This is a genomic window from Pedobacter hiemivivus (assembly GCF_004331685.1).
In the GTDB taxonomy this organism is placed as follows: Bacteria; Bacteroidota; Bacteroidia; order Sphingobacteriales; family Sphingobacteriaceae; genus Pedobacter; species Pedobacter hiemivivus.
In genome coordinates this window covers 1-115343 of record NZ_SJSM01000001.1, presented here as the reverse complement: position 1 = coordinate 115343, position 115343 = coordinate 1, and the positions used below count along the sequence as shown (strand labels likewise).

The window sequence follows — 115343 nt, the reverse complement described above, 5'->3', positions numbered from 1 at the left end:
TTCAGGAACTGACAATCTTTATGTATACACCAATAACTCGGACTGGGGAAAGATTCGGGGGATAGAGTTCGAAGTTCGCAAGTCCCTGGGTTTCATTGCTCCCTCGGTATCCCTGCTGAAAGAAATTACCATAAGTGGCAACCTCACCTTGCTAAAATCGGAGGTGCAGTCCAGGATATTGCGTACTAAGGCGGATGATAAAGGGAAAGACTATTCTTACTATGAGTATATGAAGTACAAGCGCCCGTTGTATGGACAGGTACCTACCGTGGTCAATGCAGGGCTGAATTATACAGGCAAGCATCTGGGGCTCAATCTTGTATTTAACTACATGGGTTATAAAACCTATATCACAGGAGTTGACCCTAACCTGGTAGAATATGAACGGCCAAGAAGCCAGATAGATGCCCAGGCAAGCTATCGTTTTTACCGCAACAAGATGCAGTTTAAGCTGAATATCAGTAATTTGATGGATAACCCTTACCGTTTTTACGTCAATGATGCTTCTACCTTTGAGATCAAAAATGCGAATCCCCCGATCAATTCGGAGTGGGATGATGTTTTTAAATACAAATTCGGCTTCAGCGATAAATTCGAAGAGGGCTATGTTGATCACAGCAAAGGGGCAGGGCAGCAGATCGGTGACCGCCAAACGCTCACCCGTTACATCGGCCGGAGCGTAAGTCTTTCACTTTCTTATAATTTTTAAATCTGGTTACAAAAAGATAAAATATGAAACAAAAATATAATATGGTAATGGTGTTGATGCTTATGCTGAGCCTGGCCATGCAATCATGTGAAAGGGACGGGCAATTGGCAGTTCTTCCCATTGATAAATTGAGTCCCATCGAATTTAAAGGTTTCGTTATGGGCGATACACTGGAACAGTATTTCGATGGTGTCAAGCTGCGTGAATTTCAGGGCTGGGCAAGATTTAACGGTAATATTGCTTTTAACAGTGAGGCCCCGGTCAAAATGGAACTGAGAAAAAAGAGTACGGGCGAAGTGCTCCTAACCCAAAATATCGAGCGCAACAGGACCGAGAAGCCTATTACCTTTTTTTACGACGGGAAAAAATTGAGTGAGAAATATGAATATCCTGCAGCGATTGCAGATATAGAACAGATTGCCTTTTATTTTGATTTTCCGGCAGATATGCCTGTGGACGTTGCATACGGGGATGGTTCGGACGTCAATTCCGTAGTATATCTGGCCAGAAACGTTAAACCGGGAGAGTGGACAGCGTTTATTCAGGTGCCACCACTGGAAGGGGAGATGTACGTTTTATTGCTCAAAGCCGGAAAGAAAGAATACCTGATAGACAATGATGTGAATTATAGTGTTATGTCGGCTGGTATCGTTCTGCCCAATAAATATGGCTATAAGGGAGGTGGGGTACAAAGCTGGTATGTGGGAACAAGAATGGATCTGAACACAAATAAATCAGTCCTCGATCCTCAGAGTAACCTTGTGGCAATTTTTCCCCGCTAAGGGTGTTCTGCTGTCTTGCGTTACGGCTTCAGAAATTAAAAAAACGAATAGATCAATTAATAACTGCAGCGGTTACTAAGTAAATAAGAAAGCGGGAATGATCTCCGACCATTCCCGCTTCATCTAAATTAACGCTCTCGTATATAAAGACGTTAATCCTGGCTAAATATTGTGTTACCAAATAAATAATAAAAATTTGCTATTCAATATGCTCGATAACTAGAATACTTTGTTTAGTTTCAAGGAGCCAGGCATATAAAGCTTTAGCTTTAAGTGGTTTTTAATTTTTAAAGATATACCTTTAAAACCTGTTATCTGGCCGGAGAGTTTTGTTCAAAATATCTAACTGCTTTATGTGCTGCAGGTAAATAATTGAACGATTCGAGAAGGATAAAACTATTGTCAAACCACTTATTCAGTCGCCACTATTATGCTAATCAAGATTTCAAGACAAGACTGTTTAAAGATGTATCCAAACTTCCCTGTAAAGGTCTATGATGCTGAAAAAGACAATGACATTTATTTCTACCCTGAAGCCTACTCTTATGATATATTAACTGTTGCCCGCAATACTTTTAGAGGGCGTATCACAATGTTGGGGGTTGAAATTTCAAAAATTGTTAAAAAGGCAGGTTGTAATAGTTTAATATTCCTTGGCGATGACGATATCCCATGGCTCTGTCGAGACAGTGATTATAAACCTGCAAAACAAGCATTAGATTATTTATCGGAAAATAAAGTGGGGAGGAAATTTAATGGTGCCTTAGGGATTGACAGGTTACAAATACCTGTTTTTGTTAGACATTTGGCTTGGCTAACCAGATGTAATACTGTATTGCCTTATGTGTATTTTACGGATCCTGAACATAATATTATTGGTCGCATTTGTCAATATGGTAATCTACACATAAGTATTCTCAATATAAAAACTGCACAGATTCTTCAGGCCTATTTTGAAAATAGTAAATTGGAGAGATTGAACGCTGAACATTGTACTTAACTCTTCTATCAAATTTGAACAATCAATTATAATTAATGCATCCACTAAAAAAAGAAGTCAGTGACTTTATGAGTGCTCATTTTAATAATTCAAAGATCAGATCTCCATTATTCTTTAATTCGAGATATGGCTTGAGGTTTGATTTGCAGTGTGGCGAAATTGGTACTGATGAATATTTTCATACGGCAGTATTAGGAGCTCAGCAGCTATTCGAGGAAGCTTTTAGTGAAAAAGATAGTGTAATGTTATATCTGGTTGATTTTAAGTGGAAAAGAAGAAAGCTTAGGTTCTCAAATTACTGTTTTAAACAGATAGAGAGATTGACTGAAGATGAAATTGAATATCATATAGTAAGAGGGTTATATGAATCAGAGAATAATTTAGATATTAGAAATGTCGCATTGATCAAGGTTTTAAGAAATAGTATCAACCATATTGGTGTCTTCACAGCAATAGCAAATAAAGACTTTTCTAGGCAACCTGGACTCGATAAATATGGGTTTTTAGGTAGTAAGGAAGTTTATTTTATTAATCTTGATAAGCAAATCATCTTTCATATGTATGATGATAGGGGCTTAGATATTATAGCGAGTAACATTGAAGTTTTAAAATCGGTGTATTTTAAGTTTAATCATTTGCTACTTGAAGTTAATCGCAATGAAATTGACAAAAATTTCAGTCACTAACGAAAAATGGCCCCAAATTTCAAATCTGCCTCGGGGTTGTTCATTTGATCTTTTTTAAACGCATTTCGAAGTTTTTTATCCACGTGTTTCCTTTATCAGTGGATATTTCGCTGATTTCGTACCAATCGCCATTATCTATAGCGAGGGTATACTTTACCATGAATTTGGGATTATCCATACTCCAGGTATAACCTCCATTATCCTTTACTTCCGGCGTAGCGTCGGTCATATAGCCCATTCATGTCATTGGAGTGAACCTATACTGCTTTTTGAAGACATCATAAGTTAAGTAGGCCAATGCATCATGGATTGGCTTTTTACTTTCTTTATCATTACCATTTCCTTCAATCATTAAAACGCCTACCGGGAAAAAATGGCCGCACCTTTTCGAGTTCAGGTGATGTCTAAGAAGTAGAGCATAACTTTCATTTTATTTTCATGCCCATCTGTATAAAATTCTTTAGTGAAAATACTTGGTTATGAGTTTCCAATGTTCATTTTTTTTGCCCCGAGGTTTCAGCTATAAATATTTATCCGGGTATGTTTAATCAAAGAAAGTTGCATTTAATTGATCTCGGAAGGCTTTTATAGTTAAAAACCTTATTTCAAAAATTTTATTAGAAAAATAACAAAGGGCAGGTTGGTTGCCCTTTGTTATTTTATAATTGATCTGTAGTATTTAGTTTGACTGAAAAGACAGCTGCTTTGTGCAGTCATCCCTAACTATTAAACGATAAATACACCTAAACCAACACTTTATCTATGAAATTATCACTCTTGATGGTGATTTTGTTTACTATGATTCTTAATGAATCTTTGTGTCAAACTGCATCATTTCCTTCTCCACTTCCACGAAGTCCTGAGGCTTATTCTTTTTTTAAGTATGGTAATATCCAAGCTTCTGGGTACTCGGGCGCCATTAATTTAGATATTCCTCTCTATACCATTAAATATTATGGTTTCGAATTTCCTATTCATTTAACTAGTGGTGGCCAATCTCTTAAAGTGGATGAGCTTTCCTCATGGGTTGGGCTAAATTGGAGTTTGGTTTCCAATTGTTATGTAGAGGAGGTGATTCAAGGAGCTCCTGATGGAATATCCTATCCGAAAAACAGCAAACCTTTATATGATAAGCTAGTAGATCCAAGCGTTATTTCCGCTGGATGGCCTTTTTTGGTGGTAAAGCCTCAATATCCGGGGTTTATTAATCCAGTGCTTGCCCATATGGTTCAAGAGTGGTGTACATCTCCCTACTATATGCCTAATTTATCAAATTTAACATACCCTGAGCTAACGGTAGGTTTGGAGGAAATTGCGGAAGGAAAATTATTTCAACCAGATCTATTTCATTTCAATATACTTGGCAATAGTGGATCTTTTTATAAAAATCCATTTACTGATAAGATTGAAATTATTAAAGGTGACCCAGCAATTAGAATTAATGAAGTGTTATATGGGTGGGAATTCACATTGCCAAATGGAGTTATTTTTGAGTTGAAGGTTGCCGATTATCTGGTGAAAACCCTATCTGTTGCTGGAACTGGTGAAAAGAAAACATGGAAACTTTCAAAAATTATTCTCGAGAATAAGAAAACTATTGATTTCATTTATACTGATAAAAATTATTCATTTAAGAAAGTTAACATAAGTTCTTCAATTAGGCATAAAAATAATTCAGATCTCAGCAATGATCTGCTAAATTGGCAGACCTATGTAGTAGGAACAAGGCCCGATCCTTTTAACATAATTAATTATCCTTTTATTGAATTTGATGATTATTATAACTCCGAAAATTACTTGAAAGAAATTCGATTTGGTTCAAATACAGTATATTTTAATTTGACTAGTGACCCAAAACCTTTGCTTGATAACATCATTATTAAAGATGAAGTTAATAATAGACAAATTGGAAGTTGGAAATTTACTTATGGTGAATTTAATAAGCATTTAGCAAGTAATTGGGGAGGTTCGGATGAACAAGTTTATAAAAAATATAAACTAATGGAATTGAAAAATCTATTAAACAATGGAAAGTATTTATTTGAATATATTGAAAATCTAGGTTTACCACATGTTTTCTCTAAAGCCAAAGATTATTGGGGTGGATTCAATGGAGAACCCAATCAAACTTTATTAGTTGATCAAAGGAAGGTGACTTCTTCTCCGTTAAATTATTTCGATAATCCTAGTATAATAGATGATTTTGTTTCAGATAGATATACTGCAATTAGAACATTTGATTCTTCATATGCCATCCAGGGTATGATAAAAAAAATAGTTTATCCAACAGGAGGATATTCAATTTTAGATTTTGAACCCAATCGTTTTACTTACCAAGGTGGATACATCAGAAATAAAGCTGAGTATATTTCTAATACAGGAAATTCCGATGAAAGTATTGGTGCAGGGTTTAGAATTAAAATGATGAGTAATTATAACCATGATAATGCCTTAATATCTAAACGAGAATTTATCTATGAAAAATATAGTGGTGTTTTACATAGTCCAATACATTTTTGGCAATACTTTACTCGAGCGGATGAAAACAATGGCTTTCATCACATTCTTTGGGCTCACTCAGATCCTTATTATCCAAATCCGTTAAATCGTGAAGGCATTGGTTATTCAAAAGTTAAAGAAGTTACACATGATGTTACATCTGGAAGAAAACATTGGATGGTAACAAAATATTTTAATAATCCTTTTACTAGTTTAGGTGACGAGAATTTTGTATTTGCCAGTCAACAGGATTATAGAAATGGACTGATATTATCTGAAAACTTATTTGATAATAATTCAGCTTGTGTTCAATCAAAAAAACATGATTATGAATTGGTAAGGGATACAACTTTTTTATCGATATATGGGGATAAAGAAATGTCTCATGAAGAAACAGGTCATGCATTCTATAAAATTTTTGTTTTACCAATTAAAACCAATTTATGGAAAAAATCAATTGTTAGAGATACACTGTTTTATGCAACTGGACAAATTATCAATAATACTATTTTTAATTATACTACAGACAAATTTAAAAATCTAAAAAATGAAATATTATCAACTTCAAATACATCTTTGAAGAAAACATACTTTTATCCCAACGAAATATATTCGAGTATAAATTCAGAAATGGTTTTAGATAATTTTGTATCAATACCGATAAAGTCAAATTGGGTTTATGAAGATAATCCCTCAGAAGAGATTTACGTTGAAAAGTTAGAATTTCAAAAATGGCATTCAAAATTCTTTAAATTAAGAAAAGTAGAAGCAAAAGGTATAAATAATTTAAAAGATAGTATTATAAATTATGATGAGTTTGGGAATCCATTGGAAGTTAAAAAAGACAACTCTCCAGCAGTAGTATATGTATGGGGTTATAGTGGCCAATATCCAATTGCACAAATAGTGAATGCTTCATATAATGAAGTTTTAGGAATTCTAGGGCAATCAACAATTGATCAATTAAACCAACCCATAGTTAATGAAGAATTGCTGGTTCAGTCTATGAATTTGCTAAGAAATCATTCCTTGTTGAAAAAATCAAATATAACAAGTTACACATATTTTCCTTCAGTTGGAATTGCGAGTAAAACCGATGAAAAAGGACTATCTGAATATTATATATATGATGATTCAGGAAGATTGTTAATGATTCAGGACAACAATCACAATATCGTTAAAACATTTCGCTACAATTTTAAATGAGAAGAGGTTGGTTGCAATTTATTTTAAAATATTGCTCTTAGTTAATCTTTTAATAAAAATAAACCGTATAACAGGTCAGACTGGGTCTGCAGTTATTTATACTGTTCCTGGTGGAAAATACGTTTCAACAAAGTCCCAGGCTGATTATCCTTCCAATTCAGGGCCAAATGAAACATTTAATATTCCTGTTGGTGGGTATAGTTCCATCGAGATGTCAGTTAGTCCAAATGGTACATATGATGATTATTTAAATTTAATATCATGAAAAATAAAGTAGCTAATGCTCCAGGATGGGCATTTATGGTAATTGCGTTTTGTCTACAGCTAGTGAATTTGAGCCTAAAAGGTCAGGACAAGTACTTGAATAGCTATAACAACGAAACGGAAATTAAAGCAAGCGGTAGCATTACATTGGCTAACGGCTTTTATATTCCCGCAGGAAGGAGTGTGCGGATTTTTACCAGTGCAAGCTTTAAACTGTGTGCTCCATTTGCTGGTGCACCGAGTAGCAGTCAAAACTATGTGAGTACCCGGGTTTTTAAAGTTCCTGGCGTAAACAATTCAAATATTAATGATGCCAAGGATATCTGCGATGTCAGTCAGACGGTTCAGTATTTTGATGGATTGGGTCGAGCCATTCAAACTGTAATTACCCAAGGTAGTCCGGATTTCCGTGATATTGTACAGCCTGTGGCTTACGATGGTTTTGGCCGGGAAGCCATTAAATATCTGCCCTATCCAGAATCCCCTGGTAGTAATGGGAGTTATAGAAACTCGGCGATCAGCACCCAGCAGATTTTCTTCAACAACCCGTTAAGCGGAGTCACTGCTATACCAAATACGGCATTTTCAGAAACCCGTTTTGAAGCTTCACCATTCAACCGCGTATTGGAACAGGGGGCGCCCGGGTTAAACTGGCAGCTGAGTAATGGCCATACCCAGAAAATGGAGTACGGAACCAATGATGCCGGAGATGTAAAATTGTGGCGTGTGGTGCCTGACGGTGCAAACGGGACAGAAACTTATGCGGCAGGGAGATTGCATAAAAATACCAGCAAAGATGAAAACTGGAAACCAGCAAATGGTAAAGCTGGAACTGTAGACGAATATAAAGATCTGGAAGGTCGTGTCGTTTTAAAAAGGGTGTGGGAAACGGATAACAAAAGCCTGAGTACGTATTATGTGTATGATAATCTTGGTAATCTGAATTATGTATTGCCACCGGCCGTCAATCAGTTTACAGATCGTCTGGATAACCCCGTCAATAGTTTTACAGAAGCTGATGAGGTGTTTAAGCAGTTCATTTATGGCTATCATTATGACGGGCGCAAACGTTTAACCGAGAAAAAAATCCCTGGAAAGGGCTGGGACTTTATGGTTTATAATCCATTGGATCAAATCGTATTTAGTCAGGATGCCAACCAGAAAGAACAACATACCTGGTTGTTTAGTAAATACGATGCTTCTGGCCGGGTGGTGATGACCGGCCTGTATGGAGATGCTGCAGACCGGACCACACTTCAGGCTGCAGTAAATGCACAAACCGATCCGGGGCAGCTGGCATTAAACAAACCTCTATGGGAAACTCGAGATAATGCCAATGCGAATGGACTGGGAACGGGGTACAGTAACGAGACACTTCCGGTTTCAAATGTCCAGACTTATCATAGCATCAATTATTATGATGATTATGATTTTTACAATAATACTTTTGGACAGCCAGTATTACCACAGGTTGGGGGCAACCGCACGAAAACCTCATTGACCGGAACACGAACGACTACGCTGGGTACGGGTATCATGCTACTGGCAGTTAATTACTATGATGAAGAGGGAAGGGTAGTTCAGATCAAAGTCAGTAACCATCTGGGGGGAACGGATATCACCGATAATACCTACAGTTTTGCAGGAGAGCTTACAGCCAGTACACTTACACACAAGGCTAGCCCTGGCGGTACAGCCACCACTATTGTCAACCGTTACGAGTATGATCATGTGGGCAGAAAAGTGGCGACTATGGAATCCATTAATGGAGAAGGTGAAGTCGTATTGAGCAAACTGGATTACAATGCACTTGGGCAACTGCTAACCAAACACTTACATAGCACCGATGGACAGACCTTTTTGCAGCATACGGGTTATTTATATAATGAACGGGGCTGGTTAAAAGAAAGCCAGTCGAATGAGTTTAAAATGCGGCTGGGTTACGACCAAGGTACTATACCGCAATATAATGGCAACATTGCCAGTCAGCAATGGGGTGACGGCTATCAAAATGTATATACTTATAGTTATGACCACTTAAACCGTTTGCAAAGTGGGGTAAGCACCGGGGTATCGATGAGCGAGGTTTTAACTTACGATGTAATGGGGAATATTAGAACACTCGACCGGGATAACCTAGGTGCGGGAACTTACAATTATCTGGGCAATAGGTTACAAAATATCATTAATGGCCCATTGGCTACTGCGGCTTATATTTATGATCCGAACGGTAATGTGATTACAGATGGAAGAAAGGAGGTTTCCTTGACCTACAATTATTTGAATCTTCCAGCAACAGCTACAAAAGCAAATTTAAACTTATCCTATACCTATGATGCATCCGGAAATAAACTGACAAAAACAAACAACGGTGTAGCTCGTCATTATCTACGCGGAATAGAATACGATGGAAGCCGGATTGACATCATTCATACCGAAGAGGGCATAGCCCGGAACAAATCAGGTAGTTTTAGTTATGAATATAATTTAACGGATCATTTGGGGAATACCCGCTATAGTTTTGATGTTTACAATGGAGGCTTACGTAGAATACAAGAACAGGATTATTATGCTTTTGGAAAGATAAGAGATGGACAGTATGTTTTTGGTGAAAAAAATAAATATCTTTATAACGGCAAGGAGTTGCAAGAAGAGCTGGGACAGCTCGATTATGGCGCAAGGTTCTATGATCCTGTGATTGGGAGGTGGAACGTCATAGACCCGCTCGCTGAACAAATGAGGAGGCATTCTCCATATAGCTATGCATTCAATAATCCAATCAGATTTATTGATCCAGATGGGATGAAACCGGTGGATGATTATTTTTTTGACCAATTCGGTGATTTTCAAAGAATTGATAGAAATAACAAACGGGATAAATTAGTAGTTGAAAATTCTGAGACTGGAAAGAGACAATCATATGATTTTGCAGACCCTGATGACACCAAGGGTATTGAGAATGGAACGATTAATAAAGTTACTTTTGTTAGTGCTGATAAAATCACAGAGATGCTAGGTAATGCAGGGGCTCTAAGTTCAGGAAATCGAGATAGTAAGTGGAGTTTCATGAACAAGGAAAGTAAAGGTGGCGGTGCTTTAGATTTTTCATATTCTACTATTCCAGCTGAATTTCAAAAAGCAGGGGCTAGTAATGATCCACTTAGTAAACCAGCATCAACGCTTTTTATTCCTGAAGGTGATGGTTATGTGCATAACCAAATGAACTTTGGAAATTATTTATGGGGAGCTGCAGGTTATTCTTTGGGTTTTACTAAAATGGTGCTTAAGACAGCGGCTCATTATAATAGTATAGCTAATTCATCCACAAACGGCTATCGTCCGCAATTCGACTCTGCAGACGATCAATTGTCTATAGGCCGAGGAGTAAATTTCTCGTTGAGACAATTGTTAAGATACCGTACATTATCATCTGACGGCAAATTATCGCCTGTTACAATTAAATGAAAATGAAAAAAATAATAAGAGTAATATTGCCTTTGCTTGTTCTGGCAATTTCACAACAGTCTTGCAATGGGCAAGGTGTAGATAGTATTATTAAAAAATATGATGATACTGATTTTAGTAGTTTAAAAGGTTTTTCAGTATATTTCAGAAGTGCGGGGCATGAAAATAATACCTCAATATATTTTGTGAATAGCTATGGGGGGGGATGTTCCCCTTATATAGTCGAGCTTAATGACCGCGACAAAATTATTGTTAACATAAACAATGACTTAGTTCTAAAAAGTTGTAGTAAAGACTATATGAGTAGAGAGAAAATAACACAAGTTCTTGTGGGATATGCTCAATATGATTTGTGTTTAGTACAGGTTGATAATGAAGGGAATGTCTATATAAACCCAGATAGGCCTGATCGGGCAACATTACTTCGGAAATCTAAGAGTTCCACTCCAAAAGACTTAGCCTTATTTGAACACTATAAAGGAAATTGGTATGTAAAGAAGTAGTTCCTTGTATTGTGAGTTTAGCTGATAGGCTGCATAAGTGTTTATGCAGCCTATTGTTTTTTTTATACCTGCAAGTTGTGTTTTTGGGCATCCGAAAACTACTTGTCTTTGTTTGAGGCGAAGCAGCAAAACCTGCGGAACTTGTTTTTCTGGATGCTGGTTATCTTAACCAACCGTTTAAAGAGCAAAAGCCTTTTTAGTTTTATTATAGGCCAGGTCCATATCGATCAGGTAATAAACCTTTTCCTTTTCCTCGTTGGGCAGGGCTTCAATATCTTCCATTCTGCGTATTAAGCTTTTATCCATGATGATATGATCAGATTGGCCGATCAGGTAATCCACGATAACATTCAGGGCGTTAGCAATCTTAGCGGCCACGGTAATGAAAAAACGATTATTGGCCATGACAGCTTCCTCAATGGCGTGTTTCGCATGACAGATGATTGTAATTACACCCTGTTTGTATTTTAGACCATTAGAAGAGGATACTGCACCATAAATTACTCACAGAATCACTCACTTATAGGATCGGAATTCGTACGGAAATTGTAACTCTTTAACATGCAAAAAGCCTGAGATCTTTTGATTTCAGGCTTTTCCTTGGTTTTGATACCATCTTGTTCATTAGATCTTTTTTAAACGCATTTCGAAGTTTTTTATCCATGTGATTCCTTTATCAGTGGATATTTCGCCGATTTCGTACCAATCGCCATTATCTATAGCGAGGGTGTACTTTACCATGAACCTGGGATTATCCATACTCCAGGTATAACCTCCATTATCCTTTACTTCCGGCGTAGTGTCGGTTATATAGCCCATACCTGTCATTGCAGTGAACCTATACTGCTTTTTGATGACATCATAAGTTAAGTAGGCCAATGCATCATGGATTGGCTTTTTACTTTCTTTATCATTACCATTTCCTTCAATCATTAAAACGCCTCCGTCAAATTTAGGAGTTACCAGTTCGGTCTGATCGAAAAAGTGCTTTTTTCCGTCCTGCAAAATCATCCAGCCTTCACCTTTCCATTTGCCGGCGAAGATTTGTAATCCTTTCATTTTTTCCTGTTGAATAGCAGCAGGGTTCTGTCCGAAAACAGTTAACGCACAAAAAGTAATTAGGGTGCTTAATAATACCTTGATCATATTGTTTTTTTATGAAGGTAGAAAAATGAAGAAAATAAAATAGTGTAAAAAAACGACATTATACGATTTGTTGGTGGTCTATCAGATCGATGTATTTAAAAAAATCTTCTAGTTTATACTGAGCAATATTCCGGAATGATTTATAAAAATGTGAAAGGTCTGTATAATCATGATCAACGATCATTTCATTTTGATTCTGTTGCTTAAAATATAGCTGAAGAATTGCATGCCTTAATTTTTTAATCTGGGAAAATTGCTTGATACTCATCCCTGTTTCCCGTTTAAATACTCTTTGTAATTGCCTTACACTTAAACAGGCTAGATCGGCCAGTTCGATAATAGAAGTCTTACCCCGGTCTGAAACGATCCTGTTTGTAACCAGATTAATCCGTTCATGGGGCTGATAACCGATTTCTCCCTTCCAGTCTAATAATGCAGCATTCAGGAGTTCCTGGATATCCATCTCTGCCGAAATTTGTCCAATAAGGTCTTTTTGCCAGCTGTGCCAGTCGGGTGGGGGATAAAGCAAACGTTGATTTAACAGCTCCTCTACCGGTGCAGCGCACAGCCATTTAGAGTGTCCTGGTTTTAACCTGATACCTGCATATATTGCATCTGGAAAGACATCCACCGTGAATTTCGATGTTGAGGTCCCTTTAAATACAATGAGTTCTTGATTGATCGCCAGGAGTTTGATGAAAACCAGTTCGCAGCAGCCATGGGGTAAAACAATATGTGGTATTGGTTTAGTGGATTCAGATTGACAGGCAGGAATAATAAACTTCCAGTAGCATTCAACATTATCCTGAAGAGCGGGTGCAGGTAGGTATTCTTTATAGATCATGAAATTTCAGCGTGTAATCCAATTCTGTTTCCTTCGGTATCCATAATTACGGCAATAAATCCTGGCTGAATTTGCATTTTAGGTGCAAACAATAGGTTTTTGTTATGCCTCTGGCAACTTGTAAGTTCGTAACTTTTTTACTAAATTTCTACTGGGTTTCCTGTTCTGTTTTCTTTTTGGCATAACGTAAACCAAAAACGTTAGCGGAAAGCATTTGACAACACTATTCTCAAAACTAATATGAAAAAAAAACAAATAAAAGCAAAGCAACCTTTTTTAATAATTGGTGCGACAATAACATGGTTCGCTGTAGCACTTCAATTATATCTTATTATTCTTAATAGAGTAGAATCAGTGTCAGAAACCATCATTAGGTTTTTTAGTTTTTATACTATCCTTACCAATATTCTTGTAGCTTTATGTCTTACTGTTCTTTTGTTGAAACCGAATTCCCGCTGGGGCATTTTTTTTTCACGACCAAGTGTGTTAACCGCTACTACAATTAACATTACCGTTGTAGGACTGTTATACAATTTAATATTGCGACAAATGTGGTCCCCTGAAGGGTCTCAACGAGTCGCAGATGAACTACTCCATGTAGTTATTCCATTACTGTTTATTTTGTATTGGTATTTATTTGCGCCCAAAAGCGGATTGGGATGGAAAAATGCTTTTCCCTGGCTGCTGTATCCTTTGGTTTATGCTATTTTCGTTTTATTTCGTGGTGCATTATCTGGATTTTATCCTTATCCATTTATTGATGTAAATACCCTTGGATATAATAAAGTGCTTTTAAACTGTATTGGTTTATTTATTGGATTTTTCTTACTATCACAATTATTTATTGCAATTACAAAAGCGATAAGTCGAAGGAACACTAATACTTGAAGAACCTTTTGTATGATTTTATTTAGTGTTTTGGTTTAAAAAGGTACTGAGGGTAGCTGTTCTTGCGCCGACTTCGGTTCGTCTATCCTTCGTCTTGGTTCGAGAAAATCCGAAAATTATTTTACCCTATTCTATTCCCTAGTTATCCTAAGTAATTGTGTTTTTGAATTACTAACGTTACTGAATTGGATAATCTTATATGGTTAGTTATTTTTCAGCGTGTAATCCAATTCTGTTTCCTTCGGAGTCCATAATTACGGCAATAAATCCTGGGGGAATTTGCATTTTAGGTGCAATAATCTTTCCACCTGCCTGCTCTACTTTGTCAAGGACTGTTTGAATACTTGGACTTGCATTGATATAAATTAATGTGCCTTGCGATGAGGGGCTATTCCTTTCTGATTTCGATAATACACCAGTAACCCTCCCTGAGGTTGCCTGGATTACATTTGGATTATACGGAAAGAAAACGCTTTCATCATTTCCATCTGTTCTCTTAATCATTTCAATATCTAAAATGGTTTCGTAGAAAACTTTTGCCCTTTCAATGTCGGATACAGGAATCTCAAACCATGTCAGGATGTTGGTTTCCTCGTCAATTTTTCTTAATAGTTGTTTGCTTGTCTCCATGTCTTTTAACATTTGCTTATTTATTTTTGTTCTTTACGAAGGTCAAAAATATGTATGAGCTAATCCTGTGACAATCGTCACAAAATTATACAGCGGTTCTTCGTTTTCGTATCCTGCTTAATGTTTCCCTTGCTACGCCAAGAAATGATGCTAATTGTGAAAGTGAAACTCTTTGCACCATGTCGGGATGGTTGACTTCTAAGTAGTTTAAGCGTTCCTGAGCTGAATAGAGTTTGAACAAGGTTGAAAATTCTTCTTGTTTTGATGCGAATAGACGTATGCAATTGCGTCCTAATGCTTCTATTTCGTTTGTTTGTTTTGCAGCTTCAAATAATTTCTGTTTGTCAAATATTATGGCTGTTAATGGTTCACAAGCAATGATATTAAATTCTGATTTTTCTCCGCTACCAAAGCTGTTGATGTTTGTTGCGATGTCATTCTCAAAGAAGAACGCTGTGTTTTTCTTTACTCCGTCAATTTCATAATAACTTTTACAGTATCCCGAGTCAATATAAAATAAAGAATTGCAGATCTGTCCTTCATGTAGTAAAAATTCATTCTTCTTATACTGTTTTTTTGATAATGCAGGTTGCAGCAATTCCCAACTTTCCTCAGAAAATAGAGTTAGCGAATGAATATATTTTAAAAGATTGTCCATTTATAATCAGGGAAGAGAAAGGTAATTTATATAAATAATTGGGAGTAATTATTTTAAAATAACAGCAAGCAGCAATGTTAGTGCAATGTTTTTGATGTTATGCTGTAGATATTTTTGAGCGATACATATTTGGTTTTCTACCGTTCGTTGGGATATGGAGAGTCTTTCGGCTATCTCGACATTGCTAAGGTTTGTTATCCTACTTAAAAGGAAAATTTCGCGGCAACGCTTAGGCAGGTTAAGTAAAGCATGCTCTATATCCACCTGTAGGTTAAGATATCGGATTTTTTCTTCGCCCTCATTTTGCACCAATATTTCGGAAACAGGGAGTTGGTCGTAATTTTCCACATAAGACAAACGCATCTTTTTCTTAGCCTTTAGTACCTTATAGGTATGATAGCGAGCGCTGGTAGTCAGGTAATTTTTGAATGAGCTAATACTCAGCGTATCTTTCTTTCTCCAGATATTCAAAAAAGTATCGTTGGCAATTTCAGCCGCCGCTTCCGTATCATTTAAAAAAGAAAAAGCCGTAGTATATACTGCCTGCCAGTAACGATCGAAAAGCAATTCGAAAGCAGGGACGCTTCCAAACTTTATGGCTTCCCATAGTTCATCATCGGGGGTATTTCTGTCAAGCATATATTTGGTAAGGCTAATTTAACAATAAATCAATCAAATTTTTGATTCAGCCTCGCCTGTCCTAATCTAGCTTAATGTTGTTCGCCCGGGCTGATGGATACGAGCCCACCTACTTTACACATGAATTGAATACTTTTAAAGGGGATTTGTTGCTTTTAATGCATGGATAAAAGGTTAGTCATTATTTACACTGCCAAAAAAAATGAGACAAATCGACAAGAAATTGAACAATTTGTGCGTCTACAACTTGAGGTTTAAACTGTTTCACGAGACTCATAGGATCGCAAAACCGACGTTTCTTTTGCACATCTCATTAATTAATATGCAAAAAAAATATGAATAGTATGTGAGTTTGGCATTAAAAAAAGTCTCTATACTTTTAATTAAGCCGTTACAGCCGAGCACTGTACCAATTATATTAAAATATTTATGACCAAAGAGCAATTTATAGCACTTTTCGAGAAATGCGCGTCGGGATATTGTACCGCTGAAGAATTGACCCAGCTGGAAAACTACCATGACGATTTCGAGCTGACTGTTAAACAATGGTCGGTAGGAATGGGCACTTCCGACGAAGTTAGGCAGCAGATGCTTAAAAAACTACGGTCGCAAATATCGGCTGAAGGGAAAAAGCGCCGCAGTAATTTCCACTATTGGGTTGCAGCCGCATTTGTACTTGTATTCCTTGCCGCCGGTACATGGTTTTGGCTGAATAAAAAAGATCAGCATCAAATAGTTCAGTCTGTTTCGATCAACACAAAAATAACACCCGGCCGTAACCGGGCCGTTTTAACGCTCGCCAATGGTAAAAAATTAGATCTTGACGATACCCAAACTGGAATTATATCCAGGGAAGGGGCATCAATAGTAAGCAAATCTGCTGATGGCAAATTGGCATATGGAAACAATACAGATCCATCAGATCAAAATGCAGTTATTTATAATACTATAGAAACACCCCGGGGTGGTCAATATCAACTTACGTTGGCCGATGGCACAGCGGTATGGCTCAATGCTGGTTCATCACTAAAATATCCTACTACCTTCAGCGGTAAAGAAAGAAAAGTGGAATTAACCGGTGAGGCTTATTTTCAGGTTGCGAAGAACAAGGAGCCTTTTAGCGTAGCGCTCAAGGGAATGAAAGTAGAGGTTTTAGGGACTCATTTCAATATAATGGCTTACAATGATGAAAATACCATCGAAACAACCTTGCTTGAGGGCTCGGTAAAGTTAAGTAAAGATGGCAGCAGCACTATGCTGATGCCGAACCAGCAGGGCGTTTTAAACAACGGCGCATCAAATTTTCGGGTTCATGCAGTAAATGCAGAAAATGTAATCGCCTGGAAAAATGGTTTTTTCAAATTTGATAACGAGAATATCGAAACCATTATGCGTAAGGTAGCGCGCTGGTATGATGTAGATATCAGCTATAAAGGCAATCTGAAAAGTCAAAACTTCGGGGGTACGGTACCAAGGTTTAAGGACATTTCGCAACTGTTAACCACACTTGAATTAACCGGTACCATTCATTTTAAAATCGAAGGAAGGAGGGTAATCGTGATGCCGTAGTGCTACAAATTCCGATGAGAGTTGCTGAAATAAAAAAACCGGAAGCGTTGACAGCGCCGCCGGTTTTAGCCAATTAGGCTTTTGAGCAACTTATTATAATCCTTGAAACGATCAACTATAAATTAACCCATAACCAAATGTATAAATTTTTCCATGCATTTTCATGCAGGTCTGGATCCTGTATGTTATCAAAAATCGGTCTGGTAGTGAAACTTACGATCCCATTTTTATTAGCTGCTATTTTGCAGGTTAACGCGGCAAGTTATGGCCAGCAGGTCAGCATATCTGTGAACAATACGTCATTGTCCCGGGTTTTTGAATTACTTCATCATCAAACCGGCTATACTTTCCTGTACAATTCAGCGATGATTAGCGAAAGCGAGCCGGTAAGTATTTCCGTGAAAAAAGCAGAACTGAAAGATTTTCTCGATAAATGTTTTGCTGATCAACCCCTTACCTATACCCTTTATGAGAAGACAGTTGTGATCAAAAGAAAACCCCCTGTAGTCGCTAGCATTGTGGTAACAGGGACCATCAGGGATGCTAAGGGTGAAACTCTGCCCCGAGTTACCGTCAGGGTAAAGGGTACCTCAATCGGTACCAACAGTGATTCCAATGGTGCATATACTTTAAAGTTACCGGATGGCAACCAAACCCTCATTTTCTCGGCCATAGGGTATGAAACATTGGAGATAGCCGTTAACAACCGAACGCAGATAGATGTGACGTTAAAGGAAAAGGTATCTACAATGAATGATGTGGTAGTCGTGGGTTATGGTTCTCAGAAAAAGGCCGATGTGACGGGCTCAATTGCCTCAGTAAATGAAGAGGCGTTGAAAAGTGTGCCTGTGAGCAATTTAATTAGTGCGCTTCAAAGCCAGGCACCTGGCCTTGATATTCAAAAAAATGGCGGCAATAGCCACCCTGGGGCGAAGCCGTCTATATCCATTCGCGGACAGCGATCACTAGAGGGAGGAGCCAGTAATAATGTTCTCTATGTTGTAGACGGGATTCCTTTTAACGGAACTTATATCAACGATCTGAACCAGGATGATGTGGTGTCCGTTCAGATATTGAAAGATGCATCAGCAACTGCAATCTACGGCTCAAGAGGGGCGAACGGTGTGATCCTCATTACGACTCGACGCGGCAAAATGGGAGCGCCTGTGATATCTTACAGCAGCTATGCAGGAGTGATGAAAGCCCTGGGATATTACGACGTGATGGAGCCTGCGGATTATCAGATTTATAAAAAATGGGGAAACTACCATGCGAACAACCCGAATGTACTTAATGCGCCTAATCCCTACAACGGCATAGATGATCCAAAGTTTTACACTGATGGCATAACTTTTCTGCCAGCTGAGCTTGCCGGCTTACAGAACGGAACCAATACAAACTGGCAAAAACTGATCTTCAAGAATGGTTTCCGGACCAATCATCAGTTGGGCTTGTCGGGCGGTACAGAACAGACAAAGTATGCGATCTCGGCAGGTTATTTTGGCGAAACCGGTGTCTTTCCAGGTCTTTCTTTTCATCGCTTTAGTTTCAAGGTGAGTGTCGACCAGCAATTAGGAAAAATCTTTAAAGTAGGAATCAGCTCACTTAATTCAGTTAGCAGGACCAATGGTGAGGGGATAAATCCAGTATCTCAAGCTTTGCAATCCAGCCCCCTGACCGTTCCATACGATGCGGCAGGTAACCTGATTCCATTTCCTGGTGGTGGCTCTTTAATTTACAATCCGCTTGCCAATCTTGTTCCGGGTGCCGTGGTTCAGAACCGAACCCGTTACAACACCTTCACAACCGTGTATGCCGAAGCACAGTTCACACCTCATCTTAAATATAGGTTTAATGGTGGCGTGGAACTGACACCTGAGACTTACGGGGACTTCTATGGCAGTACCACTTTCCAAAATTTAAGCGGCCCGTCAACAGCCAGGAACAGTAATTATGATTATCGGAATTTTACCCTGGAAAACCTTATTGTTTACGAGAATACATTTGCCGAAAACCACCATGTTACTGGCACCGGACTTTTCAGTTACCAGCAGGATAACAAATATAGTACGACCCTAACCTATAACAGCATTCTGGCTGATGATGTACAATATTACAATCCGGAACTGGGATCTAATTTTAAGGGAACAGGCGAATACTCCAAATTCTCCATTGTTTCTTTCATGGGCCGCCTTAACTATGACTACAACAGTAAGTACCTGCTTACGCTGACGATGCGATCTGACGGTTCATCTACGCTGGCTCCCGGAAATAAATATCATTTGTTTCCTTCCGCGGCAGTTGGCTGGAATATTTCCGAAGAAAATTTTATGAAACAGATCCATGCTGTATCTAGCTTGAAACTTCGTGTTGGGTACGGCATTGTTGGTAATGCAGCGGTTAGCCCTTATCAAACGCTGGGCGGTCTCAAGATAATTAATTACAATTACGGAACAACTAACGTAACCGGTACCTATCCCAATAATGTACCCAATCCGAAGCTAGGTTGGGAGTACACTGCATCATTGAACCTTGGTGTGGATTTCGGTTTGTTCAAAGACCGGATAACCGGTACAGTGGATGTTTATCATCAAAAGACACATGATTTAATACTTCCTCAAAACCTCCCGATCACCACTGGCTATACCTCACAGTTCCTGGCCAACGTAGGCAAAACGGAAAACAAAGGTTTGGAAATTTCGATAAATTCGGTAAATGTTAGGGCAAAGTCAAGGAAAGATTTTGGTTGGACCACCAATTTCAATATGACATTAAACCGCAATAAGATTATCGCATTACAAGATGGTGTTACCGAAGATGTTGGCAATAACAGATTTGTCGGATCGCCAATAAACTCACTGTATAATTACCAGCGGGTAGGTATCTGGCAAAATACAAAAGTCGACTCAACTGAAGCCAAGCGCCTTAATCTGACCATGACTGGAGCAGCCTCTGTAATTGGTACCATCAGGGTGGCGGACCTAAATGGAGATGGTGTGATCAACGCTAACGACCGTACCATTTTGGGTACAAGGCAGCCTGATTTCCTGGGCGGCTTTACCAACCGCTTCAGTTACCGGGGCATTGATCTGGCAGTTGTCGGATCTTACCGCGTAGGAGGAACACAAATAGCCACCTGGTTACAGCCCGCGAGTAATGTCAACGCACTTAACGGTAAGGCTAACAACTTAAGGGTCGAGTATTGGACGCCATCAAATAACGCAAACAAATATCCAAAACCTAATTTTAATGTGGGATCACCTGCTTATGGGGATTTATTGGGTTACTATGATGCGTCCTATCTTAAAATCCGGACAATCAGTTTGGGTTATACATTCCCGCAGTTAATCGCATCGAAGATCAAGGCAAAATCTTTGAGAGTGCATGCCTCATTGAACGATGCAATCATCTTATTTTCTCCATTGCACAACCGGTTTAGTGGTGCTGATCCTGAATCGGAAGGTACGCTTACAGTCGACACGCCCCCGGTTAAATCACTATTGTTTGGTTTGAATGTTTCATTTTAATTGAGAATACACATGAGGTCATTTCTATATCGCATTTTGGCGATCACGTCAATAGCCATCGTCATTTCCGGTTGCAATAAGCAATTGATTGAAGATCCAAAATCATCACTTACACCACAATACTTTAATACCGCACAAGGTTTTCAATCTGGGCTTGATGCTGCGTACGCAGGCAACCGTAATTTATGGGGATCAGAAAACCTGATGACCATGACCGTACCCGGAACAGATGAGTTTAGATCCGGAGGGGGCGGAAACTCCAACTTTAACGTTTACTCAAGCAGTTATGACGCCAGCAGCGGATTTTTATCCGGTGTCTGGAATCCATGTTATACCTTCATCAATACCTGCAACGGCATCATTGATAATGGCTTAACGGTGACTGGCCTTGACGCCAACACCGTTAAGCAGAAAGTAGCAGAAGCCAAATTTCTCCGTGCCAATTACTACTTCTTGCTGGTTAGATTTTTCGGACCTGTAACCCTGAACAAAAATTTTATCAGCGAACCCAGCACCAGTGCGACTAGAGCGCCAATTGCGGAGGTTTATAATTTCATTGTGCAGGATTTGAAGGATGCGATTGCCGCTCTTCCTCCAAGTCCGACCCTGAACGGCGTGTTGCCAGGTAAGGCGACCGCGGCTGCGGCGTCGCATCTGTTGGCGAAAGTCTATTTGACCAGAGCTTATTCATCTGCCAAACAAGCAGACGATTTTCAGAATGCTTACAATACCGCAAAAGCGCTAATTGATAACATAGGGACTTTAAACCTTGGTTTGTTGCCTGATTTTGGTTCCGTTTTTGCAGAAGGCAATGAGGCCAGCCGGGAGGTCCTTTGGAGCGTTCAACATACCTCAAACCTGACTTATAACGCTATTAGCAATGAATTGAATTTTCATTACGTAATGGGTTATGAAAATTATCCTGGCCTCGTTCGCTCTATGGCTTATGGCCGGCCATATGGCCGTGTTCAATTGACCAGCTGGCTTGGAACTGTTTGCTTTGCTGACAAAACAAACGATACGAGGTACTACAAAACCTTTCAGTCTGTCTGGTTATCTAACTCGGCTGATAAAATTCCAAAGGTCAATGGAGTACCTAAATATGCCTTGGGTGATACGGCTATTTATATGCCTGGGGTAGATGTGACGAATGCTAAGGTCAATGCAAGCCGCTACTTATTGGTTCCTCCGCGCAATTATACCTTGCAGTTGTATCCAACAATGACTAAATATCAGGATACAAAGCGGGCTGGCATTAACGATCCCTCGATTAGACCGATTATCGTCTATCGTTTGGCGGAAACCTATCTGCTGGCTGCAGAAGCTGCCGTTAATCTGAATGACAATATCAATGCCGCAAAATATATCAATGTTGTGAGAGCACGCGCAGCTTATCCCAGTGGTGACGCCGCTGCAATGACCATCACAGCAGCACAGGTTACGCTTGACTATATTCTGGATGAGCGGGCTCGCGAGTTGTGCGGAGAGCAAACACGCTGGCTAGATCTCGTAAGAACAAACAAACTCGTCGAGCGCGTGAAACTGTACAACCCTGATGCCGGGCCTAACATCCAGGAAAAGCATACTTTAAGGCCGATACCGCAAAGTCAAATCGACCGGATTATTACAGGTGATAAATACCCGCAAAATAAAGACTTTTAATTGATACCCAATTTAACTATGTTATGGAAAAACGAAGAGATTTTATTAAAAAAGTAGCCATTGCATCGGCTGGAGTTATGGCAAACAATAGCTTGTTTGGCATGAGTGCAAAAAGCTACCGCAATATTATTGGCGCCAACGAACGCGTCCATGTCGCTATCATCGGTTTAAATGGCCGCGGCTCCAGCATGGCAAGTACTTTCGCCCGGCAAAAAGATGCAGAGATAACTACACTTTGCGATGTGGATACCCGCGTTTTTGCCAAAGCACTAAAAGCTGTAGCCGAAAATAAACAAACCAATGTCCCTAAAACCGAAGGCGACTGTCGCAAGGTGATGCAGGATAAAAATATTGACGCCATCTATATCGCCACGCCCGATCATTGGCATACGCCCCTTACCATTATGGGTTGCCAATCCGGAAAACATGTCTACGTAGAGAAGCCTTTAAGCCATAACCCCCACGAGGGCGAATTGGCCATTGCCGCCGCCAGAAAATATAACCGGGTGGTGCAAATGGGCGCGCAGCGCCGGTCGGCACCAATACTGACCGAAGGCATACAGCGATTGCATGAAGGAATTATTGGCCGGGTTTATTATGCAAAAACCTGGTATACGAACGATCGTAAGCCTACTTTCCTGAAAGTTGGCACAGCACCCGAAGCGTTAAATTACGACCTATGGCAAGGTCCCGCGCCACGCCTGGCTTACCAGGATGGGTTGATCCATTACAACTGGCACTGGTTTTGGCATTGGGGAACCGGTGAGGCGCTGAACAATGGTACGCACGAAGTTGATATAGCCCGCTGGGGATTAGGTGTTGATTATCCCGTAAAAGTAACTTCATCAGGCGGACGTTATGCGTATAAGGACGATTGGGAAACGCCGGATACGCAGGTGGTTACGCTGGAATATCCCGATAAGAAAATGATTATGTGGGAAAGCAGCAGTGCAAACGGCCGAAGAATTGAAGGTGAGGAGCGTGGGGTTATTTTTTATGGCGAGAACGGAAGCCTAAGTACCGGTACTGATGCTTATAAAGTGTTTGATCTGAAAGGCAAACTGCTGAAAGACGTTGGCCCGAAAACGAAAGAAGAAGCCGTACAGGGGCGCAATACGGCCAGCGTAAGCCTGAGTTTGGATAGTATGCATGTAGCTGATTTCCTGGATGCGATACGCAATAACCGCAAGCCAAATTGCGATGTGGAGATCGGGCATAAAAGCATTATCGGTATGCAGCTCAGCAATATTGCCTGGCGTGTAGGCCGGGAGCTTCAACTCGACCCGAAAAATGGGCATATTCTTAATGATCCCCAGGCGCAAAAGCTATGGAAACGCAGCTACGAGCCGGGTTGGGAACCTAAAGTTTAATTAACTTCTATTTAAATAACAATTTCAAATATGATCTATTATTTTAAAAAAGCCTTACTAACCCTGGGTTTAATAGGTGGCCTGGTTAGCAGCCAGGTTGTAGCCCAAAAAAAGCTATTTCCCGAAGCCCCGGGTATCGTATCGTACACCTATCGTAACCAGTTTGCCAAAGATGTGCCCGGCACACTGGATATGATAAAAGGCCAGGGCATAACCGATATCGAATTTTCGAGCCTGTTTAAGCAAACACCTGAGGACTTACGCAAAATGTGCGATGCAAGGGGTATCAAATGTTCATCATACGGGGTAAGTTATGAAGACCTGGTCAATAAGACCGATGAAGTAGGGAAAACTGCTGTAACATTGGGCGCAACCTATGTTAGGGTAGCCAGTATTCCCCACAAAGGCGCTTTTACCTTAGACAATGCCAAACAGACGGTTGCCGATTTTAACAAGTATGGTAAGCTGCTGAAAGATAACTACGGCCTTACTTTCATTTATCATAATCATGGTTTCGAGTTCCAACCTTACCAGGATGGCACGCTGTACGACTACCTGCTGAAAAATACCGAGCCTAAATATGTAAGCATGGAATTGGATATCCTGTGGGCATTTTTGCCGGGACAAGATCCAGCGCAATTACTGACCAAATATGGTAATCGCTATAAAGCCCTGCACATGAAAGATTTAAAGAAAGGTGTTGAACGTGGCAGCCTTTCGGGTGGTACCCCGAAGGATAACGATGTGATTTTAGGCACAGGCCAAATTGATATTCCGGCCGTAATAAAAGCAGCGCGCAAAGCGGGCGTAAAACATTACTATATTGAGGATGAAAGCAGTTCATCCGTTACACAAGTGCCTGAGAGTATAAAATATCTCAATAGCTTAAAAAATGACTAACTTGACTCATTCTAGGAACCATTTATGTTATTAAAACTTTATAAACCACTGGTATTGGGCATCGCTCTAACATCAGTGACTATTTCTGGCATCGCTCAAACCGGCGCCCCTGTAGAGACCATCAAAGCCAATGCCGACTACAAACCCGCTTTTAAGGGCCAAACCCGTATAGGTAGCGTTAAAAGCAAAACTGCCTATAAAGACGAGGTAATCAATACCAAACTGAACGGCCCATGGGGTATTTGCGTATTGCCTGATGGACGTTTACTAATAAGCGGTAAGCCGGGCAGCATGCAAATTTTGACCACTACAGGTAAGATCGTGAAAACGATCACAGGTTTCCCTAAAGTACATTTCCAGGGACAAGGTGGTTTGCTGGATGTGAACATTGACCCCAACTTTAAAATGAACCGCATGGTTTATTGGACCTACGCCCAGCCGGGTGAAAACGGCGCTGCATTAGCTGTTGCGAAAGGCAAGCTATCTGTCGATGAGACCAAGTTAGAGGATGTAAGCGTGATATTTGAAGCTGTGCCTCGCCATAAAGGGGGTGGCCAGTACGGTTCGCGATTATTGTTTGATAAAAAGGGCAATATTTTTGTCAGTTCGGGCGACCGTAGTGCGAATAACATTCGTCAAAAAGCACAGGATCTGAGCGCTACAACAGGCAAGATCATCCATATTACCAAAAATGGCAAGCCGGTGGCCGATAATCCATTCATTGGAAAGGCAAATGCTAAGCCCGAGATATATGCTTTGGGGCTCCGTAACCCGGATGGTTTGGCTATTCATCCTGCTACAGGAGATCTGTGGGAAGCTGAGTTCGGTCCGCGTGGTGGCGATGAGCTTAACCTTATCCAAGCCGGAGGTAACTACGGTTGGCCTGTGGTAACTTATGGTATTGAGTATAGTGGCGAAAAAGTGTACGAAGGTATACAGCAAAAAGAGGGCACCATACAGCCGGTTTACTATTGGGATCCCAGTATTTCGCCGGGTTGTATGATATTTTACACCGGCAACATAGCTGAGTGGAAAAATAATATTTTAATAGGCGGCCTGGGTGGTGTGCATATCGCTCGTTTGGTTATCAAGAACAATAAAGTGGAAGGCGAGGAGCGTTTGTTGGTGAGCAGGCAAGAACGCTGGCGCTGCATGGCCATTGGTAAAGACGGCAACATTTACGCATGTACGGATAGCGGCAAGCTGTATAAAATAAGCAAGAGGTAATTTAAGAAAGCGGGAATGATCTCCGACCACTCCCGCTTCATCTAAATTAACAATTTTGTGTGATTGTTTTATGTCGTGGTTTACGAAAAATCCTTATTTTTAAGCTATAATATTTCAATATCGATATTTTATTTTCAAAATCTCATAACATAATAAATATATAAAAATGAAAATCTTTGCATTTGCAGGAAGTAATTCTTCTACCTCTATTAACAAACAACTGGTAAAATTTGTATTGAAAAGTTTTGAAGGGAATGAAATTAATTTGATTGACCTTAACGATTATGCAATGCCTGTTTTTTCTGTAGATCTGGAAAAAAATGGATTCCCGGCAGTGGCACACCTATTTCTAAAAAATATTGAGGATTGTGATATTATTATATGTTCACTAGCAGAAAACAATCGCTCTTATAGTGTAGCATTCAAAAATACTTTCGACTGGGCTTCCCGGATTAATGTAAAAGTTTTCCAAAACAAACCGATGTTTCTGATGACTACTTCTCCGGGTGGGTTTGGCGGTGGAAATGTAATGGCAGAAGCGTCGAAGTTTTTTCCACAATTTGGAGCTGATATTAAAGAAGTCTTTTCATTGCCGAAGTTTTATGAGAATTTCGATGTCCATAATGGCGTTATAAATCAGGAATCATTGACTGAATTGAATACAAAAATCGAAAACTTCAAAACCCAGCTAGCAAACCCGTACTGATCTCAGTTGCTTTAACTCTTCATCCTTTAGGTGGCTGAATTTCCAGCTTCCTTTTTTCCGTATATATAAACGCTGCATTTATAAAATCCACGAGTTGGGTGTAAAAGTACAGCATATCGGCATTTTCGTCTCCCTCGGTAAATCCGACTGAGTTATTTACCCATCCCTTATAGAGTTGCCAAACTTTTTCCCTAATATGATGGAGATCATTGTTATCCAAAAAGTCGACCATTGTGCTTAAAGGGTTTTCTAATTCATAGTCTGATAAATTTGTGGGCTGGTAATCCAGTTTTTTCATGATGTTTTCCATAATCTTATTTTTAAATCAGTACTGAGTCGTAAAATTGGTTATTAATTGGATACGCTGGCTGGGTTAGCAAATTCATTGTATAGCATGGCCTGTTGTGCTAATTGCGCTATTTTCTCTTCACACATTACTTTGGCAAGTGTAACAAACGCTACAACCTTATTGTATAAAAGCCAGGAGTCATCTTCGGAAATGTTAAAAGTGTCTTTGTATCTCGCTCCCGAATAACTTTTAAGCAATACTTCAAAAAGTCTTTCGTCATCAGGGCTACCGGATAAGAACATTTTAATGGGGGCATTTGAAAAGCAGGAGCAGAGGTGTAAAAGACGGCGTAAATTATGCATCTCTGCTCGATAGGCCAGATGTACCCTGATCAGGGCAATACAGGTTTGTTCTACAGCCTGATGCAGCATAAATACGCATACATTGTGCTGTTCATTAATGATACACTCATGCGCTCCGGTTAAGAAACCATCTGCTAATGTCATTCTGTGGTCGAAATGTTTTCTTGCTTTTATAGCAGCTTCAGTTGGAATAAAACGATTGGAGAAATCGAAAGTAGTCATTCCATTATGGCTATAAATCAATTTGGCGGTACTGCAAACGGTAATGAAAAAACGATTATTGGCTATAATAGCTTCCTCAATGGCGTGTTTCGCATGACAGAGGATTGTTATTACACCGTGTTTGTAATTGCCATTTGTGAAATCTTGTACCTCATGATCAATTCGGGTGTTGCTTTCAGTGACAAGTAGTAGGCAATAATCGCAATGAAAGGTAGTGGATTTTTCTTTAAAACAGCCCTGATCATCTTGCGTGTAACTGTCTTTGGAAAAGCTAAAAATTTGAAGAGGCTTGAACTTTTGGACAAGCTGATCGATAAACGCTCTAAAGTAAATCGCATGATTTTCTGCTGGGGATAAGATTTGTAGTTCCATATATTGATCTCATTTAATTGGTTTACTAGTTAAATGAGTCTTGGAGATGCAGAAATAGGTGCGGAACTGCATCTCGTGGTTGCATAGAGTTTCTGAAGCCTTACGTAACACGAGTGTACAGCAGTCCCGCACCTATTTTAGGAATACGCAAATATAGCATATTAGTAAATAGGCGGGGTATTCTGCTGTCTTGCGTTACGGCTTCAGAAATGCAACCGCAAGACCATTAATATTTTATTTGTTGTTTACTCTCACATAATCAATTATTTAATGCTCTAAGATAACGAGATCATTTCAATACTCCAAATAAAAATACTCTTTTTATGGAGTGTGTAAAAATGGAGTATTTGCCTTACTTTATTTTATGACAAATAAGGATCTTTTAACAAATGAAAAAGAGCTGAAGAAAATAGGTTTAAGGCTTAAGAGTCTCCGTAAGTCCGCGGGGTACACCAGTCCAGATAAGTTTTCATATGAAAACAATCTGAACCGTTCTCAATATGGTAAATATGAAGCGGGGAGTGCTAACATAACCATTGGTACATTGATTGGCATTCTTAATTGTTTTGGGGTGAGCTTAAGTGAGTTTTTTAATGAAGAATATAATAACTCCAAATAAATAGTGAAAAGCGAACCAATTGATAATGACAAAACAGATTTTAATAATGTCATTTTTAACTGGACTACTTGGGGTTTTTGGATGTAACAACAAACCCAAAGAGGACTCTGATAAAGAACAATTTGAGGAAATTTTAAATGACCCCAGGGTGAACTCAAGAGAGGTCGGAGAACGGGAAGGGATAAAATACTTTCAAGTAATAAAAGATGGGAAAGTCGGTTTTCGTAACCTTGATGGCAACATTGTAATTGAATCAAAGTTCGATAGTGCAGAAATGTTTTCGGAGGGTGTCTCAACTGTGCAACTTGGCGAAAAGTACGGAATGATAGATGAAAAAGGAAATTATGTTTTACAGTTGATGGCTTTAGATTATCTAGGAAGTTTACACAATGGGCTTGCAAGTTTCCTAGCTAATGATAAATATGGTTTTGTAAATGCAAAAGGGCAGGAAGTAATTAAACCAAAATATGACTGGGTAGACGAATTTTCAGAGGGACTTTGTGTTGTTCGTAATGATATGGGTAAACATGGTTATATTGACACAATAGGAAAAGTAGTTGTTGACTTACAGTTTCAATACGCAAGCAAATTTGAAAAAGGGCAAGCAAAAATCGAAATCAATAATCTTTGGGGGGCAATTAACAAGTCAGGAAAAATAATTGAAGAAGCAACCCATAAATACTCAACATGGTAAATAAGGTTTATACTGAAATTAATAATTGCTGCTAACAGAGGTTCCTAATTAAATAAGAAAGGGGAATGATCTCCGACCATTCCCGCTTCATCTAAATTAACGCTCTCGTATGTAAAGACGTTAATTAGGGCTAAATATTGTGTTGCCCAATAGATTAATTATTGGATGCTTATTTTTGTGGAATTTGATTCAATAGCGTAACTATTGTGGCAAATGTATGTTTGCGATATGAAAAGTAATTTGTTTCTGTACACCACAGCAGTTTGCAATTTCCTTTACATCTAAGCTTAAGTTTTTATTGGATTTCTCCCAGATTAAAGTGTGCATTTGCGTACTGTTGCGTCCAGAACCCATGCAGTTTTCCATTTTTGTAAGATTGTTCTTTATTTCTGATTTCTTTTATCTGTGTATGAGCATATTTTGCCATTGATTTTAAGGCCTTCGCTTTTGAATCAGCAGTGATTCTAACTAAATATTCTCTTGGGATAAAATGTGCTTTTAGTCTTCCATCGCCACGCTGATCTGAAAATATGAAATCCTTATCGATTTCTGTTATGGAAAATAAATCTCTGAGCTGCGGAGTGTCTAATACTAGGAACCCGTTTTTATATGCTTTTTCCCCAATAGGAATCTGATGGTCTTCTATTAAAAGTAAAACACCATTAGGGGCCAGCATTTGTGAGATTTCTCCATCTTCTTTAAAAAGTCCAATCCATTCTGCTGGATCTATTTCATGTAGCACATTACACAGAATGACTACATCGAAGCGTTGTTTGTCATACCTGGTATATAAATCATTTGTAGAACTGTAATATCTATCTGTGGCACTGCCATAAACTTTACTAAGCGAAACTTCACATTGATCACGATCGGAAGGATATTTATCAAATGCGATATAATCAAAATCCTCTAGTAATGCTTCTTGACTTGTTTCTTCTAAATCATGTAGGTTGGAGATTAATCTCCCTTTACCAGCTCCATAGTCTAATACTTTTAAGCTTCCATTTTTTCTATTAAGTAATGCTTCTCTAATTTGAAGGGATTGCGGATCATTTGCTGATGTTACCACTACAGTTGGGGGGAGTAAACATTCAAAAGCATATCTGGTGCTGGCATACTGTGCTGGAAGCCCTATGAAATCCTGTAATTTTGCGATCTGTTCTTCGCCACCAAGAAGACTTTCTAAAACCTGTCCGGGTATTTTACCTGCATGTCTACATTTTCCTTTTTCTACGTACCAGATGTTTGAAGGATCAAAATGCGCCAGTAATGGTACTGAATGTGTCGCTATCCAAATCTGGCCATTCGGAACGGTCATTTTAATTCGATCGATAATTTCAATTATGACTGCCGGATGTAAATGGTTTTCCGGTTCATCCATGAACAAGATCAGATCTTTTAAGTCGTCCTCTTGACTATATAAGGCTATACAGAATTGGAGTAAAATTTTTTGACCATCAGATAACATTGCTTCGCCAAGTGGAAAGTCAAATAGTGTTGAATCGCCATTAATGGTTCTTCCAAGTCTTGTTCCGAGAAATATTTCTATGATATTCTGTAACCTGTCATAATCTGCAATTGCTTTGTCTATGTCGTCTTGATTAGGTTTAAACTCCGGGTGTGTAGCATTGAAATATCGTTCTTGGACAATGACAATTTTAGCGAAAGTACCTTGCGCTAGCATATCTGTCCCAGCTTTATCCGTATGAGCTGCGGCAGATTGAAGATTTGATTTGGCAATATCATTTGTATTTCCAAGTGTTAACACTTTTGGGACAAATAGAACTGAAGGATAGTTTTCAGACAATTCGCTAGTTTCCAGTAGATCCCAATTCAAAACTTTTTGATAAGCATTAGATTGGTCTTGTGCTCTTTTGGTGGTTTCTTTTTTTTCAGCAATAGTATTTAGTAAATTTATTTTTAATACTTCATTCGTTGTTACATTCAATGTATGATTTAGTTGATCAAGGCTTTTGTCTGCGTTTTTTATAATCTGCTCGTTATGATTTATGTGAGCTTTGGCAGTTTCTATGATTGTTTTTTTAGGTTTAGCGATTAGTGTGGATTTGATAAGGTTCAAAATTCTTGTTTTGCCAGAGCCATTTTTTCCTGCTAATAATATTACTTCGCAAAGTCTATCCATTTCGATGTTCTGAAGCCCGTTTGTTGGGGGGATATTAATTTTTGTTATTTTCATAAGAGACTACGTTATTCTGCGATGTGGATATTTATAGTATATAATGGGCTAATCTAATCATTAACTAATTTAGGTCGGGTAGTAATATTAAATATTTTAGAGAATATCTCAAGCTATTTTACTTGATTATTATAGCCTAGTTTTGGATCTTTTGTACCAATTTGTATCCTCAGTGGAAGAAAGTGAGGTAAGTAATATGATTCTTTCCATTTTTCCGGAAAGTATCCTGCTCTTATCTATTTTTGATATAAGGAATAAGTAAAATACTCATATAGATAGTATTTTAATAACATGTGAAATCGCTAGCAGGGAATATAATCACTATTTGCTGAAGAAGTAATTAGTCCCTAGAAATCACTTTCCTAAAAGTCATTGAGATCCGGAGCTTCCGGTTAATCCTAGTTCCGTCAATTTGATCGGCCAATCTGGCCGGAATGCCGTGAGACCAGTGATAACGTGCATCCCCTTTAATAACGACGACACTTCTGGGCAGGAGAACTACTTCTTTTTTTTCCTGAGAGCTCAGGTTAATAAAATTCATGGTACATGCACTGGATAAGCTAAGAGAAATTATTGTGTCACCGAAACAAGGCTCACAATCCACATGATTGGCAATGCCTTGTCCCGGCTTGTACTCATTGATGATCACCTGATCTGGTTCTTCAGTCATCATGCCATGTTCAACCAAGCGCTTGGAAAATACCGAAATCCACTGCGGTAAACTACCCAGATACATACTATAATCGAGGCTTCTAGCCTTATAATCATATTTCCAACCGTAGTGTTGAACCCGTCTCTTCAAATCGCCTAGCCATTCTTCACTTAAAATCTGGTCTATAAGTTTTGATTCTTCCTCTTTTGTTATGAAATCTTTGTGATAAGTCATACCAGTGATATCGACTGTTCGTACAATACTGGTTTGGACTTGACCTGGTCCGGTAACCTGTTCAGGTGCGGGATTAAAAAGATCAAATGCAGGTGATTTCTTCATAGTATGTTCACAGCTTTATTCCAGTGGTTGCAATTTTTCAAACTTAGTTAACAAATTTACTAATGATTTTAGCAAAGATGCAAATTTAATTGCGATAATAAATTTTCGCCAAACCTCAGATAATATTCTATATTTGTTTTATATGTTTCCTGTTGGCATTCAATGACTTTGCCATAAATGTAATTTGAAGCAACTTATACCTTATTTAATGCCAGATTTTAGATTCTCTCTCCCTCAGATAACTGCACTCACTGATGATCAGCAAGTCGCTTATTATCCAAGAACATCAATTTTAGTATCCGGTGGCCCTGGTAGTGGCAAAACAGTGGTAACGATATATAGGTTCCTTCGGGCTGTGCTAGAAGAAAACAATATTATGCTCTTTACCTTTAACAATGCGCTCATGTATGCAATAAAGGGTACACTCCGCGCAAGATCTGAAGAACTGTTCGGAGAGTTGGACGAGGGGAAAATTAATACAGTCATCGATGAACAGCTTGGTACGTTTTTCCAGTGGCATAAGGACAACATAGGATATTACGATGCAAACGCCGATCATGAGATAGCTAAAGCGAATTTTACTCGATACTACGACAAGTATGGTCGTTTAGACGAATTGTTTTTTGACGAAGGACAGGATCTGCCTAGGACAGTGTATGGTAATGCTTTTGTTTTAAGTGATACCGTTTCTGTTGGCGCGGATCGTGCGCAAAATTACCAGGGATATTATGGAGATGACGAGGCGGAGGACGAAATCTATGGTCAGCTTAAAAAGATTAAAGCGGATACTGACTGGCAAATTCTAGCTTCTAATTTCCGGAACACCAGGGAGATTTTTGAGCTTGCCCAAAAATTTGTACCGGAAGACCCGAGGGTTCAGCGAATGAAAACGGATCAGTTGCGAAGAGGCAATACTCCCGACATCCGGATAGGGCTAAACCAAGCCGATCAATTAGATCTAATCCTGAAAATCATAGAAGCCAATCAAGCGAGTAACATTGGCATTTTGGTGCATTTTGCAAATGAAATACCTACAATCAAGGATTTCTTGGAACGTAAGGGTTATTCCTGTGCAGCTGATGCAGCACCAGATAAATCGTTTTCTTATTATAGCCATAGAATCCAGCCTCAGGATGAAACTGTACTGATGGATAGAGTGAGTTCACCATTTATAACTACCTTTGATTCGTGTAAAGGATTGGAATTTGATGTGGTAATAATGCCCTTTTTTGAGGAGTCTCCTGCGGCAACCAGGAAGCGAACCAAGTCAGGTAGAGTTTATGTCACACCAAATCATTACTATGTTGCAGTTACCAGGGCAAGAAATGAGATATATATACTTTCTGCCAACCAACCGCCTTCCCTTTCTTTCCACACCGCGGCTAATTAGACGAATTTCAGAAAACACTTAAATGGCAAGAAATAAACCTAGAAAACAAAGTAATAAGAAAACCCCAACAAAACTCGTAGATATTGAACTTGACTTTGTCAAGGATGCAATACCTCAAAAAAAAGATGTAGGACTTGAGGTGGTTAATCCTGAAATGATGAGTGGAACCAAAGTTTCAGTTCCTTCTGCTCGGCTAACTGAAGAAAAAAAATTTGACCATAATGCAGGTTTTTATATAGAAATCCATCGAGGCAATATATTTCATTATTTTTCCTCAGCGCTGGTAGCGCCTTCGAAATATTTTGAACGCCGTGCTTTTGAGGATGTGCAGTCGCGCTATAATGATTTTTTGATTCTAGCCAATGGTACCTCGGTGGCATTAGATGAAAATGTAGTCCTTTTGGAAATTGAGCTGCTTGCTGAAGAAATGAATGCGCTGGAAGTTGTTGGAAGCATAGCCTATTTATCATCTGCACTACCAATTACACGTGTTAAGAAAATAGTTGCAATCAATGAGAAAGTAAAAAAAAGCATCATCAGTGATGCACTATTATTCAATGGCGGGTTTATACCTGAGAAACTTTTTTCTATTACATCAGTAGAGAAAAGTTATGATTTAAAATTTATACAGGCACCCCAAAAGGTCATAGAAGATATTAGTGTCAAAATAAAGCATTTCAACCATGTACTGGGACTTTTTGCCTTTTTAAGAAGTTATACCTTGCTTGTTGCTGATAAGACTTCGACCTATAAAACCCTCCCAGATCACTTCTTTTATGCGATGCAGGCCTTGGATTCCAATTTCGGAAGTCAAATCGTACCAAAGACCCTTATCCATGAGTTTTACTCCTTCTTGTTTAATGAGAACACTCCTTCAGACAAACAATTATTAAAATGGATTTTTGATCGAATCAAGGCGGACGATAACTTTCATGATGATGATGTAAAAGAATTTCAAAAGGTATTTAGCTCGCTGAAGGATGAAAATATGCAAGCTGAACAGGTAAAAACTATTTTTTCTTCGCTTAGACAAAGCCTAGAGCGGAAGTCAATTCTTTCTACAATCGAATTGTCTAAATCCAAATCAGCGCTGCCTTTGTACACATTTGCATTTTTAAGGAATTATGCAAACTTAAGCAGTATCGAAGTTGCTAGACGAGACATTCCGAATGTTTACTCTTCGCTTTACGGCGAATATGCCTTTTCATTGCTCGGTTATTTTTACGGCTATGCCAGTTTGAAAAATAACGATGAGCGGTTATTGCTTGCTAATCCGGCAATTGCCTATTTCAAGCTTGCCGAGAAAAAACCAGCTATAAAGTTCCAGCTGGAATCCGCCTTTGATCATGCTATCATCAACCAGGTTTATCACAAAGTCTTCGGAGGCCAGGTGCCTGAAATAGAGAATGTTGACGGTAAGCTTCTTAGTGATAGCCATCAAACTTTACCCGGGGATGCTTTTGAAATTGCTATGCAATCCTTTGGATTGATTGATATTGATTATAAAAGGATTTTAGTTAAACCTATTTTACGTCCCGAGCCGCAGGTCGATAAAGCCTCACTGCCGGATTTAACAACCGAACTATCACGGACACCAGAAAGAATTAGCTACCACTCTGAGCTAGCTGTGCTATGTCGCCGTTTGGGCATGAAGGCTGTAATTGTGAATGATCCAATGACAAACCTGTTGCAGATGAATCTGACTGAAATTATGCAGAGTAGCTTTTACCAGAAATCCGAACTGTTGAGCAGGCTAAAGGATAAAAGGTCCGGAGTTAGTGAGCAGGAGGTAAGACTAAGGTTGCAGTTAGCAATAATCGTAGGAGAGCTTTAATGGAAATAAACGTTTTCAAGTCTCAGATTCTTTCGTTGGGGGGCTCTGAAATAATTCAATTTATTCGTGACCAACGACAGGAAGTCAAATTGCTGTTCATCAATGCTAGTGCTATGGAAGATGCACAGCAGGAAATGCGTCAAATTCTAAACTATTTGACGCAATTACAATTGGTCCTTGAAGTAAAGGAATCAGAAGAAATACAATTTCTTTATCTAGAGCTGGGATTGTATTTCAAAATGCAAAATAATGTAGGAGCAGTTTCCAATTGCTTTAATAAGATTGGCGACAATGTTTTGAAGTTTCGACTGAGAGCTTGGTTGAATTACCAAGAATATAGCGTTGCGGCATCACATATTAAAAAGTTACATAACTATCTGGCAACATTGTTATTAGCTATTAATGACGGTGAGGATAATTACGAAAATGAAGTCATTCGTGATCTACATACCTATATCGAAGACGCCCAATACAATTTAAAATTATATGGAACAGGGGAACTTGCTGCTGAGTTTCTAAGCTTAATCCAGTCTGAAGAGTTGGCCGAACAGTTTCCGATACTAAGCTTTTATAAGGAAAACCAGGCGCAATTCGATATTGAGGTTGAAATCAATCCATATGTTGCCAAGATTTTTGAACCTACTGAATTCTCCCAGCAATTATTTGATGATAAGTTCACCAAATATATCAAAGGACATGAAAAGACTCAGTGGTACCATATCCTATTAGGTATTTCTTATCCAGACGTTCGAGAGAAAATTATCGGTACGGGGCAGACTGACTTTGACAAAAAGGTAGAGGGGTTAGCTGGACTTGATATTGTAAAGCTATATGCACATTGTAACATGAGAATGCACTTTTTTACTTCAGTTTATCTATTTGAAAGACTAGATGCATTTATCACGCTTTACAAATCGTCGGGCAGAGTTAAATTCGTAGATATTGGTTGTGGACCTGCAACTGCTGGACTATCATTTATCGAGCATATACATAGTATTACAAACCAAACTGTCGACTTTGATTACATCGGCGTAGACTACTATCAAAATATGCTTGATGGAGCAGCATACTTTTTGGATAATCCTGTTTTCAAACCTGTTCAGGCACCTGTATTTATTAAAAAACTTTCTGAATTGGATTTCCGGTATTTAGATAATGCGAACAGCATACTCATCAATACAAGCTACTTATTTGCCAGTGAAAACTTGGATGCGCACGAATTGGCTAAAGATGTGATGAACGTAAGAAAGTCTCAGCCAAATGCACCATGTTATTTATTGTTTCAAAACTCTATTAAAGACGAAAACAATCTTAAATACAAAGAGTTTAAAGAAGCAATCGGCTCTTATGAGAAAATCCATTGGGGGAAACCGACAGTTCATTATTCCACTCAGCGCAAAAGTTGGTATGGTACTTCGGTACCGGTCTATTTGGAAATTCTGCAGATACATTAGTCACGGACACTGGCATGACGCAATATGGCAGTCAATCATGGAGAAATTAACCTTTCTATTAAGGGAAAATCCATTCAAATCCGAAAAGATACAGCCAAATTCTCTTTATAATTTAAAACAGTTCCAGAAGTACCTGAATAGTATAAACCGATGGAAAGCACTCACCGAATGATTCATTAACTATATGTGAATTGATGCTTCATTTGGTTTTGGTCTTAAATGAAAAAACCTGCAAATCATATGATTTGCAGGTTTTTCGAAATCTAGTCGCCTAGTTGCGGGGATTCGGATTATCCATTACAACATCTACAGGAACTTTTCAGAATAATCAGGGAAATTTATAAAATAAGAAGCGAATGGATGATAATGGAAATTTATAAATTCGACTGATGCTAGTACAGGAGACTCTAACCTCATTTGAACGATGTTTTTTATCGATCAAAATGAAGAAATACTCTACTGGGTAATTTATAAAGTCGATCTCTTATTAGTAATTGCTTAAATTTGATTATCTCATAAAATATAGAAGCCAACCTAAATGTGGGCATTTCGAACCGCTTTTAAGCATAGGGAATTTTAAGCCTTTCATCTATTTGAGAATGGAGTTAGTTATGATTATTTAAAATGCGAGTAAATTACTGATCATTATTATAGTTCAGTGGATAAGGTGATATGTTATTCAAATAAATATTGTAATTTGTGATTATAAATCTAACCAACTACGATCTCAAATGAACCAAAACGCAAATTGGCCCGTCCAGTTACAAAATTCAATCATAGTCAATCTTTCGATTAGGATGAAAAAAAAGTCATCCATAATTTCTGCCTCTCCATTTATTGATCTTCAAGCATGCAATTACCATGTGGAATGATAATGAAACAGACGAAGATCTTATCGATTGTGGGCATTTAGTCACAGCCGTATCTAATATTGTAGATTCCAAAAATCTTCTTCCTTGTAGTATCGGGATCTTCGGGGATTGGGGAAGTGGTAAATCGTCACTGATGCGGATGATCGAAAACAAATATAGTGCAAAGCCTGATATACTAGTCATAAAATTCAATGGTTGGCTATTCGAAGGGTATGAAGATGCTAAGATTGTGCTGATGTCAAAGATCGTTGACGCAATTGTATCTGAACGCACATTAAGTGAAAAGGCGATCAGTTTTGCTGCAAAATTATTAAGGAATATTGATGTGATTAAGGCTGGCGGTCAACTGGTAAAATATGGAATTGGTTTTGCTGCGGGAGGACCCGTAGGAATGGCTGCCGTATCAGCGTTAGATATCGCAAAAAAAGCTTCGGAAGCAGATTATACCAAACTACTTAAAGAGAATAAATCAAAGCTCAAAGAAGACGATGTAAAGAATAACATTCAAAGCTTTCATGAAAACTTTTCTAATCTTCTATCGGAAACTGATCTGGACAAAGTTTTAATCTGCATTGACGATCTAGATAGGTGCTCTCCCCCAACCGTAATTGGTACTTTAGAGGCTATCAAACTTTTTTTGTTCACCAAAAAGACAGCATTCATAATTGGAGCCGACGAGCGGTTAATTAAGCATGCCGTTAAGACAAGATTTCCAGAAATTTCCGGAGATAATGCTGAGGTGGGAAGGGACTACCTTGAAAAACTCATCCAATTTCCGATTAGAATTCCACCACTAAATGCGACTGAACTTACCAATTATGCCAACCTGTTATTTGCCCAGTTGCATACTGACGAAGGAGAATTTGGCATTGCGAGAGAAGAAATACTAAAGGAGAAGCGTAACAAGGGCTTTGATTTTTTATTCGATATGAAATGTGCAGGAGATTTCCTAAACACTGTAAACGATGAGCTCAGCGAAGCCTTACTAATGTGCGGGCAGATTGTTCCGGTATTAAGTGTAGGACTAAATGGCAATCCTCGTCAATGCAAGCGCTTTCTAAACACCTTACTGCTTAGAAAAGGCATGGCCGATTCAATTGGAATTGATTTAAAGAAAACAGTATTGGCCAAGCTCATGTTGCTTGAATATTTTAAACCGGAGACATTTAGGAATTTCTACGAAATGCAGGCAAATAACCAAGGGGCCATACAAATATTAGATCAATTAGAGGAAAAAAATGAGGAACAAAACAGCAATGTTTCGCAAAAGTCTAAACCAGAACTAGAGATCTACCAAAAAGACAAATGGCTAATTAACTGGTTCAAGCTAGAACCAGCGCTTTCAGGCATAGATCTAAGTCCGTATTTTTATTTCTCAAGGGATCATCTTTCTGTCGTATCATCAACAGCACAACGGTTGAGTCCGGAAGCGAGCGTAGTCGTACAAAAACTATTCAGTAATTCAAAAGCAGAACGTAACGTAACCCTGGGCAAATTAGGCGACTTAGCCCCGGCTGACATCACAGCCGTTTTTGCACTCATCACTGAAAGATTTAGGCAGGAAGAAGATCATTCAGGTGATCTGTCCTATATGGAGCTTATGTTTGATTATGCGTCAAAACGAAGTGAAGTTAAAAGTGAGCTGATTACACTGCTTGGGACATACCCTGAAAAAGGACTGCCTGCGAAGGCGGCAACACTTGTTGCAAGGACTTTTAAACAAACCGAATTTCAAGATCCTGCAATTAAGTTATTAAAAAAATGGGAAAAAAGTACATCCAATACCAAGCTTATACCTTTTGCCCAAAAAGCGATAAAAGACCTCAATAAATAATGGGAACATCAGCATCTAATAACGGCCCTGTAGGTCGCAGCCCACTTCTACCGCCTTGGTATCAGCCGTCCGCAGGGACCGGAGAAAATAACTATGATACTTCAGAAAGTTCCTCGGATAAAAAAAACAATGCTGGTAAAATGGACAGTCAACCAAATTGGACCTCCGGTAAAGGTGCGTTGAAGAGACTTGCAAATGGAACGCGCGGATCAAGCATGAGAAAAGCTGGCGCTGCATATGTTCGTTCTTCTGGCGGAGCGACTAGTGCAACACGCGCGGCAGGTATAGGGTCTTCGACAGGCGCAAGGTTCGCGGTCTTTCTAGGTGGGGTTGCTGCGGCGGGGATCGCTGGTAGCTTAAGTGATCTGGGTATTAAAAATCTAGACGGCCTGAATCCAGAACAAATGCTTGCTGCCATCTCTGATGCACTTGCCCCAGTTGGGACGACAAATGATGAAGCTATAGCTCGTGAGGCACTGATTGTAACCTTGGATGGGCTATATGAGAAAATGATTGATGATGGCAAAGATATTACCAACCTTGATCAAATCGGCAAGACAGATATTGGAGAATCAGTATCATCCTATGTGAGCAATTACATTTTCCTCAAGTGGATGCATGAGCTGGGACTTGCATTGGAGAAAGGAGATCTTTCTGTTAAGCAAGCGGTAAAGCTGGAAAGCGAAATCAAAGACTATGTTCGACTTGAAGTACAAACAGCTTATGAAAATAATGAAATTGACCCATTTACGATGAGTGTAGAACAGAATAAAATTATAATAGATCAAATACTCCTTACCTCTTACACTGCTATAAAAAATGAGCGCAATTAACATTCATGTAAAATTCGATCCTAGGGATGCGACTGAGCAAAAAACAGTGGAAGGAGATAAAAATATTGTTATATCCATAAGTCAGGCAGACAGGGAGAGGTGGGTAACAACAAATATTATATCGCATCTCCATGACCACCGGTTAGCATTGAAGGATGAGGTTTTTGACTTATTGAGAATAGGTATCGCTATTTATACTGTAGACCAGACAGTGTCTAGAAAGGAGAACGGTTTTCAAGGATGGAGCAGGTACCTCAAAGTCAATCTGCCAGTGTATGATCCTGCAAAATGGAATCAAGCAGTTCCGGTACTTGAAGAAATGTTAAGCTTCCTTAGTGGAGACAAATGGGAAATAAAATTCAGAAAGAATAAAGTAAAGAGGGAGACACAGTCAAGTTTTGAGAAAAATGCTAATGGTATTGAAAAAGTGTGTCTTTTTTCAGGTGGGCTAGACTCATTTATCAGCTCCATTGATTTACTTAGTGGAGGATCGAAAGTTGCTTTTGTTAGTCACTATAAAGCATCTGAAAGTGCTGTCCAAACGATGTTGTATGATGCCCTTGCTGAAAACTTCAGCAAAGCTGGCTTTGAACGACATAAGATACGGGTTCAACCCGGACATAATAAGGCCAAGACCCAGCAAGAGAATTCATCTCGTGCCAGATCATTTCTATTTTTCTGTTTAGGCATTGCCGTCGCCAATGCTCACGGAGAAGAAATTCCATTAATCATCCCAGAAAACGGTCTAATTTCATTGAATATACCGCTAACCTTAACTAGGCTAAGCAGCCATAGCACCAGAACAACCCATCCCTACTACTTAGATAAATGGAGGGAGATGCTAGAGACTCTTGGGCTAAAGAATAAGTTGGTCAATCCATACCAATTTAGGACCAAAGGTGAGATGATGGCCGAATGCAAGGACAGAAAATTTCTAAACACCTATTATCCCCATACTATATCTTGCTCGCATCCCGAGGTTAGTCGATATGAGAAAAAGAAGCCTGGCCTAAATTGCGGCTACTGTGTTCCTTGCATCATCCGCCAAGCTGCAGAAAAACGAGCAGGTAAGATATTGACAGATTACTCCAATCAGATATTAAAGGATGTGTTACCTAATCAATCCAAAAAGGGCAGTGATCTGAGGGCATTCCAAATGGCATTCCAGCGCAACGAAGGGATGAAGAGTTCCCGCCTCTCACTACAAGTTTTACGATCTGGACCTCTTCCTTATCAAAATCCAGAGGAGCTCAGCGCATACATAGATGTCTATAAACGTGGTATGGAGGAAGTGAAAAAATTTTTAAAGGACAGGAATGAATCTACATGATACGCATTTTCATTTAGACCTTTGCTCGGATATTACGAAAATGGTCGCACAGATTGAGCGTGAAAAAATTTACACCATCGCAGTCACGAACTTGCCAGATCTATTTCACCATACCAAGAATTTTATAAGGAATACCAAATATATTCGGCCTTCATTAGGATTTCATCCGGAATTGGCGGCAAGTCACATAGGCCAGTTGGGCAAATTCATTGCTCTTGCCAGAGAAGCAAAGTATATTGGAGAAATTGGACTTGATAATTTCAAAAAGCAATCAGATGATTATCAGAGTCAGAAGAAAATATTCCAGGCCATTCTAGAATGTTGTGCGATACATGGAGGAAAAGTTCTCAGCATTCATTCGCGCCGTGCAGAAGCAGAGGTGATTGCCATGGTTGGAAAGAATTATCCCGGTAGCCCTATCTTGCATTGGTATTCAGGTTCAATAAAAAATCTGGAACAAGCTTTAGATAATGGGTTCCTTTTTTCAATTAACTATGCTATGACGCAATCCACGAATGGAAAATCAATTGTAAAGGCTCTTCCATTAGCACATATCTTACTCGAGAGTGATGGACCTTTTACGCGTCTAGGAGATGAAGAAGGTTGGCCAGGTCATGCTAAAGCTGTCGTTGAACAGATAGCCAGTATCAAAGGGCTTTCTGTTTCAGAAGTCTCTACTAACCTCATAATAAATTTTAAAAAACTGGTTTCTTAGTAAGTAGAGAAATCTCGATGAATCTGAATAACGCCTATCTAAATCAAACAATCCATGAAAATCAGGAAAATTAAAATATCAAATTTTAGGGGCATTCAAAGCGCAGAATCCTAACAATCATAAAGGTGGAAACATATATTTTGTAGACTTGACATTTTAGAATGTTAATCTATATTTGGATTAGCAATGAGAACGAGTGCAAAATAATATATCATTGCCAAATCATTTTTGGATTCAATCTAAAGTACTTGTATAATAAAATCAAATTTAATGCATAGAGAAAATTCCAAACTTCCACTCCCATCATCCAGCCCAAATGAGGATCTTGAAACTATTTCAAAAAATAAGCTTTCTCTATTATTTGACGTTACACATTTTGAACTGAGGATGGAAATTACAAGAGACAAGGGGGTAGATCTATTTGCAGAACTCAAACAGAATGGTTTCTATACGAACTTTAGGCTTGCTCTCCAGTTGAAATCAACCATTTCGATTAAAAAAAATACAGATGGCTCTATCTCCTTTCCGGTAGAAGTAAGTAATATCAATTACCTGCTCAACCTTTCCATCCCTGCTTATTATATTCTTTATGACCATAATGAAGAAGTATTCTACTATGAAAAGGTTTTTGCAGTCTATCAGTCACTCCTGAAGAAATATAATTCCAAAAACATCCCTTCCCAGTTCAAGATCCGCTTTTCAAAAATTCTGACACCAGAGGTAATCTCAGAAATCTATACCGATACATTAAATCGTGGGAACCTTTACAGAAAGATCAATCCGCACCTGGAGCATGCGGAACAATCAAAAATTGTTTCCGGAATTGTGATTGACCACCACAATGAAGTCTATAACATAGATCAGAATATTAGCTACCTTGAGCAGTGGGGATTGGCGCTTATCAATGACGCTGCCTTCAATACAATTACGGAGATTGAGCAGCGAAGCCATCCCAGAAATGACGCCTCGGCAATGTTCAATCTGATCTGTGGGGTGGCCTATTATTATAAGGGGAAAGTGTTCAGGGCAATTGAATTTCTGCGGTTGGCTGCCAAGGGGAAAGCGGGCTTCGACCCCGTTTTAAAGTCAATGCTGTCCTACACCATGTTACAGGCTGAACACGAAGCTGGCATCGTGACCGTAAGGAAACTGAAGTCAAAGACACTTTTATTGATGGAAGGGGACGACATAGGTTCTTTTCTGGAAGTCCAAAAAGCCTGGAAGGAACTGGATAACAATAATATGCCGAACAAGGAAAAAATGCAGGAATTTTATGCGTCAATCAATGGCATCATCGGAAAGGAGCCACGAGACTACAAGGCAAGAGTGATGGCTTACTCCAAAGTGATAGAGGCGGACTTGCTTACGCTGATATTCGATCTTGGCAAAAACCTATTTACTGCCATCTGCACTAGAAACGAAAGATCAAGGGAGGTGATCGCAAGTGATTTCGCAGATTTTGAAAAACACTTCCACTCGAGAATGGATTCTCTGATGGATTTTATAGGAAAATCCCAAGACCTACAAGCGATGGCCAATGTTTCGCTGATGAAGATGGAATGGTATTATAGAAAGGCTTTTGTTTTTCATTTTTATGACCACTGGGATTTTTCCACGTTGACTTCCGAAGGGGAGCTATCTGCCATTTACAAAAAGGATTTTGACAAGCATCTGGGTTTTTTGAACGACACCATCAAGCTTTTAAAGCAACTTGGACAGGAAGAAAATATGTTAATGTCTCTGAGGCTCAAATATAGGATCCTGCACTTTATGAATGATCCTGGCATCAACGAAGTGTTAAAAGAGATGAACCAAGTAACTGCCGGTGGTGATTTTACGAGGATGCGAAAATTGATCAAAAAAATGATCAATAAAGGTACAGATCATGAGATATATTGTGCTGATACAATATTGCGGCTGAGGAATGTATATACTCTTTCGAAAAATGAGGGTATCGAACAATACCTCTTTAAAAATATTGAAGGTGACGACCTAGAAAGAAATGCCAATGTCGATTGGAGTATTAGCAAGCTAATGGATTTTGATTTTTCCGTTGCCTATGAGGCTTTATAGCAATTCTTCCAGGACGAACAATCCATAAAAGTTATCTTGATCTGTTGTTTCAGATGGATAATGAAGAGCCGAAACTTGAAATTTTGAAGCGATTGATTTTTTTAAATTGGTATTCGTTAGTTGAGCCTAGCTGCTATACAGGTGTTGAAGACCTTTGACAGTCCAATAGTTTTTGACTCCTATTCAATTCTGAATGACTATTTGACTAACAATAAAACCGAGGTCTTGCAGCGTAAATCATGATAGATATGGAAAGGAGAAGAAAGCTCGCTCTTCATTTACGACATCTCTCAGTTGGGCTTATTTCAAATGATGGTATGCCGGCTCTGCGCCTGACTATTCAAGCAGGCAGCAAAGTGGCTATCGGTGGCTTGGCGGAAAAAATCATGCAATCGCTTAGAACGATATGGAGTGGACGTCATACTTTCCCCTAGATAGCCATCTTATTTCCGATAGATATGCCCCTGATCAAACAATGAATTACTACCCGTTTTCCCCAAGGGGTTATAAGCTGAAAATGGATGTTGAATTACCTCAAAAGTTAGGATATATAAATCAGAATCGTAATCAGTTTCCTCAAATTGGGAACCTTGATCTGAAAAAGGACTGGATTAGCCAGAGTATCGTGCGCCAGTTATCAACGGAGATTAGTCAGAAGCTAAGTTTGGTGGATCTGGCCTATCAGTTCCAGATCAGTCCGACTATAGTTGCCAAAAGGATCTGGCAGCTAGATAGTTTACAAAAGAGTAATCTGCGGGAGTTTTCGCTTGAAATGGACATTAATCCCGATAGCGAGCAGTTCAGGATTCTGGAAGATAACCTAGCCGCTATCTTAAAGAATAGGGAGAACAATGGGAGGTTAGACGGTAGATTGGATGAATTTCCCCTTCTGGATATTTAGTGAATGATGAAATAGAGATTGGAGAAGAAATTTGGGCAAAAACCGATAGTGCCTGGAGAAAAGTTAAACCATGATACGCGTGCAGATCTATAAATATATTCTCAGGAATTTGCTATCGATGCGTGGGTGCTGATGTCTATTTTAGAGCTTAGAAATTATAGTACAGTTAGCGTCCTAAAACAGGGATCGGTGTTTTAGGACGCTAACTGTACAATGCGCAATTAATTATAAATACTATCATATCAGAAATATTAATAAGTTGCTAGTACCGAAAGAATAAGGTATTTTTATAAGGCATAATTAAATCTAAAACTTCTCATAATGAAAAAATGTCTACTTACTATCTTCTTAATTGGGATATCAATTTCTTTGGTTGCTCAACCAAGTAATCCTTTTACAGGTTTTAAATTCATGTCTTTGCCTCGGGATTATATGCCAATCGGAGCATTGTGGAATGTTGAGGCTGGTCCTATTGGGGACGGTGTAGGTGAAGATAAAAGAAAAAATGGAGCTAGCTTTTCCATGCTGGATATGGTAATGAATACCAGCCAAAAAAATGAACTCGAATTAGGGATTTTAAATTTTTTAAAATTACGAGGTAAGTATGCAGCCCTTTCTGATATATCAGTTAATCTTAACAAGCTTGAAATTGTAACTCTTAACTCTGTAGATATTTTGAAGTCAAATGTTGGTGAACAAGTAGTTTACGAAGCTTTAAAAGCCCAAGAGATGACAATTACTATAGATAAAAACAAATCGGCAGATGCCCAACTTGATCTTCTTCAAATCTTTAAAAAAGTAAATATAGATGCAGAGAACACGACTGGTAACAAAGCTAAAATAACTGCTAAAGGCATGAACCTCTATTTAGCTTATCGAATTATTCAAATAGAAAATGGAAATCAAAATAAAGAAAAAGTTAGCTTTAAAAAGCAATCTTATTCTGGACATAATAGTGTTACGTTTTCTAATAGATATGAAGCAAATACTGATAAATATACCATTCAGATTTGCCCTTGCCAGATCATTAGTTGCATGTTGAAAAAAGCTAATGAAGGTTCGACTTTGGATATGCATCAACTCCTTAGGCGTTGCGGTGTCGATATCGGATTCGATTTAACAATAATCCTGAAAGATAAAATTGATGCGACCACAGGTAAACCACAGGAGTACAAGAACGTAATTAAAACTCCGACTGGTAATACAATCAACAATTATAATCAGTCGTTGTATTACAAACCAACATCACAGGGGTTGGAAGTCACATTTTTGAATATTGAAAGATTAATATATGAAGCAATCGCCCCTATGGGCACTACTTATTTGACGCGGATATTACCAGGGAATAGTAATCAAAAGATTTCTCTCATAACGGCATCTTATAAGTTCAAAAATATCATACCCCAGAATGTTGCAGGTTGGTAAATTGACTCACTGATGTAGATGTTAGATTTTTAACTAGAACTAATTATTTAAAGACAATAGTAGGGAACCAATAACCTAAGTAATATTAATTATCTCGTAAAAGAGGTAATTAATAATAAAAAGTAACTAATAAATAGGCACTTAAAACAATTGTAAACCTTCTAGAAACGGTAATTTCCATAGGTGTCATAAATAATATTACAAAAACTATATATGAAGGAACTTTATACTATAGGCAATGGATTCGATATTCATCATGGCCTTCAGACACACTATCAGGTCTTTTCTTATTATCTGCAAAAGCACCATTTTAGCATCCACGAAAGGCTGGTTGAAAATTATGGTTTGCCTTCACTTGATCCCGATCTTGAAGAATTCGAGAATAAACCGGCGCATTACTATTTATGGTCAGATTTCGAAAAACGACTGGCGGACTTTGATTTTCAGTCCGTTTTAAATGATAATGACGATTTGACTGCAAATCCTGCAAGTGAAGAATTTCGAGATGGGGATTGGGATACATTTGAAATTGTAATGGAAGAGGTCGTTAATGAATTGACTACAGAGTTATACGATGCATTTAAGAAGTTTATTAATCAAGTCGATTTTCCTGAAAATATTTATGAGAAAAAAATAAGCCTCAATCAAGATGCTTTTTATCTTAATTTTAATTATACAAATTCATTGGAACATTATTATAATATTCCAGGTGATAAAATTCTGCATATACACAATCGCGCAGATTCGTCAAATGAAGTCTTAGTTCTTGGTCATGGAATAGAGCCTAATAAGTTTAAAAGAGACGAGCCCCAACCATCAATTAATGCTACTGAAGAAGAACTGTTTGAATGGAATATGGAGCAGGGGCGAAACTGGGAATTGTCGTCAGATAGGGCGCTGGATATGATATTGACTTATTTTTCAAAATCTCATAAACAGACCGACAATGTTATCCAACAGAACCGGCCTTTCTTTGATATGTTGGATGATACAATTAAGATTACAGTTCTTGGGCATTCTCTTGGTGAAGTAGATCAGCCTTATCTTCGTGAAATACTTGAAAAAAATGGTTTTAAAGCGGATTGGAGGGTGTCATACTATGAACCGAAAGATGCTCAGAAGATTTTTGCAACATTGGTCAAATTGGGATTACCAAAAGAAAAGATCAGCACGTTTAAAACCACAGATCTTCTTTTAAATAAATAAAGATTAATGCTTTTATTTTTATTGAAATAATATATAAATTTTTAAGGAAATATTAGGGAGTTAATTCTGGTGTCTTATGTCTGCTATCTTACGATTTCAGGATTTTTGTAGATTTTGAGACCTTGGCGGAGAGTGCGGGATTCGAACTCGCGGACCCTTTGACAAGTCAACAGTTTTCAAGACTGCCGCAATCGACCACTCTGCCAACTCTCTGGCGCACAAGTACAAATATGTGCCAAATTCACAAACAAGAATCGGTCTCCATGCCTTACCTACAATGATTATTAAGCTATTTAAATTTGTTTTCTGGTATTTATCCGCTAAAGGTAATATTTTGCACTACCATACATCGGCACATGTTTTGAAGAACGAGTAGGTATATCTTTGCTCAAAATAATAAGACCATAAATCGAAACAACATGACTAACATTATTCATAAAAACCCGAAAAGACTTTTTGATCCCACTCCATTCGCTTTCTCACATTCTACAAGTACCCCGGACAATGGAAGATATATTTTTATATCTGGGCAAAGTGGGGGCGAGGACTTAGAACATACTCTCTCAAATGATTTTAGAAGACAAGTTCAATTCGCATTATTAAATTTAGAAATAGTGCTCCAGGAATACAAACTAAAAGCTGATGATGTTCTTAAAATAACCATATTAATTGTTGACCATGATCAGGAAAAACTTAAGATATGGACTGAGGAAATGCATAAAGTATGGACGAATAATAAATTCCCTGCAAGTACTTTAATCCCAGTTCCAAGACTAGCTTTAGATGGCATGCTGATAGAAGTTGACGCTATCGCATTTATGCCATCTTAAACTACGCTCTACAAATATTTTACCTCCCAGGTATATGAACCTGGTTCTATATCAGCGATTTTCCAGAATTTCCCCTCTGGTATCGCTTTAATTGCCCGACCATTTTTCAGTATGCGGTCATTTGCCATTCGTCTTCTTGGCAAGTATACCATTCCTGTTGAGTTTGGCGGGGTTGTGGTTAGTAAAAGAAACTGTTCTGGGGTATTTGTAAATGCAACTTTTATTCTTCCCCGCAAGGTAGACAGTTGTAATTCTGCTGTATTAAGTGCACCAGGCTGTGGCTTGATTTGTATGGAGCTAAAAGCAGGAGATAAAGGTTCTACGCCCATTAATTTTCTGGCAATGATGTTTGCTGGAGCCGCACCCCAGGCATGGTTCCAGTCCTGATTCTTCTTATATTTGGTATCCCAGGCTTCAGTTGTCATCGTAGCGCCGCTTCGCAACATATTGTACCAACTGCGTTTGTCTGTTGCAGTTAAAAGCTTTAATGCATATTGAGCTTCGTGGTTATCATAAAGGCCGTCTAACAGAAATTGAGCGCCATATACACTACAGGCCATACCTCTGGAGCGGATATGAGACAGTACACGCGCTTTGTTGTTGTCGGGGACCAGGTTAAAGGCAAGTGTAAACATATTGGCGTGAAGGGAGCTGTGTAAAGTCTCTTCTCCATCTTTAATGATTCCTGTCTCTGGGTTAATAAACGCTCGTTGGAAAGCCAACTTTACTTTGGCTGCTTGTGCGGCAAAGAAATTGGCGTCTTTTGTTTCGCCCAGTTTTCGCGCTATCTTTTCTGCACTGATCAAGGCCTGGTAATGAAAAGCATTCACAACTGAATTGTAAGCAGTAAAGACAAAACCATCTGTTTCGCCAGGGGCATCTTTGGGAATGCTAAAGCCGCCCTTTTGTGGCCAGTCTACGATGTCCTCAAGAATAGAATGCCCATTGAAATTTTCAAAATAAATGGATTTGGTAAATGCACTGTCTTGTTTCCCGGTTTGCGTGCTGATCAGTCCGTCCGGCCTCCCCAGAGGCAGTAACAATTTGGCTTTCAATTGCGGATAAATTACTTTGATGGCGCGTATATCGCCAGAGTATAGGTAATCATTCCATCCAATTAACAAGTTTTGCAGCGACCATTCTGTAGGCCAGGTAGCATGGTAGATCAAATATGCCAGGGATCTTTTGACCATGTTAAATTCTGCATCAACGGCATAATGCGATAACTGATTAATAAGTACATCGGCTTCATAAGGTATCCGTTCCCGGTCGCCATCTACATACAAACCGGTAAAGGAAGTGGCTTTAATGGTATGCTTAGATAGCTCCCAAACCTGGTTTAACAGCGTGTCTGAGGATTTAAATGAGGAGGCATTATCATCAAAAGGATAATTAACTGCATTACTGAATCACGCCGTTGGAATACCTTGAGTTGTTAAACCACAATCTTACGATTTTTATGTTTAAATAGATATATTTACATTTGATTCAAAAATAGTAAAAGAACTTAAAAAACTTCATACCGAATAAGAAGCACTCTATGAGTGTTTATTGAAAGCCCAAGAGAATAAATAGCATACTTATTGCTGTATATATTCTATTAAATGATATTGTGATGAATAAGACAAAAAATAAGATACGGATTTTCAAGTCATTTGAAGAGGCTAAAGAAACTGAAGTTCAGGATATCATCAAGCAATCACCTATCGATCGTTTAAGGCATACGGTTGAACTTATTTTGCGTGTGCATCAAGTAAGTAGACAAGACTTAAAAAACAGAACTGCCACAGGTAAAATTAGAATAATCACAGCTGGATGAACCTGTTTATAGAAAAACATCAAGATTTATTAAAGGAGCTTTTATTAAAAAAAGTTGATTTTATTGTAATTGGAGGTTATTCTGTAATATTTCATGGCTACGCAAGAAGTACAGGCGATGTGGATTTATGGTTAAGACCCGACAATGTAAATAAGTTGAAATTGCTGAATGTTCTAAAACAAATGGACTTTGATGAAGAAGACATACAACATATTGCTGAACTCGATTTTACAAAGCATATTGTCTTTTCAATGTGGGACGAACCAGAAAAGGTCGATTTCTTGACCCGAATTAGCATGATAGAGTTTGATGAGGCAGATCAGAGAAAAATTATTGCAGAAATTGATGGAATAGAAATTCCGTTTCTTCACCTTAACGACCTGGTATTGTCAAAGTTTAACACCGGCAGATTGAAAGATAAAGCTGATGTGGAAGAATTACAAAAAATACAAAAGGGAAAAGGAAATAGTATGCCCCGGCTCGGAGCGATAGAATAGGGCGCCAGAATAAGCGAAATTAATGCTTATTTGGGATTCGCTTAAAGTTCTTAAAAAATAAAGCTTGTTGGTAGCAAAGAGAAAAGGGGAATAATCCTATGAGAGATGATTTTAAAATATCAGGTAAAGAACTTCTGATCACAAGGAATAATATTTTCAGCGATTATGGTATTCCTGAACTTGAAAAGAATAGCTATGTCAAATCACCATTTAGAACATCTTGGTTTGGTGAATACGATTCCAATATAAGCGGATATTCCTATGAATTATGTAAGCTGACAAATCAAAATCAATTACATATTATAACCGCTAGTATTGTTAAGGGAGATAAACGGATAAAAATAGATTTAAATATTTTTGAACTTAATGAAAAGTTAAATTCAATTGCAGAATTGAAAGATTGTGATGGAATGAATTTTCATTTGCCACCTAATGACTTAACTACGATGGGATTAAGGAGTGATGATTATAAAGGTCCGCCTTTGTTTTATATGCTTTTTTTACCAGAGTATAAACTAGGAAAATATAAAACGCAAAGTAGTTTTGAAAAAGAGGTAAATAAATTGAGAGTTTTGGTAAAAAAAGACATGACTAACATTGATTTATTTGTAAAAAGATGGTACGAATTGCATAAACCAAATGTAACTGACAGGGAAGGGAATGTAGTTAAAAAAGACTAGCGTTATAGACTTAGAACGCAGGTTAACCTGCGTTCTTTAAATACTTTACTTCCCAGGTATATTCACCAGGTTGTACATTGGCGATTTTCCAGAATTTGCCTTCTGGTATCGCTTTAATTGTCCGACCATTTTTCAGTATGCGGTCATTTGCCATTCGTCTTGGCAGGTATACTATTCCTGTTGAGTTTGCTGGGAGTGTGGTTTGTAAAAGAAACTGCTCTGAGGTATTGGTAAATGCAACTTTTATCTTTCCTCGTAAGGTGGATAGCTGTAACTCTGCTGTATTAAGTGCACCAGGCTGTGGCTTGATTTGTATGGAGCCAAAAGCGGGAGATAAAGGTTCTACGCCCATTAATTTTCTAGCAATGATGTTTGCTGGAGCCGCACCCCAGGCATGGTTCCAGTCCTGATTCTTCTTATATTCGGTATCCCAGGCTTCGGTTGTCATCGTAGCGCCGCTTCGCAACATATTGTACCAGCTGCGTTTGTCTGTTGCAGTTAAAAGTTTTAATGCATATTGCGCTTCATGGTTATCATAAAGGCCGTCTAGCAGGAACTGAGCTCCATATACGCTACAGGCCATACCCCTGGAACGGATATGGTCTAGTACGCGTGCTTTGTTGTTTTCGGGAACCAGGTTAAAGGCAAGTGCAAACATATTGGCGTGAAGGGAGCTGTGTAAAGTCTCTTCTCCATCTTTTATGGTGCCTGTTTCGGGGTCAACAAATGCACGTTGGAAAGCCAATTTTACTTTGGCTGCTTGTGCAGCAAAGAAATCGGCATCTTTTTTCTCGCCCAGTTTTCGCGCTATCTTTTCTGCACTGATCAAGGCCTGGTAATGAAAAGCATTCACAACTGAATTGTAAGTGGTAAACACAAAACCGTCCGTTTCGCCAGGGGCATCTTTCGGGATGCTAAAACCGCCCTTTTGTGGCCAGTCTACAATGTCCTCCAGAATGGAATGTCCATTGAAATTTTCAAAATAAATGGATTTCGTAAATGCACTGTCCTGTTTCCCAGTTTTCGTGCTGATTAGTCCATCCGGCCTCCCCAGAGGCAGTAACAATTTGGCTTTCAATTGCGGATAAATTACTTTGATGGCACGTATATCACCAGAATACAGGTAATCGTTCCATCCAATCAACAAGTTTTGCAGCGACCATTCAGTAGGCCAGGTAGCATGGTATATTAAATATTCCAAGGATCTTTTGGCCATGTTAAATTCTGCGTCAACAGCATAATGCGATAGCTGATTGATGAGTACATCGGCTTCATAAGGTATGCGTTCCCGGTCGCCATCCACATACAATCCGGTAAAGGAAGTGGCTTTAATGGTGTGCTTAGAAAGCTCCCAGACCTGGTTTAACAGCGTATCTGAGGATTTAAAAGAGGAAGCCTCATCATCAAAAGGATAATTAACTGCATTGCGCCACACACTATCGATCCTTATGTTTTTGTTTTCTTCTATTTCAGCATAGCGGAAAGGCAATACTTCGCCAATATCTTCGGGCATAAGAATGGCCTTAGGCCCCGTATTTTGTTTATCAGGGCTAAATTTTGGTTCGTAATTATGTGTACCCATCTTTAGTGGGATGGATAACAGGCGATAACGGATGTGGCCTTTCGGCGCTCTGTCAATCTGTCCAGCTGCTGTAATGGCTTCTCCAATATGAATGCGCATGGTATCTGTTCCGGTTGACGAGGAAGCTTTGATGCGGAATTGTCCAAATGCGGCTTTGCCAAAGTCGTACCGAAGGTTGTTACTGTTTAGTCGACTATTCCTGCTGGGTAGCTGTGCCCATTTGCTCAATGCGTGGAAGGCAGTTTGGTCCTGTTTTAGCTCAGCACCGGTGGTAAATGCTGTCGGCTTTGAAAAAGCGCTGGGTAATGACTTATTGTTCCATACCATTACTTTCCAATAGTAAGTGCTATTGGGATTCAGTTTATTTCCTTTGTATGGGATGCCAGGTAGCCATTTTCCGGTTACTTTTCGGGAATCCCAGGCATCGCCCAGGTTTGCAGCAAGGTTTTCAGGGCTGGACGAAACCAGTATGCGGTATGCCGTTTGCTGGCTGCCCTGGGTAAGATCGTTCATTACCCAGGTAAAATATGGGTGCTGATTGGCTGTACGCACTATGGGATAGGGGCGGCCTAATGGGCTCTCAGACAAAAGCAGGTCCACCCGCAATGCGGATGGTGCTTTTAACGATTGAGGACTTGCTTTGACCGCCGAAATTGCGAGTAAAACAGTTAAAAAGTATTTCGCTGGTGATAGGGATAAACAGTTCATTTACATTTTAATTTCTAGGGTCAATCAATTTTGGAAGCCATACCCTGAAGCGTGAAGCCTCAGTGTTGGTATTTCCGGCAGAAGCATAATCACACAATAATACAGAAATAGGTTCATTTGGTCCTTCCTTATGTGATTCAGTTTTAAACATAGTCTTGAATTTCATCCAAAAACCTTCGCTGCTCGTCCCGACAGGCTGCAGGTCTACAAATCCATCTTTATCCGCGATGGGAGTAAGGGCATCATCTATATTGGGGCCGCCCAAGCGTAGATCTCTTGCAAGTGTAATAGGGCCACGAATAATGGCAAAATGTTCTGATTTTTCGCCCATGTAAATGAGCTTTCCCTGCATATCCAATTCAAGACTGATGATGTCTGTGCTGGTCCAGGTCCGGGTAATTTCCATATACTTACCCGGAACAATACCGTCGATAGTTTTGCCGTTGACCAGTATACGGTTTTGTTTGCTCCAGGCCGGAATGCGTATGCCCAGCGCAAATGATTCTGGCTTCTTTACGTTTATTTTAAAAGTTACTTTGCCCGAAACTGGGTAATCTGTTTGCTGGATCAGTTCGACAGCTTGGCCTTTAGGAGTACGAAGTTGATAAGTACCAGGCATAAAAAAATTAACCTGCAGCCCCGTGGTACTGCTCATTACTCCCGTGAGTGGTAAGGTAAACAAACCCCTCGGCCCACTTGCCACACAACAGTTTAAGCCCATGTCGCATTGTTCTCCGCCCTCTAGTCTATGGCCTGCCAGCGGACTGTACTTAGCCCAGTCGCTACCATCGGGTTTCATTGCGCCCAAAAGTGCATTGTAAAAGGTTTGCTCAATGGCATCTGCATATTTCGAATCTGCAGTAAGCTTAAGCAGCTGCTGACTTAGCTTGATCCAGGTAGCAGTTACACAGGTTTCCTGGTAGTGATTGATCGGTAGGGCCTGGGCATCTTTGCCGCCAAACCAGCACTCTACACTTGAGCCTGAGCCGGCAATGTTAATCTCAGTTTTTTGAATGTTCGCCCATGTTTTTTCGACGGCTGCTTTATATTCCGGTTTGGCTGTTAAGCGATACAATTCCAGTAAACCTTCGTAGCAGGACATCATTTCATAAGCTTTCTGGCCTTGTTCCCAACCAAACCAATGTGCTGGTTTTGGAAATCGTTTTGCCACATCGGTATCCGATTTGGCGATCAGCATGGGACCGCCTTCTGATTCCCATTGCGCTACAATCTCTTCTGCAAAATCCAGGTAACGTTTTTCTCCGGTACGGCAGTACAAAAGGCAAATAGGTTCTAGTATAGAAGTTGCCGCCATGCCCCGATGGTTGCCTTTTTTTACAATGCTGACCTTACGGTCGCCCAGTTCTTTTATCAAATGATCTGCCAGCGCTTTAGCTGCTTTTAAAGTTTTAGAATCATGCGTTAGGTCGTAATAGGACAGCAAGCCTAATAGACAATATTTCCTTCCCCAGATATCCCATTGCTCCAATTGTGCCTTTTCGGTATAGTTACCGATGTATCCATCGGGGCTTTGAGTGGCCATGAGTTTTGCTACTGATTGATCGAGTATGGCTTTAAGTTGGGGCTCTGGGCGATATTTGTAAGCGAGAACGGCTGAAGTAAACCATTTTCCCCAGAATTCAGATTGCCAGCAGCGTGTTTCCGTACGGTTTTTGAAAGGTTCAATTAAACGGTCCGCGTCTTGAGCGAGTATACGGTTTGTATAAGCATTGCCAAATTCTTGACCTGCAAAGCCTTGGATCTGCGCTGAAATGGCTGGCTTTAGCTGGTCTTGAATTAAGCTGGGTTTTTGTGCGGTACTGCTGACCCAGGAGATCAGCAGTACCGCAATCAGCTTAGCGCTGTTATATTTTGAATAATATGCCATATGATTTTAATGATTAAATGATGGATTAGCTTCTTGAAATTTCCTGCCAGTACGTTCCAACCCAGATTAATTTTAATGTGGAGCGGGAAGTGCTGGTGAAATCAGTGTCGTTAGCCAATTTAATGGTTGCATTGTTCTCTATTTTGGTTAGCGAATTACTAAACGTAAGCAGCAATTCCCGGAACAGTTGTCCGCCAGTGATGCTGGTTATTGTTGTGGCTGCTGTGTTGTTAAAGTTTAGTATTTGAGCCGCCTGTAAAGTACCTGCTCCTAATCCACAGGAAACTACCGATGCATTATTTCCAACAGAAAGACGTCCTCCGGCTGATGTGGTCAAGAAGGCGCTTAAAGCTGCGTCGGTCACATAAACGGAAGGAGCCTGATTAAACAATGGATCTTCGAGGGTAAGTCGGTTACTGGCCACATTGTTACCATAAGCATTGATAAAAGTGCCAGTGGTTGCCCCGTATGTTCTAACTGTTCTTACTACTGGCCTGCGAATAACCAGGCCTTGGGTTGCAGCTTTGTTAAAGACAATGCCATTCCCCAGGTTATTAAATAAAGGACTGTCAAATTCGACTCCAACTCCGTCTTTAACGTGTACGGCATAGCTGTCATTACTACCATCCTCGATTCTTCCACCCCCGGTGAAATAAGTGTTCGTGAATTTTATATTCCTTGGCAAATCATTAGCCCCATCAGAATCGATCAGCACCGCGCAAAGTCTGGACCCTTCAAATTGCTGCCCTGTGGATACCAGGTTATAAACCCCACCATCTAACCACATATTGTGTTGGTCGGAAAGGCTGACCTGTCCACCGATAAAATTTAAAGGTCCGATAGTGCCTACACTTGCATTTCTCCTGCCGATCCTTATGCCGTAGCCACATTTATATACGTTTACATTGCTGTAAATCTTCATGTTGGTTTGACCAGGGGATTCATTCGACTTGATGTTTAGTCCGATACCGGTCCAGTTTCCATTGCCTGATGCCTGTCCGCGAATTAGTCCATTATGGTGCTCAGTTTCCCAGGTGGTGACTTCCGTGATTCCATTTCCAGTTGGATTGTTGATTTGAACGGTGTAATTGCTCATGTAGATCTGTCCCTGACTTGACTCAAAATAAAGCACATTGGTGGTTTTGTTACCGCCCATGAAATTAACGTTTTCGAAATCAATCTGGCCGCCCATAGTTGTTGGACTTGAGATGGAAAAGAAACCGATGCATTCAATCAGGTTGGCTGTTTCATTGTTTACATGGACAAAGCCGGCACCCTGAGGTTCCAGATCGCCTGTCGCTATTCCACCCGCTTGTCCGGTGATTTTTACTCTTCCCGGCCTGGATTGATAGCCTGGGTTTTTTACACTGTCTTTATAGAGGTAAAGGGTGTGGGTAAGGTATTTTTTTCCTGCCAGCAATTTGATCTCTGTGCCGCTTTTGGAACAATAATTTAAAGCCTTTTGTATGGCCTCAGTATCATCTGATCCGGTTTTATTGAGATAGTTGTAATCGCCTTTGGCACCGAACATTTCGAGGGTGACAAAGTTAGATTCGCGTTTGTATCTTCTTGAACCGCTGACAAGCACCATGGAGCCATCATCGGCGGTACTGGTATCAGTTGCATCGTACTGAAAAGTTCCGGAGCGAAGTCCGTCATTTATGTATACAATATCGTGTTGATCTGCGGCACCGTTTCTGAGTTGAGCGATGGTTAAATAGGGGATATGGTTGAGGCTATCTGTTAAGCTTTCTGGTTGTAATTCGGCCATTTTTTGGCATGAGCTTAGCCCGGCTATCAATAAGATAGCCATCAATATGTTATATTTCATGGGTCTATTTAGCTAAAAGGGTTAATATTTGACGTTTGGCTTTTAAACGTTCGGTTAGTTTAGGCAGACTTATTTTTTGTACAGTTACTTTTTCCTCAATCGCTATTGCAGCAGCTATTCCAGCACTTTCGCCCATCACCATCCAGGCCGGTTCGACCCTTAAAGATGAAAAAGCTACATGTGAGGAAGATAGGCATACGGGGACCAGGAGATTTGTGCATTCAGTGGCTTTTGGCGTAATGCTTCTGTATGGGATCTGGTAGGCGATGCCTCGGCCTTCAATGCGTGTTTTGGCAGGAAAGATGGTTCCTTCGTTGATGAAGCCACCGCCTGGAGTTAAAATCCGTTGGCAGTCGTGCGAATCAATAGGAAAGGAGCCAATTCCAATTGGATCGGGCTTTTCTTTAGTTTCCAGTATGTCTTTCTGGGTTAAAAAATAGTCGCCAACCATGCGCCTGGCTTCTCTCACATACAGCACCGGTGGAAAATAGCCGTACCTAGCAAATTCGTCTTTTGCATAGCCCAGGTTTTTCATCCGTTCCCTTACGGCTTCTGGAACCGCAGGATCGGTCATCAGAAAATAGAGCAGACCTTCGGTATAATCGCGATGATGTTTCCATATTTCTTGTCTGCGTTTTGGGTTTGCATCCGGGTAGTCCCAGTTTTCGCCCACTAAACCTGTAGACAGCTGTGCCCCGATGCCATTATTGCCATCGAGCTTATTTCCGGGAATAGGATAAAGGTCGAAGGGGATACCGGTTTTGGGCGCTGCTTTGTAAAAGCGTCTGAATAGTTCGTATTGATCTGGGTTGTAACCCGCAGGTTTTTTAAACGGAACCCGGTTTGCTGGATCTTCAGATAGACATAGGCGGAAGCTGTAAGTCATAATCCGATGATCGCCTTGTCCTTCTGGCGTAACAGTTGTCCCGGTGATTAAAGGCAGGGGTTTTTTGTTCTGATCTGATGAAATTACACCTACTGCTTTCTTCTGATAAACGGCACCGGCAAAAGATTCTCCAAACTCATCTCGACCTTCACGGCCTACCTTGTAACTCACACCTGCGGCCGCCATCAGGTCACCCTCATAACTGGCATCGATAAACATTTTGCCCGAAAACTCTTTGCCCGATCTCATTTTAAGACTTTGGATAGCCTTATCTTTTAATTTTGCAGATTTTAAGGTTTCATTAAGCACAACCTGTACTCCGGCTTCTTTTAACATGGTATGGAAAACAAGCTCTGCCACATGGGGCTCATAGGTCCAGAATTTAGTGTCTTTTTCATCCACCCGATAATTGAGCTGTACGCCTCTTTTTGCGTAAACTGCTTCTACACGCTTGTGAAATTCTTCGAAAAGACCACCTAAGGTTTCCCTGAACATCTGGTTGGAATCACTAAAGCCAAGGCCACCGCTCATCATACCACCGGCAATAGGCAGTGGTTCGATCATGACAACGGATTTCCCTTCGCGGGCGGCCGCTACAGCTGCAGTAATGCCCGCAGGTGTAGCGCCGTAAACCAGCACATCATATTCCTTTTTGGGCTTCCATGAAGTAAAAAGGAACAGGATTAAAATAGCTATATATGTGTAGTTCATCTATTTAATTTTTTGTTTTTTAGTTGTCAGATGGAGCCTTTGATGGTTAAAATAATTATTGCCCTCGTGGTCTTAATAATTATTTTAATCATGTCGGGTTCATTTAAATCAATTTAGGATTTGCAGACTAGTATCCCTGGTTTTGAGGGAGTAAAAGCGGATTAAGGTTGATCTCGCGGTAAGGGACAGGGTACAATTTCCTATCGCCCGTGATGCTCATGTTGGACAGCCTTGGATCGATAGAGAGGTATTTGGTTTTGAAGGCTTGCATGGTGCTCACTTCTTTACCCCATCGGATAAGGTCGTGCCAACGGTGCCCTTCAAAGCAAAGCTCAAGCCTACGTTCTTTTTCTATGGCCAATTGCGTATCTGCTTTTGACAGACCCGAAAGTGCAGGTAAATTTGCCCTTACCCGGGTTTTGCTGACATAGGTTAAGGCATCGCCTGTTTTGTCGTTCTGGTTAAGCGCTTCGGCATACATCAATAAAACATCTGCATAACGTAGAACTGGCCAGTCGGTTTCGCCTTCATTTAAAATAGGTACGCTGTATACAAATTTCTTCGCCCAATAATAGATCTTTGGATTGGTACCATCTTTAAATACACCCAGATAAGCTGTCTTACGTAAATCAGTGCTTTCAAAGGCATCGTATAGATCCTGAGTACCAGTGTTGTTGCTCGTTGCACCTAAGGCTACAATTGAAGTTCCTGATTTTTGAGGTGCAAAAGAATAAGCAAATGAATTACCCAGACCTACACCTCCTGAAATGTACTGAACAGAGAAAATAGCTTCCGAGTTGTTGTCATTTCCGAGCCCGAAAAGCTTAGCTAAATTTGGTTCGAAAGTATAAGCAGGAATGACCTGTTCGAGTATGGCTTCTGCTTCTGGCCATTTCTTCTGTTGTAGATATACCTTGCCCAGTAGAGCCTTAGCTGCGCCACTAGTCGCACGGCCTACGTTTACCCCTGTAAATTTAGGAGGCAACAGGATTTGTGCATCTTTAAGGTCTTTTTCTATTTGCAGATATACCTCATTGGCCGGACTTCGTTTATAAGTATAGGCTTCTTCTTCTGTCTTTAATTCTTTTAAGACAAGGGGGGCATCACCATAGAATCTGACCATATTAAAATACATCAGGGCACGTAAAAATTTAGCTTCGCCGATGTACTGGTCTTTAAGGGCTGCGGCAATGGTTACATTTTCTATGCGCTCAAGAATAATATTTGTGGCGGCTATGGTGCGGTAGGACTGGTTCCATGGGCCTGAAACTCCTCCTGTAGAACGATAGGTTAGCCAATCGAACTCTCCATAGCTACCTTCATTCTCTGAAAATACCTGTGTGTTATCGGATGGTAGTTCGGTATAGATCCAGTAGGCATTATAAATTTCTCTAAGGTTGCCATAAGCTCCAGTCAGTACAGCACGGATATCGGCTTCTGTCTTGTAATAATTGCCAACATCAATTACATGCTGCGGGCTGAGGTCTACGAAACCCTTTCCGCAACCTCCTGTTATGATGATCATCCCTGCGAGGAGGGTTTTATATATGTTAGAAAGATAACGATCCATAATTTTAGTTTTAAAGAGATTTGAAAAATGGTTAAAAACCTACATTGATCCCGAAAATAAAGACCCGGTTAGCGGGATACGTTCCCTGATCTACACCTGGACGGTACACCGAATCATCGGTAACACTGGTAACACTGGTTTCGGGATTGTACCAGTTGTATTTGGTAAATGTGAGCAGGTTTTGGCCAGTAGCGTAGAAGCGGACGGTCCGCATTTTAATGCTTTTTAATAAACCAGCCGGAAGTCTATAGCCAATGGTCAGGTTACGGATGCGTAAAAATGAGGCGTCTGAAACGGCTTTATTGGTTAAGTTGTTTAATGGTGTTACGCCTGAAGCTAAGGGCGCCGGATATTCAACATCTCTGTCTGGATTCTGGCTGTCGAACATATTGTTAAAATAAGTAGGACTTGAATTGACATTGTGCACACCAAATTGGTGACGGATATTACCGTTAATCACATTTACGCCTTGAACACCCTGTACGATGAGCGAGAGGTCGAAGTTTTTATATTGAAAAGTACTGGATAAGCCGTAAACGAAATCTGGAAAACCATGTCCAACTACAGCCATATCCTGCTCGTCAATTTTGCCATCATTGTTCTGGTCTTTAATGATCCAGTCGCCCACTTTATTGCCGGTAACCCATTGTGGGTATTTGCCCAGGTCGGCCGTGTTTTTAAAAATGCCTTCTACCTGGTAGCCTCGCATCAAGCCCAGCGGATCACCAACTTTAACCTGGAATACATTGTCCCATCCAAAAATCGCTGCCTTTGCAGGAAGTGAGGAAGGGCCGCCGAGGTCATCAACTTTAGTCCGGTTGGCCGAAACATTGGCATCTACAGTCCATTTTAAGGCGCCCAGATTGAAATTGGCTTTTCCACTAATTTCAAAGCCGCGATTACTTAGTTTTCCAAGGTTGGTGCGAAAAGAGGTGGCATAGCCGATTATACTTGGCAGATCTTTTTGAAACAACATACCTTCTGTATGACGGGAGTAATAATCAACGGAAAGACTGTATTTATCATTTAGAAAACCGGCTTCTAATCCAAAATCTACCTGACGGTTCTTCTCCCATGTTAAGTTGTAATTGGCAAAGCCAGATTGTGCTGAGCCATAGGTACGCTGTGAGCCGAAGCCGTAATCGCGATTAATGATATTGTTGGACCAGGTAAAATCACCAATATTGGCATTTCCAGTTTCTCCATAACTCGCGCGGACCTTTAGTTCATTGAGCACATTTTTTACTGGCTGCATAAAGTTTTCCTGTGTGATGCGCCAGGCACCGGATACAGAAGGGAACATCGCAAACCGGTTATTTGGACCAAAACGGGAGGAGCCGTCCTGACGTAGTGCAGCAGATAAAATATACTTGCCTTTGTAATCATAGTTTATCCTTCCACCAAGGGAAAGGAATGAATTCTGACTGTAAGCTAGCGAGCCTACAAGATCTGAAGAGGCCAATGGGTTTTCGAGCAAGGCGGTAGTATAGGTGCCTGATCTACCATTTACACCGGTTGATTTTGCCTGGTATTTTTGAAGGGAGTAGAGTAGGAGTGCACTTAGATTATGGTTGCCTCCAATAGTTTTATTATAGGATATGGTGTTCTCCCAAAGCCAGTCTAACACGGTAGACTGCGTTTCAGAAGAGAAAATTTGAGTCATGATTGGATTGGCTAAACTGGCCGCAGGCGCACTTCCATTGGCTAAGGTAGCCGGGATGTAAGCATACTGATCGTTCATGTTGAGCGTTGCCCCAATAGAGGTTTTGAATTTTAAGTCTTTAATCGGTTCGTATTCAATGAAGTTATTGCCCAGAATACGGTATTTTCGCAGTCGGTTTTTATACAATTCCAGAACGCCTAGTGGGTTGTAAAGCGCTGCTTGAAAAAATACACCATTTGCAGAGTTTTTTAGACCGCGGTAACCTTGTGCGTAATCGCCGTCAGCAGCATAAACCGGGACAACAGGGGGCATCAATACGGCAGAGTGGATTGGACTCGGAAGGGCTCTGGCTCCGGTGGTTTCACCAGCAGAGGCTTCACTAAATTGACCTCCGGCGGGTTGTCTGAACTGCTGAGAAAAGGAGGGAGCCATGGAAATGCCGATTCTTAATTTCGGACTCAGGTCTGCATCCATATTAAAACGGATATTATAGCGGTCGTACGTAGTCCCGATCATTGTTCCATCCTGTTTGAAATATCCACCAGAAATGGAGTATCTGGTCTTTTCAGACCCGCCTCTGGCTGAGATTTGAAAATCAGAGATTGGCGCCTGCCTAAATATAACATCCTGCCAATCTACATCTGGCAGGCTTTGCGGGTTTGTATCAAAAATTGTTGGATAAGTGATGCTTCTCATCCGGGCGGCATATTTTGCATATTCAATGTACTGGTCGCGGTTAAGCAGATCCACTTTTTTTGCCACATTTTGTACACCGGTATATGCGGATACGGTAAAGCTGGTTTTGCCGGCCTTGCCGCGTTTCGTAGTCACGATAACTACGCCATTCGCAGCCCTTGAACCATAAATTGCTGCTGAAGCAGCATCTTTTAAAATATCTATGGATTCAATATCGGCCGGATTGATCAGGTTAAACTGAGTTGATTCCTGCAAGGGATAACCGTCGACCACATACAACGGGTCGCTGTCAGTTCCTAAAGAGCCTATTCCCCTGATTCTAATGGTTGGGGCTTCACCGGGATATCCTCCACGACCCGACTGGACCTGTACACCTGAAACAAGACCTGCTAGCGCTTCTCCAGGTGTAGAAACAGGTTGTATACCGATAAACTTGCCTTCGACCCTTGAAATGGCTGTGGATACTTTCTTTTTTGATTGTTCTCCATACCCAATTACGAGAACTTCCTCCAGTGCATTTTTCTGCTCTTTTAATATGACGTTTATGGTTTTGCTGTCTTTTACCTGGATCTCATAAGTCGTAAAACCTACATAAGAGAACATCAGATAATCGTTTTGATCGGCGACAAGGATCTTGTAATTACCGTTCGCGTCTGTTACAAAGGTATTGGAAGTGTTTTTTGTTTTTACGCTCACACCTGGTAGCGGAAGACCTTTCTCGTCGGTCACTTTTCCTGTTATAGGAATAGCTGCGCTGACCTGGATTTCTACAGGAGCTGTGTTTTTTTTTCTGATGACTACGGTTTGTCCGCTTCTAAAAAGAATTTCGACATCGCGTTCAGAAAAGCATTTATCCAATATCTCTTTTAAGGAAGCCTGCCGCATATTTATAGTCACCGGCCCCAGCTCTTTTATCAACCCGGCATCGCATATAAAGTTATATCCGGTTTGTTTGGTGAGTAGGGAGAAGACTTCTTTTATCGGCGTGTTTTTTACATTTAGGCTGGCTTTTTGCGCATAGCTTGCCGCATTGACTTGTAAAAAAGCAATAAGCAAAAAAGCAATGGTCAGTTTCATTCGGAGTACCCATTTAGTTTTTTCTGTCTTGTAAAACCTGCTTAGCGGGTGTACAAGTGCCAGAAACCTTAGCGCACAGGAGGTCGTGTTCCTGGACGTAAGTTCAGTAAAATTTTCATACATTTGGTTAGGATTAATATTTGGTTGTCGTTCAATTGATTAGGTATCCTATAGCCTTTAAAAGCTAAATGAAGCCGGGAGTGGTCTAAACACTTCCGGTTTTCAGGATATCATAAGTACTTATTTAGCTATAACTTCGATCCTCCTTCCTTCGATTTTAAATTGGACTTTTTCGGTTAATTCTATATTTTCTAGTAGGCTTTCGAGGTCTTTGTTGCGTGCATAATTTCCTACAAAAGAAACATGATCCAGGTTGCCTTTGAAAGTGATCTCTACGTTATACCATCTTGCAATCTTTTTCATGATGCTTTTGATGTTTTCATCGTTAAAAATGAAAAGTCCGTTTTTCCATGCGATGGCCTCTTCGGTATTTATTTCAGTAACGTTGATCTTGTTGTTATTTAAAGTTGATTGTTGACCTGGTTTTAGAATGACGTTCTCTGCTTTATTTAGGCTTACAATGTTGACAGACCCTTCCAGAAGGGTAGTTGTGGTGCTTTGCTCATCCGCATAGCTATTGATGTTGAAATGCGTGCCCAGCACTTTTACTTCCTGTTTGGCTGATTTTACGATAAATGGACTGGTCTTGTTTTTAGCGATTTCAAAATAAGCTTCTCCTATAAGCTCTACTTTACGTGTTTTTAGGCTGGCAAAACTAGTTGGAAATGTAAGTGTAGAGGCCGCGTTGAGCCATACTTTAGAGCCATCTGGTAAAATCAATTGATATTGCCCTCCCTTTGGCGTTTCTATGGTATTATAGCTGGTTTTTCCTGATGGGTTGGGCTGATCTGTCAATTGATACACCAGCATGCCTGTGGCGGTTTTTGTAATCTGTATTCCGGATTGTTCGGCAAGCTTTCCATTTGTAGCATCAGTGAGCGAGATTTTTTGACCATTTGAAAGGGTAAGGAAAGCTTTATTGCCACCTGGTGCTATAGGATTTGTTTTTGCGGATTGAGCTTGTGGGATAGGGCGAACTGCAGGATAAAAATAAAAGGCGAGGCCAAGGCAGAGTAGGATCGAAGCGGCAACGGAAAGCTTTTTCCATAGTGGAATGGAAGGTTTGCTTGTATTTGGTTTAACTGCTGCCCAGTTTTGCTCATGTGCAAGTTCGAGCTGTTCGTCAGAAAGGCCATGCTCCATTTCGGCATTATAGTTATGCAACCAATTTTCAAGCCTAGCTTTTTCTTCCGCAGTAGCCTGGCCTTGATGGTATTTTAATAGTAATTCTCTGGCGTCTTTTTCCATGTTTATAGCGCTTTAATCTCTGACGATTATAGCAAAGACAGCTAACCATACCCGAGTGGGTACTGTAATTGAAAAAAATTATAAGATGTGGCAGAAATAGATCAGGATGCCGAGTTTTGTCCTTAAAATTTTGAGTGCCCTTTTCATGTGTGTCTCTACGGTTTGTTCGGATATGCCTAATTGCTGTGCAATTTCCCTGTTGCTTAGGTATTGATTTTTTCTGAGTTCGAATACTTCCCTCATTTTTGGTGGAAGTGCTGCTATTTCGCGTTCAATTAAGATCGTAATGTCTTTTTCGCGGATTAAAAAATCGGCGGAGAGGGCATCTGAGTCTATCGCGTGTTGAAGTGAGGATATGTATTTTGTTTCGGATTGTTTGCGGGCAATAACATTCAATATCTTGTTTAGTACAGCTTTATAGAGGTAGCCTGGTAATGTGGTTTTGAGCTCAAAATCTTTCCTGTTTCTCCATAAGTGTACAAAAACCTCTTGTACAATGTCTTTCGCTTCTTCAGAGTTCTGCAGTTTTTTATAAGCGTAAATGTAAAGCAAGCTATCGAAGCGTTTGAAAATTTCGCCAAATGCCAACTCGTTATCCGCCTTGAGCAAGGTCATGAGTTCAAAATCATCAAGATTGCTTATTAATTGCATTTAATACTATTTGGTTGGTTTGGTTTAAAAGGTACTGTGGGTTTGGTTGGTTCTTAATGCCCTAAGCAATATTAAATAATTATTTCTGAATGTGAAGGGGAACGGCCTTTTTTATGTTGAGTATATTAAAAATGATTATATTATTCGGCATATGCGTTTAAATATATGTCTGAAATTATTGCTTTAACGACAGATCGTTTGATCATTAGAGATCTGAATGAGGATGATTTAGATTTTATTCATGTCATCCATTCACATCCTGAAGTTCAAAAGTATGCCACACTTGATATACCTGAGTCCATAGATGAATCAAAAGATTATCTTAGAAAATATATGGAACAGCAACATCATAATCCTAGAAAAGAATATGGTTTTTGCGTGTCATTAGTTAATCAGGAGCCAATCGGCTTAATAGGGCTTAGTAATGGCTTGAATAAGTTTAAAAATGCCGAACTGTGGTTTAAATTGCATCCTAAGTATTGGGGCAAGGGATACATTACGGAGGCCGCAGTTCTGGTCTTAAAATTTGGTTTTGAAAAATTACTTCTCCATAGAATTGAGGCCGGCGTGGCTACAGAAAATATCGCATCTATCAGGGTTCTTGAAAAAATAGGAATGCAGAAGGAGGGAATGAGAAGAAAAATTCTGCCAATAAGAGGAGAGTGGAAAGATAATTTTCATTATGCAGTTTTGGAGGATGATTTGGTTTGGGAAGATATATAAATAAGAAAGCGGGAATGATCTCCGACCACTCCCGCTTCATCTAAATTAACGCTCTCACATATATAGATGCTAATTAGGGCTAAATATTGTATTGCCCGATAAATAAAAATATAGGATTAAACAAATAAACGGCGAACAACAAAATGTCGCATCTATTTAAAGTCAGCTATTGTCTATTATAAGGATATTATTACCTTTGCGCGACCGTCTCTTATTTAGACTAAAACTAAATAGATGGGAGGATGTTAAAGGAATCATATGTATAAATTTTTTACTCTTTTAGTAATAATGATGCTCTCCTGTTTTGCTTTACATGCGCAAAGCATCGAGGGTACAGTGCAGGATAAGGCCTCGGGAACAAGTGTCCCAGGAGCCAGCATATTAATCAAGGAACGGCCGGGAAGCGGCACAATGTCAGACTCCGAAGGGAAATTCAGCATCGTTCTTCGATCGGGCGAAACTTTAGTGGTTAAAATGATTGGTTATAAATCATTTCAGCGACAGTTTACAAAAGTTCAGGACGGGCAGCATGTTGATGTAAAGCTGGAGGCGGGTGTTACGCTGGATGAAATTATGATCACGGCCAGTTTGGCGAACTCCAGGAGCAAGAAGGCTATCGGAACAAATGTTGACCATATTGACGCTGCCGCCATTGTGGCTAAAAGCAACCCTTCGTCATTAGCCGATCTGGTTAATGGGCGAATCAGTGGAGCGCAGGTATACAATACAAATGGTAAAGTGGGGATGCCCATCCGTTTTGATATCCGTTCGGCAGCCACCTTCAGCATGGAGCGAGATCCGCTTATCTTTATTGACGGGGTTCGCTATAACAACAATAATACGGCAGACGTGAACTCTTCACAGGAAGCCATGAGCGCCTTGAACGATCTTCCGATGAATGATATTGCGTCTATTGATGTGATCAAGGGACCTGCTGCTGCTGCTTCATACGGAGCAGAGGCAGCCAATGGTGTGGTGATTATCCAGACAAAGCGTGGCCTAAACGGGAAAAAAGGGATAGCTATCAATGCAAAATATACTGGTGGTTTTAGTGAACTCGCGAACAAATACGATCAGTATGTAAATAATGATGCATTGAACGATTTCTTTGCTCGCGGTGTCCAGAATCAGTTCTATGCTAATTTATCCGCAAAACTTGACCAGTCGAACAGTCTTTTCTTTTCAGCCAACTCGAACAGAACTTCGGGTACAATACCTGGTAACAAGGACAACAGGCAAACTTTTCGTGCTGGTTATGACTTAACAAAAGATCGGTTTAAACTTGCCTTTACTGCGGGGTATGTAAAAGGTAAACTGAATATTCCTCAATCGGCATCGGGACGAGATGACGCTATCTGGAACCTAATGCGCGACCGAACTCCATGGCCATTTTTAACGGAAGAAGCCTGGAAATCGATTGAGAAAAGCTATACGAACGACCGTATTACTGGTAGCCTAAAACTCAATTATACTTTTCCATTTGAAATTAAAATGGAAAGTCTTGTCGGTTTGGACCTGAATTACATAGATGGTTTAAACTATCTTCCATATGGCTATTTAGTTGGCACCAACAAGACAGGCACCAAACAGATTAGTGATAGACGTAACCAGAACTTGAACTGGGATGTGAAACTGTCGCGCAATTTTGTTCTGAATAGCAAATGGCAGCTTAACTTAGCCCTGCTTTCTCAACTGACTGAGGCAAAAGAGCGCGTAAATGGTATCAGTGTACGCAATTTCGCAGTACCAGGCATCAGTAATATTTCATCAGCAGCTGAAATTCTAGGTACTACGGATACAAAATTTGAAAAACGCACCCATGGTATTTATGGAGAGGCATTTCTTAGTTATAACGACCAGCTTTTTATCAATGCCGGCTTAAGAAGGGATGTTTCTAACATGATCGGAAGGAATGTAGCCAGTATTTGGTACCCAACAGTAAGCGTTGCTTATAACGTTAAGGCTTTCGGTTTCTTAGAAGGAAAAATTGACGAATGGAAATTAAGGGCTGCCTATGGAGAGTCAGGTCGTTTGCCTTATCCGAATGATGCGCAGACAGCTTATCTGGTAGAGAACTCATCTTTTGGTACGTTGGTTAGGCCACTGAGAAAAGGGAACCCCGACATCAAACCTGAAAGAACAGGAGAATTTGAGATCGGAACTGACATCAGCTTTTTTAAACAGCGTTTAAGTTTTACTTATTATCAACAGCACACCCGAGATGCGATTGTATACACGACGTTACTGCCTTCATTGGGCTGGCCATCTAGCTTAAGCGGCGATTATCCAGAGAATGTAGGTGAAATCAAAGGTAAGGGTATTGAGGTTACTTATAACAGCAGGGTTTTTACGAGCAGCAACCAGAAACACAGCTTAGACCTGTTTGTGATCTTCAACCATCAGTCCAATAAAGTAATTAACTCTGGCGGCCGTGATATTATCAATACTGTAAATTTGATCCGTGAAGGATTACCGGCGTTTGCATTTTATACTGGTGTTTCTGAAGGTGCTATTTTTAACAGTGGTGGTGTGTATACCGGTGCAAAAGAAAGTGGCCCACAGGTATTGGGTAAACCATTCCCAACTTATCACGGGTCTTTTGGCTTTAATCTTCAGTTGATTAATAACCTGAACTTGCAATCTTTGTTCACCTATTCGCAAGGCGCAAAAGTATACAACATCTCCAACAGGAATGTAGCCAGTCAGGGCACGAATTTTAAGGCTAGTGAAGATCTAAAAGCCCAGCTTGCCACCCAGACTCCGGGAACGGCAGATTATATAAGCACTGCAAATGAACTGTCTAAATATGCAGGTCCAAGGGGTAATTTTATTGAGAAGGCTGATTTTATTAGGTTGAGTAACCTTACGCTTTCTTACGATCTGGGGGCATGGGCAAAAAAACAAAGTAATGGTGTTTTAAAGAACTGTGTGGTATCCATAACTGGAAACAATTTGTGGCTTACAACCAACTATGGCGGAATAGAACCTCAGATCGATTCACAAGGGGGAAGTAAACGTAGTAGGGGAATTAGTTACTTATCGTCTGACTGGACAGCTGTGCCTGCGCCACGTACTTATGCATTGAGTTTAAATATTGGATTTTAACCTGTTCTAGAAACAGCGAGATTAAAAATAGAATTATGTCAATTAAAATAAAAGACTTCTGGAAAGCCGGTGTGGTATGCATATGTGTACTGATGCTTTCCTCTTGTGATAAATGGGTAAATGACACTGAATTACCTGACAATACCATCGATGAATCTCAGCTAAACAGCATTGCTATGCTGGGTCGCATAGAGAAAGGAGCTTATATTCCGGGGCCCGTAATTGCAGGTGTTTGGCGCGCAGGTGCAACATCAGCCGCTGATTTACTCGTTGCCTCAGGAGCAATTTCTGATGAGATTGTACCCACTGCTGTTCCAAATTCTCCTTTCTATAAAGAACTTGATGAAGACAAGTTAACTCCTGACAACACTTCGTTGTTTAGTGTATGGTCTAATATTCAGAATTACCGTGCGCGTGCTGAAGATGCCATTTTGAATGCAGGATCATTGGCTCCGGCTGATGAAGATGGTGTTAAAGTAAAACAAGCCGCACTTGTAAATGCACGTCTGCATGCTGGATATGCCTGGATGCTGCTGGCCGATTACTTTAGTGTTACCAATACAAGCCATTCTATATATGCAGACCATAAAGAGCTGAGTCATCAGGAGGCATATGGCAAAGCAAAGGCTTACTGGGAGCAGGCCATCCCAACTGCCAGCGATGCTGAAAAAAGATTATTACACTCGTTACTGGCCAAAATGGGAATACATACGGGTAATTATTCCTTGGCTGTTCAGTATATTAATCAGTCATTCGGAGCTTCAGAAAATTTCAGCTTCTTAAATACTGTTGGCACGGTAAGTAATGGCTTTTTTAATGCCTTAAATGTCAATTCTAGGGATGCTGCAGTAGATCCGACATTGGTTGTCGCTTTGAAAACTACTGCCGATAAGGCTCGTAACCCTGTTGTAAAAGCGGCGAAAGGTCATTGGTCACTTACTTTATTGAAGGAAAGAGATCCTCTGGTGGTGAGCGATTATGAGGAGATGCAATTGATCCGGGCTGAACTGATCATCAGGGGGCTGTTAACTGGCAACGCAACCGATCTGGTCAATTCTGTGGTTGTTAAATATGATGCCACAGGACTTTCCAACTTCCCAGCTGGGCCGGCGCTAACACTTAACGATATTGTTTCGATCCGCAGAATATTTCTATCCTGGAGAGGAACCCGTTTAATTGATTTAAGAAGGTTTAACATTGATGGGGATTTAATACCTGGTTTTACCCAGAGAAAATGGCAATGGATCGGTGTGCCGGAAATCGAAACTCAAAAATAAATTCAGCCCCGAGCAGTGCTGATAATAACATTTACTATATAAGAAAGCGGGAATGATCTCCGACCACTCCCGCTTCATCTAAATTAACGCTCTCACATATATAGACGCTATTTATGGCTAGATATTGTGTTACCCGATAAAATATATCTATATACATATAATTATATGTAAATCATATTTTTTATATTCATTTACATATAATTTTGCTATATCTATCTAAATTGATGTAAATGCATATAATGAAAGGATTAGCGTCATTTGTAAAAGAAAAAAGAAAGCTTGCTGGATTGACCCAGGAGGAATTTGCTGAACGGGCCGGTGTCGCGCTCACGGTGATCCGTAAAATTGAACAGGGAAAAGAAACATTGAACCTTTCCAGTGTGAATCAGGTTTTGCTGATGTTCGGGAGCATACTTGCGCCAGTTAGTACTAGGGAAATAGAAACGGAGGCATCATGAGAAAGGGCTTGGTATGTTATAATAACAAGCTTGCTGGTGAGCTGACTGAAACTGATGAAGGGGAATACGAATTTGAGTATGATGAGTCTTATATCTTGGCTTACCCTGATCAGTTAATTACTTTTTCTTTACCGGTAAGAAAAGAGAAATATATCTCGAACAGACTTTTTCCTTTTTTTGAGGGTTTAATCCCTGAAGGATGGTTGCTTGATATAGCCACTAAAAACTGGAAGCTGAACCCGAATGACCGCATGGGACTGGTTCTTGCCTGTTGTGGGAATTGCATTGGGGCGGTAAGTGTTGAACCTGTTAATCAAGGTGATGAATCGTAAATGTTTATATTGTTATAACGAACTGAAGGATGAAGTGGACTACCATGAAAAGTGTAGTCTTGAATTCTTTGGAACTAAGATTCCTCCACTGATGGAATACATTTTTGTCCAATGAGGCAAAGGAAGAATATCTTTCTATTCTGGACTCCCGTTACACGCAATTGGGGCTGTTATAAATTACAAAAGCCACAACATCCATTGTGCCTGGAATCGCAAGATCCCAGGCTTGACAATAATAAGTTCCGGTTGCACTATGTAGCCGGGATTTTTTGCTTGCTAGTACTCATGAGCAGGAATGACTTTTATCTGGATTTAATTCATAACATATCAATTTGATTATCTTATAAAGGTTAATAAATTGCAGTAAAAATATCTCTATTTTTAGCTTGAAAAAAGTAACTTATAATTCAAGGAATCCTTAAAAAGTTTTATTGATGCCATTTTATGGCTGGAATAACTCAGTTAGCGGCTATTAATACCGCGGAAACAAAAAAGTAACAACCAAAACAGAATAAAATATATGAAAATAATAACGTTAATTTTTGCTTTAACTTTTGGGCTTACAGCATTCGGACAGGCTCAGAAAACAAAAATTTTATTAATTGGAACTGTTCATTTCGAAACCCCACATACAGATCAATTTGAATTAAAAACGGACGATTTTCTTAGTGCTAAGCGACAAAGTGAATTAGAAGACTTAACTAATGCGCTATCTCAAACAAAAGCGACTAAAGTAATGATTGAAAGATCAGTTGAAAATCAACGTTCCAGCGACAGTTTGTATAGCTCATATTTAACAGATCATTATAAACTTCCAGTTTCGGAAAGAGAACAAATTGGCTTTAGGCTAGCTAAAAAATTAAAATTAAATCATATAAATTGTATTGACAAATTTTATGGAATGTCACACGATAGCTTAATGGCTGCGACCGCAAAAGAAAATAATCAACTTTTTTTGCTAAAAGATTTAGGGACCGAGGCAAATTTAATGCGAAATGATTATGATAATCAATTGAAAAAAGGCACAATAACCGAAGTTTTAAAACACATAAATAAACCCGAAGAATTAAAAAAAAATTTATCACTTTATCTAAAATTTATGGCAAAGATTGGAGCAGGTAAAAATTTTGCAGGAGCAGAATATGTATCAGATTGGTATTTAAGAAATCTTGCTATTTATTCAAATATTGTAAATCAAGTTGAACCTTCGGACAAATATGTTATTTTAATTTTTGGGCAAGGACACATTCCAATATTAAAACATTTTTTAGAAAACAATGATAACTTTGATGTTGTGGAACTTAATAACGTATTGAAATAATAGCCGCCAACAGCCATCTCAAAGTGGCGAAACGTTAGGCACAAAAGCTGATCTTAAAATGCAAAAAGCCTGAGATCTTTCGATTTCAGGCTTTTTTAGGTTTTGATACCTTGGCGGAGAGTGGGGGCTCTCGAACCTAACCCGCCATAAGATAGGTTCCATGAGTTACACTTTTTGCTTATATCTCAGTGAAAACTGGTAGAGTTTATTGAAATAACGTCTGAAAAGCTCATTAAATGCCCTGTCATTGCCTTCTATACACTGTTGTATCAATTCCTGATCAGGTAATGCCTTAAATGCCATAAAATACCAATTGCTTTTATCCGAAGCATAAGTAACAGGTGGAACGTGATTGAGGTGTTAAATGTTTGTTAAGTAATTATTAAAGTAATACTGTAAAATTAATTCAGCCTGTCGGATGGTTTTATATTTTGGATCGTCATTCATTCTTGAGCCTATTGCTTTGCTGGCCGTTGCCCTCACTTCAAATGTTTGTCCATGAGCAGGTAGGCAAAGATCATAAACACCAAAGCAATGATACCCAAGATTACCCTGGTCAATACCGCCCTGACATACTCCACGCTGCGAACCTGTTCGGGAAATAAAGTAATCCTATACTCTTTTTTGAGGGGTTTCTGCCATTTTTCCAGATTCTGGTTAATGGTGGCTAAACCGCCATGCAATTCAGTCGCTATGGCTGACAGATCGGTTTAGGTGATTGGATGGTGATACTGCCAAACTTAATTTCAAAGTTGGCCAGTAGTTCCTGCGTCTCTTGGAAGAGCGGAAACAAAAGGAAGAAAGCGACTTCTGGAGAGAAACATAACAGCTTTTTGACAAACATATTTATTGAGCCAGAACAGATAAAAACTGCCGGTACGGTGATAGAGCGAATGAGACAACGACTGCGTAGCCCTGTAGGAAGCACATTATATAAAAAAGAGAAAACAAATCGTTGAACCAGTCTTTGGAATCATAAAAGAAGTATTAGGCTTTAGGCGATTTCTATTCAGAGGAGAACAACACACCAATAACGAATGGTCATTGGTGTGTATTGGATATAACCTAAAACGTCTTTTTAAGATTAAAATGACACCAGAAATTACCTTGGTTTCATTTTAAAAGAGATAATTTGGTTGTTATCGCTTTGATTCTACGTTCAAACGGCCAACTTCATTTCCATCGTCCTTAATCATTTGTAATGAAAGCTGCTTACGGTCAGCTCTCACTTTAATCAGTGTTCTTTTTTCCTCCAGGGGACCTCCTCCAATAATTAAAGGGTAATTATGGGTGCTGGAGTCGGCAGCATGCACGCCATACCTGTGCGTATGCCCACATATCATCAAATCAATACCCGCATTGTTGAACATAGGATTGAATAATTCCCGGCAGTGACGGGCACCATGACCTTCACCGGAATGAAAAACAGGGATGTGCATCATTACCACGCGGAATGGCGCATTTAAGAACGCGTGTTTTTGCAGTTCTTGTTCCAGCCATTGCGCCTGTTGTTCACGGTATTGATCGAAAGCCACCAACTGGCTATATTCGACGTGTTCATCTTCCTTATCTTCTCCAGTGTCCAATACAATAATGTGTACCGGACCTTGCGTAAAAGAAAAATAATATTGATTACCCGGGTTCGAAAAGTAGTCTGGGAATTCTCTGGCATATTTACCACGGGTTTCATGATTGCCTCGCGCGTAGAAAAATGGCTTTTCGGAAGCAAAGAGTGATGTAATGGGAGTAAGGAGGTTGTCTATGATTTGTTTTTCATCTGTCTGGTAATCGAACATATCACCATTAAGAAATACAAAATCAAACGGATCTTTACCGTTTAGTTTGAAGAGGTGGGCAAATGAAGCTGGACGGTCATGGATATCATTAAATACCAGCCAGGAAGCTTCCGCTGCTTCGGGTTTGGCTGAGGCAAAATGAAACACCTCGCTGCTGATCGTTTCTCCCCATGTCATCTTGTAAGGTTGAAAATCAACGATTTGTCTGGAGCAAACGTGGTAAGTATATCGGGTGCCCGGTTTCAGGCCGGTTATCGTTACCTCATGTACCCTCTTGTTAGCTGCTATGAGCCCCAAATCCGCAACGGGTAGCACCTTGAGTTCGGGGGTGTTTTCACCATATTGTATCCAACTGCTGGCAGGTTGATCTGTGATCCATCTGATCACAGCACTGTCGCCAGTGATGTGCTGCAGATAGGGCGGGGTAAGAAAACGTATCCCGGCCTGATTTTTTAGATTCTGAACGGTCTCCTTCGGACTTGCTTTCAGCAAGGAAGGCATTAATCCAACTGCACCAACTGTGGCTATTTTAAAAAGAAAACTTTTTCTGCCTAATTTATATGAATCCATTGTTTAAGTTCTAGAATTAATTAGCTATCATAAATTTAGTACCCCTGATTTTGCTTCATGAGTGATGGGTTTGCATCAACCGTAGCCTGAGGGATAGGAAACACTCTTTTATCAACGCTCTTATTCGTATTGCCAGTCCATCCAGTTTCATATTTTCCAAAACGGATAAGGTCTGTACGGCGAGTCATTTCCCAATAAAGCTCAAATCCTCTTTCTCGCAATAAGCTTTCCAAACTAAGTTCAGTATCAGTCATCATTCTCGGATGTTTGCGGGCTGTGCGAACAGCATTGATATCGGCAAGGGCCAAATCCCTGATTCCTTTTCTTAAATAGGCCTCAGCGCGCATTAGGTGAATGTCTGCAAGGCGGATAATCGGTTGATCTACTCTCGAATAATTACTGCCATTGGTACTGTTAGGATCATATTCATTTTTTGACACCCGGATTCCGTTGGAATGCCCGTTAAATTTATCGAAATCTACCTCAGGGCTGAAGTTAACCGCTTCGCCTGTTTTGACTGTATTGAACAATTTTTCAATGACCAGTTCACCGTTAGCTGTACGTTTAAATGCACTCTTTGTGCTATTCAACACAATTCCATATTGTTGTCCGTAGAGCAGGCCACGGTTTAGTCCCCATTTGTTATCAGCCACGGAGCTTACTGAACCATCCTGAGGAATAACCACCTTGGAAAACCGGGGATCGTCCTTATTGTCTTTCCAGGTATTCCAGAATGACTCCGTGATTGAGCCTCCATCGGTTCCTGTAGCTTGCAGATTGGTCAAACTTCCGTGTTGGTTACGTGCAAGTGCAAACCATGTAATCAGATTTCCATTGTTGGCGTCATTGCTGTGATTCATCGCGAATATATGTTCAGAATGATTGTGGTTATTGATGTCGAAAATCTTGAAGTAGTCACTGTTTTCCAATGCATAATTACCAGAACCAATCAGCTCAGTGCAATAGCTAATTACTTTGTTCATATCCTCCGTTTCAAAATTTAAGGTAGCTCCATACCTGTTCAGGTATACAGCGCGGTTCAGGAAAATTTTAGCTTTCAGGCCCAATACAGCACCCTTAGTCAGTCTGCCGGCACCTACCTCACTTTTGTTTTTTAATGTAGGCGCAACAGCATCTAATTCTTTGATGAGGAAATCTATAGCTTGTTGACCGCGGTAAACTTCAGACTGACCAGTCCCTGCAACTACCGATGCAGGATCCTTATAAATACAAACACCAAACAGCTCAAACAGCATAGAATTATAAAATGCCCCCATGCCACGTGCTTCGGCGATATAGAGCTCTTTATTTGCATCTGTAAGGTTGTTTAGTGTGTAAATAGCGATAGCAGCACGTGCCGTCCCCTGATTGATATTGTTAAAAACTGTTGCAAGGCTACTATGTGTTGCTGTATAATTGTGTTGCTGCATTTCAATCATTACCCCTCCATTGTACCAGTCGGTTCCTCCCCGGTAAGGTACAATTGCTTCATCGGTAGAGATTTCCTGAAGCTGAAAGTAATCCTGATAGCTATCCAATAATCGTGACATCCTTGCGTAAACAGGGACCAACACGCCCTGAGCGGTGCCTGGGCCTGTAAGAAGTTCTGTGTTTAGTGCTTCGTCCAGCACCTTTTCGTCGAGTTTTTTACATCCCGAAAATACTAAAGGGAGTAATATTAATATAAATAATCGTTTCATATAGTTTTGTGCGGAATTGATTTAAAAGGAAAGATTAAGGCCAAGAAGAAAAGTTCTGGCGCGTGGATAATTAGTGGTATCAATGCCGTAAGAGATAATTCCACCGACTTCTGACGGTACGTTTACTTCAGGATCCATACCGCTGTAATTTGTAATGGTAAATAGGTTTTGTCCGGTTACATACACTGATAAAGTTTTTAACCAGTCAATTTTATTCAGGTTCAAATTATAACGAAGTGTAGCATTATTTAAGCGTAAAAAGCTGCCGTCTTCAAGATAACGTGTTGATGGTGTTGCTGAATTTGAACGGCTTTCCTGATCATTTACTCCATTATTAACAATGTTTTGTCCGGAGGCAAGCTGCGGGAAGTTGAAATAAGCATTTGCTGTGTTGTTATACACCTTGTTGCCGCTAACACCATTAAAATTTAGAGCAAGGTCAAATCTGTCGTACGAAACGGTCGCGTTCAGACCATAAAGAAAAGTTGGAATTGGAGACGCTGCAATGATCCTGTCGTTAGCATTACTTACTTTATCACGGTTGATATCCCTGAATACATTATTTCCATTTGCGTCAAATCCAATGTGTTCCTGCAGGAAGAAACTGGAAAGTGGTTCTCCATTCTTAATCACACTAACATTGACATTGTTTGTACCCGGACCACTGAGGGCACCGGTGCTCAGAAAAGAAAAAGGTGCATTTTTTACAGTGTTCTTCAGGAACGTCGCATTACCACCAACACTAAAGTTCAGCTTATGCGCTTTTGAAGAAGCGTAGTTTAAACTAAGCTCTAATCCTTTGTTAATTACGTTCATTGGAACGTTACCCCACTTCGTTGTTGTAGGCGAAATAGGATCAGCCACAGTAAGCTGCAGCAGCATATCGCTGGTGTTTTTGTTGAAATAATCCGCAGTACCCGTTAGTGCGCCCTGGAAGAGGCCAAAATCCAGACCCACGTTAGTTTGAGTAGTCGTTTCCCATTTCAAATTAGGATTAGCAGTTCTGTTATAAATATAGCCTGTGTTTACTGCTGCGTCAGATAATGGATAGCCTTGGGTAAGGCCTATACCTGAGGATAGCAAAGGCAACGTGATTTTATTTGGAATTTCCTGATTACCAGTCTGTCCCCAACCTGCACGTAACTTTAATTCACTAAATATGTTCAATTTAGAAATGAAATCTTCCTGATTTAACTTCCAGGCACCTGATACGGATGGAAAGATTCCATAGCGGTTATTTTTACCGAATTTTGAGGATCCATCTTTTCTGATTGTAGCCGTAAGCAGATATTTGTCATTAAAAGAGTAGTTAACCCTTCCAAAATAGGATTGGAGTTCATTAATATTTGCTGTTCCGGTAGGCATGTTCTGGTTAATCGTTAGACTGGTACCAATTCCTGGATTGTAAATTGCGTCAATGGCATCTGTAGAAAAATTATTAATGCTGGAGGAAGCTGCTCTTTGGAAGAAATATTGGTAAGACTGGCCCGCCAGAAATTCGATGTTATGTTTCTTAAGCGTTAGTACATAGTTTAGATAATGTTCGATCAGGTGACTTGTCGATTCATTTTTCAGGAAAATTGCCCTGCCCTCTGGGAATTCCATATTAGGAAGCGAGCTGCGTTTAATCTGTGTATCACCGTTACCAATGCTGCGGTCTATTGCATAATTAATCCTATATTCGAGTCCTTTGAATAATTTCAGTTTTCCTTCAATATTTCCCAGTACCCTGTCTGTTCGTGAGAAACTGTCAAAAAGCTCAAGGTCTGCAAGGGGATTTCTTCCTTGTGGGAATACGAAAAGAATGCCATCAGCATTGCGAACCGGATAGGTAGGGTTTGCACCAAAAGCATCAGGCAGCAAACTGCCTGAGTTTGCACCCGGCTTGTCACTTCTTGGAGAAGCTGTATTATTAATATGGGCGTAGGTAATGTTAGTTGTAACCTTTAACCGGTCTTTCAATAACAACTGGTCAATTTTAAAACGAGCTGTGTAACGTTTTAGTTCATTGGTTTTAATGATACCTTCCTGATCCATAGCACTCAGCGACATATAATAACTTGACTTATCGGTTCCACCATTAAGGGCAAGATTGTGATTCTGCGTAAAGGCTTGTCTGAAGATCTGGTCCTGCCAGTCGGTAGCTATGTTGCGATCGAAGATATATTGGCTTCGACCCTGTTTTTCCTGGAAAGCAATAAATTCAGCAGCAGTAAACAGGTCCAGTTTTTTAGCAATCGAAGAAGTTCCAAAGTAATTGGAATAAGTCAGTCCGCCATTCTTTGCCGATCCCTTTTTTGTAGTAATGATAATTACACCGTTGGCAGCCCTGCTACCATATATTGCTGTAGCAGAAGCATCTTTCAGCACGTCTATAGACTCAATATCTGCCGGGTTGATAAAGTTAAGCGGGTTTAACGATGCGCTGGCACCAAAGCCTACATTTGGAGTGGAGGTGCTAACCGTTGAGTTATCCAGTGGAACGCCATCAACTACCATCAACGGTCCATTACCGCTTCTAAGAGAGCCTGGGCCCCGAATTACAACAGTCTGGTTTCCGCCAGGTTCACCGGTGTTGCCTGTTACATTGACCCCGGCAATTTTCCCCTGAAAAAGTGACTCCGGAGAGGTTACTACCCCACGGTTAAAGTCTTTTTCAGCTACCGAGCCAATTGCGCCAGTAACATCAGACTTTTTACGGGTTCCATAACCAACTACTACCACCTCATTCATCTGTGTGGAAAGGCTTTCTTTCATTTTGATGATCACTGTAACCTTCTGACCAGCTTTTACCTGATATCCACATTGTTTCTGCAGCTCCATTCCTATATAGGATACTGTAATGCAATAACTGGAATCAGTAAGGAGATCTTTAAAAACAGTTAAGCCTTCGTTATTGGATGAGGATGTTTGTGAGAATCCCTTTGAAGCGTTGGCAACATTTACTGAGGCGCCTGACAGTGCTTCACCTTTTGTATCCTGGATAATCACTGTGATATTACCGTTATTCTGCGCATATAATGTCGTGCTAAAAAAGAGCAGGAATAATAGGTGCCTGTAGCATTTGGGCAATACCCATTTTTTGTGTTGTTTTTGCATTGTTTGTGTGATTTTTTGAAAATAATTATCCCTTACCGCCTTTCAAGGCAGTTTTTGTGTATTAATGATTTATAGTTATTTAGAGATCAAAAATGTGTCTCCGGATTTTGTTAATGTTAGTCCGTTGGAGACAGTTATCGTTTTTAGAATTAGTTCTACATTATCCTGTAAATTGTAATTACCATAGAAGGCCATCGACCGAACGTCTTCGGGATTATATTTTATTTTTACTTTGTAATAGTTCTGAATTTTGTCTAACACTTTGTTCATAGGTGTCTGTGCGAATATCAGTGGAGAAGTTGCGTTATGGAGTTCTGAATCTGCCCTTTTGACCTGCTTTCTGAGTGAATTGCTCAATACAGATGTTCCTTTATTGATGTCGTAGGACAACTGTTGTCCTGGAGACAGATAACCAAGGATTTTTTGGCGTTCAGAGCGATGGTCTGTGATGACTACTTTGCCCGTAATGAGTTTAATCTTTACATTACCGCCTTTCATGTTCTGGTCTACCCAGAACGAAGTTCCTAAAGCAGTAGTGGTTATATTTCCTGATAATACGTCGAAAGGCCGCATCTTATCTTTGGCTATTTTAAAAAAGGCTTTGCCATGTAGCTCTACCTTTCTGCGCTCCAGACGGAAAGGCACCTCCCATAGCAGTGTGCTTTTACTTTGCAGGAGCACAGTTGAACCATCCTCTAGTTTCAAGAGATGAGCCTTTTTGCCCTGGTTGGTTATATTATAGAAATTGATGGTGTGTTTTTTGGTCTGGACCGCTAATTGACCGGAGCGTTTCTCAACAATATTGTTCCTGTCTGAGAAATAATAAAGAGATCCTAACACTGCAGCGAAGAAGATACTTGCAGCAGCATACATAGCCGGTCTCCACCAGCTTAACTGATGTTTTTTGTTTTTTTGTGCGTTTGCTTTATCAATTCGTTCTTTTAAAAGCAATCCAGTCTTGTCGCTGATAAGAGGATTTTCTATAAGATCCGACTGTTCGATCCATGAAAATAAAACTTCCTTTTCTTCAGGTGTGCAATTTCCTTCAAGGTATTTATTAATGAGTTGTTCTAAAGCTGCTTTTTCGGGAGTCATATACAAGGTAGTTGCCGTTTTTGCAAAACGTACTATCCTTCCCGCGTTAACATTCTGTTAATAAATCATCAACTTAAGTTAGAGAGCCATAGCAGGAACATGTAAGTACCTACGCCTGGAACTTGTCCTTGCGTAGCGGTACGAAGTTTAGTCATAGCATTGGAGAGTTGATTTTTAACTGTTTGGGGAGATATGCCTAATGTTTGGGCTATTTCAGGAATTTTAAGAGATTGCTTATGTTTCAGATCAAATATAGCCCGCATCTTTTCCGGCATCTGATCAATAGTAGCTGCCACAACGCTGATCATTTCTGTATGGGCGGCACCAGCTTCAGCAAATTCATAAGGTAAGCTGGATTCGACTCCATCAATGAAAGAAGTATAATTCTTAATATGCTTTTCCTCAATACCTTTTTTTCTGAACAGCATAAATATTTTATAATATAAAGACGACACAAGGTAAGTTCCTACGGACTTTTCAATGGTGAATTTGCCGCGACGATCCCAAAATTCGGTAAATAATTCTTGAACAACATCTAGTGCGTCATCTTCATCTCCGATTTTTTTTATGGCAATCTTTAAGAGATGGTTCCAGTGTCTGAAGTATAACTCATCAAATGCTTTATAATCGGATTTGCTGATTTGTTCGACTAGTTCATGATCGTTTCTCTTTTCCATTACTTATGGTGTGACAATTACTTGTGCAAAGATATTCTCTTCATGTTAATTCGATATTAACGTTTTTTAAGATCCTGTCGGTTACTATAATACTAAGGCGATTATGGGAAGGGTGTGTCAACCAATCTGAAGAAACCCTGCTCCGGGACATTCCGGGCTTAACAAAACAACATGTAAAATAAAAAAAACAGAAACAGATAATAAAATATAAAAAAATGCAATGCTGACAGGGTCCTTAAAGACTACCTGATGGAATAATTTTGTGTAACATAGCAACACAGGAAAACTAAAATATAATAAAACCTAATTTCGGAATCGCTGGGATGACAGTCTTGACTTGTACGTGAATATGGAAGCTACGGACGTCTATCACGAAGAGGCCACCTACTTTCTTGCTGACCTTGGTTACAAGCTGAGCGTTATTCAGCCGACCAAAGGCAAACAGTATGCAAAAAGTCTGGATGAAAAGAACAAAACTGACAAGATCGATGCGGCCATGCTGGCCCGTATGGGCCTGGAAAGGGAGCTTTCTTTGTGGAACCGTCCAAGCGGGGGCCTGCGTATCCTTAAGCGTTTAAGCAGGTAGCGGATCGGGATCATCCGGGACAGGAACGCTCTGACCAATCAGCTACATGTCAAGATTGTTGTCAAAATATCTTTTGAGCTTACTTGATTTAGGTGTCAACCTATTTTAGGACGATACAATTGTACTAAAAAAGCCTGTTAATATATCATTAACAGGCTTTTTATACATTTTGATATTGCTTTCTGCGGAGAGTGGGGGATTCGAACCCGCGGACCCTTTGACAAGTCAACAGTTTTCAAGACTGCCGCAATCGACCACTCTGCCAACTCTCCGCGACAAAAGTACGAATACCCCTTGATTTTGCAAACTAAGGACATAATATTTTAACGATAACTTGTTAAGAGCTTAACAATGAGTAAGAAAAACTTACTGTTCCTCTTGATTATGGTTGCTAGGAGCCGTTTTTTTGAACATATTGAAGTTCGGCTTGATGATTTTTACACTGCGTTTCGACAGATCTACGCTTGCATTCAGCTCAAAACCGATCAAAAGTATCAAAGAATTTAAATAAAGCCAGATCATCAATACAATCAAAACACTGATTGAACCATAAACTTTATTGTAAGAACTGAAGTTGTTGATGTAAAAAGAAAATCCCAGAATGGTTAAAAAGGCGAGGATGGTAGCCAACCAGGAGCCAGCACTAAAAAAATGCCATTTCTTTGCATGTGCAGGGCCGTACCTATACAAAATTGATATGGTTACAAAATACAGCACACCCAATAACGACCACCTTGTCAATTGAATCAGGTAAGCAATGAAGTTGCCCTTTAGATCCAAGTGAGTGTTGATATAATCTAAGGCATACTTGCCAATAAACATCGCGGTAATACAGATGATCACAGACAGGACAATAATCACTGTCAACACGATTGCAATAAGTCTTTGCTTTATCCAGCTGCGGGTTTCAATAATGAGAGAAGACTTATTAAAAGCCATCATCAGGCTATGCACGCCATTGGTGGCAAAAAGTACAGACAGAAGAAAACCGAAGGATAATAGTCCTCCGTTTTGCTTGTTTACGATCTCATTTAAGGTCGTTTCAAAGGCTTTAAAGGCGTCGCCCGGTAAGATGAGCTTAATAAACTCCATAAGTTGCTCCTGGAAGCCGATACGCTTCGGTATAAAAGGGATCAGTGTAAATAAAAAGATGATGGCGGGAAAAAGAGCCAGCATAAAATTATAAGCCAATGAAGAAGCTTTATTGATTAAAGAATCCTTACTAATCTCTTTAAAAAAGAAAGTTGCAACAGTATAAAGGGGGAGTGGACTGAACCCTGGGAGTACACAAACCTTCGTCCAGTCTATGAATAAAGCGTAATATTTGATTTTTAATAGCTGATTATGAACCCACTCCATCTATCAAATTTAGTTAAAAAATACTTTTAACTTCTCCATAAAGTTTTCTGGAGGGGAGCAAGGTCTGTTCTTGACCATATCCACAAAAACAAGTGTAGTAGTGCCAATGTTAATCAGCTCTTCGGCTTGATTAAACAGCTCGTACTTAAAATGAATCCGAACACCGGGTAAATCTTGAATAGTCGTTTTAATCGTTATTTCCTGATCATACAACGCAGGTTTAATGTATTTGCAATTCAACTCCAATACAGGCATCATTACCCCACTGCTTTCCATCGAGGCATAATCCATACCAAGGCTTCGCAGCATTTCTACCCTTGCAACCTCGTAATATTCAGCATAATTACCATAGTAAACATATCCCATCTGGTCTGTTTCACCATACCGCACCCTAACCTTCGTACTATGTGTATACATCTATTTGAAAATGTTTCTTTTGTTTAAAGCTTCTCTGTATTTCTTCGCGTTTAGTTCATGCTCTTGTACCGTAACCGCAAAGTTGTGGTAACCTGAAAAGTCTTCTTTGGCGCACATATAGATGTAGTTGTTCTGCTCCCTGTTTAACACAGCATCAATCGCATTGATACTAGGCATCATAATAGGGCCCGGAGGCAAACCAGCATATTTATAGGTGTTGTACTTTGATTGTACTTGCAGTAATGAATTGGTAACGCGTTTTACCGTGAAGTCATTGTTTGCATAAATCACAGTAGGATCGGCCTGAAGCAATATCCCTTTATTCAATCGGTTTAAATATAGACCTGCGATAATTGGCATTTCTTTGTCATACAAAGCCTCAGCATCCACAATAGAAGCCAATATTGAAACTTGTATAGGCGTAAGGTTTAAGGCAGCAGCTTTTTGCTTACGCTCAGAATTCCAAAACTTCTCGTATTCCGTATGCATTCTGTCGAAAAATTCCAATGCGGTAACATTCCAGTACATCTCGTAAGTGTTTGGAATAAACATGACATAGCTGTTATCTTTATTGAAACCGTATTTCTCTATCAGCGCTGCCGAATCCAATACACTGCTAAAAGTTAAGGAGTCAGGCTCTAAATTATTAGCTAAGTAACCTGCAAAGTTTTCCTTTTTTCTAAGGTTTTGGAATTTAAGCTTTACTGGATCCTGGTTTCCTGATTTCAGCATATTGATGATGCTGCGGTTGTTCATTCCTTTGGTCAATTTGTAACGACCAGGTTTTAAAGAACGGGCCAGGTCCATTTTGGCAGCCGCTTGACTAAAAGTACCTATCTCCCTTAAAATATCCTTACGGCGAAGCTCTTCGAATAAGTTATCAAGATTGCTACCTGTTCTTACATATAAGTATTTCTCTTTTCCTGTTGTATTTGGAGCGAAGAAAACTTTATAAAACTTAATTCCAAAATAGCCACCTACTGCTAAAACAACTAATAAACTAAGCAATATTATTTTAATGCCAGTTTTCATGCTTTTCTTTTCGTTAGTCATATACTAAAAATAAATATTATTTGTTGGAAAGGGTAATGTTTACCGGACTGCCAATTTTAACCTTAATTAAAGAGTCGGTAGCAAAAGGATCTTGTCTAACAACCACCGCAGTAGTCGAATCTGTAATGGCCCCTTCATAGCTAACGATACCCAGGTTTAGTTTTGCCCCAGTTCTGAGTGCAAATAAGGCCTCATCCTTTGTTAAGCCTATTAATGATGGAATGGCTACTTCCTCATTTCCGTTACCATCACCAAGTACTAAATCAATCCTTGAACCTTTTGGTAAGCTTTCTCCTGCTTTAATCACTCTGCCTTTGAACGAAGCTTGAAGTACATCTGTACTCATATCCGGTTTAGATGAAGTATCGCCTAGTTTAAAACCAAAGCTCTCCATCATGGCTTGTGCCTCTCTTAATGATTTAAATTCTATATCCGGAAATTTAGCATCCGGAGCAAGGGCTGTATTTATGGTCAGGTAAATGGTACGGTTATCTTTTACAAAAGTTCCAGAACTTGGGTCTTGATCTACGACAATGCCCGGAGGGGAGTCCATAATGTATACCGAATCTACTTCGTAACGCAGACCTAGTTCTTCTAGTTTAGAAACGGCCTGTTCAAATGAAAGTCCTTTTAAGGTTGGCACATCTAGTCCCTGGCCATGTTTAGTGTAGTATCTTAAGCTAAAGAAAGCAGCCATTAAAAGCACAACTACGGTAAGCACAGCGGCAATAAGGTTGTTTCTAAAAGAAGTCGTCTTTAGATAAGATATGAATTTAGCCATATTAATTTTGTTTCATTTAATAGATAAGGGCCAAATTTAGACTAAAAAAATATTTTATTGGAATTAAAATAACATCTGCATCAACTAATTTATATTTGTGGTTGTACAAGATCAGGTATAGATAATTAAATCAATGAAGAAAATAATAGCATTGTTAACCGGGGGAACTACCGGAGAATGGGTAATTTCTGTTAAAAGTGCAGCTACCATCGCTCAAAATCTGGATGCGGATAAGTTTGAGGTGTATAAGATTATGCTTACTCAACAAGGATGGTTTTATGAACCTGCCGATTCTATGAAGATTGAAGTAGATCGGAACGACTTTTCTTTAACCATAAAAGGAAAAAAGATAACGTTTGATGGGGTTTTTATTGCGATACATGGTGCGCCGGGTGAGGATGGTAAATTACAAGGGTATTTTGATATGATTGGCCTACCTTATACAACTTGTGATGCGTTGACTTCGGCTGTAACTATGAATAAGGGGTATACAAAGGCGATAGTGAATGGGATTGATCAGTTGCATATCGCTAAATCTGCTCAGATTTTTAAAGGTGGAGATTATAGTCTTGAGCAATTGAAGAAAGATCTTAAAGCACCTTATTTTGTGAAGCCTAACAATGGTGGTAGTAGTATCGGCATGACAAAGGTTAATCACCCTAATGATTTGCAGGCTGCAATTGATAAAGCTTTTAAAGAGGATACTCAGGTGTTGATTGAGGAGTTTATCTCGGGTCGAGAATTTACTATTGGTGTGGTTAAGCTGGATGGAAAGGTCACTGCATTGCCAGCTACTGAAGTAGAAACGGCTAAAGAGTTTTTTGATTTTGAAGCTAAATATACGCCGGGTGTGGCGACAGAAACTACGCCAGCGGTGATTAGAGATGAAACGCGTGTACGTGTAGAGCAAATAGCTAAAAATGTGTATGCGAAGCTAAATTGTAGTGGAGTGGTGCGTATTGATTTTATCCTGACAGAGGATGAGGGTGATTTTTACTTTATCGAGATCAATACTATCCCTGGACAAACGGCTACTAGTTTTATACCGCAACAGGTTGCTGCTGCAGGGATAAAATTGAATGATTTTTATACCAAATTAATCAGAGAAACGATTGGATAGTACGATCGTAATTGTGCAGTAGCAATAGCACGATCGTCATCCTGAATTTATTTCAGGACCACTCACATGCGATTAAAAACCTGCCTAAACGAGGTCCTGAAATAAATTCAGGATGACGGGGCGCCATAATAAAACAAATAAAAAAGCGTGACACAGTCAAATGTGCCACGCTTTTTTGTAGTTAGTTTTTTACAGTCCCAGATTAGAATCTGAAACCGATACTTAAACCTGCTCTAAGGTTTGCCCATGGACCATCAAAGTCGACTTTTGCACCTTCGCTGTTAACTTCAGATTTAACTTTAACCAATGGAAGGTCTTCAAGATCTTCAAGTTGTTCTTTCAATGCTTTTTGCTCGTCAGAATTTAGTGTCTTTTTACCTGAAATGCTTCCAGATGAGGTACCATAACTAGCACCTATAATCCACCAATCCAGGTAAACCAATTTGCTTAATTTCCATTGTGCACCCAAAAGCAAACCACCAGTGAATGTTTTGATATCTCCACTAAGTGGGATTACACCCTTCTGATTAACATCAGTACCACTAACATTAACAGTTACATCATAGTTAAATGGACCTTCTACGCTGTATTTTGCATATCTAGCAAATGGTGCTACATAGAATCCTCTGAAAACGCTTTGGCCCATATAGAACCTAACCTCAGGTGTAATCGCAAAGTTTCCTGTTTTAAAATCTTTGATACTGTTCCAGGTATCTTCATCGTCGATTAATTTTTCGAATTGTGATTTGAATGGAACACCAGATTTTGGTGCAAATCTTACGCCTAAGCCTACAGATATTTTTTTAGCTATTGCGCGCTCATATTGAAATGAATAGTTTTTCAGCACCATGGCTGCAAAGTTCCATTTTACGAGGTTCTTACCTTCAACTTCGCTCGACGCTTCTTGCGTAGCTTTAGTTTTGTCTTGTGCATTTACTGTTCCGAAAGAACATAAAATTAACACAAGAGTTGATAATAATAGATTTTTAGTAAAGTTTGCTTGCATAATTAAGGGTTTAAGTTTAAATTTTTCTCGGCGAAGTTACGTTATGTTCGTGATTTTAAAAATACCTATTAATAGGTATTTTTAAATGCTATAGCTACCTTCGGAGAGGTCAAACATTATCCGATCCTATGATTATAAAATACCTGTTAAGCAATAAGTATCAGGCAGTTCATTATAAAAAGGGAGCTGTCATTTATCAACCAGGGGCAGAGCCCAAAGCTGTTTACTTCATTAAAAGTGGTGAAGTGCGGATGGTGACGGTAAATGATGATGGGAAAGAGTTTATACAAGGGATTTTTAAAGCGAACCAATATTTTGGTGAACCTGCTTTACTTTTAAACAAACCATACCTGGCTTTTACCATTGTAACCAGAGATGCCGAAATTATAGCTGTAAACAAGAATGACTTCTTTAAATTGATAGAAGAAGACCGCTCTTTTAGTATGGAATTGATCAAAACTTTAAGCAATAGGTTATTTTACAAATCTATGATGCTAGAAGAATTGGCAAACGAACAGGCCGAACATCGCGTAAAAACATTGGTTGCTTACTTGCTCAAGAATATGGAAAAAGGGGCTTCATTGGATATTACAAGGCAACAATTGGCCGATATGAGTGGCTTAAGAGTAGAGACCGTAATTCGTATTGTAAAGAAACTGGCGGATGAGAAAGTGCTGAAGTTACAGAGGGGGAAGATCATTAAAATGGAAACATGATCTATATCATAAATTGAAAATAGAGGGTTGCTTATCTTTGTACTAACATAATATGATAGATATGAAACCGATCTCAAAATTACAGGCAGTTGTAGAATGTAAATGTCCAAGATGTCGCGAAGGCGCTATTTTTCCTGGAAAGATGTATTCTTTTAAAGGGCAAGGTATAAACGAGAATTGTCCGGTTTGCAACCTACGCTTTGAACGTGAACCCGGATATTTTTATGTAGCCATGTTTATTAGCTATGCGATGAATTGTGCTGAAATGATTACCATAAGTGTAGCCACTTATATATTAGGTGTTGCATTGGTGTACGAAAACCTATGGGTTTATGCAGGTATTATCGCGATAGGAGTGCTTTTGTTTGCGCCATTCAATTATAGATATTCACGCGTTTTCCTATTACATTGGTTAACTCCAGGTTTAGGTTACGAACCCAAACCTGAAGCGATAAAGTCTTAAACTTTAACCGTTTTCCATTTCCCTTTTTTAAACAGAATGAAAGCCGCAACAGCAATGGCTGTTTCGGCTACAGGGATGGCGATAAATACGCCTACTGGACCTAATTCGAAATGTTTAGCTAATAAATAAGCCAATGGAATCTGGAACATCCAGAATCCAAATAGGTTGATCCAGGTGGGTGTCCAGGTATCACCGGCACCATTAAAGGTACTCATCAATACCATTCCTATGCCATAACAGATGTAGCCAACGCTCATGATTTGCAAGGCTTTTATAGCCATCTCCTGAATCAATACATCATTGGTGAAGAATGCAATAAAAAATTGGCCACCAGCAAAAGTGAATACCATCACAGATAGCATATAAATAACAATGTATTTCGCTGTTTTCATAACTGACTGCTCAGCTCTGTCGATCTGTTTGGCGCCTAGATTTTGTCCGACCAAGGTAGCAGCAGCATTGCTCATGCCCCATGCTGGAAGCATAAAGAACATCATTAACCTTAGCGCAGTTTGATAGCCTGCAGATCCATGATCGCCCCCAGTGGTGGCTACCAGTTGTGCTAAAAATATCCAGCTGCAGGAAGCGATTACAAATTGGAAAATACCAGGGGTTGCTATTTTTAGTAAAGCTATAATTTGTTCCCAATGTGGTTTTAAGTATGCCAATTTGATCTTTAAAACACCTTTGCCATTAAATAAATGATACAATTGATAACATACACCAGTGCCGCGACCTATAGTAGTGGCTATTGCAGCCCCAGTTAAGCCAAATGCAGGTATCGGACCAAATCCGTTAATCAGGATAGGGCATAGGATGATATTGGCAATATTGGCTATCCATAAGCTTTTCATGGCTATAGCGGCATTTCCAGCACCTCTAAATATCCCGTTGATGAGGAAAAGCAAGACAATGATGATGCTTCCACCCATCATAATGCGCATGAAAGGCGTGCCCTGAGTGGCGGTCTCTGCTGATGCGCCCATCAATAGTAAGATGTCTGTAGCGAAAATTAGTCCGACTACACTGATGATGATGTTGAACACTACAGCGATAAAGATGGCTTGCATACCTGCCTTGCCAGCAGCTTCAGGGTTCTTTTCGCCAACCCTACGGGCGACTACAGCTGTTGCGGCCATACTCATACCGATGGCTAGTGAGTAAATAATAGTAAGTACTGATTCGGTTAAACCTACGGTTTGTATGGCATGACTGCTATTGTGTAAGTGACCTACGAAATAAAGGTCTACTAGTGCAAAAACTGATTCCATTGCCATTTCCAACATCATTGGAATGGCCAGTAGGAGTACAGCCCTGCGCATACTGCCTTGCGTAAAATCGAGGTCTTCGCCTTTAAGTGCCTGTTTTAAAAGTGTAAAAATTTGAGATAGCTTGCCCGTTGAAGCTGTTGTTTGTTGTGACATAAAAAAAGGAAAAATATGAGATAAACCGTAACGCAGCGCGATGCGCCGTTATTTGATGTTTTCGGGAAGGGTGGAGTCCTTGGTTGTTAGAACCTCAAACGGACTGCAACTACTTTCATCGTAATGCGGTTATGTGATAGAGCAAAGATATAATTATATCTTTAAAATAAAAACGGGAGTTACTAAATGCTGTAGGCCTGGATCATTTCTTCAGTCACCTTGCAGCCTCTTCCAGTCGTGGTATCAATCATTACATAATCAAACCAACCATCAGAAGCCACTTTGCCAGTGCGTTTGTTTTCAATCTCAAACTGTACACGGCAGCCTTTTTCATTAATGGTAAGGATTCCGGTGCGGATCAAGATCACATCTCCCAAGACAAGTGGACGTTTAAAATCAACTAGCGCAGTACGAACTACCCAACCGAAACCGCTTTTTAGAAAGGATTCCATTGGCATTTTATAAAATTCGGCCATTTGGTCGTAGCGGGCGGCAAGTACATAGTCAAAGTATTTGCTGTTGTGCACATGGTTAAACATGTCTATATCATCCGGACGCACCTTTAACTCACTCTCGAATATGCTATATTGATTTTTTTCCATGGAACAATTTTATGATGGCGCAAAAATATGATTTAGAATTTACTTATGTTTGATAGTGTTGGGTATAATTAAAACCAGATGACATTTCGATCAGTTATTATATATACTTGGTAATCTTTAAAACATACAGTATCTTTGCAGCAATTAATTAATTTATAAACAACTTTAGTATCATTCAAGAATGTATTTAAGTAAAGAAGTAAAAGCCGACATTTTCAAAAAACACGGCGAAGTAGAAACAAACACGGGTTCTGCAGAAGGTCAAGTAGCGTTATTTACATACCGTATTGCGCACTTAACAGAGCATTTAAAGAAAAATCGTAAAGATTTCTCTACTCAGTTATCACTACAGAAATTAGTAGGTAAACGCCGCGGTATCTTGGCTTACCTATTTAAAAAAGATATTAATCGTTACCGTGCTATCATTAAGGCTTTAGGTCTAAGGGATATTATCAAACCTTTAGGGGTTAGAGACGGTAAATAATCGTATTTTTATCAAGAAAAGCCATTCTTTAGGGGATGGCTTTTTAATTGAAAAGTAAAAAAACTATATATAAACAAGGTGCGTCGAAAGAGGAAAATGCACCATAACTATTATTAAATGAATGTAATAAAAAAATCGTTCGATCTGGGCGATGGAAGAACAATTGAAATCGAAACAGGTAAATTGGCTAAACAAGCTGATGGTTCTGTAGTTGTTAGAATGGGTGATACCATGTTATTGGCTACTGTAGTATCTACAGTTGGTGCAAAAGCAGGTGTTGATTTTTTACCTTTATCGGTAGATTACCAAGAGAAATATGCTGCTGCTGGACGTATCCCAGGTGGATTCTTACGTCGTGAGGCTAGATTATCAGACTATGAAGTTCTAATTTCTCGTTTGGTTGACCGTGCTTTACGTCCGATGTTCCCTGAGGATTATCACTCAGATACACAAGTAATGATCTCGTTGATCTCTTCTGACAAAAATATAATGCCTGATTGTTTAGCTGGTTTAGCGGCTTCTGCTGCTATCGCGGTTTCAGATATTCCTTTTAACGGACCTATCTCTGAAGTACGTGTAGCTAAAATTGATGGTAAATTAGTAATCAACCCTTACGTAAACGATTTAGAGCGTGCTACAATGGAATTCCTTGTTGCAGGTACTGAAAGAGACATCGTAATGGTGGAAGGTGAATGTGATGAGATCTCTGAGGCTGAAATGGTTGAAGCGATTGAATTTGCACACAAAGCTATCGTTATTCAGGTTCAAGCTCAAAAAGAACTTGCTGAATTGGTAGGTAAAACAGTAAAACGTACTTATTCTCATGAAAACAGCAACCCTGAATTAAGGGAGCAAGTATTTGCTGCTACTTACGATAAAGTATATGCTGTTGCAAAAAGCAATACGAGCAAAGGTGAGCGTACTGAGGCATTTGCTAACATCCTTGCAGAATTCGTAGTTACTTTGGGCGAAGGAATTGATGACGTAACTAGCTTCTTAGCTAAAAAATATTTCCATGATGTACAATATGATGCTATCCGTAACCTGGTATTAGACGAAGGAATTCGTTTAGATGGTCGTGATGCACGTACAGTACGTCCTATCTGGAGTGAGGTAAGTTATTTGCCTGCTGCTCACGGATCTGCTGTATTTACACGTGGTGAAACTCAAGCATTAACTACCGTTACTTTAGGTTCTAAAGACGATGAGCAAATGATTGATGGTGCTTTCATCAATGGATACAACAAATTCTTATTGCACTATAATTTCCCTGGTTTCTCTACTGGCGAGGTTCGTCCGAACAGAGGAGCTGGCCGTCGTGAAATTGGTCATGGTAACTTAGCAATGCGTTCATTGAAGAAAGTATTGCCAGGATTGGAAGAAAATCCATATACCATTCGTATCGTTTCTGATATTTTAGAATCTAACGGTTCTTCATCAATGGCAACTGTTTGTGCTGGTACATTAGCGCTAATGGATGCAGGTATTAAAATCAAAGCTCCGGTATCGGGTATCGCAATGGGTTTAATTACTGATGAGAAAACTGGTAAATATGCAATCCTTTCGGATATTTTAGGTGATGAAGATCATTTAGGAGATATGGACTTTAAAGTTACTGGTACTGAAAAAGGTATTGTAGCTTGTCAGATGGACTTAAAAATCAATGGTTTGAAATGGGAAGTGTTAACTAACGCTTTAAACCAAGCTAAAGAAGCTCGTTTACACATCTTAAATGAGATGAAGAAAACGATTGCTACTCCTCGTGAAGATTACAAAGATCATGCTCCACGTATCGTTTCTTTAAGTATTGATAAAGAATTTATTGGTGCTGTAATTGGTCCAGGCGGTAAAATTATTCAGGAAATGCAACGCGAAACTGGCGCTTCGATCTCTATTGAAGAGGTTGGTAACAAAGGTATCGTTGAGATCTTTGCTGATAATAAAGCTGCAATTGATGCTGCTGTTGCGCGTATCAATGCAATCGCTGCTAAACCAGAAATAGGTGCTACTTATGATGGTAAAGTAAAATCAATCATGCCTTTCGGTGCTTTTGTTGAAATCATGCCAGGTAAAGACGGTTTATTGCACATCTCTGAGATTGCATGGGAGCGTTTAGAAACTATGGATGGTGTACTTAAAGAAGGTGATAAAATTCAGGTTAAACTTTTGGATGTTGATAAACAAGGAAAAATGAAGCTTTCTAGAAAAGCATTATTACCTCGTCCACCAAGACCAGAAGCTGCACCAGCAGAAAATCCTGCTTAATTAAGCATCGTCATGCTAGTACGATTGTTATGTTAGTACAATCGTCGTTCTAGTACGATCGTCATCCTGAATTTATTTCAGGATCTCGAAAGAGAAAGACAGATATAGCATGTGCGAGGTTCTGAAATAAATTCAGGATGACGGAAAACATAAAAACAGAGACCCCGCAAATTGCGGGGTTTTTTATTTACATGGGTTATTTATTTATATTTACAACATAAACAACGCCTAGCGAAATATGAAACATCTAATAGCCCCTTCCGTACTTTCAGCAGATTTTGCAAACTTGCAGCGCGATATAGAAATGATCAATTCAAGTGAGGCCGATTGGTTTCATGTGGATGTAATGGATGGGGTGTTTGCTCCTAATATTTCTTTTGGCTTTCCAGTAATGGAAGCCATAAAAAGACATGCAAAGAAACCTTTGGATGTACACTTGATGATCGTTAATCCTGATCAGTACATTGAACGCTTTGCTGCTGCCGGTGCCGATGTAATTACAGTGCATTATGAAGCTTGTACACATTTACACCGAACAATTCAAGCCATTCATGCCGCAGGATGTAAAGCCGGAGTTGCATTAAATCCACATACCCCTGTAGCTTTACTTAAAGATATATTAACTGATTTGGATATGGTGCTGATCATGTCGGTAAACCCTGGCTTTGGCGGACAACAATTTATCCCTAATTCTCTTCGCAAAATCTCCCTATTAAGATCAATGGCTACTCATGTAAATCCAGATTTAAAGATAGAAGTAGATGGCGGTATCGGTATTCATAATGCAGGTCAGTTGCTAGAAGCTGGGGCTGATGTTTTGGTAGCAGGAAATGCGATATTTGGAGCGGCTTCGCCAACAGAAATGATTGCCGAATTGAAACAAGTTAGTGGTGGAATAGTACAAAGTTAATGCTCAGAACCTGTCTGTTGCTATTTGTTGTTTTACTAGGAGTTACGCAGCTAAGCGCACAGCCACTGATCAAAATATCAGGTCTGGTGGCCGATGAGGCTAATCGTCCTTTACAGCAGGTAACGATTACCATATTGGGCCAAAGCCAGAGTACAGTAACCGATGCGCATGGTATTTATCATATCTATTCGAGAAGTAAAATTTTTACCTTAAAGTATTCACTTTTAGGTTATAATCCAGTTTTGGTTAATGTTAGACAAGACAAGGCGGGCCGAATTATGCAAAATGTTACCTTAGGCATTAATCCGAATGAGTTGGAGCAGGTAACGATTACCAATAAACAGAACCAGCTGAGTAATAGCATTACGATAAACATTAATGATGTGACCTCATTGCCTTCTGTGTCTGGAAACTTTGAGAGCATTCTAAAAACTTTACCGGGTGTATCGCCTAATAATGAACTGAGCGCTCAATATAGCGTTCGTGGGGGGAGTTTTGATGAGAATCTGATCTATGTAAACGATATCGAGATCAACAGACCTGTACTGGTTAGAAATGCGCAGCAGGAAGGATTAAGTTTTATAAATAATGATTTGCTGAGTTCGGCAAAGTTCTCTGCCGGTGGTTTTGAAGCCCGGTATGGTGATAAACTTTCGTCTGTACTGGATGTAAAATACGACAGGCCCGATAGCAGTACTGCCATTTTAAATGCTGGTTTGCTTGGTGTATCCTTTAGCTCAAAAGTTGTCAGCAAAAACAGTTACCTATTGGCAGGAATAAGATATAAGAACAATACCGGGATATTAAGTAAGCAGGATAGTAAGGGTGTTTATACGCCTAATTTTACGGATGTACAGGTGGTTTATAACCATGATTTGTCTGCGAAAATGAGCTTGAATTTATTGGGTAATTTTAACAGCGGAACTTTTAGGCTGATCCCCGAAAGTCGTGTGACGGAGTTTGGTACTTTAAATGCGACGATGCGTTTAGACGTGGATTATACTGGTGAAGAAAAGGATAGCTATCAGACTGCAGGTGGGGCTGTGACGTTAAAGTTTATTCCGAAGCCAAATTATGTCATGAAATGGATAAACAGCTATTTCAGGACGGCCGAAAAGGAGCATATTGACTTGGAAGCTACTTATAATTTTTATAAGGGTGGAAACGGCTTGCTTGACGGAAATCAACCTGCAAACTGGGGGACTGGTGGCTATGCCAATTTTGCGATGAACGCGCTTACTTCCCAGAATTTTAGTTCGGAGTTAAAGGCGGATCAGACCTTTAAAAGTCATACATTTTCCTGGGGGATAAGGTTGGAACAAAAGGATTACAATGATAATTTAAAGGAGTATAGCTGGGTTGAATCTTCTGCTAGCCTAAATCAGCCACCGAATTTTTATCAGGATAACAACATCGATGCGGCAAATAAGCTAACCATCAAGTATTATACTGCGTATGCGCAGGATAGCTACCGCTTATCAGCCAAGACTGACCTGCAATTGGGCATAAGAGGAAGTTATAACGATTTGAGTACTGAGCTGTTACTGAGCCCAAGATTGCTGTTGGCTTACCGACCGGCAAGTAACAACAAGATATTTCGTTTTACAGCAGGGGTATATCAGCAAGCTCCGGATTACAGGAGTATAAGAGATTTTAATGGGATATTGAATTTAAAGCAACAAGCACAGCGCGCTTATAATACTTCGGCCGGACTGGATTATGCATTTGATGGATTGGGTACACGCTTAAAGTTTAGTTCGGAGCTTTACTTTAAGTACCTGGATCGATTGATTCCTTATATGATAGATAATGTGCGGATAAAATACCTTGCTACTGAAGAGGCGAGGGGTTACACCTATGGTGCTGATTTTGGTATAGGCGGGGAGTTTGTTAAAGATCTATTGTCTTATTTCAGACTTTCGCTGATGAAGGCTAGTCAGGACATTAAGGGCGATGCTTATGGCGCTATGAAACGACCTACAGACCAACGGTTAAACTTCTCGGCATACTTCCAGGATCGCTTATTAAACAGTCCAACTTATAAGGTGCATTTGAGTTTACTTTATGGATCTAAACTGCCTATAGGCTCGCCACTTATTCAACGATATTCGGATGATTTTCACATCCCGGCATATAAGCGGGTAGATATTGGTTTCTCTAAAGATTTTTTAGATGATTTTGCAGTAAAAAAATCAAGCTTTTTGGAGAAATATTTTAGTTCGTTTACCGCATATGTTGAAGTATTTAATTTGTTGAATATCAATAATACAGTTTCTTATTTATGGTTGAGAGATATGGATAACGTACAATATGCTGTTCCTAACTACTTAACAAGCAGGAGACTTAACTTAAAATTGGTGGTTAAGTTTAAAAAATCGAAATAATAAACGGCATAAAAATGTTACATTTACAGCAATAAAACTACTATAAAAAATGAGACACAATTTCGGCGCAGGACCCTGTATTTTACCGCAGGAAGTATTCAAGCAAGCATCAAGGGCTGTTTTAGATTTCAAAGACGGCCTGTCTATCCTAGAGATTTCTCATCGTACTTCTGAATTTGAAGGCGTTGTTGAAGAGACTGAAAAATTGGTTAAAGAATTGTTAAATGTTCCAGCCGGCTATTCCGTTTTATTTCTACAAGGAGGCGCTAGCTTACAATTTGCCATGGTACCAATGAACCTATTACCAGAAGGTAAATCGGCAAGTTATCTGGAGACAGGTGTTTGGGCTAATAAAGCCATTAAAGAAGTGAAATTCTTTGGAAAAGCGAACATCGTTGCTTCTTCAAAAGATTCAAACTATACCTTTATCCCTAAAGATTATAGCATCCCTGAGGATAGTGCTTATTTTCATTGCACTTCAAACAATACCATTTACGGAACAGAGATGTTCAATTTGCCTGAAACCAAAGTTCCTGTAGTTTGTGATATGTCATCTGACATCATGAGCCGCGTAATTGATGTTTCGAAATATGACTTAATCTATGCAGGTGCTCAAAAAAATATTGGCCCAGCTGGTTTAACGATTGTGATTGTTAAAGATGAGATTTTAGGTAAAACAGGTAGAGGAATTCCTTCAATGTTGGACTATAAAGTTCATATTGACGGTGGATCGATGTACAATACTCCGCCAGTATTTTCTATCTACGTAGCTATGCTAAACCTAAGATGGTTAAAAGCAAAAGGTGGGGTAGCTGAAATTGAAAAAGAAAACATCGCAAAGGCGAATGCTTTATATACTGAAATTGATAGAAATCCTTTGTTTAAAGGAACTTGCGCAATTGAAGACCGTTCAAGAATGAACGTATGTTTCGTAATGGAGAATCCAGAGCTGGAAAAACCTTTCTTGAAACTTGCTGAAGAGAATGGTATTGAAGGTATTAAAGGACACAGAAGTGTTGGCGGTTTCAGAGCATCAATGTACAATGCTTTGCCAATTACTAGCGTTCACGCCCTAATAGAATTAATGCAGACTTTTGCAGAGAACCACAAATAAAAATAAATTAATGATTAAAATACTTGCAAACGATGGGATTGATCCTATCGGTAAAAAAATATTAGAAGAAGCTGGTTTTGTGGTGGATACCGAGACTGTTCCTCAGGATCAATTGGTTGAAGCTTTAAAAAACTATGACGGTATTACGGTTAGAAGTGCAACCAAATTACGTCAGGATTTGATAGACCAGGTGCCTAACCTAAAATTGATTGGTAGAGGTGGTGTTGGAATGGATAATATCGATGTAGAATATGCCCGCAGTAAAGGAATTGCTGTGGTAAATACACCTGCTGCTTCTTCATTATCTGTTGCTGAACTGGTTTTTGCACACTTGTTTACTGGTATTCGTTTTTTACAGGATTCTAACAGAAAAATGCCTGTTGAAGGTGCTACTAAGTTTAATGCTTTGAAAAAAGCTTATGCTGGTGGTGTTGAATTACAAGGCAAAACTATGGGTATCATTGGTTTCGGTCGTATTGGTCGTGAAACTGCTAAAGTTGCCCTTAGATTAGGTATGAATGTATTGGCCTATGACCTTTACCCTGCTGAAGGTACTTTACCTTTGACTTTCCAAGGTGGTGTTTCTGTGGAGATTCCTTTCAAAACAGTATCCTTGGATGAGGTAATTGCAAATAGTGATTTCATTAGCTTACATACTCCATTTGCAGATAAACCTATTTTAGGTGCTGAGGAGTTTGCTAAGATGAAAGCGGGTGTTGGTGTGGTGAACTGTTCTAGAGGTGGTACGATTGACGAGGCGGCTTTAATTGCGGCTTTAGACAGTGGTAAAGTTTCTTTTGCTGGTTTAGACGTGTTTGATAACGAACCGACTCCAGATGCGGCAATTTTACAACATGCAAAAATATCTTTAACGCCTCATATTGGTGCTGCAACCAATGAAGCTCAGGAACGTATTGGTACGGAACTAGCTTCGTTAATTATTGAGCACTTTAATAAATAAGTAAACATTTAAAAAAGAGGTTGTATTACTATACAACCTCTTTTATTTTAACCAAATATGCCCTGTATTAAACCTTTCTGCGCATTTATGCCCGCAGTGTCTTTGCAATCCTTGGTTGTGACGCGTCCGCTTGAAAATTACAGTATGGGTGAAGCACGGTTAATTGCTTCCGAAAATGACTGTAGCTTTCTTCATCTGATTGACCCGGAGCTGGATAATCCATATCTGCGCGGCACGAGACAGGAACTCATCTTTAAAAAGATTAGTGAAAATTTAGAAGGTTTTATCGAGCATAAATATTTGGTGCAACAAACTGCTCCTTCCATTTATGTGTACCAGGTAAGACACGACGATGTGGTTCAAACAGGGATCTGGACGCTTACCCATATTGATGATTACCTGGAAGGCAGGATAAAAAAACACGAATCTACAGTAGAACGCAGGGAAAAGCTATTGGCCGATTATCTACAACAAACAGGTTTAGATGCCAATCCAGTGTTGGTTACTTATCACCCCAATGCGGTTGTTGATCGCGTAATAAAGCAATACCTACAGCTAGAGCCTAATCTTGATTTTACGTTTGCAGATGGTACGGAGCATAAAATCTGGGCCATCTCTGATGAAACAGATCTTGCGGCCATTGTAACCGCATTTGCACAGATGCCTGCTGTTTATATTGCCGATGGACACCATCGTGCAGCGTCTATGGCAAAGATGGGACTGCAAAAGAAAAAGCTCAATGGTGCTAAACACAATGGCACCGAAGCCTATAACTATTTCAGTACGGTTTACATGAATACCAATGAGGTAAAGGTGCTGGAGTTTAATCGGTTGATCCGGGATATTGGAACTTTAACTGGAGCTGAGTTTATCGCTGCACTGCAAAGTTCGTTCCTTGTCGAGAAATCGGCTGTACCTGTAAAACCTAAGGCTTTACATAAGATAGGTATGTACTTTGATCATCAATGGTATGTGCTTAGTCCGAAGCCTGAGATATACAATGAAAATGATCCTGTTGAAGTGCTTGACGTGAGCATTTTACAGAACTTTATATTGGAGCCCATATTGAAGATTCATGATCCAAGAACAGATGCCCGGATTACTTTTGAAGGTGGGCGGACTCCTATAGCTTATTTGCAAACTAAGGTAGATAATAGCTTGTTTGCGGTGGCTTTTGTGTTGTACCCAACTTCTGTAGCACAAGTGATCGCTGTAGCTGATGCGGGCGGGGTAATGCCACCTAAATCAACATGGGTTGAGCCTAAGTTTCTGGTAGGGTTACTCACCAGCTATTTCAATTAAAGCGAGTTTGTAACTGTCCAGTATTTGTAGCCGAGTATTGCTTTTTGTACGTTGGTTAATTTCATGGGATCGACCTTGTACAGTTTTGGCAATACCAGCTTATTGAGCTTAACCAATATTTTAAAGAATTGCTTTTTCATTGCTAAATATCTAGCAAACTCCATGCCTCAGCTTTGGACTGAAAATTAGGCTTTACAAGCGCCCAGGTAGTTTTGAATAGTTCTGAGTCACGGTAGGCGTTTAAGTGCGTCTCGTCGACCCAATGACTGATGGTAAACCATATTTCGGGATTGTTGTGATCTTGCAACAGTTTTACACCTGTGCAGCCGTTAAAGGCTGCAATTTTTGGCTGTACAGATTGGAACAGGACTTTGAATTCGGCTATAAAAGCCAGAGAAAAATGCATTTTGACTACACGAACTAACATAAGGTTGTTTAAGAGTGGAATTCGACCCTAACGATATCATTAAGGTGTAGGCCTAGTAAGCCGCTGGCCTTGCCTTTGTTGATGGCAATTTCGAGGTGGTTACTGATGCCAAATAAGCATAACTTTTCTCCTTCCGGAACTTCATTGTAATGCCAGCTTAACTGGTTGATGGTCTCATTTTTACGGAAGTAAAGCGTGAAATCTCTATTCTGTTGAATTTTGGTAAACAGTTCTTTAGTAATGTTGGTGATCACATTGCTAAAAGTATCGATGTAAATTACACTTCCCCTAATGATATCGCGTTCGATAACAGGGTTTAGTAGCATTCTTTCTTCTATGTTGTCGGTAGCAACGCCAATATCTTGCAGTTTGGCGCCTTTGGCCAGCTGAGTTGCGGCCTTAACAAAAATATCGACAAGGGGGAAGTGCAGGTATTTTAGGTCCTGCATAATGTTTAGTTCCACAATTTCTTCGGGCTTTTCGTCAAATAGTAAAGAGAAAATACCATTATCGGCACCTACAAAAAAATGATCTTTATATTTTAAAGCAATGTATTTAGTGTGCTGACTGAATACAGAATCGATCCCAATCAGGTGAACAGTCCCTTTTGGGAAGTAGGGGTAGACGTTCTTTAAAACAAAAGCTGCATGCGAAATATTAAAGGATGGCACTTCATGTGTTACATCAACAATTGTAGCTGTAGGTAAGATACTCAGTATACTTCCCTTAAGGGCAGCCTGATAGAAATCTTTTGAACCTAAATCTGTTGTTAAAGTAATAATGGCCATTAAAAATTGAATATTTATTCTTAATCTTGCGTAAGCGGCAAATCGCGTACAAATATTCAATTTTTATATCAAAATATACACTCATATCTAAAAAACAATATTTTGAACGAACTCAACTTAACATTAGAATCGGTAGATCCGGCCCAGTTTTGGGGCACAAATAATGAGCATTACGAGCTTATAAAAAATGCTTTTCCCAAATTAAAATTGGTAGCAAGAGGCACAGAAGTAAAGGTACTGGGTGATGATCAAGAACTTAAGGGTTTTGAACATAAGTATAACCAACTGCTTGAGCATTTGGAGAGATACAGCGCTTTAACCCCAAATGATGTGGAGTCAATTTTAGGATCGAAAAAAACATCAAGCACGGCTGAACAAGGTGCTGAAAAGCCTGGAAGTACTGGCGGTGGTGGTGAAGTGATCGTTTTTGGTACGAATGGTTTATTGGTAAAGGCCAGAACCGCCAATCAGCGTAAGATGGTGGAGAGCATCGTTAATAATGATGTACTTTTTGCTATTGGTCCTGCCGGAACTGGAAAGACCTATACTGCCGTAGCCTTAGCGGTTAGAGCATTGAAAAATAAAGAGATTAAAAGGATCATATTAACCCGTCCGGCTGTAGAGGCTGGGGAGAACTTAGGTTTCCTTCCAGGAGATTTAAAGGAAAAGGTAGATCCTTATCTTCGCCCATTGTATGATGCATTGGACGATATGATCCCTGCTGAGAAATTAAAGACTTATATAGAAAACAGAACAATTGAGATTGCTCCTCTGGCATTTATGCGTGGAAGGACATTGGATAACTGTTATGTGATTTTAGATGAGGCACAGAATTCAACAGATTTGCAATTGAAAATGTTTTTGACACGTATGGGGCCATCTGCAAAGATGATTGTAACTGGGGATATCACGCAAATAGATTTACCGAAGAAAACAATGTCGGGGCTGCACAATGCATTGCGCATACTTGACGATATACCGGGTATTGATATCATTTACCTGAATGGTGATGATGTGGTAAGGCATAAACTGGTGAAAAGAATATTAAAAGCTTACGGCGATATACAATAAAGAGCAAAGATTAAGGAGCAAGGATTAAAGAGTAAGAATTAAAATGACAGCAATTAAAGAAACAAATTTTAGCTTTCCAAAGCAGACCAATTTTTACAAGGGAAAAGTGCGCGACGTGTACACCATTGATAACCAGTTTATGGCTATGGTGGTTACAGATAGAATATCTGCGTTTGATGTGGTTTTACCTGAGGCAATACCTTTTAAAGGACAAGTATTAAATCAGATTGCGGCTAAGTTTTTAAACGCCACAAAGGATATTGTACCTAACTGGGTAATTAGTGTACCTGATGAAATGGTAACTGTAGGTCGCATTTGCGAGCCTTTTAAAGTTGAAATGGTTGTGCGGGGATATCTGGCAGGACACGCCTGGAGAGAATACAGTGCAGGCAGACGTAGCGTTTGTGGCGTTGCTTTACCTGAAGGATTGAAAGAGAATGACAAGCTTCCTAAGCCGATCATTACACCAACGACCAAGGCGGCTGTTGGCCATGATGAAGACATCTCGAGGGAAGATATTTTAGCAAAAGGCATTGTGTCTGAAGCAGATTATGTACAGCTTGAAAAATATACTTTCGCTTTGTATGAGCGTGGTACACAAATGGCTGCTGATAGGGGATTGATCCTGGTGGATACTAAATATGAGTTTGGTAAAGTTGGCGAAGAGATCTTTTTGATCGATGAAATCCATACACCTGATTCTTCACGTTATTTTTACGCAGAAGGTTATGCCGAGCGACAAGATAAGCTAGAACCTCAGAAACAACTGTCTAAAGAGTTTGTGCGCAAGTGGTTGATCGAAAATGGTTTTCAGGGTAAGGATGGCCAGGTAGTGCCTGTAATGACGCCTGAGATCGTAAATTCTATATCAGATCGTTACATTGAACTTTACGAGCAAATTACCGGTGATCAGTTCATTAAAAATGAGCAGTCGGATGTAGTAGCCCGTATTGAAAAGAATGTGGTAGGGTTTTTAAATAGCCTTTAGCCTTTTAAATTGCTATTATTGCGTTTGCAATAGTACAAAAATGTTGTAAATGCCTGTTTAAATACGGATAAGTTTTAAACAGGGCATTTATATACAGATAAAATTAATTACTTTCGTATTAGACTAAATTATCAATATCATGAAATTTTCAGTAGATAAGCATGAAAAGTATGTTGTTTTAAAACTCAACGAATCGAAGTTAACAAACGACAATACACCGAAGTTGAAATCTGAGTTCATTTTATTGAACACAGAAGGGTACTGTAACATCGTATTAGATCTATCAGCGGTAAAGCAGTGTGAAGATTCACAGGATTTGAGCAGTTTACTTTTTGGAGACAGACTTTGTAAAAAAGCAAACGGATTATTTATTGTTACGGGCATAAACAGCGTTGTAGCAAAGATTTTAGAGATGTCAAATCTTGATCAGTCCTTAACTATCGTTAACAAAGTAGACGAGGCTACCGATTTAATCTTTATGGAAGAAATCGAAAAAGAACTTTTAGGGAGCGTAGATAAAGGTTAATGAAGTTTGAGGTTACTATTTTAGGCAGTAGTTCTGCTACCCCTGTATACAATAGGAATCCTACGGCACAGCTTTTAAACTGCAACGAAAAGTTCTATTTGATCGATTGCGGCGAAGGTACTCAACAACAACTCATCAGATTCGGGTTTAAAGCAAATAAAATAGATTTTATTTTTATCAGCCATTTGCATGGTGATCACTACTTCGGATTGATCGGACTGCTTTCTAGTCTGCATTTAAACGGTCGTGTGAAGCCTATGATGATATTTGCTCCTGCTGCGCTAGCCGAGATCCTGACTTTGCAGTTTAAGCATTCGGAAACCGTAATTAGGTATCCTATTGAGTTTGTCGTCATAGAAGCAGATAAGTCTGTTCAGATTTTTGAGAATGCAGACTTGACCGTTGAAACTATTATTTTAAATCATAGGATTCCATGTACGGGCTTTGCTTTTGTACAAAAGAAAAGATTACGCAAGTTGATGGTTGAAAAACTGGAAGCCGAACAGGTTCCACTGGAATATTACCCTTTGCTAAAAAGAGGGGTAGACTTGGATTTACCAGACGGCAAGGTATTGCTAAACATAGACTATACAACCGATTCAGAACGCCCGAAAAAGTATTGTTACTGCTCGGACACTTTGTTTGATGAAGGTTATTTTGAAACTATAAAAGGTTGCGATACCTTGTATCATGAAGCCACCTTCTTGCACGAGATGTTAGATAGGGCCAATCAAACCCATCATACCACTGCATTACAGGCTGCCCAGATTGCTAAAGATACCGGAGCTGCTAAATTGCTTATCGGACACTTTTCGTCTCGATACAAGACATTACAGCCCTTGTTGGAAGAAGCCAGGTCGGTGTTTGAAAATACAGAGCTCGCAATAGAAGGAAATACTTATTCTATTTAAAAGAGGATATTCTATATAAAACAAAAAGAGCTTCAGCATTTGCTGAAGCTCTTTTTGTTTTATCGATAACTTATGGTTACTTATCCTTTTTACCAAATATAGAGAAGTGAACGTAACGTTTAGGATGTTGCTTTAAGTCAATCATCAGACTATCTAGATTTTTAGATGCATTGGTTAAGTTTTCATACATCTTTGTATCATTAACCAGCAGTCCTAAAGTGCCCTGTCCGTTATTAATTTTACCTACTATCCCTTGCAAGTCAGCAACGGCTTTGTTTGCATTCTCAATAGTTTGCTTAAAGTTGGCAGCAGCTACCTGATCGGTGATGGTATGGATGTTATTTAAAATGGCATTGATCTTTTCGTTGTTCTGCTTTAAGTTGCTGGAGATTGATTCGGCATTGGCTAAAATTGCAGAAATTTTTGAACTTTCAGAACCTACCAGGTTATCTACTTTTTTAGAAGTACCTTCTAAAGACGACAGGGTAGAAGCAATGCTGTTAAAGCTTTTATCTACATTTTTCTGGAAGTTAGGATTTAAAATAGAGTTTACACTGGTTAGTATAGAGTCCATTTTTCCAATGATCAATTCCGCTTTTCTCTGAACTGGCTGAACAGTTTCAAGCAGTCCTTTTGCAACATTGGCATTCAGGAAGTCGCCATCCTGAGCATAATCAGTACCTGTGCCTAAAGTCAACACAATAGCTTTACTACCTAAAAGATCAGTTCCTTCCAATCTTGCAATACTGTTTTTTGGGATGTCATACTGGCCTTTGATTTTTAATGTAGCCAAAATAGATCCATCTGATTGTAGTTGTAATTGGTCTACACGACCGATCTGATAACCGTTGATTAAAACCGGTTTTGATACACCTAATCCATCAACCCTCGGGTACTTAGCATACAGGACGGTCTCATCGGAAAAAATGGCATTACCTTTTAAGAAATTATAACCTACAATTAACAGTGTGATAGAAAAGGCTGCCAATATGCCTACTTTGGTTTCGTTTGCGATCTTCATTCAGTATGAGTATTAATTTAATTTATCTCAGTTTCTTTTTTATATGTTTTGACAGCTTTATAAATGGAATTTACAATCTCGTCCTGCCCATCAGCAGAATTCATGTAATCCTCTTCATTGGGGTTAGAGATAAATCCAATTTCTGTTAAAACTGCAGGCATTCCACATCTTTGTAAAATTAGCAAACCTTGTTCTTTTACGCCTCTGTTTACTCTTTTGCTATCATTTGTATAAGCATCTTGAATTAACCGGGCTAGCTTCAGGCTTTTATCTCTAAAGGTATTTTTGAACAAAGATAGTATAATAAATGTCTCAGGATCATTAGGGTCGTAACCATCATAATTTTCCTTATAATTTTTCTCCAGCTTGATATCGGCATTCTCTCTGATTGCAGCATCCTGTTCATTTAAGCGATGTGATCCGGCAACAAATGTTTCGGTTCCACTAGTGGAAGTGTTTTTTACAGAAGCATATTGAGCTACCTTTTTTCCTCTTTTAGTGGAATAGCCGGTTAACACTCTTCTATCTGGCATAGAGTTACAGTGTATAGAGATAAAGATATCTGCTTTATTGTCGTTGGCCAATGCTGCTCTTTTATGAAACTCCACATCGATATCTGTTTTTCTGGTGTAAAGGATTTTTACATCCGGCATTTCTTCTTCAAACTTCTTGCCTAATTTTAAGGCTACTTTTAAAGCGACATTCTTTTCTAGTGAATAGCTTCCGGCTGCACCGGATTTAGGGCCGCCATGCCCTGCATCAATGACAATTGTTTTAACCTTATATCCTTGAGAAAAAGCAGCGTGTGTACTTATAAATAATGGAATGGCTAATAGGAATACAATTTTTTTTAATCTCATCTCTCTTTAATCTTTGTTTTAATTGCTGGGTATCGATAATTACCCTTCGATACCTTTTTTATAATTCTCAATAGCTTTTAGTAAGCATTCTGTAATTTCTTTTTGTCCAGCTTCAGAGTTCATATAGTTCTCTTCGGTAGGATTACTGATAAATCCAATTTCTGTCAATATAGCTGGCATTCCAGCTCTGGCTAGTACAGCGAGACTTTTCTCCTGAACACCACGATCTACACGACCCACACGAATATATTGATCTTGAACCAATTTTGCTAGCTTCAGGCTTTGCGTTCTGAAGGTATTCTTCATCAAAGATAGAATAATATAGTTTTCGGGGTTGTTTGGATCAAAGCCTTCGTAGTTTTCCTTGTAATTGTCCTCTAAGAAGATGGCCGCATTCTCTCTTTTGATCACTTCGTCCTGCTCGTTCAATCTTCCCATACCAGACACAAAGGTTTCTACGCCTCTGGTAGAAGTGCTTTTACGAGATACAGTTTCGGTAATTGGTATTCTTTTACCTTTTTTACCTTTTCTATAGCCGGTAACAATGGTTGATCGATATACGGGCATATCATTGCAATGGATGGAGATAAAAAGATCTGCTTTGGCATTATTGGCAATAGCAATTCGCTCGTAAAGAGGGATAAATACGTCGGTTGTACGGGTATAAATTACTTTTACATCCTTCATACTAGCCTCTATAGCAGCACCAAGATTCAATGCGGTTTTTAAGGCTACATCTTTTTCTGTTGAATACGCACCATGTGTCGAGCCATCACGACCGCCGTGGCCGGCGTCGATAACGATGGTTTTTATTTTATATTCTTGTGTAAATGCCTGGTTACCAGATGTAATGTTTATTATTATAGAAATAAATATAATCAAAATTACATTTGGTCTAAGCAATGGTATATTTTTCATTAATTTTGAACGTTTTGGATTAAACATTAATGCAAAAATAACATTCACACACGAATTTGAAACTTTTACGCTACATCATTTTTTTAAAAACGATTGTTTTATTAACATCTGTTAATAATCAAGCGCTAGCTTTTACTTCTTTTTCGACCTTTCAGGTCGTGCAGCAGGATACAACTAAGAAGGATACCACAAAGAAGAATACGCTGAATAAGGGCGAACTGCAGCGCAACCTGAAGGATACAACAAAGAACGATTCTCTTAAAAAGGGGAGCGTACAGAGCAATCCAAAAGATACTGCGGCTTCAGAAAAAATTCAATATGCGGCCAGAGATTCTGTCTCTTTTAGCAAAGACAGCAGTATTGTTTATTTATATGGTAAAGCCAGGGTGATTTACCAGGGGTTGGAGCTGGATGCGGATTACATTAGTTTTAACAATAAGACTAATATTATTTACGCCCGAGGCACTGTAAATGATAAAGGTAAATATATTGGGCGCCCAATTTTTAAAATGGAAGGACAGGGGACTTCTATGGCCGATTCGTTAAGATTTAATACTGCAACCAAGGCCGGTAATATATTTGGGGTATACACCGAACAGGAAGGCGGCTTTTTTACAGGTGGAAAGGCAAAGAAGCAGCCTGATGATGAAATACACAGTAAGGGGCAGACTTTTAGTACCTGTAACTTACCGCATCCCCATTTTGGGATACACTTTACAAAGGCTATCGTGACGGAGAATCAGATCATTGCCGGACCACTTTATTTAAAGATTGAAGACATTCCTTTACCGCTTGGTTTGCCTTTTGCCTTTTTTCCCAAGCCAAATAAGAAGAGTTCGGGGATTATTTTACCAACTCCAGGTGAGGATTTCTCAAGAGGATTTTTCTTACAGGACGGTGGATACTATATTGGTTTAAGTGATTATTGGGATGCAAAGCTTACGGGGACGATTTATTCGTATGGATCATTTAGTGCAAGGGGAGCCTCAACTTATACCAAAAGATATAAGTTTAATGGAAATATTGATTTGAACTATGCTTTTAATCAGTATGGGACTAAAGAAACTGCAGATTATAATTCTAGTAAGGATTTTAGGATCAACTGGAGCCATTCACAAAATCCAAATGCAAAGCCAGGAACTACTTTTTCTGCAAGTGTAAATGCGGGTACATCAAGCTACGATAGGTTAACAGCGGGGGGAAATACTTATGACCCTAATCAAACTGCAAACAACACTTTGTCTTCAAGTATTGCCTATAGTAAGATTTTTGGAAAAGGAATAAATTTTACGAGTGCATTACGTCACTCTCAGGAAACGCAGGCTAAGACCGTAAGTTTAACACTACCTGATGTTACCTTGTCTGTACCTACATTTAATCCATTTGACTCAAAAGACCGTGTGGGTGAGCAAAAGTGGTATCAAAAAATATCGGTAGGATATAGCATGCAAGCTACCAATCAGATTAATACCGCAGATTCCTTGTTGTTTAAAAAGGAAAGCTTATATAAGTTCAGAAATGGGATGCAACATAATATCCCTATTAGCATGTCTTTTAATGTATTGAAGTATTTTAACTTTAATACAGGGTTGAATTACCTGGAAAGATGGCATTTACAGTCAATTAGAAAGACTTACGCTAAAGTACCAAATCAACAGGACGCTGTTTTTATTGATACGGTACCTGGTTTTAACAGATCTGGTCAATATTCAATTAATGGTGGATTATCTACCAAGATATACTCAACAGCTCAGTTCAAAAACTTGGGTAACTTTAAGGCATTACGTCATGTGATGACTCCAAGTGTTAGTTTTGGCTATACACCGGATTTTTCTGATCCAAGCAAAGGAAACTATAAGTATGCCTATTATCAGGACGGATCTCCAAAATATACTATTTTAAATGGGGTAGTAGAACAGGAAAAATACTCAATTCACGAAAGCTCTTATTACGGAGGTCCTGGACAGGGTAAAAGTGCCTCTATTTCATTCTCTGTCGATAATACTGTAGAGGCAAAATTCTTGTCTCCAAAAGATACGACAGGAACGGGAGAAAAGAAGATTCCAATCATTCAGGGTTTAGGGATTAGCGGATCTTATAATCTGCTTGCAAAGGAGTTTAAGTTATCGACTTTAAGTTTCAGTGGTCGTTCGCAATTTACCGATAAGCTTGGTATCAACTATTACGGTACATTGAACCCTTATTTGTATGAAGACGTGTTGGATACTGCGACTAACCTTACCAACAGAAAACTTGTAAGTAAATACACCTGGTCAAAAGGTCAATTCCCTCGTTTAACCAATTTCGGTTTCTCTTTTAGCTACAGCCTAAATCCAGAAGCCCTTAAGCGTAAAAATGAGACTGATGATAAGCTAAAAGAACAAAAGAATACTGGTGCGATATCACCAGAGCAAGCTGAAGCTTTAGCTAAAGTAAGTCGTGATCCAAATGCTTTTGTTGACTTTAATATTCCATGGAACTTTGCCTTTTCTTATACTTTTAATTATAGTACTACTGATGTTGGGCAAATGCCTACAGTAACCAACACGTTAAACTTTAACGGGGACATGAATCTTACACCTAAATGGAAGGTAACTTTTAGCTCGGGTTGGGATTTTAAGAGTAAAACGATTTCTCAAACCAACTTTGCTATTTATAGGGATCTACATTGCTGGGATATGGCCTTTACTTGGGTACCTTTTGGTTTTTACCAGAGTTATTCTGTTGATATTAAGGTTAAGGCTTCAATTCTTCAGGATTTGAAACTGAGCAAAAGGAAAGGATACTACAGTAAATTCTAAACATATTTTATGCTAGCAGAAATTATAACCATTGGTGATGAAATACTGATTGGTCAGATTGTGGATACGAATTCGGCCTGGATGGCTGAGCAATTAAATCTCATTGGTATAAAAGTTAAACAGGTTAGCTCCGTTTCTGATGATGCAGACCATATCATTGAAGCCTTGCAGCTTGCAGAAAAAAGAGCGGATATCATTCTGATCACAGGAGGCTTAGGACCTACTAAGGATGACATCACTAAAATAACTATGGCCAGGTATTTTAACATGGGCTTTAGGCGAGATCAGGAAACATTGGGGCATGTAACCGATATTTTTGTCCGTTATAATAAGCCGATGATCGAATCTAACCGCAAACAGGCTGATGTGCCCGATGGCTGTACGGTGATTAAAAACAAGAACGGTACGGCGCCATGTATGTGGTTTGAAGAACGCGGTAAAATATTTGTTTCTATGCCGGGTGTTCCTTTTGAAATGAAGTACCTGATGGAGGAAGAGATTCTTCCGAGATTAAAGAAAGCATTTAAGCTGCCCGCGATCATTCATAAAACGATACTGACAGCTAATATTGGAGAGTCTTTTTTGGCGGTAGAGCTGGAAGAGATAGAAGATAGTTTACCCGCACATATTAAATTGGCCTATTTGCCAAAATTGGGTCAAATCAGGTTAAGACTAAGCGGATCTGGTGATGATGAAAATTTGCTTAAGGCAGAGGTAGAAGCTTATGCACAGCAAATCATCAATAAGGTAAAAAAGTATGTAGTCATTGATCAGGATATTGCACTGGAGAAGGCGATATTGAATATAATGCAAGCGCATAAACTCACGTTATCTACTGCCGAAAGCTGTACAGGTGGTTACATTGCGCATTTGATTACTCAGCATCCAGGATCTTCGGCAGTATACGCAGGAGGGGCAGTAACCTACTCTAACGCACTTAAAACGTCGGTTTTAGGGGTTCATGCCGAAACATTGGGTACTTATGGTGCCGTAAGTGAAGAAACTGTAAAAGAAATGGCCTACGGTGCAAGAATTAATTTTAAAACTGATTATGCTGTTGCTGTGAGTGGCGTAGCCGGACCAGATGGCGGAACTGAAGATAAACCAGTTGGTACTGTGTGGGTTGCGGTAGCTAATAGTCACCATGTAATTGCAAGGAAGTTTAATTTTAGTAACCGCCGGGCACAAAATATTGAGCGTTCTGCCATAGCTGCATTGTCTATGGTTTTGAATGAGATTAAACAAGATGTGGGTTAAGTCTGCAAAATACTTTACTTTTGCACCTGATACAAATCATAAAATAAAAAATGGCTCAATACGAATTATTGTTACCTAAAATGGGGGAGAGCGTTGCAGAAGCAACCATTATTAAGTGGGTTAAACAGCCTGGCGATAAGATTGAAATGGATGACACCATTTTAGAGATTGCAACCGATAAGGTGGATTCTGAAGTTCCGTCGCCAGTAGCAGGTAGATTAGTAAAGCAATTATTTAAAGAAGACGATATTGTACAAGTGGGTGCGGTAATTGCCATCATAGAAACTGATATAGATGCCTCGGTAAGTACTGAAGCCGTTGCAGCGCCTGTTGCAGCACCAGAGGAGGTTTCTGAGCCGGTTATTGAGAGTATACCAGGACTAGAGCAACTTTCTGCTGAAAATGCCTCAGATCGCTTTTATTCTCCTTTAGTGAAGAATATCGCAGCCCAGGAGGGAATTCATTTAGCTGAACTGGATGGTATTGCCGGAACAGGATCTGATGGACGTTTAACTAAAGATGATTTATTAAATTATATTCAAAATAAACAGGGTGGAAAAGCTCCTGCTGTTGCAACTAATACCGCTCCTGCGGTGCCAGCATCGGCACCAGTAGCGCAGGCATCTGCTGCTGCACAACCTGTAAAAGCGCCAGCTCCACAAGCGGCTACAAGCGTAAGTGGTGGTGATGAGATTATTGAGATGGACAGGATGCGTAAGCTGATTGCCGATCACATGACCATGAGTAAGCAAACCTCAGCACACGTAACTTCTTTTGTAGAAGCTGATGTGACCAATATGGTGATGTGGCGCGAGAAAGTGAAAAAGAACTTTGAAAAAAGGGAGAATGAGAAGATCACTTTTACACCAATCTTCGTAGAAGCTGTGAGCAAGGCGATCAAAGATTTTCCAATGATCAATGTGTCGGTAAAAGGTACTCAAATCATCAAGAAAAAAGATATCAATATTGGTATGGCAGCTGCTTTACCAAGTGGAAACCTGATTGTACCGGTTATTAAAAACGCAGATCAGCTGAACCTGGTAGGTTTAACCAAATCTGTGAATGACCTGGCCAATCGTGCCCGTAATTCTAAGTTAAAACCGGATGAAACACAAAACGGTACTTTTACTTTAACCAATGTAGGCTCTTTTGGTAATGTGATGGGGACGCCAATCATTAACCAGCCACAAGTGGCTATTCTTGCTGTAGGTGCAATTAAAAAGAAACCTGCAGTGTTGGAAACAGAATTTGGTGATGTGATCGCGATCAGACACATGATGTTCCTTTCTTTATCGTACGACCATAGGGTAGTAGATGGTGCGCTTGGCGGATCGTTTGTACGTCGTGTGGCCGATTACCTGGAGAACTGGGATATGAACAGAGAAATCTGAACTGCTATATAAACTAAAAAAAGGCCCCAATTTGGCAGTCATGGTCGGAAGATTTATCTTCCGACTTTTTTTGTTTTATTACCTTTATTTTTTTGCGCGTAAGTCGTTAATAATCAGTTAATTATGTTGTTTTTCTCACAAGAAATCACTATCTTAATGGCTGATAATCAATGAGGTATGGCTGTATTTAAAGATCATAAAATAAACATAAACCACCTGTTAGGATTCATTCCGGAAGCGCTTATAGCACATCTGTCAGTAAATACCAAAATCGATCACTATGCAAAAGTTCTACATGGTAAAAAGATGTTTTACTTATTGCTCTATGGCCTTT

Annotated in this window: 98 protein-coding genes, 1 tRNA gene and 1 pseudogene (1 of these 100 running past the window's edge); 59 read left to right on the top strand and 41 right to left on the bottom strand. The window is 39.5% G+C overall.

Annotated features, from left to right (window positions below; translation table 11 throughout):
• The 4 genes from EZ444_RS00495 to EZ444_RS00480 all read left to right on the top strand — a co-directional run.
• Nucleotides 1-709, top strand: the end of a protein-coding gene (locus tag EZ444_RS00495) for a TonB-dependent receptor (protein WP_165503482.1). 2615 nt of this gene lie to the left of the window's left edge; 709 of the gene's 3324 nt are visible here — the last part of the coding sequence; its start codon lies off the left edge, out of view; the stop codon is at nt 707-709.
• A gap of 23 nt (nt 710-732) precedes the next feature.
• A complete protein-coding gene (locus EZ444_RS00490) occupies nt 733-1491 on the top strand; it encodes a hypothetical protein (RefSeq protein WP_131606163.1) in 759 nt (252 codons plus the stop codon).
• A gap of 466 nt (nt 1492-1957) precedes the next feature.
• Complete coding sequence (locus EZ444_RS00485) at nt 1958-2491, top strand: hypothetical protein (protein WP_131606161.1); 534 nt, start codon at nt 1958-1960, stop codon at nt 2489-2491.
• 35 nt (nt 2492-2526) lie between these two features.
• Nucleotides 2527-3177: a DUF3885 domain-containing protein gene (locus EZ444_RS00480; RefSeq protein ID WP_131606159.1), complete on the top strand. Its 651-nt coding sequence runs from the start codon at nt 2527-2529 to the stop codon at nt 3175-3177.
• A gap of 40 nt (nt 3178-3217) precedes the next feature.
• On the opposite strand, the gene EZ444_RS00475 is transcribed toward EZ444_RS00480, so the two are convergent.
• On the bottom strand, nt 3218-3415 hold the full coding sequence (locus EZ444_RS00475; RefSeq protein ID WP_131606157.1) for a hypothetical protein: 198 nt from the start codon (nt 3413-3415) through the stop codon (nt 3218-3220).
• 524 nt (nt 3416-3939) lie between these two features.
• On the opposite strand from EZ444_RS00475, the gene EZ444_RS00470 reads away from it, so the two are divergent.
• Genes EZ444_RS00470 through EZ444_RS00455 form a run of 4 tightly spaced genes read left to right on the top strand, consistent with a single transcriptional unit; the run spans nt 3940 to nt 11114 of the window.
• The gene (locus tag EZ444_RS00470; protein WP_131606155.1) at nt 3940-6882 is read left to right on the top strand and encodes a hypothetical protein; all 2943 of its coding nucleotides are present in this window, start codon (nt 3940-3942) and stop codon (nt 6880-6882) included.
• Nucleotides 6883-6889: 7 nt separating this feature from the next.
• Nucleotides 6890-7147, top strand: coding sequence for a DUF5977 domain-containing protein (locus EZ444_RS00465; protein WP_131606153.1), 258 nt, complete (start codon nt 6890-6892; stop codon nt 7145-7147).
• Complete coding sequence (locus EZ444_RS00460; RefSeq protein WP_131606151.1) at nt 7144-10611, top strand: DUF6443 domain-containing protein; 3468 nt, start codon at nt 7144-7146, stop codon at nt 10609-10611. Before EZ444_RS00465 ends, EZ444_RS00460 begins: the two co-directional genes overlap by 4 nt.
• Nucleotides 10612-10613: 2 nt before the next feature.
• Entirely contained in the window at nt 10614-11114 is a 501-nt protein-coding gene (locus EZ444_RS00455) for a hypothetical protein (protein WP_131606149.1), read from the top strand.
• A gap of 177 nt (nt 11115-11291) precedes the next feature.
• Here the strand turns inward: EZ444_RS00455 and EZ444_RS00450 are convergent, their stop codons facing one another.
• The 3 genes from EZ444_RS00450 to EZ444_RS00440 form a co-directional block, all read right to left on the bottom strand.
• Nucleotides 11292-11519 carry an XRE family transcriptional regulator gene (locus EZ444_RS00450; protein ID WP_131606147.1) on the bottom strand — a complete coding sequence of 76 codons (228 nt, stop codon included), beginning with the start codon at nt 11517-11519 and terminating at the stop codon, nt 11292-11294.
• Nucleotides 11520-11738: 219 nt separating this feature from the next.
• Nucleotides 11739-12260: a hypothetical protein gene (locus EZ444_RS00445; RefSeq protein WP_131606145.1), complete on the bottom strand. Its 522-nt coding sequence runs from the start codon at nt 12258-12260 to the stop codon at nt 11739-11741.
• Between the two features lie 58 nt (nt 12261-12318).
• Nucleotides 12319-13104 carry a helix-turn-helix domain-containing protein gene (locus EZ444_RS00440; protein WP_131606143.1) on the bottom strand — a complete coding sequence of 262 codons (786 nt, stop codon included), beginning with the start codon at nt 13102-13104 and terminating at the stop codon, nt 12319-12321.
• Between the two features lie 240 nt (nt 13105-13344).
• Between EZ444_RS00440 and EZ444_RS00430 the strand changes: the two genes are divergently transcribed.
• The gene (locus tag EZ444_RS00430; RefSeq protein WP_131606141.1) at nt 13345-13992 is read left to right on the top strand and encodes a Pr6Pr family membrane protein; all 648 of its coding nucleotides are present in this window, start codon (nt 13345-13347) and stop codon (nt 13990-13992) included.
• Between the two features lie 207 nt (nt 13993-14199).
• Here EZ444_RS00430 and EZ444_RS00425 read toward each other — a convergent pair whose 3' ends face one another.
• From EZ444_RS00425 to EZ444_RS00415, 3 genes are all read right to left on the bottom strand, one after another.
• Nucleotides 14200-14634: a VOC family protein gene (locus EZ444_RS00425; RefSeq protein ID WP_205945182.1), complete on the bottom strand. Its 435-nt coding sequence runs from the start codon at nt 14632-14634 to the stop codon at nt 14200-14202.
• 73 nt (nt 14635-14707) lie between these two features.
• Nucleotides 14708-15280 carry a Crp/Fnr family transcriptional regulator gene (locus tag EZ444_RS00420; RefSeq protein WP_131606139.1) on the bottom strand — a complete coding sequence of 191 codons (573 nt, stop codon included), beginning with the start codon at nt 15278-15280 and terminating at the stop codon, nt 14708-14710.
• Nucleotides 15281-15328: 48 nt separating this feature from the next.
• Nucleotides 15329-15919, bottom strand: a complete 591-nt coding sequence (locus EZ444_RS00415; RefSeq protein ID WP_131606137.1) for an RNA polymerase sigma factor — start codon at nt 15917-15919, stop codon at nt 15329-15331.
• A 429-nt stretch (nt 15920-16348) separates the two neighbouring features.
• On the opposite strand from EZ444_RS00415, the gene EZ444_RS00410 reads away from it, so the two are divergent.
• The 7 genes from EZ444_RS00410 (at nt 16349) to EZ444_RS00380 (ending at nt 26880) form a co-directional block, all read left to right on the top strand.
• Nucleotides 16349-17488: a FecR family protein gene (locus tag EZ444_RS00410; protein WP_131606135.1), complete on the top strand. Its 1140-nt coding sequence runs from the start codon at nt 16349-16351 to the stop codon at nt 17486-17488.
• A 137-nt stretch (nt 17489-17625) separates the two neighbouring features.
• Nucleotides 17626-21015: a TonB-dependent receptor gene (locus EZ444_RS00405; RefSeq protein WP_131606133.1), complete on the top strand. Its 3390-nt coding sequence runs from the start codon at nt 17626-17628 to the stop codon at nt 21013-21015.
• Nucleotides 21016-21027: 12 nt separating this feature from the next.
• Nucleotides 21028-22677 carry a RagB/SusD family nutrient uptake outer membrane protein gene (locus EZ444_RS00400; protein WP_131606131.1) on the top strand — a complete coding sequence of 550 codons (1650 nt, stop codon included), beginning with the start codon at nt 21028-21030 and terminating at the stop codon, nt 22675-22677.
• Nucleotides 22678-22700: 23 nt separating this feature from the next.
• Complete coding sequence (locus tag EZ444_RS00395) at nt 22701-24047, top strand: Gfo/Idh/MocA family protein (protein ID WP_131606129.1); 1347 nt, start codon at nt 22701-22703, stop codon at nt 24045-24047.
• Between the two features lie 30 nt (nt 24048-24077).
• Nucleotides 24078-24947: a sugar phosphate isomerase/epimerase family protein gene (locus EZ444_RS00390; protein WP_131606127.1), complete on the top strand. Its 870-nt coding sequence runs from the start codon at nt 24078-24080 to the stop codon at nt 24945-24947.
• A gap of 24 nt (nt 24948-24971) precedes the next feature.
• Nucleotides 24972-26174, top strand: a complete 1203-nt coding sequence (locus EZ444_RS00385; protein ID WP_225874581.1) for a PQQ-dependent sugar dehydrogenase — start codon at nt 24972-24974, stop codon at nt 26172-26174.
• A gap of 166 nt (nt 26175-26340) precedes the next feature.
• Nucleotides 26341-26880, top strand: coding sequence for an NADPH-dependent FMN reductase (locus EZ444_RS00380; RefSeq protein WP_131606125.1), 540 nt, complete (start codon nt 26341-26343; stop codon nt 26878-26880).
• Nucleotides 26881-26899: 19 nt separating this feature from the next.
• Here EZ444_RS00380 and EZ444_RS00375 read toward each other — a convergent pair whose 3' ends face one another.
• Both EZ444_RS00375 and EZ444_RS00370 read right to left on the bottom strand, forming a co-directional pair.
• A complete protein-coding gene (locus EZ444_RS00375) occupies nt 26900-27190 on the bottom strand; it encodes a hypothetical protein (RefSeq protein ID WP_131606123.1) in 291 nt (96 codons plus the stop codon).
• 41 nt (nt 27191-27231) lie between these two features.
• Entirely contained in the window at nt 27232-28125 is an 894-nt protein-coding gene (locus EZ444_RS00370) for a HEPN domain-containing protein (protein ID WP_131606121.1), read from the bottom strand.
• 364 nt (nt 28126-28489) lie between these two features.
• Between EZ444_RS00370 and EZ444_RS00365 the strand changes: the two genes are divergently transcribed.
• A complete protein-coding gene (locus EZ444_RS00365) occupies nt 28490-28744 on the top strand; it encodes a helix-turn-helix domain-containing protein (protein ID WP_131606119.1) in 255 nt (84 codons plus the stop codon).
• Between the two features lie 25 nt (nt 28745-28769).
• Nucleotides 28770-29438 carry a WG repeat-containing protein gene (locus EZ444_RS00360; RefSeq protein ID WP_131606117.1) on the top strand — a complete coding sequence of 223 codons (669 nt, stop codon included), beginning with the start codon at nt 28770-28772 and terminating at the stop codon, nt 29436-29438.
• Nucleotides 29439-29733: 295 nt separating this feature from the next.
• Here EZ444_RS00360 and EZ444_RS00355 read toward each other — a convergent pair whose 3' ends face one another.
• Together EZ444_RS00355 and EZ444_RS00350 are read right to left on the bottom strand one after the other, a co-directional pair.
• A complete protein-coding gene (locus EZ444_RS00355) occupies nt 29734-31635 on the bottom strand; it encodes an AAA family ATPase (protein WP_131606115.1) in 1902 nt (633 codons plus the stop codon).
• Nucleotides 31636-31975: 340 nt separating this feature from the next.
• Nucleotides 31976-32626: an alpha-ketoglutarate-dependent dioxygenase AlkB gene (locus EZ444_RS00350; protein WP_205945181.1), complete on the bottom strand. Its 651-nt coding sequence runs from the start codon at nt 32624-32626 to the stop codon at nt 31976-31978.
• A gap of 208 nt (nt 32627-32834) precedes the next feature.
• Here EZ444_RS00350 and EZ444_RS00345 point away from each other — a divergent pair, with 208 nt between their 5' ends.
• From EZ444_RS00345 to EZ444_RS00285, 13 genes are all read left to right on the top strand, one after another.
• Nucleotides 32835-34016, top strand: a complete 1182-nt coding sequence (locus tag EZ444_RS00345; protein ID WP_131606114.1) for a 3'-5' exonuclease — start codon at nt 32835-32837, stop codon at nt 34014-34016.
• 22 nt (nt 34017-34038) lie between these two features.
• Nucleotides 34039-35850, top strand: coding sequence for a hypothetical protein (locus tag EZ444_RS00340; protein WP_131606112.1), 1812 nt, complete (start codon nt 34039-34041; stop codon nt 35848-35850).
• Nucleotides 35850-37304 carry a hypothetical protein gene (locus EZ444_RS00335; protein ID WP_131606110.1) on the top strand — a complete coding sequence of 485 codons (1455 nt, stop codon included), beginning with the start codon at nt 35850-35852 and terminating at the stop codon, nt 37302-37304. The genes EZ444_RS00340 and EZ444_RS00335 overlap by 1 nt, the downstream gene beginning before the upstream one ends.
• 861 nt (nt 37305-38165) lie before the next feature.
• On the top strand, nt 38166-40010 hold the full coding sequence (locus EZ444_RS00330) for a KAP family P-loop NTPase fold protein (RefSeq protein ID WP_131606108.1): 1845 nt from the start codon (nt 38166-38168) through the stop codon (nt 40008-40010).
• Nucleotides 40010-40843, top strand: coding sequence for a Qat anti-phage system associated protein QatB (qatB, locus tag EZ444_RS00325; RefSeq protein ID WP_131606106.1), 834 nt, complete (start codon nt 40010-40012; stop codon nt 40841-40843). The genes EZ444_RS00330 and qatB overlap by 1 nt, the downstream gene beginning before the upstream one ends.
• Entirely contained in the window at nt 40830-42173 is a 1344-nt protein-coding gene (qatC, locus tag EZ444_RS00320; RefSeq protein WP_131606104.1) for a Qat anti-phage system QueC-like protein QatC, read from the top strand. The genes qatB and qatC overlap by 14 nt, the downstream gene beginning before the upstream one ends.
• Nucleotides 42160-42888 carry a Qat anti-phage system TatD family nuclease QatD gene (gene qatD / locus EZ444_RS00315; RefSeq protein ID WP_131606102.1) on the top strand — a complete coding sequence of 243 codons (729 nt, stop codon included), beginning with the start codon at nt 42160-42162 and terminating at the stop codon, nt 42886-42888. Before qatC ends, qatD begins: the two co-directional genes overlap by 14 nt.
• A gap of 270 nt (nt 42889-43158) precedes the next feature.
• On the top strand, nt 43159-44961 hold the full coding sequence (locus EZ444_RS00310; RefSeq protein WP_131606100.1) for a DUF4365 domain-containing protein: 1803 nt from the start codon (nt 43159-43161) through the stop codon (nt 44959-44961).
• Nucleotides 44962-45209: 248 nt separating this feature from the next.
• The gene (locus EZ444_RS27345; RefSeq protein WP_205945180.1) at nt 45210-45395 is read left to right on the top strand and encodes a hypothetical protein; all 186 of its coding nucleotides are present in this window, start codon (nt 45210-45212) and stop codon (nt 45393-45395) included.
• 41 nt (nt 45396-45436) lie between these two features.
• On the top strand, nt 45437-45862 hold the full coding sequence (locus EZ444_RS00305; RefSeq protein WP_131606098.1) for a hypothetical protein: 426 nt from the start codon (nt 45437-45439) through the stop codon (nt 45860-45862).
• A 321-nt stretch (nt 45863-46183) separates the two neighbouring features.
• Nucleotides 46184-47287: a hypothetical protein gene (locus EZ444_RS00300; protein ID WP_131606096.1), complete on the top strand. Its 1104-nt coding sequence runs from the start codon at nt 46184-46186 to the stop codon at nt 47285-47287.
• Between the two features lie 213 nt (nt 47288-47500).
• Nucleotides 47501-48493, top strand: a complete 993-nt coding sequence (locus EZ444_RS00295; protein ID WP_131606094.1) for a bacteriophage abortive infection AbiH family protein — start codon at nt 47501-47503, stop codon at nt 48491-48493.
• 419 nt (nt 48494-48912) lie between these two features.
• Entirely contained in the window at nt 48913-49323 is a 411-nt protein-coding gene (locus tag EZ444_RS00285) for a RidA family protein (RefSeq protein ID WP_131606092.1), read from the top strand.
• A gap of 8 nt (nt 49324-49331) precedes the next feature.
• Here EZ444_RS00285 and EZ444_RS27720 read toward each other — a convergent pair whose 3' ends face one another.
• Nucleotides 49332-49652 carry an alpha-L-rhamnosidase C-terminal domain-containing protein gene (locus EZ444_RS27720; protein ID WP_262711239.1) on the bottom strand — a complete coding sequence of 107 codons (321 nt, stop codon included), beginning with the start codon at nt 49650-49652 and terminating at the stop codon, nt 49332-49334.
• A gap of 21 nt (nt 49653-49673) precedes the next feature.
• Nucleotides 49674-50687, bottom strand: a pseudogene (locus tag EZ444_RS00280) (alpha-L-rhamnosidase-related protein); the annotation flags it as partial.
• A 251-nt stretch (nt 50688-50938) separates the two neighbouring features.
• Between EZ444_RS00280 and EZ444_RS00275 the strand changes: the two are divergent.
• The 3 genes from EZ444_RS00275 to EZ444_RS00265 all read left to right on the top strand — a co-directional run bounded on the left by EZ444_RS00275 (nt 50939) and on the right by EZ444_RS00265 (nt 52319).
• Nucleotides 50939-51142 (top strand): hypothetical protein, encoded by a 204-nt coding sequence (locus tag EZ444_RS00275; protein WP_131606088.1) that lies wholly within the window; start codon nt 50939-50941, stop codon nt 51140-51142.
• Complete coding sequence (locus EZ444_RS00270) at nt 51139-51639, top strand: nucleotidyltransferase (protein WP_131606086.1); 501 nt, start codon at nt 51139-51141, stop codon at nt 51637-51639. Before EZ444_RS00275 ends, EZ444_RS00270 begins: the two co-directional genes overlap by 4 nt.
• A gap of 98 nt (nt 51640-51737) precedes the next feature.
• On the top strand, nt 51738-52319 hold the full coding sequence (locus EZ444_RS00265; protein ID WP_131606084.1) for a hypothetical protein: 582 nt from the start codon (nt 51738-51740) through the stop codon (nt 52317-52319).
• A gap of 22 nt (nt 52320-52341) precedes the next feature.
• On the opposite strand, the gene EZ444_RS00260 is transcribed toward EZ444_RS00265, so the two are convergent.
• From EZ444_RS00260 to EZ444_RS00225, 8 genes are all read right to left on the bottom strand, one after another.
• Nucleotides 52342-54609, bottom strand: coding sequence for an alpha-L-rhamnosidase-related protein (locus EZ444_RS00260; RefSeq protein WP_131606082.1), 2268 nt, complete (start codon nt 54607-54609; stop codon nt 52342-52344).
• 7 nt (nt 54610-54616) lie between these two features.
• Nucleotides 54617-56497 carry a glycoside hydrolase family 127 protein gene (locus EZ444_RS00255; RefSeq protein ID WP_131606080.1) on the bottom strand — a complete coding sequence of 627 codons (1881 nt, stop codon included), beginning with the start codon at nt 56495-56497 and terminating at the stop codon, nt 54617-54619.
• A gap of 25 nt (nt 56498-56522) precedes the next feature.
• Entirely contained in the window at nt 56523-58328 is a 1806-nt protein-coding gene (locus EZ444_RS00250; RefSeq protein ID WP_131606078.1) for a hypothetical protein, read from the bottom strand.
• Between the two features lie 4 nt (nt 58329-58332).
• On the bottom strand, nt 58333-59925 hold the full coding sequence (locus tag EZ444_RS00245) for an FAD-dependent oxidoreductase (RefSeq protein WP_131606076.1): 1593 nt from the start codon (nt 59923-59925) through the stop codon (nt 58333-58335).
• A gap of 127 nt (nt 59926-60052) precedes the next feature.
• Nucleotides 60053-61495: a RagB/SusD family nutrient uptake outer membrane protein gene (locus EZ444_RS00240; RefSeq protein ID WP_131606074.1), complete on the bottom strand. Its 1443-nt coding sequence runs from the start codon at nt 61493-61495 to the stop codon at nt 60053-60055.
• A 31-nt stretch (nt 61496-61526) separates the two neighbouring features.
• The gene (locus EZ444_RS00235; RefSeq protein ID WP_131606072.1) at nt 61527-65054 is read right to left on the bottom strand and encodes a SusC/RagA family TonB-linked outer membrane protein; all 3528 of its coding nucleotides are present in this window, start codon (nt 65052-65054) and stop codon (nt 61527-61529) included.
• A gap of 117 nt (nt 65055-65171) precedes the next feature.
• Nucleotides 65172-66299 carry a FecR family protein gene (locus EZ444_RS00230; protein WP_131606070.1) on the bottom strand — a complete coding sequence of 376 codons (1128 nt, stop codon included), beginning with the start codon at nt 66297-66299 and terminating at the stop codon, nt 65172-65174.
• Between the two features lie 78 nt (nt 66300-66377).
• Nucleotides 66378-66950, bottom strand: coding sequence for an RNA polymerase sigma factor (locus EZ444_RS00225; protein ID WP_131606068.1), 573 nt, complete (start codon nt 66948-66950; stop codon nt 66378-66380).
• Nucleotides 66951-67115: 165 nt separating this feature from the next.
• On the opposite strand from EZ444_RS00225, the gene EZ444_RS00220 reads away from it, so the two are divergent.
• The 6 genes from EZ444_RS00220 to EZ444_RS00195 all read left to right on the top strand — a co-directional run bounded on the left by EZ444_RS00220 (nt 67116) and on the right by EZ444_RS00195 (nt 74166).
• Entirely contained in the window at nt 67116-67673 is a 558-nt protein-coding gene (locus EZ444_RS00220) for a GNAT family N-acetyltransferase (protein ID WP_131606066.1), read from the top strand.
• Nucleotides 67674-67931: 258 nt separating this feature from the next.
• Nucleotides 67932-70778, top strand: a complete 2847-nt coding sequence (locus EZ444_RS00215; protein WP_131606064.1) for a TonB-dependent receptor domain-containing protein — start codon at nt 67932-67934, stop codon at nt 70776-70778.
• 35 nt (nt 70779-70813) lie between these two features.
• Nucleotides 70814-72055 carry a RagB/SusD family nutrient uptake outer membrane protein gene (locus EZ444_RS00210; RefSeq protein ID WP_131606062.1) on the top strand — a complete coding sequence of 414 codons (1242 nt, stop codon included), beginning with the start codon at nt 70814-70816 and terminating at the stop codon, nt 72053-72055.
• A 239-nt stretch (nt 72056-72294) separates the two neighbouring features.
• Nucleotides 72295-72513: a helix-turn-helix domain-containing protein gene (locus EZ444_RS00205; protein ID WP_131606060.1), complete on the top strand. Its 219-nt coding sequence runs from the start codon at nt 72295-72297 to the stop codon at nt 72511-72513.
• A complete protein-coding gene (locus EZ444_RS00200; RefSeq protein WP_131606058.1) occupies nt 72510-72845 on the top strand; it encodes a HipA N-terminal domain-containing protein in 336 nt (111 codons plus the stop codon). Before EZ444_RS00205 ends, EZ444_RS00200 begins: the two co-directional genes overlap by 4 nt.
• 520 nt (nt 72846-73365) lie before the next feature.
• Complete coding sequence (locus tag EZ444_RS00195; RefSeq protein ID WP_131606056.1) at nt 73366-74166, top strand: DUF5694 domain-containing protein; 801 nt, start codon at nt 73366-73368, stop codon at nt 74164-74166.
• A gap of 165 nt (nt 74167-74331) precedes the next feature.
• Here the strand turns inward: EZ444_RS00195 and EZ444_RS27090 are convergent, their stop codons facing one another.
• Nucleotides 74332-74469 (bottom strand): hypothetical protein, encoded by a 138-nt coding sequence (locus EZ444_RS27090; RefSeq protein ID WP_165503481.1) that lies wholly within the window; start codon nt 74467-74469, stop codon nt 74332-74334.
• 630 nt (nt 74470-75099) lie between these two features.
• Here EZ444_RS27090 and EZ444_RS00190 point away from each other — a divergent pair.
• Nucleotides 75100-75288, top strand: a complete 189-nt coding sequence (locus EZ444_RS00190; RefSeq protein WP_131607164.1) for a transposase — start codon at nt 75100-75102, stop codon at nt 75286-75288.
• Nucleotides 75289-75305: 17 nt separating this feature from the next.
• On the opposite strand, the gene EZ444_RS00185 is transcribed toward EZ444_RS00190, so the two are convergent.
• From EZ444_RS00185 to EZ444_RS00165, 5 genes are all read right to left on the bottom strand, one after another.
• Nucleotides 75306-76532, bottom strand: a complete 1227-nt coding sequence (locus tag EZ444_RS00185) for a metallophosphoesterase (RefSeq protein ID WP_131606054.1) — start codon at nt 76530-76532, stop codon at nt 75306-75308.
• A 35-nt stretch (nt 76533-76567) separates the two neighbouring features.
• Nucleotides 76568-78232, bottom strand: coding sequence for a RagB/SusD family nutrient uptake outer membrane protein (locus EZ444_RS00180; RefSeq protein WP_131606052.1), 1665 nt, complete (start codon nt 78230-78232; stop codon nt 76568-76570).
• Nucleotides 78233-78253: 21 nt separating this feature from the next.
• On the bottom strand, nt 78254-81331 hold the full coding sequence (locus tag EZ444_RS00175) for a SusC/RagA family TonB-linked outer membrane protein (protein WP_131606050.1): 3078 nt from the start codon (nt 81329-81331) through the stop codon (nt 78254-78256).
• 75 nt (nt 81332-81406) lie between these two features.
• A complete protein-coding gene (locus tag EZ444_RS00170; RefSeq protein WP_131606048.1) occupies nt 81407-82426 on the bottom strand; it encodes a FecR family protein in 1020 nt (339 codons plus the stop codon).
• Between the two features lie 68 nt (nt 82427-82494).
• Nucleotides 82495-83103 carry an RNA polymerase sigma factor gene (locus EZ444_RS00165; RefSeq protein ID WP_131606046.1) on the bottom strand — a complete coding sequence of 203 codons (609 nt, stop codon included), beginning with the start codon at nt 83101-83103 and terminating at the stop codon, nt 82495-82497.
• Nucleotides 83104-83452: 349 nt separating this feature from the next.
• Between EZ444_RS00165 and EZ444_RS00160 the strand changes: the two genes are divergently transcribed.
• Complete coding sequence (locus EZ444_RS00160) at nt 83453-83689, top strand: IS110 family transposase (RefSeq protein WP_131606044.1); 237 nt, start codon at nt 83453-83455, stop codon at nt 83687-83689.
• Nucleotides 83690-83874: 185 nt separating this feature from the next.
• Here EZ444_RS00160 and EZ444_RS00155 read toward each other — a convergent pair.
• From EZ444_RS00155 to EZ444_RS00135, 5 genes are all read right to left on the bottom strand, one after another.
• Nucleotides 83875-83961 (bottom strand) — tRNA-Ser (locus tag EZ444_RS00155).
• Nucleotides 83962-84055: 94 nt separating this feature from the next.
• Nucleotides 84056-85048 carry a YihY/virulence factor BrkB family protein gene (locus tag EZ444_RS00150; RefSeq protein ID WP_131606042.1) on the bottom strand — a complete coding sequence of 331 codons (993 nt, stop codon included), beginning with the start codon at nt 85046-85048 and terminating at the stop codon, nt 84056-84058.
• Nucleotides 85049-85057: 9 nt separating this feature from the next.
• Nucleotides 85058-85465, bottom strand: coding sequence for an acyl-CoA thioesterase (locus EZ444_RS00145; protein WP_131606040.1), 408 nt, complete (start codon nt 85463-85465; stop codon nt 85058-85060).
• Nucleotides 85466-86518, bottom strand: a complete 1053-nt coding sequence (gene mltG, locus EZ444_RS00140; protein ID WP_131606038.1) for an endolytic transglycosylase MltG — start codon at nt 86516-86518, stop codon at nt 85466-85468.
• 16 nt (nt 86519-86534) lie between these two features.
• Nucleotides 86535-87299, bottom strand: a complete 765-nt coding sequence (locus EZ444_RS00135) for a PASTA domain-containing protein (protein ID WP_131606036.1) — start codon at nt 87297-87299, stop codon at nt 86535-86537.
• Between the two features lie 133 nt (nt 87300-87432).
• Here EZ444_RS00135 and EZ444_RS00130 point away from each other — a divergent pair, with 133 nt between their 5' ends.
• Complete coding sequence (locus tag EZ444_RS00130) at nt 87433-88419, top strand: D-alanine--D-alanine ligase (protein WP_131606034.1); 987 nt, start codon at nt 87433-87435, stop codon at nt 88417-88419.
• Nucleotides 88420-88621: 202 nt separating this feature from the next.
• Here the strand turns inward: EZ444_RS00130 and EZ444_RS00125 are convergent, their stop codons facing one another.
• Complete coding sequence (locus EZ444_RS00125) at nt 88622-89425, bottom strand: DUF3575 domain-containing protein (RefSeq protein ID WP_131606032.1); 804 nt, start codon at nt 89423-89425, stop codon at nt 88622-88624.
• Nucleotides 89426-89553: 128 nt separating this feature from the next.
• Here EZ444_RS00125 and EZ444_RS00120 point away from each other — a divergent pair, with 128 nt between their 5' ends.
• Both EZ444_RS00120 and EZ444_RS00115 read left to right on the top strand, forming a co-directional pair.
• Complete coding sequence (locus tag EZ444_RS00120; RefSeq protein ID WP_131606030.1) at nt 89554-90141, top strand: Crp/Fnr family transcriptional regulator; 588 nt, start codon at nt 89554-89556, stop codon at nt 90139-90141.
• Nucleotides 90142-90202: 61 nt separating this feature from the next.
• The gene (locus EZ444_RS00115) at nt 90203-90604 is read left to right on the top strand and encodes a DUF983 domain-containing protein (protein WP_131606028.1); all 402 of its coding nucleotides are present in this window, start codon (nt 90203-90205) and stop codon (nt 90602-90604) included.
• On the opposite strand, the gene EZ444_RS00110 is transcribed toward EZ444_RS00115, so the two are convergent.
• Nucleotides 90601-92028 (bottom strand): MATE family efflux transporter, encoded by a 1428-nt coding sequence (locus tag EZ444_RS00110; RefSeq protein ID WP_131606026.1) that lies wholly within the window; start codon nt 92026-92028, stop codon nt 90601-90603. The two genes, EZ444_RS00115 and EZ444_RS00110, sit on opposite strands and share 4 nt — an antisense overlap.
• Nucleotides 92029-92210: 182 nt before the next feature.
• Complete coding sequence (locus EZ444_RS00105; RefSeq protein WP_131606024.1) at nt 92211-92630, bottom strand: acyl-CoA thioesterase; 420 nt, start codon at nt 92628-92630, stop codon at nt 92211-92213.
• Nucleotides 92631-92811: 181 nt separating this feature from the next.
• Between EZ444_RS00105 and rpsO the strand changes: the two genes are divergently transcribed.
• From rpsO to EZ444_RS00070, 7 genes are all read left to right on the top strand, one after another.
• Nucleotides 92812-93114 (top strand): 30S ribosomal protein S15, encoded by a 303-nt coding sequence (gene rpsO / locus EZ444_RS00100; RefSeq protein WP_131606023.1) that lies wholly within the window; start codon nt 92812-92814, stop codon nt 93112-93114.
• A gap of 117 nt (nt 93115-93231) precedes the next feature.
• Nucleotides 93232-95379 carry a polyribonucleotide nucleotidyltransferase gene (gene pnp, locus EZ444_RS00095; protein ID WP_131606021.1) on the top strand — a complete coding sequence of 716 codons (2148 nt, stop codon included), beginning with the start codon at nt 93232-93234 and terminating at the stop codon, nt 95377-95379.
• A gap of 238 nt (nt 95380-95617) precedes the next feature.
• The gene (gene rpe, locus EZ444_RS00090; RefSeq protein WP_131606019.1) at nt 95618-96289 is read left to right on the top strand and encodes a ribulose-phosphate 3-epimerase; all 672 of its coding nucleotides are present in this window, start codon (nt 95618-95620) and stop codon (nt 96287-96289) included.
• Complete coding sequence (locus EZ444_RS00085) at nt 96289-98673, top strand: TonB-dependent receptor (RefSeq protein ID WP_131606017.1); 2385 nt, start codon at nt 96289-96291, stop codon at nt 98671-98673. The genes rpe and EZ444_RS00085 overlap by 1 nt, the downstream gene beginning before the upstream one ends.
• A gap of 49 nt (nt 98674-98722) precedes the next feature.
• Nucleotides 98723-99787 (top strand): 3-phosphoserine/phosphohydroxythreonine transaminase, encoded by a 1065-nt coding sequence (serC, locus tag EZ444_RS00080; RefSeq protein ID WP_131606015.1) that lies wholly within the window; start codon nt 98723-98725, stop codon nt 99785-99787.
• Nucleotides 99788-99797: 10 nt separating this feature from the next.
• Nucleotides 99798-100748, top strand: a complete 951-nt coding sequence (locus EZ444_RS00075; protein ID WP_205945178.1) for a D-2-hydroxyacid dehydrogenase — start codon at nt 99798-99800, stop codon at nt 100746-100748.
• A 57-nt stretch (nt 100749-100805) separates the two neighbouring features.
• Nucleotides 100806-102050, top strand: a complete 1245-nt coding sequence (locus EZ444_RS00070; protein WP_131606013.1) for a DUF1015 domain-containing protein — start codon at nt 100806-100808, stop codon at nt 102048-102050.
• Here the strand turns inward: EZ444_RS00070 and EZ444_RS27085 are convergent.
• From EZ444_RS27085 to EZ444_RS00060, 3 genes are read right to left on the bottom strand one after another with little or no spacing between them, the layout of a single operon-like run.
• Nucleotides 102047-102190 carry a hypothetical protein gene (locus EZ444_RS27085; RefSeq protein ID WP_165503480.1) on the bottom strand — a complete coding sequence of 48 codons (144 nt, stop codon included), beginning with the start codon at nt 102188-102190 and terminating at the stop codon, nt 102047-102049. The two genes, EZ444_RS00070 and EZ444_RS27085, sit on opposite strands and share 4 nt — an antisense overlap.
• A 2-nt stretch (nt 102191-102192) precedes the next feature.
• Complete coding sequence (locus tag EZ444_RS00065; protein ID WP_131606011.1) at nt 102193-102477, bottom strand: putative quinol monooxygenase; 285 nt, start codon at nt 102475-102477, stop codon at nt 102193-102195.
• Between the two features lie 8 nt (nt 102478-102485).
• The gene (locus EZ444_RS00060; protein ID WP_131606009.1) at nt 102486-103265 is read right to left on the bottom strand and encodes an SAM hydrolase/SAM-dependent halogenase family protein; all 780 of its coding nucleotides are present in this window, start codon (nt 103263-103265) and stop codon (nt 102486-102488) included.
• 102 nt (nt 103266-103367) lie between these two features.
• On the opposite strand from EZ444_RS00060, the gene EZ444_RS00055 reads away from it, so the two are divergent.
• From EZ444_RS00055 to EZ444_RS00040, 4 genes are all read left to right on the top strand, one after another.
• Complete coding sequence (locus tag EZ444_RS00055) at nt 103368-104336, top strand: PhoH family protein (protein WP_131606007.1); 969 nt, start codon at nt 103368-103370, stop codon at nt 104334-104336.
• Nucleotides 104337-104379: 43 nt separating this feature from the next.
• Nucleotides 104380-105324: a phosphoribosylaminoimidazolesuccinocarboxamide synthase gene (locus EZ444_RS00050; RefSeq protein ID WP_131606005.1), complete on the top strand. Its 945-nt coding sequence runs from the start codon at nt 104380-104382 to the stop codon at nt 105322-105324.
• 139 nt (nt 105325-105463) lie between these two features.
• Nucleotides 105464-105850 (top strand): STAS domain-containing protein, encoded by a 387-nt coding sequence (locus EZ444_RS00045; RefSeq protein ID WP_131606003.1) that lies wholly within the window; start codon nt 105464-105466, stop codon nt 105848-105850.
• Nucleotides 105850-106761, top strand: coding sequence for a ribonuclease Z (locus tag EZ444_RS00040; RefSeq protein WP_131606001.1), 912 nt, complete (start codon nt 105850-105852; stop codon nt 106759-106761). The genes EZ444_RS00045 and EZ444_RS00040 overlap by 1 nt, the downstream gene beginning before the upstream one ends.
• A gap of 76 nt (nt 106762-106837) precedes the next feature.
• Here the strand turns inward: EZ444_RS00040 and EZ444_RS00035 are convergent, their stop codons facing one another.
• From EZ444_RS00035 to EZ444_RS00025, 3 genes are read right to left on the bottom strand one after another with little or no spacing between them, the layout of a single operon-like run.
• Entirely contained in the window at nt 106838-107782 is a 945-nt protein-coding gene (locus EZ444_RS00035) for an MlaD family protein (RefSeq protein WP_131605999.1), read from the bottom strand.
• Between the two features lie 17 nt (nt 107783-107799).
• Entirely contained in the window at nt 107800-108642 is an 843-nt protein-coding gene (locus EZ444_RS00030) for an N-acetylmuramoyl-L-alanine amidase family protein (RefSeq protein ID WP_131605997.1), read from the bottom strand.
• Nucleotides 108643-108681: 39 nt separating this feature from the next.
• Complete coding sequence (locus tag EZ444_RS00025; RefSeq protein ID WP_394347793.1) at nt 108682-109560, bottom strand: N-acetylmuramoyl-L-alanine amidase family protein; 879 nt, start codon at nt 109558-109560, stop codon at nt 108682-108684.
• A 56-nt stretch (nt 109561-109616) separates the two neighbouring features.
• Here EZ444_RS00025 and EZ444_RS00020 point away from each other — a divergent pair, with 56 nt between their 5' ends.
• The 3 genes from EZ444_RS00020 to EZ444_RS00010 are packed head-to-tail and all read left to right on the top strand — an operon-like array spanning nt 109617 to nt 115009.
• The gene (locus EZ444_RS00020) at nt 109617-112361 is read left to right on the top strand and encodes a putative LPS assembly protein LptD (protein WP_131605993.1); all 2745 of its coding nucleotides are present in this window, start codon (nt 109617-109619) and stop codon (nt 112359-112361) included.
• A gap of 9 nt (nt 112362-112370) precedes the next feature.
• Entirely contained in the window at nt 112371-113618 is a 1248-nt protein-coding gene (locus EZ444_RS00015) for a competence/damage-inducible protein A (RefSeq protein ID WP_131605991.1), read from the top strand.
• A 50-nt stretch (nt 113619-113668) separates the two neighbouring features.
• A complete protein-coding gene (locus EZ444_RS00010) occupies nt 113669-115009 on the top strand; it encodes a dihydrolipoamide acetyltransferase family protein (protein WP_131605989.1) in 1341 nt (446 codons plus the stop codon).
• Nucleotides 115010-115343 lie beyond the last annotated feature (334 nt).

What these genes read in the sequence shown, in the direction of transcription:
- EZ444_RS00490 (WP_131606163.1), top strand. Translation starts at nt 733, where the DNA reads ATGAAACAAAAATATAATATGGTAATGGTGTTGATGCTTATGCTGAGC.
- EZ444_RS00485 (WP_131606161.1), top strand. Translation starts at nt 1,958, where the DNA reads ATGTATCCAAACTTCCCTGTAAAGGTCTATGATGCTGAAAAAGACAAT.
- EZ444_RS00480 (WP_131606159.1), top strand. Translation starts at nt 2,527, where the DNA reads ATGCATCCACTAAAAAAAGAAGTCAGTGACTTTATGAGTGCTCATTTT.
- EZ444_RS00475 (WP_131606157.1), bottom strand. Translation starts at nt 3,415, where the DNA reads ATGGGCTATATGACCGACGCTACGCCGGAAGTAAAGGATAATGGAGGT.
- EZ444_RS00470 (WP_131606155.1), top strand. Translation starts at nt 3,940, where the DNA reads ATGAAATTATCACTCTTGATGGTGATTTTGTTTACTATGATTCTTAAT.
- EZ444_RS00460 (WP_131606151.1), top strand. Translation starts at nt 7,144, where the DNA reads ATGAAAAATAAAGTAGCTAATGCTCCAGGATGGGCATTTATGGTAATT.
- EZ444_RS00455 (WP_131606149.1), top strand. Translation starts at nt 10,614, where the DNA reads ATGAAAAAAATAATAAGAGTAATATTGCCTTTGCTTGTTCTGGCAATT.
- EZ444_RS00450 (WP_131606147.1), bottom strand. Translation starts at nt 11,519, where the DNA reads ATGGCCAATAATCGTTTTTTCATTACCGTGGCCGCTAAGATTGCTAAC.
- EZ444_RS00445 (WP_131606145.1), bottom strand. Translation starts at nt 12,260, where the DNA reads ATGATCAAGGTATTATTAAGCACCCTAATTACTTTTTGTGCGTTAACT.
- EZ444_RS00440 (WP_131606143.1), bottom strand. Translation starts at nt 13,104, where the DNA reads ATGATCTATAAAGAATACCTACCTGCACCCGCTCTTCAGGATAATGTT.
- EZ444_RS00430 (WP_131606141.1), top strand. Translation starts at nt 13,345, where the DNA reads ATGAAAAAAAAACAAATAAAAGCAAAGCAACCTTTTTTAATAATTGGT.
- EZ444_RS00425 (WP_205945182.1), bottom strand. Translation starts at nt 14,634, where the DNA reads ATGTTAAAAGACATGGAGACAAGCAAACAACTATTAAGAAAAATTGAC.
- EZ444_RS00420 (WP_131606139.1), bottom strand. Translation starts at nt 15,280, where the DNA reads ATGGACAATCTTTTAAAATATATTCATTCGCTAACTCTATTTTCTGAG.
- EZ444_RS00415 (WP_131606137.1), bottom strand. Translation starts at nt 15,919, where the DNA reads ATGCTTGACAGAAATACCCCCGATGATGAACTATGGGAAGCCATAAAG.
- EZ444_RS00410 (WP_131606135.1), top strand. Translation starts at nt 16,349, where the DNA reads ATGACCAAAGAGCAATTTATAGCACTTTTCGAGAAATGCGCGTCGGGA.
- EZ444_RS00405 (WP_131606133.1), top strand. Translation starts at nt 17,626, where the DNA reads ATGTATAAATTTTTCCATGCATTTTCATGCAGGTCTGGATCCTGTATG.
- EZ444_RS00400 (WP_131606131.1), top strand. Translation starts at nt 21,028, where the DNA reads ATGAGGTCATTTCTATATCGCATTTTGGCGATCACGTCAATAGCCATC.
- EZ444_RS00395 (WP_131606129.1), top strand. Translation starts at nt 22,701, where the DNA reads ATGGAAAAACGAAGAGATTTTATTAAAAAAGTAGCCATTGCATCGGCT.
- EZ444_RS00390 (WP_131606127.1), top strand. Translation starts at nt 24,078, where the DNA reads ATGATCTATTATTTTAAAAAAGCCTTACTAACCCTGGGTTTAATAGGT.
- EZ444_RS00385 (WP_225874581.1), top strand. Translation starts at nt 24,972, where the DNA reads ATGTTATTAAAACTTTATAAACCACTGGTATTGGGCATCGCTCTAACA.
- EZ444_RS00380 (WP_131606125.1), top strand. Translation starts at nt 26,341, where the DNA reads ATGAAAATCTTTGCATTTGCAGGAAGTAATTCTTCTACCTCTATTAAC.
- EZ444_RS00375 (WP_131606123.1), bottom strand. Translation starts at nt 27,190, where the DNA reads ATGGAAAACATCATGAAAAAACTGGATTACCAGCCCACAAATTTATCA.
- EZ444_RS00370 (WP_131606121.1), bottom strand. Translation starts at nt 28,125, where the DNA reads ATGGAACTACAAATCTTATCCCCAGCAGAAAATCATGCGATTTACTTT.
- EZ444_RS00365 (WP_131606119.1), top strand. Translation starts at nt 28,490, where the DNA reads ATGACAAATAAGGATCTTTTAACAAATGAAAAAGAGCTGAAGAAAATA.
- EZ444_RS00360 (WP_131606117.1), top strand. Translation starts at nt 28,770, where the DNA reads ATGACAAAACAGATTTTAATAATGTCATTTTTAACTGGACTACTTGGG.
- EZ444_RS00355 (WP_131606115.1), bottom strand. Translation starts at nt 31,635, where the DNA reads ATGAAAATAACAAAAATTAATATCCCCCCAACAAACGGGCTTCAGAAC.
- EZ444_RS00350 (WP_205945181.1), bottom strand. Translation starts at nt 32,626, where the DNA reads ATGAAGAAATCACCTGCATTTGATCTTTTTAATCCCGCACCTGAACAG.
- EZ444_RS00345 (WP_131606114.1), top strand. Translation starts at nt 32,835, where the DNA reads ATGCCAGATTTTAGATTCTCTCTCCCTCAGATAACTGCACTCACTGAT.
- EZ444_RS00340 (WP_131606112.1), top strand. Translation starts at nt 34,039, where the DNA reads ATGGCAAGAAATAAACCTAGAAAACAAAGTAATAAGAAAACCCCAACA.
- EZ444_RS00335 (WP_131606110.1), top strand. Translation starts at nt 35,850, where the DNA reads ATGGAAATAAACGTTTTCAAGTCTCAGATTCTTTCGTTGGGGGGCTCT.
- EZ444_RS00330 (WP_131606108.1), top strand. Translation starts at nt 38,166, where the DNA reads ATGTGGAATGATAATGAAACAGACGAAGATCTTATCGATTGTGGGCAT.
- qatB (WP_131606106.1), top strand. Translation starts at nt 40,010, where the DNA reads ATGGGAACATCAGCATCTAATAACGGCCCTGTAGGTCGCAGCCCACTT.
- qatC (WP_131606104.1), top strand. Translation starts at nt 40,830, where the DNA reads ATGAGCGCAATTAACATTCATGTAAAATTCGATCCTAGGGATGCGACT.
- qatD (WP_131606102.1), top strand. Translation starts at nt 42,160, where the DNA reads ATGAATCTACATGATACGCATTTTCATTTAGACCTTTGCTCGGATATT.
- EZ444_RS00310 (WP_131606100.1), top strand. Translation starts at nt 43,159, where the DNA reads ATGCATAGAGAAAATTCCAAACTTCCACTCCCATCATCCAGCCCAAAT.
- EZ444_RS27345 (WP_205945180.1), top strand. Translation starts at nt 45,210, where the DNA reads ATGGAAAGGAGAAGAAAGCTCGCTCTTCATTTACGACATCTCTCAGTT.
- EZ444_RS00305 (WP_131606098.1), top strand. Translation starts at nt 45,437, where the DNA reads ATGAATTACTACCCGTTTTCCCCAAGGGGTTATAAGCTGAAAATGGAT.
- EZ444_RS00300 (WP_131606096.1), top strand. Translation starts at nt 46,184, where the DNA reads ATGAAAAAATGTCTACTTACTATCTTCTTAATTGGGATATCAATTTCT.
- EZ444_RS00295 (WP_131606094.1), top strand. Translation starts at nt 47,501, where the DNA reads ATGAAGGAACTTTATACTATAGGCAATGGATTCGATATTCATCATGGC.
- EZ444_RS00285 (WP_131606092.1), top strand. Translation starts at nt 48,913, where the DNA reads ATGACTAACATTATTCATAAAAACCCGAAAAGACTTTTTGATCCCACT.
- EZ444_RS27720 (WP_262711239.1), bottom strand. Translation starts at nt 49,652, where the DNA reads ATGGGCGTAGAACCTTTATCTCCTGCTTTTAGCTCCATACAAATCAAG.
- EZ444_RS00275 (WP_131606088.1), top strand. Translation starts at nt 50,939, where the DNA reads ATGAATAAGACAAAAAATAAGATACGGATTTTCAAGTCATTTGAAGAG.
- EZ444_RS00270 (WP_131606086.1), top strand. Translation starts at nt 51,139, where the DNA reads ATGAACCTGTTTATAGAAAAACATCAAGATTTATTAAAGGAGCTTTTA.
- EZ444_RS00265 (WP_131606084.1), top strand. Translation starts at nt 51,738, where the DNA reads ATGAGAGATGATTTTAAAATATCAGGTAAAGAACTTCTGATCACAAGG.
- EZ444_RS00260 (WP_131606082.1), bottom strand. Translation starts at nt 54,609, where the DNA reads ATGAACTGTTTATCCCTATCACCAGCGAAATACTTTTTAACTGTTTTA.
- EZ444_RS00255 (WP_131606080.1), bottom strand. Translation starts at nt 56,497, where the DNA reads ATGGCATATTATTCAAAATATAACAGCGCTAAGCTGATTGCGGTACTG.
- EZ444_RS00250 (WP_131606078.1), bottom strand. Translation starts at nt 58,328, where the DNA reads ATGAAATATAACATATTGATGGCTATCTTATTGATAGCCGGGCTAAGC.
- EZ444_RS00245 (WP_131606076.1), bottom strand. Translation starts at nt 59,925, where the DNA reads ATGAACTACACATATATAGCTATTTTAATCCTGTTCCTTTTTACTTCA.
- EZ444_RS00240 (WP_131606074.1), bottom strand. Translation starts at nt 61,495, where the DNA reads ATGGATCGTTATCTTTCTAACATATATAAAACCCTCCTCGCAGGGATG.
- EZ444_RS00235 (WP_131606072.1), bottom strand. Translation starts at nt 65,054, where the DNA reads ATGTATGAAAATTTTACTGAACTTACGTCCAGGAACACGACCTCCTGT.
- EZ444_RS00230 (WP_131606070.1), bottom strand. Translation starts at nt 66,299, where the DNA reads ATGGAAAAAGACGCCAGAGAATTACTATTAAAATACCATCAAGGCCAG.
- EZ444_RS00225 (WP_131606068.1), bottom strand. Translation starts at nt 66,950, where the DNA reads ATGCAATTAATAAGCAATCTTGATGATTTTGAACTCATGACCTTGCTC.
- EZ444_RS00220 (WP_131606066.1), top strand. Translation starts at nt 67,116, where the DNA reads ATGTCTGAAATTATTGCTTTAACGACAGATCGTTTGATCATTAGAGAT.
- EZ444_RS00215 (WP_131606064.1), top strand. Translation starts at nt 67,932, where the DNA reads ATGTATAAATTTTTTACTCTTTTAGTAATAATGATGCTCTCCTGTTTT.
- EZ444_RS00210 (WP_131606062.1), top strand. Translation starts at nt 70,814, where the DNA reads ATGTCAATTAAAATAAAAGACTTCTGGAAAGCCGGTGTGGTATGCATA.
- EZ444_RS00205 (WP_131606060.1), top strand. Translation starts at nt 72,295, where the DNA reads ATGAAAGGATTAGCGTCATTTGTAAAAGAAAAAAGAAAGCTTGCTGGA.
- EZ444_RS00200 (WP_131606058.1), top strand. Translation starts at nt 72,510, where the DNA reads ATGAGAAAGGGCTTGGTATGTTATAATAACAAGCTTGCTGGTGAGCTG.
- EZ444_RS00195 (WP_131606056.1), top strand. Translation starts at nt 73,366, where the DNA reads ATGAAAATAATAACGTTAATTTTTGCTTTAACTTTTGGGCTTACAGCA.
- EZ444_RS27090 (WP_165503481.1), bottom strand. Translation starts at nt 74,469, where the DNA reads ATGGCATTTAAGGCATTACCTGATCAGGAATTGATACAACAGTGTATA.
- EZ444_RS00185 (WP_131606054.1), bottom strand. Translation starts at nt 76,532, where the DNA reads ATGGATTCATATAAATTAGGCAGAAAAAGTTTTCTTTTTAAAATAGCC.
- EZ444_RS00180 (WP_131606052.1), bottom strand. Translation starts at nt 78,232, where the DNA reads ATGAAACGATTATTTATATTAATATTACTCCCTTTAGTATTTTCGGGA.
- EZ444_RS00175 (WP_131606050.1), bottom strand. Translation starts at nt 81,331, where the DNA reads ATGCAAAAACAACACAAAAAATGGGTATTGCCCAAATGCTACAGGCAC.
- EZ444_RS00170 (WP_131606048.1), bottom strand. Translation starts at nt 82,426, where the DNA reads ATGACTCCCGAAAAAGCAGCTTTAGAACAACTCATTAATAAATACCTT.
- EZ444_RS00165 (WP_131606046.1), bottom strand. Translation starts at nt 83,103, where the DNA reads ATGGAAAAGAGAAACGATCATGAACTAGTCGAACAAATCAGCAAATCC.
- EZ444_RS00160 (WP_131606044.1), top strand. Translation starts at nt 83,453, where the DNA reads ATGGAAGCTACGGACGTCTATCACGAAGAGGCCACCTACTTTCTTGCT.
- EZ444_RS00150 (WP_131606042.1), bottom strand. Translation starts at nt 85,048, where the DNA reads ATGGAGTGGGTTCATAATCAGCTATTAAAAATCAAATATTACGCTTTA.
- EZ444_RS00145 (WP_131606040.1), bottom strand. Translation starts at nt 85,465, where the DNA reads ATGTATACACATAGTACGAAGGTTAGGGTGCGGTATGGTGAAACAGAC.
- mltG (WP_131606038.1), bottom strand. Translation starts at nt 86,518, where the DNA reads ATGACTAACGAAAAGAAAAGCATGAAAACTGGCATTAAAATAATATTG.
- EZ444_RS00135 (WP_131606036.1), bottom strand. Translation starts at nt 87,299, where the DNA reads ATGGCTAAATTCATATCTTATCTAAAGACGACTTCTTTTAGAAACAAC.
- EZ444_RS00130 (WP_131606034.1), top strand. Translation starts at nt 87,433, where the DNA reads ATGAAGAAAATAATAGCATTGTTAACCGGGGGAACTACCGGAGAATGG.
- EZ444_RS00125 (WP_131606032.1), bottom strand. Translation starts at nt 89,425, where the DNA reads ATGCAAGCAAACTTTACTAAAAATCTATTATTATCAACTCTTGTGTTA.
- EZ444_RS00120 (WP_131606030.1), top strand. Translation starts at nt 89,554, where the DNA reads ATGATTATAAAATACCTGTTAAGCAATAAGTATCAGGCAGTTCATTAT.
- EZ444_RS00115 (WP_131606028.1), top strand. Translation starts at nt 90,203, where the DNA reads ATGAAACCGATCTCAAAATTACAGGCAGTTGTAGAATGTAAATGTCCA.
- EZ444_RS00110 (WP_131606026.1), bottom strand. Translation starts at nt 92,028, where the DNA reads ATGTCACAACAAACAACAGCTTCAACGGGCAAGCTATCTCAAATTTTT.
- EZ444_RS00105 (WP_131606024.1), bottom strand. Translation starts at nt 92,630, where the DNA reads ATGGAAAAAAATCAATATAGCATATTCGAGAGTGAGTTAAAGGTGCGT.
- rpsO (WP_131606023.1), top strand. Translation starts at nt 92,812, where the DNA reads ATGTATTTAAGTAAAGAAGTAAAAGCCGACATTTTCAAAAAACACGGC.
- pnp (WP_131606021.1), top strand. Translation starts at nt 93,232, where the DNA reads ATGAATGTAATAAAAAAATCGTTCGATCTGGGCGATGGAAGAACAATT.
- rpe (WP_131606019.1), top strand. Translation starts at nt 95,618, where the DNA reads ATGAAACATCTAATAGCCCCTTCCGTACTTTCAGCAGATTTTGCAAAC.
- EZ444_RS00085 (WP_131606017.1), top strand. Translation starts at nt 96,289, where the DNA reads ATGCTCAGAACCTGTCTGTTGCTATTTGTTGTTTTACTAGGAGTTACG.
- serC (WP_131606015.1), top strand. Translation starts at nt 98,723, where the DNA reads ATGAGACACAATTTCGGCGCAGGACCCTGTATTTTACCGCAGGAAGTA.
- EZ444_RS00075 (WP_205945178.1), top strand. Translation starts at nt 99,798, where the DNA reads ATGATTAAAATACTTGCAAACGATGGGATTGATCCTATCGGTAAAAAA.
- EZ444_RS00070 (WP_131606013.1), top strand. Translation starts at nt 100,806, where the DNA reads ATGCCCTGTATTAAACCTTTCTGCGCATTTATGCCCGCAGTGTCTTTG.
- EZ444_RS27085 (WP_165503480.1), bottom strand. Translation starts at nt 102,190, where the DNA reads ATGAAAAAGCAATTCTTTAAAATATTGGTTAAGCTCAATAAGCTGGTA.
- EZ444_RS00065 (WP_131606011.1), bottom strand. Translation starts at nt 102,477, where the DNA reads ATGTTAGTTCGTGTAGTCAAAATGCATTTTTCTCTGGCTTTTATAGCC.
- EZ444_RS00060 (WP_131606009.1), bottom strand. Translation starts at nt 103,265, where the DNA reads ATGGCCATTATTACTTTAACAACAGATTTAGGTTCAAAAGATTTCTAT.
- EZ444_RS00050 (WP_131606005.1), top strand. Translation starts at nt 104,380, where the DNA reads ATGACAGCAATTAAAGAAACAAATTTTAGCTTTCCAAAGCAGACCAAT.
- EZ444_RS00045 (WP_131606003.1), top strand. Translation starts at nt 105,464, where the DNA reads ATGAAATTTTCAGTAGATAAGCATGAAAAGTATGTTGTTTTAAAACTC.
- EZ444_RS00040 (WP_131606001.1), top strand. Translation starts at nt 105,850, where the DNA reads ATGAAGTTTGAGGTTACTATTTTAGGCAGTAGTTCTGCTACCCCTGTA.
- EZ444_RS00035 (WP_131605999.1), bottom strand. Translation starts at nt 107,782, where the DNA reads ATGAAGATCGCAAACGAAACCAAAGTAGGCATATTGGCAGCCTTTTCT.
- EZ444_RS00030 (WP_131605997.1), bottom strand. Translation starts at nt 108,642, where the DNA reads ATGAGATTAAAAAAAATTGTATTCCTATTAGCCATTCCATTATTTATA.
- EZ444_RS00025 (WP_394347793.1), bottom strand. Translation starts at nt 109,560, where the DNA reads ATGAAAAATATACCATTGCTTAGACCAAATGTAATTTTGATTATATTT.
- EZ444_RS00015 (WP_131605991.1), top strand. Translation starts at nt 112,371, where the DNA reads ATGCTAGCAGAAATTATAACCATTGGTGATGAAATACTGATTGGTCAG.
- EZ444_RS00010 (WP_131605989.1), top strand. Translation starts at nt 113,669, where the DNA reads ATGGCTCAATACGAATTATTGTTACCTAAAATGGGGGAGAGCGTTGCA.